Source organism: Streptomyces sp. NPDC026575, assembly GCF_055567415.1.
In genome coordinates this window covers 1-114799 of record NZ_JBVHQM010000003.1, presented here as the reverse complement: position 1 = coordinate 114799, position 114799 = coordinate 1, and the positions used below count along the sequence as shown (strand labels likewise).

The window sequence follows — 114799 nt, the reverse complement described above, 5'->3', positions numbered from 1 at the left end:
CCTCACATGGCTCTGCGCCCCGTCGTCGAGTCCAGCGCCGTCCTTGCACCCAGCGATCGCGAGTGGATACTGGGCCGTTCCGTCGATCTCCTTGACGCTTACGCGCACCTCGACTTCCCCCTCGGCCAGGGTTTGGTCCACGGCGACGCCTACCCGGGCAACACGCTCTGGGACGGTACCGCTGCCAGGCTCGGCGACTGGGACGAAGCAGCGATCGGCCCCCGCGAGGTTGACCTTGCCAACACTTTCCAGGGCGTCCGTTTCGGGCGCACTGCAACCCAGCTCCGCGCCTTCTCCGACGCCTACGGCTACGACCTTGCCGACTGGCCAGGGCTCGTGGTGCTCACGGAGCTACGGGACCTTCACACGCTCGGCTCGTTCATCCGGCGCGCCAACACGGGAGACCTTGATGCGACGGCCCAGCTCGCCTTCCGACTCGACACTCTCAAATACGGGGACCATGCGAAGAGCTGGGTCATCCACTGACTGAGAAGCCGTCCCCGACCCAGAGGCGGCCAGAGCGGCAGGTGTTGCACTGCCTCTTAGCGAGCTTTCGCCCAGACCATGACGTGCTGCTATGCAGCGCATCCGGACCCCCCGGCGCCCGCCCCTGCCAACGCGGAGCAGGCCGTTGGGCATACGGTCGGCGAGGTCGCGCGCGACGAAGCAGCTCCGCGGCCGCGGAGGGGAATTGGCCACCGCGAACGGCCCGAACCCGGACTTCGGAGCATCTCCGCGGATGCGGAGCGGACAGCTTCGGGTTCGACCCCCTGGAGACACCAGCCGGAGCATCTCCGCGTACGCGGAGCAGACGGCCCGATGCCAAGGACGGATTCCCGGCTGCCGGAACATCTCCATGTTCGCAGAGCAGACATCGGCAACGACATCGCCATAGGGGAGCACACCGGAACATCTCCGCGGTCGCGGAGCGGACCCGGCCCGTATGCTGTGCCCCCGTGATGATTGGAGCATCTCCACGTTCGCGGAGCGAACACCGAGGTGATGTCGACCCATGTGCCGACGTTCGGCGCATCTCCGCCCACGCGGAGCAGACCACTTGGACTGAGCGAACAACATCTTCTGATGCGGAGCACCTCCGCATACGCGGAGCAGACCCTGGTTGCTCCGCTGAACCTCGGCGATCCTCGGAGCATCTCCGCGGACGCGGAGCAGATTTGCACCACACCCGGAACCACGAGCCCGGCATCGGAGCATCTCCACACACGCAGAGCGGACAACATCGTGCCGGGCGACGGACACGTAATCGTCGGAGGATCTCCGCGGACGCGGAGCAGACGTCCCCTCCAGTGAGGTACCCCAGAACTTGTACGGAGCATCTCCGCGTACGCGGAGCAGACTTCACGTTGTCGGCCATCCAGTTGAAGGCCGGCGGAGCATCTCCGCCGTACGCGGAGCAGACGCAGCGAACTCCTGGTGCCCGACCAGATACGGCGGAGCATCTCCGCGTACGCGGAGCGGACCTCATCATGGCGATAGTCGTGCTGGCGATGGCCGGAGCATCTCCGCGTACGCGGAGCGGACCTCCGCATCAGCCGACTCGCGCTCTGTCTCATCGGAGCATCTCCGCGTACGCGGAGCGGACCTCACCTCCTTAGCCAGGAGGGTTGCCGACCGCGGAGCATCTCCGTGTACGCGGAGCGGACCCTTCGCGACCTGCGCTGTTGGGAGCACCTTGCCTGTTCTTTACTTCTTGAGGGGGGCGAGGGTGAGGAGTCCGCAGCCGTAGGCGCGGCCTTGTCCGATGCCGGTGGTGAGAAGGGTGCGGAGGGCTTGGGGGTTGGTGACGTCGAGTGCTCCTTCGTAGGTGGCGGTGGTGAGGGCGACGCGGATGGGTTTGTCGTGGTGGTCGTGTTTGCTGAAGGTGTTCTTGCCGCGGTGGCGGAGCTGGAGCTGGAGGGGGACTTCGCCGTCGGGGCCGAGGTCGTCGGGACTGCCTGCTGGGGGGATGGTGAAGCCGTGTTTGGGGGCTTTGTCGGTGAGCCAGCGCAGTTGGTGGCGTGCGGTGGTGTGGGGTAGGCGGCGTCCGCGTTGGTCGGGTGCGGGTGACGCTGTGCGGTAGGTGGGGGATGCGGTGAGGCGGAAGGCGTAGCGCTGTCCTGTTTCGATGCGGTCGAGGAGGGGGGTGTAGGGCTTGCTTTCCCATTGCGGGGTCTGGGCGGCGGGCCAGCCGGCGTCTTCGATGAGCTGGGTGTAGTCGGGGCGGGTGGGTGAGACGGTCCACAGGACCGGGCGGCGGACGTCGTCGGCGTCCAGGCGCCACAGGACGCGTGGGGGTGTCTGGCCGGGGGGTGTGGGCGGTTGGTCGGGGAAGCAGCCCATGATCAGGGCGTGGAGGGCGCGGGGGTTGCCGAGGAGTTTGATGGCGCCTTGGCGGCGGGGGTTGAGGTAGGCGCGGGTGAGGTACATAGGGGCGGTCCTGTCAGCCGAGCAGGTCGAAGGGGTCATGTGTGGTGGATTCCGGTGACAGGGGCAGGGTGATGTGCCCGTGCCGGATGGGGCGTTCGGTGTAGCGGTGGCGGAAGGGCGGCGCGGAGGCCAGAGGCTGGTCTTGGAGGACGTCGGTGCCGGCAGGGTCCTCGGTGACCGTGTCCAGGAGGACGCTGGACTGTCCCCGTGCGCGGTGGCGGGCGATCTCGTGTGCGCCGGCTTGCCAGGTGGTGGTGCGCAGGGCGTGGTCGAGGTCGCTGTCGTGCTCGACGCTGATGAAGAGGGGTTTGCTGGGTGGGCAGGAGCGGCGCCCGAGGAAGAGCGGGAAGCGGGGTCGGCGCAGGGCGTAGGCGGCTTTGGTTAGCAGGTCGGGGTCGCCTTCGAGGTAGGCGGTGAAGACGGCGTCGGTGCGGTAGTGCCGGCGGGTGATCTTCGTGGAGTCTTTGACCTGCAGGCTTCCGTCGTCTGCGGTGGGCAGGCGTTGGTGTGCTGGTTCGGTCGGGGCGTGGGAGGCGCCGCTTACGGTGTGGTAGTCGACCAGCAGTTGTCCGGGCTGGTCGGCGCGGACCGCCAGGCGCAGGGCGGCCAGCTGCGCCAGGGTGACGTCGGTGGTTTGTGAGGGGGTGCCGTCGCGTGGGATGCCGCAGGAGGCGGCCAGGAGTCCGACGATGCCGGACTTGCTGGGGTAGGGCAGGGTGGTGCGGATGTTGTGCCGGCTGTTGACTGCCCAGGACTGCAGCGGCCCGGCCAGCCGCATGGTCAGGACGCTCACTTCGCCTGCGCCTCCGCGAGGGCCTTCGCCAGAGCCTCTTCCACCTGCTCGAGGGCCCTCTTCCAGGTGACGCGCTGCGGGAGCTTCGAATCGTTGCCGTCGGTGGGCTGGTGTGCCAGGGCGGAGGGGTAGATGGCGGCGGTCCAGGCCGGGGTGTTGCCCCACTGCTCGTCTGCGTCGGCGATGTGGGTGAAGAGTGCGGTGGCGGAGGCTGCGAGGTATCCCTCGCTGGTGCGCGGGACGGGGCGTTCGAAGGCGTCGATGTGGCTGACGGGGCGGTCCTTGCGCAGGCTCAGGACGATGACTTCGGGCCGGGTGTGGTGGGCGAAGGTGTTGGCCTTGCCGGTGGGCATGCTGGTGGCGAAGGCGCGGATGAAGCCGAGCGCGGACTTCAGGGTGCTCTCGTCGTGCTTGTCGTGGTTGCTGTGCAGGGTGCGCAGGTCGATGGTGGCGTAGCGGTAGAGGGTGGCGGAGTTAAATTCGAGCGAGCCGATCATGCCGGCGCCTTTGTTGTCGTCGTTCTGCTCGTCGTCGACGGCGGTGAAGTAGTCGAATTCTGTGATGGCCTCGTGGGTGGAGATGGCGTGCGCGACCTGGCAGCCGGCATCCACGCCGGTGTCGGGGGAGTTGGCGACCATCCGTCCGAACAGGGCCACAGAACCGGGGTGGGCCGTCACTCCCAGCTCCTTGAGGCCCAGCCCGGCCACGAGGTCGGCCAGATCCTTGTCGGTATTCGCGTCGGCCAGCGCTTGTGTGTGTGCGGCGAGTGTGTTGACGACCTTGTTGATCTGGGTGCGGCCGAGGAAGAGCAGGTATTCGGTGACCGGGCGCTCCTCGACCGGCTTGCCGTCCTCGCCCTTCTTCTTGGGCTTCTTCGCGGCGACCTTGAACATCGCGGTGGCTGCTGCCATGCCGATGGCGTCGGCCTTGCCTTTGAGGTCTGGCACGCGCTCGGCGAGCTGGTCGGCAATCATCTGGGGCAGGTGGCGGGTGCGGACGGCGTCCTCGCCCGCGAGGGCTCCGTCGGCCTCGAAGGCGGTGCGGGTGGCGCGCTTCCATGCCTGGGAGGAGACGCGGGCGCGCTTGACGCCACCGAAACGGGCGGTCTTGGGGCTGCCGTCCTGATCACGGTTGACGTTGGAGGGCGGAACGTTCTGCAGGATGTGGATGTCGAGGAAGGCCATGGTGCTACTCCTTGGGCGATTCGGTCGCGTTGCTGTCGGTGGTCTTGGGTGGGGTGCGGCGGAAGTCCATCCCCCAGTGGCGTACCAGTCCCCGGCGTCGTGCGGGCTGCTCCCAGATCGCAAGGCCGTCGGCGAGGGCGACGTAGTCCAGCGCGATGTCATAGGTGCGCAGCAGCGAGACCAAGAACCGTAGGTGGCTGGTGAGTTCGGTCATGGAGTCGGCACCGAGCGCGGCGCGGAAGCGTTGGGCGGCGCCGTCTTTGGAAGGCATCGCCGTCTGGAGTTTGCGGGCGGCGGTACCCAGGGAGATGCCGCGCCGGTGCATGGGGGCGGACTTCGACTGCATGTGGCAGGCGTAGAGCGCCAGGCTGTGGTGCACGGCCGCGGTCACGGCCTCGCGCTGCCCGAGGGGGACGTACTCCGAGAGCGTGGTGTCCTCGTCGCCTTCCAGCACGTAGGTGATCGGCGCGTGCATGTCGATTTCGTCCAGCGGCTCGGTGTTGCGGCCACGTCGGCACGCCGCGGCCAGGGCAGGGTCGCGGTCGATCTTCTTGAGCTGCTCGGCGAGGCGGGTGTGCCAGGCAGGCGGGTCGCTCTCTGTGCGCCGCTCAGCGGCGGTGGTGGTGGTCATTCGGGGTGCTCCAGATCGGTGGGATCGTCGTCGGGGCCATCGGTGTCGGTGGCGAAGAGTTCGCTCAGGGCCTTGTGCAGGGCGTGGTGGAAGAAGATCTCGGCGAGGAAGGCGTCCATGACCTGGGCGTCATCGCCCTCGCCCGATGCCTGGCCGTGGAAGGCGGCCGGGGAGACGGAGGCGAGTAGTTCGCGGGCCTGGCTGCGGATGATCTGCTGCACCTCGTGTGCCCATCGGTCCAGAGCCTGGTCCGGGTCGGCGTCGTCGGTCAGGGAGGCGAGCCAGCGCCTGAAGGGGGCGTCCAGCTCGGCGTAGGCCGTCTCGCGGGCTCGTTCACGGTGGCTGGCCAGCAAGCCCTCTTCCGAGCGGCGGCAGCCCGATGCCACCGCGAGGTTCTCCGCCAGATATGCCAGGGCCCGTACAGCGCCCTCCGCTGCCGCCACGGCGTCCAGTACGGCGTTGCGCCAGTCGTCGTCCTGGGCTGAGAGAACGGCGATGGGCAGCGGCAGCTCATCGCCGTACGCTTCGTCGATCACCGCGCTCTGGTTGCCGTATTCGAAGCCGACCGCCAGGACCCGCAGCGGCATCCCCTTCAGCGCCGACAGCCGCTCACGGGTGCCGAGTTGGGCCAGAACGGCAGGCCCCCGCAGTGTGGGCGCGTCTTTCGCAGCCGCGGTGGACGGCAGCTCGGCTCGGGCCAGCAGGGGAGCGAGCCCGCGCCACAGCTGCCGCTCGACGCGGTGGCGCACCGGCCAGTACACGAGAGGGAACTTGCGCTTGCGCTCCAGGTTCTCGCTGCGCTTCCACGCCGAGTGCGGCTCGCTGCTCATCCAGCCGCGCAGCTCCTGCCCGGTGCTGAGCGCGATCCGGTCCCCGCCGCACACCACCACCTGCCGCACCGCGATCCCACCGGGCACCTCGGCGTCCGGCTCGGGGATCAGGCGGATGCGGCGCGCGGGCCAGGTGTACAGCTCCAGCCGTCCCTTGGGCATCCGCTCCGCCCACTGGCCCGTCAACGGTGGGCGCTCCCACACCGGCAGATCGCCCCCGGCCACTGCCGTGGTCGGCAGTAGGTTGCACATGAGGGTGTGCCACAGGGTCGGACCCATGGGCATGATCACGCCCAGCTGGCCCAGCGCTCCGACAGGGTTGCCGGTCGTCTTTCCGGCCTTGGCCATTTTGTCGCCCACAGCGCCGGTCTTGATCGCCGCGGTGTCCCAGGCGTGGGCGTGCAGCAGCCACCGCGCCGCCTGCGCCGGGCTCAACGCATCGGGCCGGGCGTCGCGTTCGGCGGAGAACAGGGGCACGTTGTTGCCGCTGGCCACGTGTGGGACCAGCAGGGCCGCGGTCTTCGTCTTTCCGTTCAGCGCCTGCAGCCCACCGCCCTGCATAAACGGCGCCTGCGCGTCGAACAGCCCGAACCGTGAACGGTGCTCATCCATATAGGCGTTGATCGCCGTCTCGCTGAAGGCGGCCGTGTCCCACCAGGTCTGCCACTGCTTCTCATCCGCCGGCCCATCAAGAGCACGGTGCACGACGGCGAGCAACATCCGTACCACAGGGGGAACTTGAGACGGTACGTCGAGGGCCAGGGTACGTACCTCGTAGGCGCGCACCAGCACCTCGCGCAGGGAGACCTCCCCCGTGCTGCCGTCCGTGAAGACGACCGGGAGCCAGTCGTCGTCGACCAGATTGAATTCCATAACGCTCCACCACGTAGGCATGACGAGTCACCGGCGCCGCACAGCGGTTGGTGCCCGGCTCCGACTCCATACCTACAGCCCCCCACTGACAACACACGCTGACCTTGACAAATCTGACCTGTGCGCACGGCTGTGCCGTTGAGCGCCACGAAGGTGACCCTCAACGGCAGCTACGAGGCACCAGCTCTATTCGCCCAACCACCGGTGCAGAGAGCCGATCGAGACGACGGTGGAGGTGAGGCCAGCGCCCAGGCCCCACGATTGGGCAGTCAGGGCACCAGCGCCACCTGCCAGGAGCAGAATGACCAGCCCTCGGACCCCCACTACTGCCCGCTGCGCAGTCATCCCGGCAGGCGGCGGTGGCTGTCGATTCATGGAACCTCCTCGTTGCGTCGATGCCGGGTGGATAGCCACCCAGCTCGAACCTCTGAATACTTGGAAGGAGCGTAGCGAGTCGAGCACCGCGGCCCGCTCGCACCAGCCCAACCGGCAGCAACTTGGCTGGACTTACTCCACGTGGCCGAAACCGAAGGCCCTGGTGGCATGCCGGTTAGGATTGAGCCCGTGCGTTCGCTCCGCGCACGCGGAGATGCTCCTTATTCAGAGGTCCGACTCGGGTAAGTTGCACATTTCGCTCCGCGCACGCGGAGATCACCCGCGCGGACCGTCCCCTACGCCCTCGTCCACGCACGAGCGAAGGCCATCGAACCTTCCTGCATCTCGGGGCATTGTTGGTCAAACAACCGTGAGGCCCTCGCGCGAGCAGTACGTGAGACTCTGTCCTCCCAGCCGCAAAGGCCGACCGTCGGCGGGCAGCAGCAGGACTCGGGCCGAGCCGAGCCAGGCGGAGTCCTTCCACGCTGCTGGCGTGAAAGCGGCCTCCTGGGCTGCATCCGTCAGCTTCTCAGACCAGCCCGGAAGCCGGATCGCCTGATCCAGGACCGTCTCGACCATCGCCGCATCTGGCAGCCGGTCCAACGACACCGGCGCATCTGCACCCTGAGAGACGGGGAATGCCGTCCCGTCCGTGTCTCCGGCGCGCAACAAGATAACCTCCAACGACGGCTGCCCAAGCCGGACCAACGACTGCACCTGTGGCGTGTTCTCGTCGTCATCGCCACTGAGCGCACCGACATCGTGCAACTCCGCGAGGGTTTCCACCTCGTGCGGATTCTTCAGCGCAATGTGCCGGGCCTGGTCGGCCATCCGCTCCCGTTTGTCCTCATCCGCCCGTGCAGCGGCGGCCAGCTCCTCCTGCCAGGAGTCCGGCCCCAGCGCCTCGGTGCCATAGACGCGGTTAACGAGCGTCGGGATATCCCCGGGCAGCTCCAGTGTCGCGTAGTTGCGAAGTGCCGCCGCGGTACGCCACAGCAGATGCTCCCCGTAGACCGTGCGCGATCCTCCGGGCACCTGCGGAGGCGCGTCCGGGCGGTCCTGGAAACCCGTCACCACGACCTGAGCCTCCTTCATCAACGTCGACCGGTTGATGGCTGGATGGCGGTGTTCGCGGCCGATCCGCTGGAACAGCAGGTCGATCGGGCACAAGTCGGTGATCAGCGCGTCGAAGGAGACATCTAGCGACTGCTCGACCACCTGGGTGGCCACCACGACGTGCGGCATCGGCCGCGTACCCCCGGGCCCGAACTGCTCCACCAGCATGTTCTCCAGGCGTCGGCGGTCGGCCACCGTGAACCGGGCATGCATGAGCGTGACCGCCTCATCGCCCAACGCCTGCCTCAGCTGCTCAGCCAGTTCCTGTGCGCGGGCGACCATGTTGCGGATGACCAGCAGGCAGCCCCCGTCCGCCAGCAGCCTCTTCGCCTCGTCGGCGACCATGCTCACGTCCGACTCCGGCAGCATCGTCACCTTCACCGGCAGACGGCGGTCCGTCGCCGCCGCAACGACCCGAGGCACCTCCCCCTCGCCCACCGGACCGGGCGCGTCCACCCAGGTCAGACGCGGATAGGCAGCATCCTCCTTCAGCTCCGCAGGCCGCCCGGCATACGCCTGTACCAGTTCAGCGCGCTGCTTGGCCGGGAGCGTCGCCGACAGCAGGACCACCGGCACGCCGCAGGCCCCCAGCCATGCCAGCACGCCGTGCAGCAGTCCCGACATGTACGCGTCGTAGGCGTGCACCTCGTCCAGGACCACGACCTTGCCGGCAAGACCCAGCATCCGCACCGACACGTAACGCGAAGCCAGGCCCGCCAGCAGCAGCTGGTCGGCGGTGGCAACCACCACTGGCGCCAGTAGCGCCCGATAGCGACCAAGAATCCACTTCGAGCCGACCGCGCCCCCACCACACTCGTCGGCCCCCGCAGCGGCATGCAGCAGCGCCTGGTAGTCCTCCTGCCGGGCCGCCTTGCCATGCGCAAGGGCCACCGTCGTATCGGCACCCTGCCGCTCCAGCCACTTCAGCACCCGGCGGAAAATCTGGTTCGCCGTAGCCTGCGTCGGAAGACCGAAGAAGACGCCGTTAGCACCCAGGCGGGCAGCAAGCACCTCCGCAGCCCCCAGAGCTGCCTCGGTCTTGCCCTCCCCCATCGGCGCCTCGATCAGTATCAGTCCCGGCCCGGTCACCGAACACGCCAGGTCATAAACCGTCGTCTGCACATCCCGCGGCGCCGCTACCCCGAAGCGTGAGCCGAACAGCCCCTGGGCGCCCATCCGGGCACTGCCGGAGTCCGGCGTCCAGGCCGCCCGTACGCCCATGACCTCGCCTGCGCGCCCCACACGGGACGCGGATGTGTCCAGGTAGCCGTCCTACAGCCGGCCCTCGTAGGGGAAGAGATCCTCGTTGCTGGCCAGCCAGTCCGCCAAGGTCACCGCGCCGGCCTGCACCAACTGCGCCGCCACCGACGGCAGGCTCTTGCTCCACTCCCCCTGGTACGGCGCCGCTCCGCTCCCCACAACGGCCGCCTCGTGGACCTCGGCCTGCAACGGCTTCCACGCCCCCGTCCCACGACGCTTCGGCTTCACCCTGTCCCCCAGCCAGCCGACACCGGGGAAGATGCCGTGATGTCCGGCCAAGGTCAGGGCCACGAACTCGGCTGCCGCAGGATCCCAACCCTCATCGCAGAGGAACTCGTACACCAGGCGCCCGGACAACCATCCGTGCGGGAGCACACCCTTCACGGACAGGTCGACGGTCAGACCCGCGGCCACCAGGTCAGCACGTCGCTGCACATCCAACCCGGCGAAGGGAGGCGTCGCCTTACCCAGGTCGTGATCAGCCGCCAGCCACGACAAGCGCGCCCGAGCCGACTCCCTGCACCCGCCCAGATCGTCGGCCAGAAGCCTTCGTACCCGCTCCGCCAGCAGGTGATCCCACAGCCATCCCCCTGCATGCCCGCTGTCCCACCCATGCGCGATCAGCGAATGCCACGGCGCACCAGGAGGTACCTCCCGCCCCCACCCCTTACGCCATGTCTTCGCCCACAACAGCCGCGCCAACTCCGAAACCACCAATGCCGGCCTCCTCCCAGACTCCCCACAGTCCTACCGGCCACCACTGACAATCCGCCCTCGAAGGGACCACGCGTGGCAACCAGGCCCGCAGGCAGCGCTACCGTGAACAAGCCAGCCGATGCCCCGCAGCACTCGGCACAGAACCACACGCACCTTGATAACGACACAGCAAAGCCCCCACAAAAGCGCAGGCCGTGAAGTGTCCGCTCCGCGCAGGCGGAGATGAGCCGCGCCCGCTGTCCATGGGGACGCTCTACCAGCTGTCCGCTCCGCGCAGGCGGAGATGAGCCGTTCTTCAGCTCCAGGCGCGCGGCCTCCTCCATGTCCCTTCCGCACAGGCGGAGATGTACCGACCGCCGTAATGGGCTGGTGGGCCAGAAAGCCGTCCGCTCCGCGCAGACGGAGATGTGCCGCCTTACTGTGGTCGTACATGGGGAGTGCCCTTGTCCGCTCCGCGCAGGCGGAGATGCACCGCAGTATGCGATCGTTTTCGCGGCATCCACCATGTCCGCTCCGCCGCCGGAGATGCACCGCGCCGCCGCCCGTTCGGGGCGTACGCGCACAGGTCCGCTCCCGCACAGGCGGAGTTGCGCCGACCGACTAGGAGGGCGAGCAGCGACCCATTCGGTCCGCTCCGCGCAAACGGAGATGCGCCGTCGGTGACGATGCCGCAGCATTCAACATCGTCGTTCGCACCGCACAGGCGGAAATGTACCGCCGCTCCTGCGGGAGCCCCGAAGACGCCGACAGTCCGCTCCGCGCAAGCGGAGATGTGCCGCCCATGGCCAGCACGATGATGGCCACCATCGGTCCGCTCCGCACAGGCGGAGATGTGCCGGCCATGGCCACCTGGGCGGTCCGCCGCTGCAGGTCCGCTCCGCGCAGGTGGAGATGTGCCGTACGCCCCTGGGCTGGGTTTCTACGTGTGGACGGGTGCTCCGCGCAGACGGAGATATGCCGAACTTCGCGGCCTCCTCGATCCACGCGATCATGTTCGCTCCGCACAGGCGGAGATGATCTGGCTGACCCGGGCATCTGGCGCGCTGGGCACAAGTTCGCTCTGCGCAGGCCGGAGATGATCCTTCGCCGGTGAGGATCGCGAAGCCGCGGGGCTTGTCCGCTCCGCGTAGGTGGAGAATGCGCCGTGCTCGTCGAGAATGTCGACCCACTCGTGGAGGCCCGCTCCACACCAGCGGAGATGCGCCGCATGGTGCAGGTGGCCGAACGCTATGGTGTCAGTCCGCGCCGCGCCCGCGGAGATGTGCCGTCCGGCGCCCCGTAGGGGCGGTAGCTGCCCGGGTCCGCTCTGCGCAGGCGGAGATGCTCCGGGCGTCAACCCACGTGACCTGTTCAGCGGCGCGTCCGCTCCGCGCAGGCGGAGATACTCCCCACACGCACATGGTGGCGACCCTCGCGAAAGCGTCCGCTCCGCAAACGTGGAGATGTTCCGTGGACGCGGGTGGGGAACTCTCCTGCATCGCCGTCCGCTCCGCTCACGCGGAGATGTTCCGTCCTCGCGGGCGTTCAGCGCGGTGCCTCTCATGTTCGCTCCGCGCAGGCGGAGATGCACCGGCCGCCGCGTGGACGGCCCGCCAGCTCGGAGAGTTTGCTCCGCGCAGCCGGAGATGCACCAGTAGCGCCGCCGCCGAGTGCTGCTGGCACAGTCCACTCTGCGCAGGCGGAGATACACCGGCGTAAGCGGCCTCCGGGTCGATGGCCTCACTGTCCGCTCCGCGCAGGCGGAGATGTGCCGGGCTCCAGGTCGCCGCCTCCCTTCCTGTCCGCATTCGCTCCGCGCAGGTGGAGTTGCTCCGGTGGGCGGTATGAATAGTTGGGCCACTGTGCCGTCCGCTCCGCGCAAGCGGAGATGCTCCGTTCACCGGCGCCACGGTCAACACCGGGATGACTTCCGCTCTGCATACGCGTAGGTGCTCCGGCATCCATCGGGTCGGCCGGCTGATGGCGCAGGTCCGCTCCGTGTACGCGGAAATGTTCCGGCGGTGGTCAGCTCCCACTCTGAGGCAAAACTATCTGCTCCGCGAACGCGGAGATGCTCCGATGCCGTAGCCCGTTCCCTACACGATCTTCTGGTCTGCTCCACGTCTGCGGAGATGCTCCGCCCTCGCGGTTCTTGACGGGGTTGATGTGCAGGTCCGCTCCGCGAACGCGGAGATCCCGCCGACAGACCTATCCGCTACCGCTCCCAGCGGAGCAGCGCCTTGACCAGTACCCAACTACATCATCAGCATGGGTACCTCCATAAGCCTCCGATGACCGCCCGCCTCTGGGACTTTTCAGGGACTTTCAGCTCTGCCAGAGGGACTTTCGAGGGACTTTCGGCTACGTAAGACGGCAAGTGCTTGAAAGATCGGAAAGGGGCCTCCGACGCAGGTCAGAGGCCCCTTCCAAGGCAAAGTCCCAGGTGGCGGCGGACGAGTCGGCCTGTACGCCGGGTACAGCTCGACCATCGACATCTGCGGCATGACCTGGGCCTCTCGCCAGGGCTCCCAGCCACGCCGTCGGCTGACCAGGCCAAACATGGGAGGCCACGCATTGCGGACTCGACACCCCCATCGAATGGGCTGCAACATACACCCTCTCCCGAGTTCCCGCGCCGCCAAACCTTCAATCCCAGACCACATTTGGCGCGGCCGGAATTTCGAGCTACAACAGCACACCCCTGGCGGGAAGACCCGTCGGTGACACTCGGATGAATTGGTGTGGCTTTGGCGACGGTCGTAGACAAAGGCGCTGGTGCGCTCGGCAAGCGATGGCTCGTACGGTACCGGGAGCCAGGTGGACGGAGCGCTCGGCAACGTGAGAAGTCGTTCGACCGCAAGAAGGACGCAGTGGATTTCTCCACCAAGGTCGAGAACGACAAGCGGGAGAACAGCTACGTCGATCCTGCTGCTGGCAAGGTTTCGGTGCGGCGCTATGCGGCCGATTGGATCGCTCTGAAGCCCATGACGGCCGGCACGGAGGAGTCGTATGAGCGCATCATGCGCCTTCATGTCCTGCCGCAGCTGGGGAGGAAGACTATCTCCCAGGTCACCGCGGCGGATGTGGAGAAGCTGTACGCGCACTGGCGCCAGCAGGGCGCGATGCCCAATACCATAGAGTCCCGCCGCATTGCCCTGTCAGGGATGTTCTCTCACGCGGTTCGCCACAAGAGGATCCGCGAGAATCCGGTCCGGCTGGCTGAGAAGCCCGCCAACCCAACCAGGCAAGTGGATGAGAGGGCGCTTCCCGACTTCGATGAGATTGCAGCCCTGGCCCACGAGATTGGTCCACGTCTGGAGCCTGCGGTGTGGCTCATGGCATGTTGCGGATTGCGTATCGGAGAGTCGTTGGGAGTCTTTCCAGAGGACATCGTCGACGGCACGTTGCGTTGCCGTCGGCAGGTCCTGCGTATCAAGAATTCCGCAGGCAAGTACGTCGCACTCTACGCTCCCCTGAAGCATCGTAAGGAGGGAGAGTGGCGCGATATACCGGCGCCCGCCGTCCTTGAGTCGATTGCCGAACGGCTACCCGTTCGAAATCAGGTCGGAGGCATGATCTATCCCGACCTTTTCCGTAAGTCCTGGGGGCGGGCGCTGAAACGGCTCGGGCTGCCTGACTACACACCGCACGACCTGCGACACAAGTGGGCCACCGTGACCCTGAGCAACGGTGTGCCCATCCACGAGGTCTCGCGGTGGATGGGCCACAGCTCCATCAAGATCACGGTGGACCGGTACGGCCACCTCACCCTGGACGGCAGTGAGCGCTGTCGTCAGGTCGTCGAGGCCACCTTCGGGGAGCACATGCTCAGCGAATTCCCAGCTCCGCGAGTACCCGGTGCTGAGTTGGTGCTGGCTTAGCCGGGAAGTAGAGGTAGCAGACGCCTCCCGTAGCGCTCTTGACCTGGCCGTTTGCGTCGTGGCGCTTCGTCCGCAGCCAGATGTTTTCGAACTGGCGTCGCTTGTAGATGTGGCGGACCGACTTGTCGTCGGGTGAGTTGGGGTCGTTGGCGATGACGTCGCCGTCCTGGGTGAAGCCGATGATGGTCATCAGGTGGCCGGCGGTGCCGTAGCCCGCGCCGTCGAGTTCGGTCTTCAGGAAGGACTGGGAGGTGATGACCGGGATGCCGGCGTGGATGAGGCGTTCGACGTCGGTGAGGGAGGACAGGCGGGTGACCAGGCTCTGGAGGTCCCGGTAGGTGGCGGCGTAGGCGGCGTTGAAGGGCCAGTTGCCGCAGCCGTCGTACTGGTAGTCGAAGGTGTAGCGGGCGGCGTGGCAGACCTGGGGGTCGGCGTAGGCGGGGTTGACCCAGGAGAGTTGCTGCTGGGTGGGCTTGCGGCCCCAGTATTCGATGATCATCTGGGAGGAGGTGGGGCTGCACCATGCCTCGCCGCCGTTGTCGTACTCCGGGTACTGGCCCTTGTGGATCTCCTGGGAGTAGCGGGGTACGGGCAGTTCGCGGCCCGGCTGGACGGGCTTGGAAGCCGGGACCTCGAAGCGGTCGGGGAGGGCGGAGGCCATGGCGCCCAGGCGCCAGACGGTGGGGGTCAGGGTGGTGCCGGGCCTGCGGTGGAGGGTGAGGCGGAGCTGGTAGGAGGCCAGGCGGAGGCCGCCGGCCGGGTCGTCGACGGCGAAGGTGTCGGTGGAGATGCTGCTCCTGCCGTCCTTCTGGTCGTCGACGGAGGTGCGGCGGATGTCGGCGTCGGTGTCGCCGGCGGTCCAGTGGCCCATGACGTACCAGGGGGTGCTGCCGCCGTCGGAGTACGTGCCGCGCAGTTCGACGGTGATCCAGGTGCCGGGCGGGGTGTGGGCGTTCCAGGAGGCGACGGCCTCGGTGGCCGGGACGGCGAGGGTGTGCACCGGGGAGGTCCAGGTGGCGTACTCCCAGGCTGCGGTCCTGCCGGTGTGCGGGTCCTTGTAGTCGGCGGTGCCGGCGGGGCGGGCGATGCGCACGCCGGGGCGGGCCCCGTGCTCGACGCGGGTGCCCTTGCCGGTGCCCCCGTTCCAGTCGGCCGCGGTGGTCCAGGCGCGGTAGTCCACGAGGCTCTTCGGTCGGCGCTCTTCGGCGTCCGGGGTGGTGGCGGGCGGTTCCGCCGGGTCCTCGGCGGCCTTGTGCGGTTCGTCGGCGGCCTGCGCCAGGGGGGCGGCGATGCCCGCCGCGGCGGCGAGCGCGGCGGCAAGGACGGTGCGCCGGGGCGCGGAGCTGGTCATGGTGGAGGTCCCCCAGTCGGATGCGTGCGATCGGGTGCGAGGGTCGGGCCGGGACGGCGGGCGGGCAATGGGGGCTCGCCTGCTCGAACAGAGTGGAGAGCGTGGGGCAGGATCGGCAGTGGCTCAACTATTGCCGTTCCGGACGGGCTTCGGAAGCGGCCGCGGCGCGCGTCGCGCCAGGAATATTGGAGTGGACCTCTGACATCCGGGCGGCAGGGGCCCGCGGCGTACGCTGGCGCGATGGAACGTGACCTGGCCCCGCTCGCCGCCCGACTGCGCGCCCTGCCGCCCTCCTGCGGGCCGGTGCGGCTGATCGCGGTGGACGGGCACGCGGGGTCGGGCAAGACCACCTTCGCCGGGCGGCTGGCCGCGGCGCTGGACGACGCGCCGGTGGTGCACACCGACGATCTGGCGACCCATGAGGAGCTGTTCGCCTGGGACGAGCGGTTCCGGACGCAGGTGCTGGACCCGCTGTCCCGGGCCGAGACGGCGCGGTACGGGGTGTACGACTGGGTGCGCGGGGAGTTCGCCGAGGAGCGCGCGCTGGCGCCCGCGCCGGTGGTGCTGATCGAGGGCGTCGGGGCGGGCCGGCGGGCGCTGCGGCCCTATCTGGCCTGCCTGCTGTGGATGGAACTGGCGCGCGAGCACTCATGGGAAAGGGGGCGACTCCGGGACGGACCGGACCTTTCCGCTTTCTGGAGTGGCTGGATTCCGGCGGAGCGCGCGCACTTCGCGCGCGATCCTTCGCGCCCCTACGCCGATTTCCTGGTGCACCAGGTGGAGTTGGGATACGAGGTACGTGTGGGGCCTTCTGCCGCCCGGTGATCAGCCCCGCAGTTCACGCTCCGTAGCAGACCTCGTCCGACGCCCCCGGACACGCCGACAGGGTCCCGCCGAACGCCCCAACTCGGCTTGACCTGGGGGGCGTACAGGACTTACGTTCTCAATGTGCGGTTCTACGGACCGCCCGCAGATGCGAAGCCCCCGGTTGTTCCCCCGTGATCGGGGGCTTCGTTCTGCGTTGAATCACCTCTCGCCGACGATCTGCGTCCCCTCCCCCTCACCCTGGGTCACCGCACTCTTCACGCCGTCAAGTCGCGTCAAGTCGTCCGCTCTTGCCCCGTACCGCCCTCTACGGACTGCACCGATCCCGCAGGTACGATGCGAGTCCGTGCCACCGCAGGCCATGGGACCGAAGTGCGCGACGACGTCAACTCCCGTCGCCCGCACGCCGGTTCGCACGGCGGCGGTGGGCACTCGCCCGGCGGCACACACGGGGGACGTTTTGTGGGGGGACGGATGGATTTCGCAACTCAGGGTTCGCCCGCCCCGGCCGAGCTCGCCTGGCTGCGCGCGGTCGACGCCTACACCGTGGGCGCATACCCGCAGGCGGAGGAGGAGTTCCGGGCCGCGGTACGGCTCGATCCCGCGATGGCCGACGCCTGGCTCGGGCTGCACGCGCTGCGCGCCGACACCTCCATCGCACTGCTGAGGATGCATCGGCACCGGGACCGGTTCGGCGAGATGCGCAGCCGCCACCGACGCACCCTCAACTCCTGGTACTGGCTGGGCTGGTGGGTGCAGCCGGTGCTGGAGACCCCGCGGGATCTGCTGCTCGCGCACGCCTCGCACTGGCTCGACGGCCGCCATGTCGCCGAGCTGGACCAGGCGCTGGCCGGCTGCCCGCCGGTGGACACCGATCCCCAGGTGCGCTTTCTGCACGCCTGCCGGGCCTATCTCGTCAAGGACTGGGACCAGCTCGTACGGCACACCGAGCCGCTGCTGGGCGATCCGGTGCTGGGCATCGAGGCCGGTCTCTTCGGAGGGATGGCGCGGGTGCGGCTGGAGATGTACGGGCAGGCCGAGCCGCTGCTGTCCGCCGCGCTGATGCGCTGCCGCAGCGAGCAGCCGCAGCGCAAGGAGCTGCGCTACTGGCTCGCACGGGCCCACGAGGGCACCGGCCGCAGCGCCGCGGCGCTCCCCCTCTACCGGGCGGTGCACCGCGTCGACCCGGCGTTCATGGACACCGCGGCGCGGCTCGCCGCGATCGCCGAGGTGGACGGCCTGGACGAGGGCGCCGACCTCGCGGCGGTCACCGCGTCCGGGCTCGGCCAGGAGGCCGGCGGGGATCTGGACCCGCTGGCGCCGCTCGATCCGGTCGACGGCCGGGAGCTGCTGGCGACCGGCGAGCCGGAGGGACCGGACGACGAGCTGATCGGCGGCCCGCCGGCGGGCGGCGATACGGCCGCCCGGGTCAAGGCGGCGGCGCCCGGCCCGCGCGGCGCCGAGCGCCTGCCCGCCGGGCCCGCCGACCCGGTCCTCCTGGAGAAGGCGCTGGCCGAGCTGGAGCGGATGGTCGGCATGGAGCCGGTCAAACGGCATGTGCGGGCGCTGTCGGCCCAGTTGCGGATGGCGCGGTTGCGCGCGAGCCAGGGGCTTCCGGTGCAGCCGCCGAAACGACACTTCGTCTTCTCCGGTCCGTCCGGCACCGGCAAGACCACCGTGGCCCGGATACTCGGGCGGGTCTTCTACGCGCTGGGGCTGCTCGGCGGCGACCATCTCGTGGAGGCCCAACGGGCCGATCTGGTCGGCGAGTTCCTCGGCCAGACGGCCGTCAAGGCGAATGAGCTGATCGACTCGGCGCTGGGCGGGGTGCTGTTCGTCGACGAGGCGTACAGCCTGTCCAACTCCGGCTACAGCAAGGGCGACGCGTACGGCGACGAGGCGCTGCAGGTGCTGCTCAAGCGCGCCGAGGACAACCGCGACCGGCTCGTGGTGATCCTGGCGGGCTACCCGGAGGGCATGGACCGGCTGCTGGCCGCCAACCCGGGGCTGTCCTCCCGCTTCACCAGCCGCGTCGACTTCCCGAGCTACCGGCCGCTGGAGCTGACCGCCATCGGCGAGGTGCTGGCCGCCGAGAACGGCGACCGCTGGGACGAGGAGGCCCGCGACGAGCTGTGCAGCATCAGCGGCCACGTCGTCGACCAGGGCTGGATCGACGAACTGGGCAACGGCCGCTTCCTGCGCACCCTGTACGAGAAGAGCTGCGCCTACCGCGATCTGCGGCTGTCCACGTGGCGCGGCACGCCCACCCGGGACGATCTGGCGACCCTGCGGCTGCCGGATCTGATGCAGGCGTACGGCGAGGTCCTGTCGGGGCGGGGACCGGACACACCGGGCCGGTGAGCGCCGTCGCGGCGGCCCTGCCACCGCGACGGCACCCGCTGCCGCCGGCTCAGCCGGCCAGCGCCCGGTCCTCCGCCGGCAGCGCGGCCTCCTCGCGGGGCTCGGTGACGCGGCCCTGCGCCTCGCGCGCGCCCGCCGCCTCGCCGCGCCCCCGGGACGCGGGCGCCTGGCGGTGCGACGGGTCGCGGACCTCGCCGACCAGCATCTCCAGTACGTCCTCCAGGGCGACCAGGCCGAGGACCCGGCCGGTGGGGTCGGCGACCGCCGCCAGATGGGAGGCGGCGCGGCGCATCGCCGTCAGGGCGTCGTCCAGGGGGAGCTCGGCCCGCAGCGTGGTCATCGGATGCCAGACCCGCTGGGGCACCGCGCGGTCGCGCTCCTCCAGGTCGAGGACGTCCTTGACGTGCAGATAGCCCATGTACGCACCGCCGGGCGCGCAGACCGGGAAGCGTGAGTAGCCGGTGCGCACGGTCAGCTCCTCGACCTGGCGGGGCGTCACCGTCGGATCGACCGTGACCAGGCCGGCCCGGTCGAGGAGGACGTCGGTGACGGGGCGGCTGCCCAGCTCCAGGGCGTCGGAGAGGCGCTCCTGTTCGGCCGGTTCGAGCAGGCCGGCCTGGCCGGAGTCCTCGACGAGATGGGTCAGCTGCTCGCTGGTGAAGACCGCCTCGACCTCGTCCTTCGGCTCGACGCGGAAGAGCCGCAGCACACCGTGGGCGCAGGCGCCGAGGAAGACCGTCACCGGGCGGCACAGCCGGGCGAAGGCCACCAGCCCGGGGCTGAACCACAGGGCGGTCTTCTCGGGCGCCGCCATCGCCAGGTTCTTGGGCACCATCTCGCCGATGACGAGGTGGAGGAAGACCACCAGCGCGAGGGCTATGACGTAGCCGAGCGGGTGGATCAGCGCGGCGGGGAGGTGGACCGCCTCGAAGAGCGGCTCCAGGAGGTGGGCGACGGTCGGTTCGGCGACCGCTCCGAGGGTCAGGGAGCAGACGGTGATGCCGAACTGGGCGGCGGCCATCATCTGCGGGAGGTTCTCCAGCCCGTGCAGCACCTGCCGGGCCCGTTTGGAGCCTTCGGTGGCCAGCGGTTCGATCTGGGAGCGGCGTACCGAGACCAGGGCGAACTCGGCGCCGACGAAGAAGCCGTTGGCGAGGACGAGCAGTACCGCGAAGAGCAGCTGGGCCAGGCTCATCGGGCCACCTCCGCACCGGCCGCGGCGGGCTCACGGGCGGCGGGCGGGGCGGGCGGGGCCGAAGCGGTCTGCACCAGTCTTATCCGCTCGGCGCGGTGGTGCGACACCAGCCGCACCCGCAGCCGCCAGCCGTCGAGCTCCGCGGTGTCGCCGGGGGCCGGGATCCGGCCGAGTATGTGTGCCACGAGTCCTGCCACCGTCTCGTACGGCCCTTCCGGGGCGTCCAGGCCGATCCGCCGCAGGGTGTCCACCCGGCAGCCGCCGTCGGCGTCCCAGGCGGGGCGGCCCTCCTCGGGCGGGGCCTGCCCCAGTTCGGGCAGGTCCACCCCGTCGTGCTCGTCGCGGACCTCGCCGACCAGCTCCTCGATGATGTCCTCCAGCGTGACCACGCCGGCCGTGCCGCCGTACTCGTCGACGACCACCGCTATCGGCTGTTCGCTGCGCAGCCGCTCCAGCAGCGGCTGCACCGGCAGCGTCTCGGGGACCAGCAGCGGCGGCACCGCGATCCGGCCCGCCGGTGTGCGCAGCCGGTCGTGCGCCGGGACGGCCAGTGCGTCCTTGAGGTGCACCATGCCGACGACCTCGTCGAGGCGGGTGTGGTAGACGGGGAAGCGGGACAGGCCGGTGGCGCGGGTGAGGTTGACCACGTCCTCGGCGGTCGCGGTCGCCTGCAGGGCGCTGACCCGTACGCGCGGCGTCATGACGTTCTCCGCGGTCAGATCGCCCAGCGAGAGGGTGCGCACGAAGAGGTCCGCGGTGTCCTGCTCGATGGCGCCGGCGCGGGCGGAGTGCCGGGCCAGGGAGACCAGTTCGCCGGGGGTGCGGGCGGAGGCCAGCTCGTCGGTGGGCTCCACGCCCAGGGCCCGCACGAGGCGGTTGGCGACGGTGTTCAGCAGCGTGATCACCGGACGGAAGAAGCGGGAGAAGGCCCGCTGGGGGCCGGCCACGAAGCGGGCGACCTGCAGCGGCTTGGAGACCGCCCAGTTCTTGGGCACCAGCTCGCCGATGACCATCTGGACGGCGGAGGCCAGCAGCATCCCGATGACGACGGCGATGCCGGGGACCGCGCCCGTGGGCAGGCCGAGCGCGAGCAGCGGGCCGGACAGCAGGCCGGCCAGCGCCGGCTCGGCGAGCATGCCGACCACCAAGGAGGTGATCGTGATGCCGAGTTGGGTTCCGGACAGCTGGAAGGAGAGTTCCCGCAGTGCGGAGACGACGGTGTGGGCGCGGGGGTCGCCGTCGGCCGCGGCGCGTTCGGCGTCCGCCTTCTCGACGGTGACGAGGCCGAATTCGGCGGCGACGAAGAATCCGTTGGCCAGGATCAGAACGAGGGCCGCCGCGAGCAGCAGCAGGGGGCCGGTCATGCCGCCGCCTCCGTGGTATGCGGGGGTTGGGGAGGGGCGGCGCAGGTACTACAGGACGATCCGTCCATTGCCGGAGGGAGTCACTCCTCGGGTCGCATCGGGCCCACTGGGGGGCAGGGTGCAGGGTGCACCCCGGGGAACAGAGTAAACAGCGGGACCCGGATTAGGGCAGGCTCACCCGGCCGTGTGGTCGAGCGCACCATGCTTCTCGGTGAGGTCGCGCAGCGCCCGGGCGTCCCGGATGGCCTGGTCCCTGGCGATGCCGGGCTGGATTCCCATCGCGGGCAGGCTGGTGCCGTCGGCGAGGTCGAGGTGGACCCAGGGGTCGCCCAACCGGAGGTTGACGCGGACGATCTGCGCCCAGGCCAGCTCGCGCTTGGTGGTGAGGTTGACGACCGTGACGCCCTCCTGCCGCGCGACCACCTTGGGGCGGCTGAGCAGCAGGAGGACGGCCCCCACCAGCATTCCGGTGGCCACGAAGCTGAACCGCTCGCCGCCGCTCAGCTTCGGCAGCGCCAGCGCGATGGCCGCAAGGGCGACGAACTGGGCGACGGCGACGGTGTACAGGACGATCCGGGTGCGGGTCGGCCGGAAGGTCACCGGGAGGCTGGGCAGAGGAGGCTGAGGGGCCGCGGACACGTGGTCGGTCTTCCGTCGGGGGCGGGTCGGTGCGTACGGGCGGTCAGGCCGGACCGGTCACAGCCGGCAGGCGTGGATGCCGGTGGTGAGGATGGCGCGGGCACCGAGGTCGTAGAGCTCGTCCATGATCCGCTGGGCGTCCTTGGAGGGGACCATCGAGCGGACCGCGACCCAGCCCTCGTGGTGCAGCGGGGAGACCGTCGGCGACTCCAGACCGGGCGTGAGGGCGACGGCCTTCTCGACGTGCTCGACGCGGATGTCGTAGTCCATCATCACGTAGCGGCGGGCCACCAGGACGCCCTGCATGCGGCGGAGGAACTGGCGGACCTTCGGGTCGTCGTCCGGCGCGCCGGTGCCGCGGATGACCACGGCCTCGGACTTCAGGATCGGCTCGCCGATGATCTCCAGACCGGCGTTGCGCAGGGTGGTGCCGGTCTCCACCACGTCCGCGATGATCTGGGCGACCCCGAGCTGGATGGCGGTCTCCACCGCGCCGTCGAGGTGGACGACGGAGGCGTCCACGCCGTTGTCGGCGAGGTGCTGGGTGACCAGGCCGGCGAAGGAGGTGGCGATCGTCATGCCGCCGAACTCGCTGACGTCCTTGGCGGTACCCGGGCGGGTGGCGTAGCGGAACGTCGAGCCCGCGAAGCCGAGCTGGAGGATCTCCTCGGCGTCGGCTCCGGAGTCCAGCAGCAGGTCGCGGCCGGTGATGCCGATGTCGAGCTTTCCGGAGCCGACGTAGACCGCGATGTCGCGCGGGCGCAGGAAGAAGAACTCGACCTCGTTCTCGGCGTCGACCAGGACCAGTTCCCTGCGGTCCTTGCGCTGGCGGTAGCCGGCCTCATGGAGCATCGCCGACGCAGGCTCGGACAGTGAACCCTTGTTGGGGACAGCGATGCGCAGCATGAGAGATGAGTTCCTTTGCAGCTGAAGGGTGTTGGGTGGGTGCCGGGAAGGGGGCTCAGAGGTGGGCGTAGACGTCGTCGAGGGAGATGCCCTTGGCGACCATCATGACCTGGAGGTGGTAGAGGAGCTGCGAGATCTCCTCGGCGGCCGCCTCATGGGATTCGTACTCGGCGGCCATCCAGACTTCGGCGGCCTCCTCGACGACCTTCTTGCCGATCGTATGGACACCGGCCTGCACCAGCTCGGCGGTACGGGAGGTGGCGGGGTCGCCGGTGGCGGCCTTCTGCTGGAGCTCGGCGAAGAGCTCCTCGAACGTCTTCTTGGACATGATGGCCACCACCCTACGCGGTCGGCCCCTCCGCTCAGCGCCAGGGCTCTGACACGGTGCGCAGCGTCGCGGCGGTGGCGACCGCGGCGGTGACCGCTTCGTGCCCCTTGTCCTCGGAGGAACCCTCCAGGCCCGCGCGGTCCAGCGCCTGCTGCTCGGTGTCGCAGGTCAGCACGCCGAAGCCGACGGGGACGCCGGTGTCGACCGAGACCTGGGTCAGGCCCTGGGTGACGCCCTGGCAGACGTAGTCGAAGTGCGGGGTGCCGCCCTTGATGACCACCCCGAGGGCGACCACCGCGTCATAGCCGCGGCCCGCCAGGACCTTGGCGACGACCGGCAGCTCGAAGGCGCCGGGCACCCGCAGCAGCGTGGGCTCGCTGATGCCCAGCTCGTTCAGGGCGCGCAGCGCACCGTCCACGAGGCCGTCCATCACCTGTTCGTGCCATTGCGCCGCGATGACGGCCACCCGCAGGTCGCCACAGTTCTTCACGGTCAGTTCGGGTGCGCCCTTGCCGCTCACGGTTCTCCTCGTACGGGTGGTGGTGGTCGATGGTGGTGACGTGGGTGTCGGTGGCCGCCCGGGGGCGGGGCTACTGGTTGTCGCAGGTCGTGGCGTCGGCCGGGGGCACGGCGTCGGCCGCTCCGGTGGAGCCCGCGCTCGTACCGGGGAGCCAGGGCAGGTCGTGGCCCATCCGGTCCCGCTTGGTGCGCAGATACCGCAGGTTGTGCTCGCCGGCCTGGACGGCCATCGGCTCCCGGCCGGTGACCTTCAGGCCGTGCCGCACCAGGGCCGCGGTCTTGTCGGGGTTGTTGGTCATCAGGCGCAGCGAGCGCACGCCGAGGTCCTGGAGCATCTGCGCCCCCGCGGCGTAGTCGCGGGAGTCGGCGGGCAGCCCCAGTTCGAGGTTGGCGTCCAGAGTGTCGCGGCCGCGCTCCTGGAGTTCGTAGGCGCGCAGCTTGGACAGCAGCCCGATGCCGCGTCCCTCGTGGCCGCGGAGGTAGATCACCACACCGCGGCCGGCCTCGGCGATCCGCTGCAGCGACGCCTCCAGCTGGGGGCCGCAGTCGCAGCGCAGGGAGTGGAAGACATCGCCGGTCAGGCACTCGGAGTGGACCCGGACCAGGACGTCCTCGCCGTCGCCGAGCTCGCCCGCGACCAGCGCGATGTGCTCCACTCCGTCGGCCGTGGAGCGGTATCCGTACGCGGTGAACTCGCCGTGCGCGGTGGGCAGCCGGGTGGTGGCCTCGCGGCGGACGGTCGGCTCGGACGAGCGCCGGTAGGCGATCAGGTCCTCGATGGAGATGATCGACAGGCCGTGCTTGCGGGCGAACGGCACCAGCTCGGGCAGCCGCAGCATGGTGCCGTCCTCGCCGGCGATCTCCACGATGGCGGCGGCCGGGCGCAGTCCGGCCAGCCGGGCGAGGTCGACACCGGCCTCGGTGTGGCCGTTGCGGACCAGTACGCCGCCGGGCCGGGCGCGCAGCGGGAAGATGTGGCCGGGCCGCACGAAGTCGCCGGCCACCGACTCCCCGGAGGCGAGCAGCCGCAGGGTGGTGGCGCGGTCGGCGGCGGAGATGCCGGTGGACACGCCGTGCGCGGCGGTGGCGTCGACGGAGACGGTGAAGGCGGTCCGCATCGACTCGGTGTTGTGCTCGACCATCTGCGGGAGTTCCAGCCGGTCCAGTTCCGGGCCCTCCATGGGGGCGCAGATCAGTCCGCGGCACTCGCTCATCATGAAGGCGACGATCTCGGGGGTGGCCTTCTCCGCGGCGATGACGAGGTCGCCCTCGTTCTCGCGGTTCTCGTCGTCCACGACGACGACCGGGCGGCCGGCGGCGATATCGGCGATGGCCTGCTCGACGGGGTCGAGCGCCAGGGCCTCGGCATCCTCGTCGTACCAGCTCTTGAGTGCGGTCATGCCGCTGCCCCCTTGTTCTCCCCCAGTGCCTGTACGGCCTGGGCGGTGCCCCCATCTCCGCCCACGCGGCGCAGAGGTGCGACTTTCCTTGCTGTCTGCGGCCCGGCGGCCGCGTGTGCGTCGCTCACGAGAGTGCTCCTTCCAGGACGGTGCGGTCGGCGATGCGCGAGCGCAGCCACCAGTCGCGCATTCCCCACACGACGAGGGCGAGATAGACGACGTAGACGAGGCCGGAGAAGGCCAGGCCGCTGCTGAAGGCGAGCGGGACGCCGACCAGGTCGACCAGCAGCCAGGCGCACCAGAACTCGACCAGTCCGCGGGCCTGGGCGACCATCGCGGCGAGCGTGCCGACGAAGATGTAGGCGTCCGGCCAGGGGTTCCAGGACAGCTGGGGGATCAGGGTGAAGAGCGTGCCGACGGCCGCGGTGCCCAGGGCCGTGCCGCCCAGCAGCACGGCCCGCTCGGGCCAGCTTGCGAAGCGTACGGCGATGGAGCCGTCCTGGGCCTGCCGCCGGCCGCGCTGCCACTGCCGCCAGCCCCACATCGCCACGCCGATGACGAGGAGTTGCTTGCCGACTCCGCCGCTGAGGTGGGCGGAGGCGTAGGCGGCGACGAGGATGACGCCGGAGAGGAACTGGGCGGGCCAGGTCCAGATCGAGCGCCGCCAGCCGAGCGCCAGGGCGGCCAGACCGATGGTGTTGCCGATCATGTCCGACCAGATGACGTGCTGGCCGAAGGCGGTGAAGGCCACGCCGTTCAGCGGGTCGAGGACGCTCACCGGTCCATCTCCTTGATCTCCTCGACGTCCGTCAGGTCCGCGGCCTGCGGCGTGCCCCGGGTGAGCAGCCGCTCGACGTACTTCGCCAGGACGTCGACCTCCAGGTTGACCGGGTCGCCGGGCTTCTTGATGCCCAGGGTGGTCAGGGCGAGGGTGGTGGGGATGAGGCTGATGGTGAAGTAGTCGTCGGCGGCGTCGACGACGGTGAGGCTGACGCCGTCGACGGTGATGGAGCCCTTCTCGACGACGTAGCGGGCCAGTGCGGCCGGCAGCGCGATCTTGACGATCTCCCAGTGCTCGGCGGGGGTGCGCTCGACGATGGTGCCGGTGCCGTCCACATGGCCCTGGACGAGGTGCCCGCCCAGCCGGCCGCCGAGCGCCATCGGGCGCTCCAGATTCACCCGCGAGCCGGCGCTCAGCGCGCCGAGGCTGGAGCGGCTGAGGGTCTCGGCCATCACATCGGCGGTGAATTCACCGTCGGCAGTGTCCACGACGGTCAGGCAGACGCCGTTGACGGCGATCGAGTCGCCGTGCTTGGCGTCTTCGGTGACGACGGGGCCGCGCAGTCGGAAGCGGGAGCTGTCGCCGAGGTCCTCGATGGCGACGACCTCACCCAGTTCTTCGACGATTCCGGTGAACACTTCAGTTCTCCTCGTGGAGGGTGTGGCGGATGGGTGTGGCGGTGATGCGCAGATCGGGGCCGAGCCGTTCGGTGTCGGTCACGTCGAGGCGCAACGCCTGGGCGATGGAGGTGATTCCGGCGTCACCGACGGCGGCCGGTCCGGCACCGAGCAGCACCGGCGCGAGATAGCCGACGACCTTGTCGACGGCCTGGGCGGCGAGGAAGGCCCCGGCGAGCGTGGGCCCGCCTTCGAGCAGTACGGAGCGGACATCGCGCGCGTACAGGGCCTTGAGCAGTGCGGGGACGGACAGCCCGGGGCCGTCGGCGGCGCGCGGCAGCCGGACCAGCGGGACAAGGCCGTCGAGGTGGGCGGTGTCGGCGTCCTCGGCGACCGCGATCAGGGTGGGCGCGGCGCCGTCCAGGACACGGGCGCCGGCCTTGACGGCGGTGGCGCCGGAGTCGACGACGACCCGCAGCGGCTGGCTGATCCCGTCGTCGGTCGGCCCGTCGACCCGGGCGGCGAGCTGCGGATCGTCGGCGCGGGCGGTGCCGGAGCCGACGATCACGGCGTCCGCGGCGGCCCGCAGCCGGTGCACGTCAGCGCGCGACTGGGGCGAGGAGATCCAGCGGCTGGTGCCGTCGGCGGCGGCGATCCGGCCGTCGAGGGTGGCGGCGTACTTCCACAGCACGAAGGGGCGGTGGCGCAGCACGGCGGTCAGCCATGCCTCGTTGCCGGCCGCGGCCTCGTCGGCGAGCAGTCCGCCCTCGACGTCGATGCCGGCTTCGGCCAGGGTGACGGCGCCGCCGGTGGCGGTCGGGTCGGGGTCGGAGACGGCGTAGACGACCCGGGCGATGCCGGCGTCGATCAGCGCCTGGGCACAGGGGCCGGTGCGACCGGTGTGGTTGCAGGGTTCGAGGGTGACCAGTGCGGTGCCGCCGCGCGCCCGCTCACCGGCGGCGCGCAGCGCGTGGACCTCGGCGTGCGGTCCGCCGGCCCGCTGATGCCAGCCCTCGCCGACCGTACGGCCCGCGGAGTCCAGGACGACACAGCCCACGACGGGGTTGGGGCTGGTGTGCCCGAGGCCGCGCGCGGCGAGCTCGATGGCTCGGCGCATCGCCGCGGTCTCGACGGGGGCTGCGGTGGCCACCGGGTCCTCCTGCCTCTTTCAGGCACGGACTCCGGGGCTGTCAGGACGACAGAAGCGGAAACGCGCAACGGGGACACCGAGGCCGGAAAAGAGGGCTCACCCGGGAAACGACCCGGGCGCGCCGCCGACGGCGGTGTACCGATGCTCGCCCGCCGCGCACTGCCTCCCATCCGGACTTTCACCGTCGGTGCAGGAATTTCACCTGCTCAACCGGCCGCTGGCTGCGGACGGGTCGCGGACTATAACCGCCGGTTCGGAATTACACCGACCCCGGAGTGCGCTGCTGCTCTTATGTCAGTACAGCTTCAGTCTGCCACGGCCGATCGTCGGCCATGCGAGCGAAGCCCTGTGGGCTGCCTCACAGCTCACGGCGCGTCGCAGGTGTCACGGCCGCTTCGGCTGAACCGTCATAGCGGGGACGGCACGCGCCCGTCTTCCGTACATAGGCATCCCCGCACACCCCGAGGACTGATCCCTGATGGCGACAATTCTGGTGACCGGCGGCACGGGCACGCTCGGACGGCCCCTGGTCGACCGCCTGCTCGAAGACGGTCATGACGTCCGCTCGCTGAGCCGGCGCCCGCACACCGGTACCGAACGGCCGCGCCTGCGGTCGTACGCGGTCGATCTGCAAGACGCCACCGGCCTGGCCGAGGCGCTGGCGGGCGTGGACACGGTCGTGCACTGTGCGACAACGCCGGCCGGCGGCGACGCGGAGGCCGCCGGCCATCTGCTCGATGCGGCGCGAACCGCCGGTGTGGGGCATCTGCTCTACATCTCGATCGTCGGCGTGGACCGGGTACCGCTGCGCTACTACCGCACCAAGCTCGCGGTGGAGCAGCTGATCGCGGACTCCGGCCTCGGCTGGACGGTGCTGCGGACGACGCAGTTCCACGATCTGGTGCTCCAGCTGGTCAAGGCGGGCGCCCGTTCGCCGCTGCTGCCGGTGCCTTCGGGCGTACGGGTGCAGCCGGTCGAGGTGCGCGAAGTGGCCGACCGGCTGGCCGAGTTGGCGGCCGGGGCGCCGGCCGGGCGGGTCCCGGACCTGGGCGGCCCCGAGGTACTGACGGCCCGGGATCTCGCCCGCACCACGCTGGCGGCCGGCGGGCGGCACCGGCTGCTGGTGCCGGTGCGGCTGCCGGGCGCGACCGCCGCCGCACTGCGCCGCGGTGGGAACCTCGCGCCGGAGCACGCCGAGGGGCGGCGCACCTACGCCGAGTTCCTGGCGGAGCGGGCGGGGTAGGGCCTGGGAATACCCCTCTGCCCCGCCACGTTGTGGCCCCGCAGGGGGCCCGCGCGTCCCCTACGGGATCTGTTCGCCCGCCCCCCAGGGGATGTCCCGGAACCCGAGCCCGTCACCAGGGGGCCGGTCCGCCCTGCCCCCGCCGGACCGGCGGCCCCGGCCGCCCTATCCGCCCGCCACCGGGCCGAACAGCTCGTTCTGGGCGGCGTCGCGGGCGGCGAGCACCGCGCCGAGCAGCACCGCGCGCCCGCCGACGGTCCCCGCGCGTACCTCGGTACGCAGCGGGGAGAGGCGGGCCAGGCGGTCCCCGACCCGGTCGGCGAGCGGATCGCCGCCGGCCCGGCCGATCTCGCCGCCGAGCACCACGCAGCCGGGGTCGAGCACCGCGCAGACGGCGGCCGCGCCGAGGGCGATCCGCCCGGCCAGCGCGTCGAGGAACCCGGCACCGGCCGCACCGCCGGCCACGGCGGCGCGGACCAGGGCCTCGGCGGGCGGCGAGTCCGCGAGGGGGCCGGGGTCCGCCTCCGCGTCCGCCAGGGGCCCGATGCCGTGCTCCGCCGCGAGGGCGCAGACCGCGGCGGAGCCCGCCAGGGAGTGGAAGCCGCCGTCGCAGCCGCTCGCGGAGGGCAGCGTCCGGGTGCCGGGGACGGGCAGGAAGCCGATCTCGCCGGCGCCCCCCGAGGCGCCGCGCCGCAGCGCGCCGTCCAGGACGACCGCGGCGCCGGTGCCGTGGCCCAGCCAGAGCAGCACGAAGGTGTCGCGGTCGCGGGCCGCGCCGTCGCGCCGCTCCGCGATGGCGGCGAGGTTGGCCTCGTTCTCCAGCAGGACCGGTGCCGCCGTCCGCTCGCGCAGCGCGCCGACCAGGGCGGCGTGCCAGGACGAGATCCCGTCGGTGCCGCCGAGCCGCCCGGTCGCGGGGTCGACCAGGCCGGGGGCGCCGACGGCGAGGGTGTGCGGCGCCTCGGCGCCGGCCGCGGCCAGGGCCTTGTCGACCGCGGCGAGGGCGGTGGCGACCGCCGCGTCCGGGGCGTCGTCCGGGCCGATGGGGGCGGTGCGCTCGGCGCGCACCCGGCCCAGCAGGTCGGCGACCGCGACGGTGGCGCTGTGCGTGCGCAGATCGAGGCCGACGAGATGGGCCCGGTCGGCGACGATCCCGTACAGCCGGGCGTTGGGCCCGCGCCGCTGTGCCCCGCTCTCCCCCACGACGGCGATCAGCCCGGCGGCCTGGAGGCGCTCGACGAGATCGGCCACCGTCGGCCGGGACAGACCGGTCAGCGTCTTGAGCTGACCTGCCGTCAGCGACCCCTCGGACTGCAGGAGTTGCAGCGCCAGCCGATCGTTGATCAGCCGAGCGGTGGTCGGGGAGGCGGTGCGGCCGGCGGTCGCCGCGCGCGGTGGATGCATGACGGGATCCTTTCATCCGGCCGGGACGGCACCCTTATTATCAGGCAGGGTTCCTGATAGTTTACGCCGCATGGCTGGCAACGGCGTCCCCGACGACGTCACCCCCCTCCCCCGCGACGGACTGCGCCGCGCACGCCGGGCCGTCGCCCTCGTCTTCCTCGTCCACGGCTCCGTCACCGGCAACTTCGCCACCCGCATCCCCTGGATCCAGGACCACACCGGCATCTCCCCGGGCCAGCTCGGCCTGGCCCTGGCCTTCCCGGCGATCGGCGCGTCCCTGGCGATGCCGCTGGCCGGCCGGATCAGCCACCGCTTCGGCGCCCGCGCCGCGCTGCGCGGCCTGCTCGCGCTGTGGACCCTGTCCCTGGTCCTGCCCGCCCTCTCCCCCGGCCTGTACACGCTGGGCGCGGCGCTGCTGGCGTACGGGGCGGCCTCCGGGATGTCGGACGTGGCGATGAACGCGCTGGGCGTGGAGACCGAGGACCGGCTCGGCCGGCCGATCATGTCGGGGCTGCACGGCATGTGGAGCGCCGGCGCGCTGCTCGGCTCGGCGGCCGGCACCGTCGCCGCACACGCCGGATGGGACGCCCGGCTGCACCTGGCCGGTGCCGCACTCGTACTGACCCTGCTCGGCGCGCTCGCCTGCCGGGGCGTACTGGAGCTGCGCAGCGCCCCCGAGGAGCATCCGCCGCCGCGCTTCGCGCTGCCGCCGAAATCGGCACTGGTCATCGGGGCGATCGGGTTCTGCGCGGTCTTCGCCGAGGGCGCGGCCCTGGACTGGTCGGCGGTCTACCTCCGCGACCGGCTGGGCACCGACGCGGGCCTGGCGGCCGCCTCCACCACCGCCTTCGCCTGCACCATGGCCGTGGCGCGACTGGCCGGCGACAAGGTGGTGGCCCGCTTCGGCGCGGTGCGTACGGTGCGCGCCGGCGGTGCGCTGGCGGCGGCCGGCGGGCTGCTGATCGTCACCGCGCGGCATCCGGCGACGGCCATGGTCGGCTTCGGCCTCATGGGCCTGGGCATCGCGGTCGTGGTGCCGCTGGCCTTCGCCGCGGCCGGCCGCAGCGGCCCGGCTCCCAGTCAGGCCATCGCGGGCGTCGCCACGATCACCTACACCTCCGGGCTGATCGCCCCGTCCGCCATCGGCACGATCGCCCAGGCGACCTCGCTGACGGTGTCGTTCGCGCTGGTCACCGCGTTGGCGTTCGGCCTGGTCGTGGGCGCTGGGGTGCTGCGGGTCCCGGGGCGTACGGCGAGCGGCGCCCCCGCGGCGACGGGCGAGCTGGAACGGTCATGACCCGTCGGGGGCGGCGCCCCGCGGCCTCAGGCCGCGTCCGCCTCCGCCGACCGCTCGTCCGTCTCCGGCCGGAGCAGCTCCGTCGCGATCGCCCGGGCCCGGTCCGACCACGGGGTGGGCCGCAGCGTCTGGGAGTCGACCCGGACGAGCACCCGGTGGCCCTGGGCGTAGGTCGTCGCGCCGTCGGCCGAGCAGAGCCGGAAGCCGTAGGTCAGACCGGTACGGCCGAGGCGTTCGACCCACAGGTGCGCGGCGTGGCGGCCCGGGCTGGTGATCGGCCGCTCGTAGGAGACCCGCATCTCCTTGATGACGTTGCACATGTCCCCGGCGGCCGCCCAGTCGCCGTCGAACCGGAAGCCCCGGCCGTGCCAGTACTCCGACCAGGCGCGTTCGGCCAGCAGCGGGTAGCGGGAGTTGTGGAGCATGCCGAGCGCGTCGAGGTCGTCGAAGTGGACGGTGACGGGGACCAGCTGCCCATACGGGACGGGGTCGGCGGCCGGCAGGGGTTCGACGCTCACGGGGGACTGCTCCAGGGGTTCTTCGGGGTCGGTGTGCGGAGCCATCGTAAGCGGCCGCTTAGAAAGCTTTGCCCACCGGCCCACGCTCCGTCACGGCGGCCGCGGCCCGGCCGCACCCGGCAGGCCCGCGGCCGCGTGCGGTCCCCGTACGAGGCGGCGGCCCCGCCGGTGGCCTCAGTCGGACGTACCCGCGCCGCCGTCGTAGCCGGTGGTCCCGCCGTCCAGGAGCGAACCCTGCCGCGGGGCCGCCGTCGCCCGGGAGAGCCAGCGCAGGGAGTGGTAGCCGGTGAGCACGACGAGGGTGCCGAGGGCGATGCCGCTCAGTTCGAAGTGCTCCGTGAACTTCAGCGCCACCCCGCCGATGGCGATGACGATGCCGGCCGCGGCGGGGATGAGGTTCAGCGGGACGGTGAAGTCCACCTTGTTCCGCACCCAGATCTGGGCGCCGAGCAGGCCGATCATGCCGTACAGGATGACGGTGATGCCGCCGAGCACGCCGCCGGGGATCGCGGCCACCACCGCGCCGAACTTCGGGCACAGGCCGAAGAGCACCGCGAAGCCCGCCGCCGCGGTGTAGGCCGCCGTCGAGTAGACGCGGGTCGCGGCCATCACCCCGATGTTCTCGGCGTACGTCGTGGTGGCCGGGCCGCCGACCGCCGTCGAGAGCATCGTCGCCGTGCCGTCCGCGACGATGGCCATGCCCATCTTGTCGTCGAGCGGATCGCCGGTCATCTCGCCGACGGCCTTGACGTGGCCCGCGTTCTCCGCGACCAGCGCCACCAGCACGGGCAGCGCGACCAGGATCGCGGAGGCCGAGAAGTTCGGCGCGTGGAAGGTGGGGACGCCGATCCAGTCGGCCTTGGCGACCCCGGAGAAGTCGATGCGCCAGTGGTCGGTGAGCTTGCCCGAGCCGTCGACCGAGTGGATCTTTCCCGCGGTGCGGTCCAGGACCCAGGACAGCGCATAGCCGAAGACCAGCCCCAGGAAGATCGCGATGCGCGACCAGAAGCCCCGCAGCACGACCAGCGCGAGGCCGGTGAAGAGCATCGTGGCCAGGGCCGTCCACTGGTCCTGGGGCCAGTAGGCGGAGGCGGTGACGGGGGCGAGGTTGAAGCCGATGAGCATGACGACCGCGCCGGTCACCGTGGGCGGGAGCACCGCGTGGATCACCCGGGCGCCCAGGACGTGGATGGCGATACCGCAGCCGGCCAGGCAGGCGCCCACGACGAACATCGCGCCGGTCAGGGTTCCGGCGTCGCCTCCCTGGCCCGCGATCACCGCGGACACGCCCACGAAGGACAGCGACGAACCCAGGTAGCTGGGGATGCGGCCACGGGTCATCACCAGGAACAGCACCGTCGCCACCCCGGAGGCCATCAGGGCGAGGCCGGGGTCCAGGCCCATGAGCACCGGGGCGACGAAGCATGCGCCGATCATGGAGACGACGTGCTGGGCGCCGAGGCCGATCGTCCGCCCCCAGGTCAGCCGCTCGCCGGGCCTGACCACCTCACCGGGCTGCAGATGCTTGCCATCTCCGTGCAGCTTCCACCCGAAGCCCGCCATGATCACACTCCATTGTTGCGACGCCCTGCACGTCACAGAGCCGAGGTGATTAATAGCCGAACGATTCCCGCCGAACAAAACCGCGGGCCGCCACGGCCGCGCCGCCTTATCTTCGCCCGCCTCAGCGGCCGAGTCTCCGGACGGCCTGGTAGTAGGTCCCGGGCCAGGCTGTTGCAGGAGGCCCTCCGGCCACCGGAGCAGCGTCCGCAGACCCGTTTCAGATCCGCGTAGAACGCGCTGTCCAGCCGTGGTTTGTTGGCGGTGAAGGCACCCGCCCTCTTGTAGTTGCGGTAGCCGAAGTCGTGCCGCGCACAGGAGATCTCGAAGGGAAAGCCGCAGGGGTTGTCGGGCGACTTGGAGCAGTAATCCGTGGACCAGTCGAATGCGTACGCGGACCATTTCGTCCGGTCGCCGTGGGCCGCCACCCAGCCGCCGTAACCGGCCGCGCTGGTCTGCGTCCAACTCAGCAGCACCCGGGGCTTGTCGGCGGGTACGGCCGGCGCCGGAGCGACGGCCGGCAGCGGTGCGATCAGGGCCGACAGCGCGGCGGAGAGTCTTCGGGACATACGCCGACCTCCGGAATTCTGCGCCGTGTTCACCACGGCGCATCCTGGATGCCGAAAGGGGGAGGGGTTTTTACCAAGGCGTCGCGCCCGCTTTCCCGGCTCGCCGGAAGGCCCGCCATGTGCCGGGCGGAGTCACAAGAGGGCGCGCCGGTTATTACCCCGTTTCGGGCATCGGCAACCGGGCGGTGCCGTCAGCCGTCATGCCGGTGTCACGCTGAACGGATGACGACGACTCAGGAATGCGGCGACGACCACGACCCGCCGAGGAATGCGGCCGCCACGGGCGTGGCGGAGGTGCTGGCGCGGATGCGGGAGCTGGACGCCGCGCTGCCCCCGGAGGACGGGGTGGCCGTCTTCAACGGCGTCTATCTGACCGTCACCGAAGCGGTGGCCCGGCGCCTGGCCCACGGCGGGTTCGCAGATCCCGAGGCCGCGGGCGAGCTGGATCTCCGCTTCGCGCGGCGCTACTTCGACGCGGTGGACGCCGCGGCCGCCGGGCTGCGGCCCCCGGCCTGCTGGCGGCCGCTGCTCCAGCTGCGCCGCCACCCCGGCGTGCGCCCGCTGCAGTTCGCGCTGGCCGGGATCAACGCCCACATCGGCCACGACCTGGCGCTCGCGGTGCTGGACACCTGCCGGGCGCTGGAGTGCGAACCGCAGGTGCTGGAGGGCGACTTCGACCGGGTGGGCGGGGTGCTGGCGAGTCTGGAGGAGCGGATCCGGGAGCGGCTGATGCCCGGCCCCGACGTGCTGGACGTCGCCGATCCGCTGACGCATCTGATCGGGTCGTGGAGCCTGGACAAGGCCAGGGACGGCGCCTGGGTCGCGGCCCGGGCGCTGTGGAGCGTGCGCGGACTGCCCCAGGTGGCGGCGGAGTTCACCGAGCGGCTAGACGCCGGGGTGGGCCTGGTGGGGCGGATGCTGCTGACGCCGCTGCCCGGCTGAGCCGCCCCGTCGTCCGCGCCCCGCCTTCCCCGGCACGCCCAGCCCGCTCGGCGCTCCCCGGTCCGCCACATCGACGTGTTTCAACCTTGAACCTCCCCGGGACGGCGCTACGTTGGCCGAGAACGCGCGGAGCAAGGGAACATCTGAGACGAAGGAGTGCGTACATGGGCATCCGACTCGGTCTGGGCCTTCCGCAGATGCGGCAGTACGACATCGGACCCGACGTCCCCGATGTGGCGCGGGCGGCGGAGGACATCGGATACGAGAGCCTGTGGGTCTTCGAGCGGATCCTGTTCCCCGAGCCCGCCACGCAGGGGCTGTACGGCATCCCGGGCCTGCCCTGGCCCGATCAGTACCGCTCGGTGGCCGACCCGCTGGTGACGCTCACGCTGGCCGCGGCCGCCACGGAACGGGCCCGGCTGGGCACCAGCGTCCTGATCGCTCCGCTGCATGTGCCCTTCCAGCTGGCCCGCGGCCTCGCCTCGCTGGACGCGGCGAGCGGCGGCCGGGTGGTCGCGGGCCTGGGTACCGGCTGGTCGCGGGACGAGTACGCGGCCGCCGCCGTCGCCCCGTTCGACCGGCGCGGCAAGGTGCTCGACGAGCTGATCGACGTCTGCCACGCGGTGTGGGGCCCGGACCCGGTGGCGTACGAGGGGCCGCTGACCACCATCGCGCCGTCGGTCGTCGGGCCCAAGCCGAAGCGGCCGATCCCGATCCTGCTGCCCGCCAACAGCCCGCGCGCGCTGCGCCGGCTGGTCGACCGGGCGGACGGCTGGATGCCGGTCGGCATGGGCGCGAAGAAGCTGGCCGAGCAGTGGCGGCAGGTGCAGGACCTGGCCGACGAGCGGGGGCGCGACGTGCCGGTGCGCAGCGTGCTGCGGGTGAACACCCAGCACACCCCCAAGGCGTACGACGGCCCGGACCGCAAGCCGTTCCAGGGCAGCGTCGAGCAGATCGCCGAGGATCTGGCTGCGCACGCCGCGGTGGGCGTGGCGGAGGTCCTCGTCGATCTCCAGGGCGGGGCCCGGGACGCGCAGGAGCTCAAGGACCTCGCGGCGGAGGTGTACGCGGCGGCGCGGGCGGCCGGGGTCTAGGGCCTTTCCGACCCCGACCCATCGGACAGGCCCTTAGGCCGTATCCGATGGGTCCGGGCAAGCGACGAGGGGCCCGGCGGTGTGCCGGGCCCCTCGTCCGCAGTCCTGTCGTCCGCGGTGGTCTTGTCCGCGGTCCTGCGGTGGTGCTCAGTGCTGCGGTGGTGCTCAGTCCTCCGGCAGTTCGATCGGGGCGATCTCGTCGTACAGGTCGCCCGGTCCGGGGTTGGTGGCATCGGTGCTGCCGCCGAAGTGGTGCATCACGCCCCACACCGCGTTCAGCGCGGTCTGCACCGCGCCCTCGGCCCAGCCCGCCGTCCAGGAGATGTCGTCGCCCGCGAGGAAGATCCCGCGCTTGTCCTCGGGGAGGCGGTCCTGCATGAAGTGGGTGAACAGCCGCCGCTGGTAGCGGTAGTGGCCGGGCAGGTTGGCCTTGAACGCGCCCATGAAGTAGGGCTCGTTCTCCCAGGAGACGGTGACCGGGTTGCCGATGATGTGCTTGCGGATGTCGACCTTCGGATAGATCTCCGACAGCGACTTGAGCATGACCTCCATCCGCTCGTTCGCGTCCAGCGGCAGCCACTTCAGGCTGTCGTCGCACCAGGTGTACGACAGGCAGATCACGGCGGGCTTGTCCGGGCCGTCGTCGAGGAGGTACGTACCGCGGGTCATCCGGTCGGTGAGCGTCATGCTCATCACGTCCCGGCCGGTGTCCTCATCCTTGTCCAGCCAGAACGGCCGGTCCACAGGGACGAAGAGCTTGGACGACTCCATGTAGTGGGTGCGCTCCATCGCCGTCCAGTGGTCGATGGGGAACAGCGAGTCGTCGCACGCGATCTTGCTCAGCAGCATCCAGGACTGCGCGGTGAAGACGGCCGCCTCGTAGGTGCGGATGTCGCCGTCGGCGTCGGTCACGGTGATGGCGTTGCCGGCGGTGCGGTGCAGCCGGGTCACGGCGGGACGGGGGGTGCCGTCGTGCAGCGACGACAGCGAGGTGCCGGGCGCCCAGTGCACGATCTTCGCCGGCTCGCGCTCCCACAGGCGCAGCGGCAGCTGCTGGCTGCCGCCGACGATGCCGCGGTGGTGGTCGTCGGCCTCGGTGTAGACGACCCGCAGGATCTCCAGGATGGAGTTGGGGAAGTCGGTGTCCCAGCCGCCGGTGCCGAAGCCGACCTGGCCGAAGATCTCACGGTGCCGGAAGGACTTGAACGCCTCCGAGTCGCAGAGGAACCCGTAGAAGGTCTGGTTGTCGAGCTTCTCGACGAGCCGCGCCCAGATCTCCCGGATGCGCGGCACATCGCGCTCGCGCATCGCCTGGTTCATGTCGGAGAAGTCGGCGCCCTCCTCCAGGCAGGCGTTCCACGCGTTCATCACGTCGCGGTAGACCTGCGGCAGGTCGTCGACCGTGACGGCGTAGTGCGACTCGCCCTTGAGGTCGACGACGGTGGAGGGGGTGTCCGGCGCCAGCGGGTTGGGGAACGGCGTGGTCTTGAGGTCGACCAGGTCGATGTAGTGCTGCAGCGCCGTCGAGGACGGCGGGAAGCGCATGGCGCCCATCTCGGCGGTCAGGCCCGCCCCCTCGGTGCCGGTGCCCTCGAAGCCGACGGTGCGCAGCCGGCCGCCTATCTGGTCGGCCTCGTAGACGACGGGCTTGAGGCCCATCTTCATCAGCTCGTAGGCGGTGATGATGCCGGAGAGGCCGCCGCCGATGATCGCGACCTCCTTGCCGTGCTCGACCGCGGGGATCTGGCCGAGGCCCGCGGGGTGGGCGAGGAAGTCGTCGTAGGCGTACGGGAAGTCCGGGCCGAACATGGTGATCGGCGGCTGGGCATCCGCGTGGTGGGCGGCGGTGGGCACCGTGGACGTCATCGGGCGGACTCCTCGCAGGCAGGGCAGGGTTGAGCGGGCGGGGCGGGGCGCCCGGCGCAGGCAGGGCAGCGCGGGCAGGGCGGCGCGGGCAGGGCGGCGCGGGCCGGCCCGCGGCGGACGGGGTGGGCGGGTCAGGTCACGTCAGCGGGCCGTACAGCTCGGGCCGCCGGTCGTGCAGATACGGGTTCTCCGCCCGGGACTCCTTCAGGAAGGCGGCGTCCACGTCGGCCCGCACCAGCTGCTCGCCGCGGCCGGCGCGGGTGCGTACGACACCGTCCGGGCCGGCCAGGCAGCTCAGGCCGACGAACTCGAACTCGCCCTCTTCGCCGACCCGGTTGACGTACGCGATGTACATCTGGTTCTCGAAGGCGCGGACCGGGATGACGGATTCGGCGACGAACTGGAAGGGGTGCATCTGCGCGGTGGGCACCAGCAGCAGATCGGTGCCGGCCAGCGCATGCGCCCGGACGTTCTCCGGGAACTCCACGTCGTAGCAGATCAGCACGCCGATGCGGATGCCGGACAGCTCGGCCTGGACCACCGCCCGGTCGCCGGGGGTGAACCATTCGCGCTCGAAGCAGCCGAAGAGATGGGTCTTGCGGTAGTTCGCCAGGCGCTCGCCGCCGGGGCCGATGAGCTGTGCGGAGTTGTAGACCGCGGCGCTGTCGGGGTCGTCGTGGCCGGCGCGCTCGGGGTAGCCGTAGAGCACCGCGATGCCGTGCTCGGCGGCGATCTCGCCGATGGCCCGGGCGCTGTCGCCGTCGGCGGGCTCGGCGAGGCGGTGCACATCGCCGCCGATCGAGTAACCGGTCAGGAACAGCTCGGGGCAGACCAGCAGTCCGGCGCCGGTCGAGGCCGCCGCGCGGGCCGCGTCACCGAGCACCCGCAGGTTGTGCGCGACATCGCCGGGCCGGCCCGAACTCTGGAGCAGGGCGGTGTGCAGCGACGTCATGGGACCCCTCGGCGGACGGTTCGGGCGGGACGCATTGACGGTACGGGGCGGCGACGATTCCGGACAAGGCGCCACCGTTGCGTGCCGATGGACGATTCATTGCGCGTTCAAGCGAGACCCCGGCGATTCGTTGCGCCCGGCGTTCCCGCAGGTCGGACCGGCGCACCCGGGGCGCCGTGGGACGGCGGGGGCAGGACCGAGGACCTGCCTCCCGGCGCGGTGTCGGCGCCCTTCGGGATCCTGGAGAGCGGCTGCTTCACCGTCGCGCCGCGGCGGGTGCGGCGCCGATCGCCTGCGCGGCGGCGCGGCGGGTGAGGTCGCGCAGCCAGAGGTGCCCCGCGTCGGCCTCGTGGCGCGGGTGCCAGGCCATCTCCATGGTCATTGTCGGCAGGTCGACCGGGATCGGCAGGGTGCGCAGGCCCAGGGCGCGGATCGCCGACGCCGCGGCCAGCTCGCCGGTCAGGCCGACCGCATCGCTGTCGCGGACCATCATCAGGGAGGCGGCGAAGGTGGGTACGGTGGCGATCACCTTGCGGCGCAGCCCGAGTTCGGCGAGCGCGGCGTCGACGGGGCCGGTGAGCCGGCCGCGGCGGGTGACGTTGAGGTGCGCGGCCTCGGCGTAGCGGCGGGGGGTGAGCTTGACGGTGGTCAGCGGGTGGTCGTCGCGCACCACGGCGACCGCGCGATCGGTGAACAGCTCCTCCGTACGGATCTCCGGCTCGCGGCTGTCGATGACGCCCAGCTCCAGGTCCGCGATGCCGTCGCGCAGCAGCGGCACGTCGATATAGCTCTCCCCCAGGAAGCGCAGTACGACCTGCGGGGCCTCCTCGGCGGCGAGGGCGACCAGGCGGGGGCCGAGGGCGGTGACGAAGAGGTCGTTGGCGTTGAGGGTGAAGATCCGGGCGAGCCGGGCCGGGTCGGCGGGCGCGGACGGTGCGAGCACACCGTGTGCGGCCTCCACCAGCCGGCGCACCTCGGCCCTGATCTCCAGGGCGCGCGGGGTCGGCACCATCGTGCGGCCGGCGCGGACGAGGACGGGGTCGCCGATGGTCCGGCGGATCCGGCCGAGGGCGCGGCTCATGGCGGGCCCGGAGAGCCCGAGCCGGTCGGCGGCCGAGGTCACGCTCTCCTCCTCCAGCAGGGCGTCCAGCGCCGTCAGCAGGTTGAGGTCGACGGATGCGTTTCGCGCAGTCATGGAGTCCCTACCTTGCGTGGGGGTCAACCCACGGGACTCTAGTGCCGCGCGCAGGCGCCGTGCCGGGCGTCGCGGGCCGGGCGGGGCGGGGCTTTGCGAACGGCCCTGGCCCGGCGCGCTCTGGCCCGGCGCCGCCCTAGCCCGGCGCGCCCGAGCTGTAGCGCCGCAGCAGCGGCGACAGCACCAGCACCGACTTCGTCCGCTCCACGAACGGCTCGCCCGCGATCCGCTCCAGCACCCGCTCGAAGTGGCGCATGTCGGAGGCGAAGACCTGGACGATGGCGTCCGCCTCACCGGTGACGGTGGAGGCGGACGCCACTTCCGGGTAGCGCGACAGGCCGCGGTGGATCGCCTCGGGCGAGGTGTTGCGGCGGCAGTAGATCTCGATGTAGCCCTCGGTCTCCCAGCCGAGCGCGGCCGGGTCCACCCGTACGGTGAAGCCGGTGATCGCTCCGTCGGCCCGCAGCCGGTCCACCCGGCGCTTGACGGCCGGTGCGGACAGCCCGACCTCCTGGCCGATGTCGGCATAGCTGCGGCGGGCGTCCTCGGCGAGGGCGTGGACGATGCGTTCGTCGAGATCGTTCAGTCGCACTGCGGGTGGATCACTTCTCTGATGTGGCCAATCGGGAGCGGCGCATGCCGTATCCGAAGTAGACCACAAGGCCCACGGCCATCCAGACACCGAAGACCACCCAGGTCACCGTCTCCAGGCTGTACATCATCCACAGGCACAGCAGGAAGCCGATCGCCGGGAAGAGCGGGGAGAGCGGCGTACGGAAGGACCGCGGCATGTCGGGGCTCTTCCGGCGCAGCACGATCACGGCCACGTTGACCAGCGCGAAGGCGAAGAGGGTGCCGATGCTGGTGGCGTCGGCCAGCTGGCCGAGCGGCACCGCGGCGGCGAGCACTCCGCAGAACAGCGAGACGATCACCGTGTTGGCGCGCGGCGCGCCGCTCTTGGGGTGCACCTTGGAGAAGACCTTGGGCACCAGGCCGTCGCGGGACATCGCGAAGAGGATCCGGGTCTGGCCGTAGAGCACGGTCAGCACGACGCTGGCGATGGCGACGACCGCGCCGAAGGCGAGCAGCACCGCCCACCAGCTCTGTCCGGTGACCGCCTTCATGATCCCGGCCAGTGCGGCCTCGGAGCCCTTGAACTTCTGCCACGGCATCGCGCCCACGGCGATCGCCGCGACCAGGCAGTACAGGGCGGTGACGATCACCAGCGAGAGCATGATCGCGCGCGGCAGGTCGCGCTGCGGGTTCTTGGCCTCCTCGCCGGCGGTGGAGGCGGCGTCGAAGCCGATGTAGGAGAAGAACAGGGTCGCGCCCGCGGCGCTGACGCCCGCCATGCCCATCGGCATGAAGTTCGCGTAGTTGCCCGAGTGCACGCCCTGGATGGCGACACCGCAGAACAGCAGCAGCGCGACGATCTTGACGGCCACCATGATGGTGTTGGCCCGGGCGCTCTCCTTGGCACCGCCCAGCAGGAACACCATCGCCAGCAGCACCACCAGCAGCGCCGGCAGGTTGAAGATGCCGCCGTCGCCGGGCGGCGCGGACAGCGCGTCCGGGATGGTGAAGCCGAAGAGGCCGTCGAGCAGCTCGTTGAGGTACTCGCCCCAGCCCACCGCGACGGCCGCGACCGAGACGCCGTACTCCAGGATCAGGCACCAGCCGCAGACCCAGGCGACCAGCTCGCCGAGGGTGGCGTAGGCGTAGGAGTAGGACGATCCGGAGACCGGGATGGTGCCGGCCAGCTCCGCGTACGACAGCGCCGAGAACAGCGCGGTGATGCCGGCGAGGACGAAGGAGATCACGACCGCGGGCCCGGCGTCGGGCACGGCCGTGCCGAGGACCACGAAGATTCCGGTGCCGAGCGTGGCACCGATGCTGATCATGGTCAGCTGCCATACGCCCATGGAGCGGCGGAGCGAACCGCCCTCCCCCTTGCCGCCCTCGGCGACCAGCCGCTCGACCGGCTTGCGCCGCATCAGCCGGGTGCCGAGACCTCCGGGGACGGGTGGCTGGGTGTCGCGGTCCCCTGCGGGTGGGGCTGCGCCGTGCTCCAACACTGGGGTGGCTCCTTCATCGCTGCCGGTCAAGGCGGGTTCGGAGGACGGCGACCGGCAGCGGCCAGGTTGCAGGCATGCCGAAGCCACCTGCAGCAGGAGACCGCCGAGCAGGCGGTCTCCGCCACTCCACGTACTAGCGAGGACCCTACGTTCCGCCGCTGAGCTGCCGTAATGCGGGTTCCTTGCGCAACTGCGAATGATCGTTGCGCGCCACGGTGAAGGGCGGAGGTTCGTTGCGTTTCGGGCGGCGGTCGGGCGGTCGGCGAGGTCGGTGTCCGAGGGGTGGACACCCGTGGTGCCTACACCCGGCCGAGCGGTGTCCGGATACGCGAGCGGCCCCGCACCGAAACGGTGCGGGGCCGGTGAACCGGACCGGCGGAGCCGCTGAGCGGCCCCGTGGCGGATCAGCTCCAGCTGTCGTGGAGCGGCTTGCCCTCGGCGTAGCCGGCGGCGCTCTGCACGCCGACCACGGCCTTCTCGGTGAACTCGGCCAGGGAGGCCGCGCCCGCGTAGGTGCAGGAGCTGCGGACGCCCGCGATGATCGAGTCGATCAGGTCCTCGACGCCGGGGCGCGCCTGGTCGATGAACATCCGGGACGTGGAGATGCCCTCCTCGAAGAGCCCCTTGCGGGCCCGGTCGTAGGCCGACTCCTCGCTCGTCCGCCGCTGCACCGCACGCGCGGAGGCCATGCCGAAGCTCTCCTTGTACGGGCGGCCGTCGGCGGTGTGCTGGAGGTCGCCGGGCGATTCGAGCGTGCCGGCGAACCAGGAGCCGATCATGACGTTGGAGGCGCCGGCGGCCAGCGCCATGGCGACGTCGCGGGGGTGGCGCACACCGCCGTCGGCCCAGACGTGCTTGCCGTACTTCCTGGCCTCGGCGGCGCACTCCAGCACCGCGGAGAACTGCGGCCGGCCGACACCGGTCATCATGCGGGTGGTGCACATCGCGCCCGGTCCGACACCGACCTTGATGATGTCCGCGCCGGCCTCGATCAGATCGCGGACGCCCTCGGCGGCGACGATGTTGCCCGCCACGATCGGGACCTGCGGGTCCAGCGCCCGGACGGCCTTGATCGCGCTGATCATCGACTCCTGGTGGCCGTGCGCGGTGTCCACGACGAGCGTGTCCACGCCGGCGTCCAGCAGCGCCTTGGCCTTGCCGGCCACATCGCCGTTGATGCCGACGGCGGCGGCGATCCGCAGCTTGCCGTTGGCGTCCGTGGCGGGGGTGTACAGGGTGGCGCGCAGGGCGCCCTTGCGGGTCAGGATGCCGACCAGCATGCCGTCCGCGTCGACCGCGGGCGCGAGCTTGCGGTTGGCGGCGTCGAGGCGGTTGAAGGCCTCGCGGGGGTCGATGTCGGCGTCCAGGACCAGCAGGTCCTTGGACATGACCTCGGCGACCTGGGTGAAGCGGTCCACCCCGGCCAGGTCGTGCTCGGTGACGACACCCACCGGACGGCCGCCCTCGACGACGATGCCCGCGCCGTGCGCCCGCTTGGGCAGCAGCGCCAGCGCGTCGGCGACGGTCGAGACCGGGGAGAGCACGATCGGCGTGTCCAGCACCAGGTGGCGGCGCTTGACCCAGGTGACCACGTCGGTGACGACGTCGATCGGGATGTCCTGCGGGATGACGACCAGGCCACCGCGGCGGGCGACGGTCTCGGCCATCCGGCGGCCGGCGATCGCCGTCATGTTGGCGACCACCAGCGGGATGGTCGTGCCGCTGCCGTCGGGCGAGGACAGGTCGACACCCTGGCGGGAGCCCACGGCGGAGCGGCCGGGCACCATGAACACATCGTCGTAGGTCAGGTCGTAGGGCACCGAAGAACTCTCTTCGAGCGCGCCGTTCTTCGGATTCAGGAATCGCATATGGCCAGGATACGGGCCCTGACCAGGGCTCATACGATTGTCCGAGCCGCCGCTGGGCCGTGTGTGCGATCCGCCAACGGGGCATCCGCCCCGTATCCGGGCCGCCCCTGGTCAGGCCGCTACGCCCCCTGCCGGCCCCGCCCGCGGGCCATGATCACGGCCAGTCCGGTGTCCGTGTCCCGCCAGTAGCCGACCGCGTCCGCGAGGACGGACTCCACGATGCTCCAGTCGTCGGGGGCGGCGGCCGCGTAGCCCTGCCAGTCGGTGACGACCAGCAGCCGACCGCGGTCGGCCGGGCACCACGACAGGTCGGTGAGGCAGTCGGCGAGCGCGTCCCAGTTGTGGCCGAACCACGACGGCAGCCGCAGCGCGTCGGCGCACCGCTGCAGGAAGGCGGCCTTGTCCCGGGCGCCGTCCAGCTCCAGCGACGCACCGGTCCAGCCGGCGTCCCGGGCGGCCGCCAGGGCGTCGGCCACCGGGCGCTCGGCGGGCCAGGTCAGCACCCCGGGGGGCGTACTGCCGTCGAGCACCGCCTTCAGCGGCCGCGGCACCGTGCCCGTCATCGCCGTACCGCCTTGCCGGTCATCGCAGCACCGCCTTGAAGCTTCGGTAGTGGTCGTCGGTGTAGTACGTCTCGTGGCCCCGGCCGGTGACCAGGCGGCGGGCGCCGCGGTCCGGCGAGGCGGGGGTGGGGACCGTGTACTCGTGGTAGTAGCCGCGCGCCTGACGGGGCAGCAGCCGCTCGCGGTTGCCGAAGACGGTCCCGTCCTGCCGGTAGGGGAAGGGCCCGCCGGCGTCGATGAGCCGGAGGGTGTCGCGCGCCTGGGAGGGCAGTGCGCCGACCGGGACGACCGGCATGCCACGCGCCCAGTCGGGGACGGCGGAGGTGCCCGGCGCGGGGGTGGCGACGGTGGCCGCGGCCCGCGGCGATCCGGGCGAACTCCCCTTGCCGCCACCGCCGGTGGCACATCCGGCGAGGACGAGGAGCAGACCGGCGAGCAGCGCGCCGAGGACGGCGGCGGCTCGGCGCGGGACGGAGTGGATCTCCATGGCGCCGATGCTGTCACAGGCGCGGACGAGCCGCTCGCCGATGGGCGCCTCGGGGGTGGACGGCGGCGAGCGCGTCGGGGGTGGCCGGGCTCCGCCGCCACCCGGTGGGCGTCACGCCCCGTCGGGATCCGCCCGGTCCAGCGCCGGCCGCGGCCCGGGGCCGGTCTCCAGCAGCAGGTGGTCGGCGGCGGCGGTGTCGGTGACCAGGCTCGTCACCAGCCCGGAGCGCAGCACCGCGCCGATCGCCGCGGCCTTGCGCCGGCCGCCCGCGATGGCGACGACCTCCGGGATGCGGCGCAGCCGGTCCGCCTCGACCGTGATGCACCGCTCGCCCAGGTCCCGGCCGATCCGGCGGCCCTCGGCGTCGAAGAGGTGCGCGGACATCTCGGCGGCCGCGCCCAGCGAGGCGTAGTGCTCCCGCTCCTGCTCGCTCAGCATGTCGTAGACGGTCGAGACGCCCGGCTCCCAGGAGCCGATGGAGACGCAGGCGACGGTGACCTTGTCGAAGTACTCGAAGGCGCGGGCGATGCCGGTCTGCCGGCGCAGCGCCTCGGCGGTCGCCGAGTCGGGCAGCAGCATCGGCGCGTAGATCGGGTGCGCCTCGCCTCCGGAGACGTCGGCCGCGCGGCGCACCGCCTCGACCGAGCCGCGGTCGGCGGTGCCCGCGTCGTACACCCCGGTCAACTGCACGACGGTGCACGGCGGGAGCCGGTGCAGCGCGGCCGCCATGTGAATGGTCGACCGGCCCCAGGCGAGCCCGAGCACATCGCCCTCGGTGACCAGCTCGCCCAGGAGGTCGGCCGCGACCTCACCGAGGTTCTCGGGGTCGGCGGCGTCCTCGGGCGGGGTCTGGCCGCCGAAGGCGGGGGGAGCGTCCGCGGGCGACTCGACGACCACGGCGTGCCGCAGGCCGTAGCGGGCCCGCAGGGCGTCGGAGCGCTCGGCGTCCAGTTCGGAGGGCACCCGGATCTCGATCCGTACGAGGTCGCGCTCCAGTGCCGTCTCCAGCACCCGCGCGACCTTGAAGCGGCTGACGCCGAACTCCTCCGCGATCTGGATCTTCGACTTTCCCTCAAGATAGAAACGGCGGGCCATGGCCGCAGCCTGCACCAGCTCGGCAGGGCCCATTCCGGACTGTGGGCGGCTGGCTACCACGAAATTCTCCCCTTTGGCGCATCTGATCGAGTCTTTGCTCATCCTTTCAGAAACCCGAGGCCAACGGGGACCATCGGCGCCTCGACGGTCGTGAACGCTCGATTGCGCCCCGGACAACGGGCGGCGCGGCCGGGCCACGAGGGCATCCCCGTGGCGCGCACCGTCCGGGCCGCCGGCCCCGTATCCCGAATCAGTGCGCGCAGCCCCAGCCCGCCGCCGCGGTCGCCGCCTCGGCCTTCTCCCGCAGGTCCCGCACCGCCTTGGCCGGGTCGTCCGCGCCGTAGACCGCCGAACCGGCCACGAACACGTCGGCGCCGGCCTCCGCGCAGCGCTCGATCGTCGAGGCGGAGACCCCGCCGTCCACCTGGAGCCAGAGCTGGAGCCCGTGCCGGGAGATCAGCTCACGGGTGCGGCGGATCTTCGGCAGCATGATGTCCAGGAACGCCTGGCCGCCGAAGCCCGGCTCCACGGTCATGATCAGCAGCATGTCCAGCTCGGGGAGCAGGTCCTCGTACGGCTCGATGGGCGTGGCCGGCTTGAGCGCCATCGACGCCCGCGCGCCCTTGGCCCGGATCTCCCGCGCCAGCCGCACCGGCGCGGCCGCCGCCTCCGCGTGGAAGGTCACCGACCCGGCCCCGGCCTCGATGTACTGCGGCGCCCAGCGGTCCGGGTCCTCGATCATCAGATGCAGATCGAGCGGGGTGTCCGTCGCCTTGCTCAGCGACTCGACGACCGGCACGCCGAGGGTGAGGTTCGGGACGAAGTGGTTGTCCATGACGTCGACATGCAGCCAGTCGGCGCCCTCGACGGCCTTCGCCTCCTCGGCGAGCCGGGCGAAGTCTGCGGACAGGATGCTGGGGTTGATCAAGGCCATGGGACCAGTATGGCGTCCTGGCCCGGCGGAGCCGGAGCCGGGACCGCCCAGGGCGGCCTCCTCGCCCACCGGGCCCGGCGCCGCCCGCCCCGTCCGCCGTCCGTCCCCGTCCCGCGTCCCCCTGTGGGCTTTCGTTCTTTGAGGCCCCTTCGAGCCGACTGATCTGGAGACTCTGATTCGTCTCATCCAGAGGCCAGCCCGATTCCGTCTCAGGATCTTGGCCCGTACAGACGTTAGCGGCATCAATTCGCCGTGGGCGAGCGATGATCGCGGACTTCCCGCTGCACGGGCCATTCCATCTTGTCTCAGGATCTTGTCTCAGGATCTTGGCCCTTGAGCTCTGGCCATGGACTCCTCCGCGAGTTGGCGTCCCGCCGGTAATGCTGCCGGATTGAACGCTAGGCAATGATTACGGTTCGGGGAGTCTCAGTTCGATCACTGCCGGGGCCTCTGTGACGCCTGTTGCCTTCAGGTAACCGATCGCGTACGCGCGCGGCGCCGTCATGCCGGCACTTTGTCCAGGAAACCGCGTACGTCCTGGATCCGGCCCGACTCGTCCAGCACCAGGACGTCGAATCCGATCACCAACGGCTCGGCTCCCTCCGGGCCCAGGCCCCAGCGGAAACGCACCTGACGATGGTGGGCGTCGACCTCACCGACCTGGGTGAAGACGAACCCGGGGAACTGCGCCTGGACGCCATCGACGACCGCCGCGATCCCATCGTGGCCAGAGACCTCTGCCATCGGATCGGTGTAGGTCGCCGCGGGCGACCAATGCTTGGAGAGCAAGGCCGCACGCTCGTCGCCGGTCGCGTTCCAGGTGGCCAGGTACTGCTGCACGACAGCCTTCATGATCAATATTCTCCCGTTCATTTCGCTCGGCTGATGTCCAGCATCCTGGCCCGGTCCCGGTCGGCAGAGCCATGACCTCACAAGTCATGGCCACCCGGACATGACCCCTTAGGCTCATGGGCATGAGCGTTACAGCCGAAGCCCCGCCGGTTGGTGCGCTGTTGCGGACCTGGCGTGAACGACGCCGCTTCAGCCAGCAGGAGCTGTCCAACCGATCGCGGGTCTCCACCCGGCACCTCAGCCGGGTGGAGACCGGCAAGGCACACCCGACGCCGGAGATGCTCATGCACCTCTCCGACAACCTCGACGTGCCGCTGCGGGAACGCAACCGGCTCCTGCTGGCCGCCGGCTACGCACCGCGCTATCAGGATCACCGATGGGACGACGTATCGATCGCGGTAGTGATGGATGGTCTGCGCCAGCTCCTCGACGCCCACCTGCCGTACCCCGCGCTGCTGTTGGACGATCACTGGGACATCATCGACGCCAACGCTGCCGTTGATCAGCTACTGACCGGTTGCGCGCCGGAGTTGCTGGAGCCGCCGATCAATGTGGTCCGGGTCTGCCTCCATCCGGACGGGCTGGCCCGCCGGATCGGCAATCTCGCGGAGTGGGGCAGCCACCTGCGGCAACAGGTGAGTCACCGTGCCGAGCGCACCCATGATCAGCACCACCACGAGCTTGCCGCGGAGATCGCCAGATACCTCGGCAAACCCGATGCCTCCACCCCCCTCACAGGGCCGGTGATCACCCTCGAAATCGACGTCGACGGTAACCCGCTCCGATTCTTCAGCACCTCCGCCACCCTCAGCACCGCCACCGATGCCGCCTTGGAAGGGCTGCATCTGGAGACATTCCTGCCAGCCGACGACGAGACCCGACGCCGGTTCGACAGGGGCCACGGAAAATGAGAAAGGGGCATTCATTCTGAGACAACACAACAGTTGTTGTTGTCCCCCTTCGTCCCTCAGCCCGTGCGCCGCAGCAGCGCCAGATACATCGCGTCCGTGCCGTGCAGATGGGGCCACAGCTGGACGTCCGGGCCGTCGCCGAGCGCCGGTACGCCCGGCATCAGCGGCCGGGCGTCGACCCACTCCACCTGCACCGGCGCCCCGCCGCGGCCCTTGACGACGTCGTCCACCACGGCCCGGGTCTCGGCCGGGTGCGGCGAACAGGTCGCATAGCCCACGACGCCGCCGACCCGCACCGCCGCGAGCGCCTGCCGCAGCAGCTCGCGCTGCAGCGGCGCGAAGCCGTCCAGGTCCTCCGGCCGCCGCCGCCAGCGGGCCTCCGGCCGCCGGCGCAGCGCCCCCAGGCCGGTGCACGGCACGTCCATCAGGACCCGGTCGAAGGCACCGGGCCGCCAGGCGGGGCGGGTGCCGTCGGCGGCGATCACCGTGTACGGGCCGGGGTTGCCCTCCAGCGCACGGGCCACCAGTCGCGCGCGGTGCGGCTGCTTCTCCGACGCCAGCAGGGCCGCGCCGCGCTCCGCGGCGAGGGCGGCCAGCAGCGCCGCCTTGCCGCCGGGGCCCGCACAGCCGTCGAGCCAGGCGCGGTCGGGCCCCTCGACCGGCGCGTTCGCCAGCGCCAGGGCGACCAGCTGGCTGCCCTCGTCCTGCACACCGGCGCGCCCCTCGCGCACCGGGTCGAGCGCGCCGGGCTCGCCGCCCTCCGCGAGCCGGACCGCGTAGGGCGACCAGCGCCCGGGCAGTGCGCTCTCCTCGCCGGCGGCCGCCATCAGCTCCTCGGTGGTGGCCCGGCCGGGCCGCGCCACCAGCGTGACCTCGGGGCGCTCGTTGTCCGCCTCCAGCAGGTCCTCGATACCGGCGCGGCCGCCGCCGAGGGCGTCCCACAGCGCCGAGACGATCCAGCGGGGGTGGGCGTGCACGACACCGAGATGCTCCTCGGGGTCCTCGTCGTACTCGGGGGCGACCCGCTCCAGCCAGCCGTCCAGGTCATGGGCGGCGACCTTGCGCAGCACCGCGTTGACGAACTTCGCCCGGCCGTCGCCCAGCACCACCCGCGCCAGCTCGACGGTGGCGCTGACCGCGGCATGGGTGGGGATCCGGGTGCCGAGCAGCTGATGCGCGCCGAGCGTCAGCACGTCCAGGACCGGCGGGTCCACCTCCCGCAGCGGCCGGTCCACGCACTGCGCGATGATCGCGTCGTACGTCCCCTGGCGCCGCAGCGACCCGTAGACCAGCTCCGTCGCCAGCGCCGCGTCCCGGCTGTCGAAGCCACCGCCCTCACGGGCCTTGCGCAGCAGCGGCGGCATGACGAGGTTGGCGTACGCGTCCCGCTCGTCGACGGCCCGCAACGCCTCGAACGCGAGGATCCTGACCGGGTCCTTCTTCGGGCGGCGATGGGGCTTGCTGGGGCGACGGCGAGGCTGCTCACTCACAGAAAAGGTGCTCCGGATACGGGATAAGGGGTTACGCCCACATAGGGGCCCGTCCCAGCCTACGCGGCCCGGACGACGGCAGCCTGCGGGGATGGCGGGCGACGGCTTGCGCGGATGACGGGCCGTGGCTTGCGGCGGCTGCTGCGGGTTCGCGGTGGCGGGCGCCGTCAGAACGCCTCCCCCACCCGCAGGAATACCTCCCCACCCCACCACGTTGTGGCCCGCAAGGGGCGCCCGCACCCCCTACGGGATGTGTTCGCCCGCCCCCTAAGGCCCGCCCCGCCCCGTATCCCTTAGGGCATGTCCCCCAGTCGCTCGCCCTTCTCGATGCGTACGCCGCGCGCCCAGTCCGCCGCCTTCATCGGCTTCTTGCCCTGCGGCTGGACCCAGACCAGTTCGATGGGGTGGCTGCCGGTGCCGGCGTACACGGCCTTCTTCGTGACGGCCAGTTCGCCGGGCGCGAGGCCGGGTTCGCCGTGCCCGGCGCCGGAGGCGGCCGACATCAGCTTGAGGCGCTCGCCGCGGAAGACCGTCCAGGCCCCGGGCGCGGGCGCACAGCCGCGGATCACCCGGTCGACGCGGAGCGCCGGCGTCGTCCAGTCCACCTTGGCGTCCTCGACCTCGATCTTCGGCGCGAGCGTGATCCCCTCGGCCGGCTGCGGTACGGCCTGGAGCGAGCCGTCCTCGATGCCGTCCATCGTCGCGACGAGCAGTCCGGCACCGGCGAACGCCAGCCGGGTGAGCAGATCGCCGCTGGTGTCCGTCGAACGGACCTCCTCGGTCAACACCCCGTAGACCGGGCCGGAGTCCAGCCCCTCCTCGATCAGGAAGGTCGAGGCACCGGTCACCTCGTCGCCCGCGAGCACCGCGTGCTGGACGGGCGCCGCGCCCCGCCACGCGGGCAGCAGCGAGAAGTGCAGATTGACCCACCCCTGGGCGGGGATGTCCAGTGCGACCTTCGGCAGCAGCGCACCGTAGGCGACCACCGGGCAGCAGTCCGGCGCGATCTCCCGCAGCCGGGCCAGGAAGTCCTCGTCGCGCGGCTTGAGGGGCTTGAGGACCTCGATGCCGGCCTCCTGCGCGCGCTGTGCGACGGGGCTGGCGACCAGCCTGCGTCCACGGCCGGCTGGCGCGTCGGGCCTGGTCACGACGGCCACGACGTCATGCCGGTCCGAGGCGATCAGGGCATCGAGGGCGGGTACGGCGACCTCGGGGGTACCGGCGAAGACAAGCCTCATAGGTGGCGATCTACCTCTCACACGCAGCGGAACGACACACCAGTCTATGGGGCTTGGCCCCGGTCACAGCGGTGGATACAGGGGGCGTACGACATTTCCCGCGCCTCGCACGCAAGCTCGTACGCCCCCATACCGTGACCAGAGCCGCTGCTGTCGCGTTGGTCAAACAGCATTGACCCAGAGCGGGCCGCCTCGGCGGCCCGATCGCATTAACCCCTTCCTTTTCCACGCCGGTTCGAGAGGCTTGCTCATGGCCGACCACGCAACCCACGACGCCCAGGCGCGCGCCAGCCTGCATCTCCTGGTGCGGGACATCGAGCGGGTCCGCCGGCAGGTGGACGCACTGCGCACGCTGACCGCTCAGCTCGGCAACGTCTACCGGCCGCGGCGGACCGGACCCTCCGCGGGCTTCGTCGTCTACGGACGCGCGCCCGCGCCGACCGTGCGGCTCGCCCAGGAGTTGCGGGACAGCGTCGAGACACTTGTCACGGCCGCGGTCGACTTCGACCGTTCGCTGGGCTTCTCGTGGGACGCGGTGGGCTCGGCGCTCGGCGTCACCAAGCAGGCCGTGCACCGCCGTTACGGCGCCCGCAGGGCCGCCGCCGCCCAGCCCGCGGCCGACAGCGGCGGCGAGCCGGCGGTGCGTTCGCCCGAGTCCTCCCCGACCCGCGCGGTGACCATGGCCACCGGGCTGCCGAGCACGCCGTCCGTGCCCGGCTCCCGCTCACTGCCCGCCCAGCCCTCCGGTCCCGCCGCCCGCGACGAGGCGACCCGCCCGGGCGCCTTCCCCGGCCCCCGCAACGGCTGACCCCGCTTCACCGGCCACACCGGGCGCGGTCCTTCGCACGCTCGCCAACGCTCCGGGACCGAGCGCCGGCTACGGTCCCGGGGCGGCGCCATTTCTACGGGGCCCTCCGCGGTGCTACGTCCGTGCTACGTCCGTTGCGCCATGTTTTTTGTGCTCCCTGTCCGCGGCGCGAGAGCGGCGCCCGGTACGGAGCGGGCGGCCTCCGGCAGCTGCGAGGAGCAGGTGGTCCCGCCCCCGGCCGGCCCCGCTCACCCCAGGTCCGGCGGGTCGATCCGTACCCGTACCGCCTCTCCCTCCCGCTTGACCAGCCGGGCCGCCCGGGCCGCCTTGAGCGCCGCGGCCAGCGCCGTCCCCTGGCCGGGACGGACCCGTACGAGCGCACGCTCCCACTCCTCACCGGCGGGCGGGTCGCCCGGCCGGCGCGGCCGCCCGGGCTCGGGCACCGGTAGCGGCACCGGCCCCAACACCTCGGCGCCCGCGGGGAGTTCGGCGGCCCTCAGCAGTTCGACGACATCCTCGGCGCGGCCGGTCACCGAGGCCATCCGGGACACCGGGGGGAACCCCAGCTCGGCCCGCTCGGCCAGCTCGCGGACCGCATGGCCGACCGGATCCCAGCGCACCAGCGCCTGAACGGGGCGCAGCGTGGGCTCCGCGATCACCGCGACCGTGCCGCCCTCGGCCTGGCCGCGGACCAGCGCGGCGGCGCCGAGCCAGCGGCGCAGCGCCTCCTCCCCGGCCCGCAGATCCGGGCGCCCGAGCAGCGCCCAGCCGTCCAGCAGCAGTGCGGCCGCATAGCCGTCGCCCTCGGCCACCGGCTCCGCGCCCGGTGTGCTCACCACGAGCGCGGGCGCTTCGGGGACCGAGGCCAGCACGTGGTCGCGCCCGGACGTCCGCACCGGGACCGCCGGAAAGGCCCGTCCCAGCTCCTCCGCCGTCCGCCGCGCCCCCACGATCTGGGCCCGCAACCGGGCGCCACCGCACTCGGCGCAGTGCCAGTCCGGCTCCGGACGTCCGCACCATGCGCAGCCCAGCTCCCCCGCGGCCTGCGCCTCCAGCGGGCCGGCACAGGCCCGGCACCGCGCCGGGGTGCGGCAGCGTTCGCATGCCAGCCGTGGCGCATATCCGCGGCGCGGCACCTGCACCAGCACCGGCCCGCGCTGGAGCCCTTCCCGCACCACCTGCCAGGCCATCGTCGGCAGCCGGGCCGCCCGCGCCGCGGCATCGCGCGCCTCGTCGCCGTCCCCGACCGTACGCACCCGGGGCGCCGCGGTCCGCACCTGCTCGCGCTCCGCCGCCAGCGGCCGCGCCCAGCCGGTCTCGACCAGCTGCGCCGCCTCGACCGTGCAGCTCAGCCCGCCCAGCAGGAAGCCCGCCCGCTCGCTCACCGACCGCTGGATGAGCACCTCGCGGGCATGCGGCTGCGGCGCATGGGGATCGCTGTGGCTGGCGTCCCCGTCGTCCCACAGCGCCACCAGCCCCAGATCGGCGACCGGCGCGAACATCGCCGCCCGGGTCCCGACGACGGCGCGCACCGAGCCCCGGCTGACCGCGAGCCAGCGCCGATACCGCTCCTCGGGCCCCGCGTCGGCGGTCAGCAGGACGTGCCGCCCCGCCCCGATCAGCTCACCGAGCGCCGCGTCCACCCGGGCCGCGGCCCGCCCGTCCGGCACCACCACCAGGGCCCCGCGGCCGCCGGCCAGCGCCGCGGCCACCGCCCGCGCCAGCTCCTGCGGCCAGGTCGCCCCCGGCAGCGCCGTCCACACCGCGCGCGGCGCGTCCCCGCGCGCGAGGGCCGCCAGGAAGCCGGGCCCGGCCGCATACCGCTCCCAACTCCCGGGATCGGGCGGCGTGTTGGGCGGCAGTGGCTCGGGCGACGGCTTGGCCTCCGCGCGCGCCCGCCTGGGCGGCACCGCCAGCTGCACCACATCGGCCAGCGTCCCCGCATACCGGTCCGCCACGGCCCGGCACAGCGCCAGCAGCCGCGGGCTCAGCACCCGCTCCGGCGACAGCACCTGGGCGATCGGCGCGAGCACCCCCCGATACTCGCTCTGCGCCACCCGCTCCACGATGAACCCGCTGACGAGCTTGCCGCCCTCCCGGCGGCCCCCCTTCTCCCCCGCCCCGAACCGCACCCGCACCCGCACGCCGGGCTGCGCCTCGGCGTCCATCGCCGCCGGCACGGCATAGTCGAAGTAGCGGTCGAGGTGCACCAGCCCCTTGTCGACCAGCACCCGGGCCACCGGCAGCTCCGCGGCCAGCTCGGCCCCCCGCCACGTCCGCGGCTTGGCCCGCTCGGCCTTGGTCTCCCGCACGGCCTCCCGGATCAGCGCCAGCTGCTCCCCCACTTCCGACGCCCCCTCCTCCGCTCGCCCGTTCTGCCTGCTCACAGCTTCAGTCTTAGCAGACCGCACTGACAGCCAGCGGCGGCGAGCAGCCGCACAGCGGACAGCGCACGGCCCCGGGCCGCTGAGCGGTCCGGGGCCGTGCGCTGCGTCGGCGAAGGGGCTTCTTACAGCCCGGCGGCCTTCTGCAGGGCCTCCACGCGGTCCGTGCGCTCCCAGGTGAAGTCCTCCAGCTCACGGCCGAAGTGGCCGTAGGCGGCGGTCTGGGAGTAGATCGGGCGCAGCAGGTCGAGGTCCCGGATGATCGCGGCCGGGCGGAGGTCGAAGACCTCGGCGATGGCCTGCTCGATCTTGTCGGTGTCGACCGTGGCGGTGCCGAAGGTCTCGACGAAGAGGCCGACCGGCTCGGCCTTGCCGATGGCGTAGGCGACCTGGACCTCGCAGCGGGCCGCGAGGCCGGCCGCGACGACGTTCTTGGCGACCCAGCGCATGGCGTAGGCGGCCGAGCGGTCGACCTTGGACGGGTCCTTGCCGGAGAAGGCACCGCCGCCGTGGCGGGCCATACCGCCGTAGGTGTCGATGATGATCTTGCGGCCGGTCAGGCCCGCGTCACCCATCGGGCCGCCGATCTCGAAGCGGCCGGTCGGGTTGACCAGGAGGCGGTAGCCGTCGGTGTCCAGCTTGATGCCGTCCTCGACGAGCTGGTTGAGGACGTGCTCGACGACGAACTCGCGGATGTCGGGTGCGAGCAGCGAGTCGAGGTCGATGTCGCTGGCGTGCTGCGAGGAGACCACGACGGTGTCGAGGCGGACGGCCTTGTTGCCGTCGTACTCGATGGTGACCTGGGTCTTGCCGTCGGGGCGCAGGTAGGGGATGGTCCCGTTCTTGCGCACCTCGGACAGGCGGCGGGAGAGCCGGTGCGCCAGGTTGATCGGGAGCGGCATCAGCTCGGGCGTCTCGTCGCAGGCGTAGCCGAACATCAGGCCCTGGTCGCCCGCGCCCTGCCGGTCCAGCTCGTCGTCATCGCCCTCGACGCGGTTCTCGTACGCGGTGTCGACACCCTGGGCGATGTCCGGGGACTGCGCGCCGATGGAGACCGAGACGCCGCAGGAGGCGCCGTCGAAGCCCTTCTTGGACGAGTCGTAACCGATGTCCAGGATCTTGTTGCGGACGAGGTTGGGGATGTCGGCGTACGCCTTGGTCGTCACCTCGCCGGCCACATGGACCAGGCCGGTGGTGATCAGCGTCTCGACGGCGACCCGGGAGGTCGGGTCCTCCTTGAGGAGGGCGTCGAGGATGGTGTCGCTGATCTGGTCAGCGATCTTGTCGGGGTGGCCCTCGGTCACGGACTCCGAGGTGAACAGGCGGCGGGACACATCGCTCCCTGGGGTTGCAGCGGCTGCTGGCTGATCATTGGCGGAAGGGCCGAGAGCTGCGCTCGGCCCGATCCACTCGCCAGTTTATCGGTCGTATGTGGCGTTCGGGCACGCGGTCTCGATTTATGGACCCCTCGTGACCTGCAACACCACGCCTCACGGTAGGACGATCACCTTGAGTATGGGTCGGGTCAAGGGGACACGCCGGTTTTCGTGGGGCTATTGGGGTGACCGATAGGCGAGATTCGGCCGTCCGGCCAGGAGCAGGCCCGGAACCTAGGCCAGGCGCGGGGCCACCAGGTCCCAGACGGTGTCTGCCAGGGCTTCCTTGGGGCCGTACGGGACCGGGGTCTCGGTGCCGTCGGCAGCCAGGATCACCGCCTCGTTCTCGGCCGAGCCGAAGGTCTTGTGCTCGCCGACCTCATTGACGACCAGCAGGTCACAGCCCTTGCGGGCGAGCTTGGCGCGGCCGTTGGCCAGCACATCGTCGGTCTCCGCGGCGAAGCCCACGACGATCTGCCCGGGGCGGGCGCGGTCGGCGGAGAGCTCGGCGAGGATGTCCGGATTCCGGACCAGGGTGACTGGTTCCGGCTCCTGGCCCTCGACCTTCTTGATCTTGCCGGTGGTGTAGACGGCGGGACGGAAATCGGCGACGGCCGCGGCCATGACGACCGCGTCGGCGTCCGCCGCGGCCTTCAGGACGGCCTCCCGGAGCTGGCGGGCGGTGCCTATGCGCAGTACGTCCACCCCGGCGGGGTCGGGCAGCTCGGTGTTGCCCGCGACGAGCGTGACCCGGGCGCCGCGGGCGGCCGCGGTCGCGGCGAGCGCGTAGCCCTGCTTGCCGGAGGAGCGGTTGCCCAGATAGCGGACGGGGTCCAGCGGCTCACGGGTGCCGCCGGCGGTGACGACCACATGGCGGCCCGCGAGGTCCGGCGCCGAGGCGCCCTGTGCGCCGCGGGCCAGGACCCGGCGGCAGAGTTCGAAGATCTCGACCGGGTCGGGGAAGCGGCCCTTGCCGGTGTCGATGCCGGTCAGCCGGCCGACGGCGGGCTCGATGACGATCGCGCCGCGGCGGCGGAGCGTGGCGACGTTCTCCTGCGTGGCGGGGTTCTCCCACATCTCGGTGTGCATCGCGGGGGCGAAGACCACCGGGCAGCGGGCGGTGAGGAGCGTGTTCGTCAGCAGGTCGTCGGCGAGGCCGTGGGCGGCCTTGGCGAGCATGTCGGCCGTACAGGGCGCGACCACGACGAGGTCGGCGGCCTGGCCGATGCGGACGTGCGGCACCTCGTGGACGGACTCCCAGACCTCGGTGGTGGCCGGGTTGCCGGACAGCGCCGACCAGGTGGCCTCACCGACGAAGTGCAGCGCCGAGGCGGTGGGCACCACCCGTACGTCGTGCCCGGACTCGGCGAGCCGCCGCAGCAGCTCGCACGCCTTGTACGCGGCGATGCCGCCGCTGACACCCAGGACGACCCTGGGCCGCTCCCGCTCCCGCTTGTCCATCGCTTCGCCGCTCCCCGAGCTGAAGGTCCGTAGGTCCGTACGCCCCTATGACACACCAAAGGCCCGGCGGTCGCTCCCCCGGCTCAGACGCCGGGCGGTGCCCCTTGCCGGGCCCTTGGTGACGTAACGCTGCTTACTGCGCGGGGCCCTCGATGGCCTCGGAGGTCAGCAGACCCGCGTTGATCTCGCGGAGCGCGATCGAGAGGGGCTTCTCGTGGACGTGCGTGTCGACCAGCGGGCCGACGTACTCAAGCAGGCCCTCGCCGAGCTGGGAGTAGTACGCGTTGATCTGGCGCGCGCGCTTGGCGGCGTAGATCACGAGGCTGTACTTCGAGTCGGTGGCCTCGAGAAGCTCATCAATGGGCGGGTTGATGATGCCCTCGGGTGCGGTGATGGAAGAGGACACTCTCTACCTTCCGAAAGGGGATGAAGCCTGGGTGTCACACGCCTTTGTGCCCTGGGGCACGGCGCAAAATCTCGGTCGGTCCGGGGGCCGGTGCAGCTCCGCGGCGTCAGCCGCCGGTGTTCGGCTCCTCGGATCGATGCAGCATCAAGGCTAGCAGCTCACGGCTGACGTCCTCGACGGAGGTGTTGACGAGCGTCGCGTCGAACTCCTTCTCCGCGGCCAGCTCGACCCTGGCGACCTCCAGCCGGCGCTCGATGACCTCGGGCGCCTCGGTGCCGCGGCCGGTGAGCCGGCGGACCAGCTCGTCCCAGCTCGGCGGGGCCAGGAAGACCAGGTGGGCCTCCGCCATGGACTCGCGGACCTGGCGGGCGCCCTGCAGGTCGATCTCCAGCAGGACCGGCTCGCCGGACTCCAGACGGTCCAGCACCGCCTTGCGCGGGGTGCCGTAGCGGTTGCCCGCGAACTCGGCCCATTCGAGCAGCTCGCCGTTGGCGACCAGCTTGTCGAATTCCTCGTCGTCGACGAAGAAGTACTGGACACCGTGCCGCTCCCCGGGCCGCGGCTTGCGGGTGGTGGCCGAGACCGAGAGCCAGACCTCGGGGTGGACCTTGCGCATATGCGCGACGACCGTGCTCTTGCCGACCCCGGAGGGGCCGGAGAGCACGGTCAGTCGCGGTTGTCTGGCCGGGGGCGCGGGGGTCGTCCCCCCGGAGACTGCAGAACTCATGCAGCGATTATTCCAGCTTCCCGGTGATGCCGGAAAATTCAGGAAGCGGTGCTGCCGAACTCGCGCTCCAGCGACGCGATCTGGTTGGAGCCAAGACCCCGGACACGGCGGCTCTCGGAGATCCCGAGTCGCTCCATGATCTGCTTGGCGCGGACCTTGCCGACGCCCGGCAGGGACTCAAGCAGGGCGGAGACCTTCATCTTGCCGATGACGTCGTTCTCCTGGCCCTGCTTGATGACCTCGTGGAGGGATGCACCGGAGTGCTTGAGCCGATTCTTGACCTCGGCGCGCTCCCGGCGAGCCGCGGCGGCCTTCTCGAGCGCGGCTGCGCGCTGTTCAGGGGTAAGGGGCGGAAGAGCCACGCCTACGTCACCTCGGATGTCGAACTGTCGGATACGGACCGGTGTGGAACCTAGTCGCCCCACAACTGCGGAGCAACGAGCAACGCGCTTACGTGCAGTGCTCTCGACGGAGACTAGCGGCCGATCGCGTCAGAGTCAGCGAGAACAGACGAAAAGTCCTGGTCAGACTCTGCTGACCAGGACAATTCGGGACCAAAGTCCCCGCTGGAAGCTCCCTAACCGAGCGCGCTGCGCACTTCGCCGGCGAATCGGTCCGCCGCCGCGCGCAGCGCCGCGACGTCCGGGCCGTGCCGCAGCACCCCCCGGCTGACGCTCGGGACGACATTGCGCACCGCCTCGCCGAAGACGGTCGGGAGGTCGGCGGGGGTGGCACCCTGCGCGCCGATGCCCGGAGCCAGCAGCGGGCCGTTGATCGCCAGATCGAACGAGGAGAGATCGCCGAGCGTGGCGCCGACCACCGCGCCGAAGGAGCCCATCGGCTCGGCGCCGGCGTTCTCGGCGGCGAGGTGGCCGAGCATGGTCGCGGCGATCGTGCGGCCGTCCTCGCGCACCGCCCGCTGGACCTCGGCGCCCTCCGGGTTGGAGGTGAGGGCGAGGACGAAGAGCCCGCAGCCGTTCTCCCGCGCCAGATCGACGGCCGGCCGCAGCGAGCCGTAACCGAGGTACGGGGAGACCGTCAGGGCGTCCGAGAACAGCGGCGAGTCGGCGCGCAGGAAGGTCTCGGCGTACGCCGCCATGGTCGAGCCGATGTCGCCGCGCTTGGCGTCCATCAGGACCAGGGCGCCGCGCTCGCGCGCCTCGACGACGGCGGTCTCCAGCACGGCGAGGCCGCGCGAGCCGAAGCGCTCGAAGAACGCCGCCTGCGGCTTGAAGACCGCGACCTGCTCGCCGAGCGCCTCGACGACGGTGCGGGTGAAGCGGGCCAGGCCCGCGACATCGTCGTTCAGGCCCCAGTCGGCCAGCAGGGAGGCGTGCGGGTCGATGCCGACGCACAGCGGGCCGCGCTCGTCCATGGCGCGGCGCAGGCGCGCGCCGAAGGGCTGCTGGATCATGAGGACGAGGTCACCTTCTTGTGCTCGGCGCCGACCGCGTCGGCGAGGGTGGCGTACGGGCTGTTGCGCAGCCGCGCGGCGAGCCCCTTGTGGATCGCGCGGCACCAGAACGGGCCCTGGTAGATGAACGCGCTGTAGCCCTGGATCAGGGTGGCGCCGGCCAGGATGCGCTGCCAGGCGTCCTCGGCGGTCTCGATGCCGCCGACGCCGATCAGGGTGACCCGGTCGCCGACGCGGGCGTAGAGGCGGCGCAGCACCTCCAGGGAGCGCTCCTTGACGGGCGCGCCGGACAGGCCGCCGGTCTCGGCGATCACCTTGGGGTCGGAGGTCAGACCGAGGCCCTCGCGGGCGATGGTGGTGTTGGTGGCGATGATCCCGTCCAGGCCCAGTTCGACGGCGAGGTCGGCGACCGCGTCGATGTCGGCGTCGGCGAGGTCCGGGGCGATCTTGACCAGCAGCGGGACCCGGCGGTCGGTGACCGTGCGGTCGGCGGCCTCGCGGACGGCGGTCAGCAGCGGGCGCAGGTGCTCGACGGCCTGGAGGTTGCGCAGTCCCGGGGTGTTCGGGGAGGAGACGTTGACGACCAGGTAGTCGGCGTGCGGGGCGAGCCGCTCGGTGGAGGTGACGTAGTCGCCGATCGCCTCGGACTCCGGGACGATCTTGGTCTTGCCGATGTTGACGCCGAGGGTCGTCGGGAAGACCGGGTTGCGGGCCGCCAGCCGCGCCGCGACGGACGCGGAGCCGTCGTTGTTGAAGCCCATGCGGTTGATCAGCGCGCGGTCCGGCACGAGCCGGAAGAGGCGCTTCTTGGGGTTGCCGGGCTGCGGCTGGGCGGTGACGGTGCCGATCTCGACGTGGTCGAAGCCGAGCATGGCCATGCCGTCGATGGCGACGGCGTTCTTGTCGAAGCCGGCGGCCAGGCCGAAGGGGCCGTGCATCCGGCGGCCCAGGGCCTCGGTGCGCAGCTCCTTGTAGCGGGGCGCCAGGGCGGCGGCGAGGAAGGTGCGCAGCACGGGGGTGCGCGCGGCGCACCGGATCCAGCGGAAGGCCAGGTGGTGGGCCTGCTCGGGGTCCATGCGCTGGAAGATCAGTCGGAAGAAGAGGCGGTACATCGTTCGGCGGGCCTTTTCGCGGTGAGGGACGGGCGGGGGGCTCATGACGAGGGGGACACCGCTTCGGTGTCCCCCTCGTGGGCCCTACTCCTCGCGGGCCGCGATGAGATGTTCGGCGTGTTCCTGGAGGGAGCGCACGCCCACATCGCCGCGGGCCATCGCTTCGATGCCCTGTACGGCGGCGGCGAGCGCCTGGACCGTGGTCAGGCAGGGGACGCCGCGGGCGACGGAGGCGGTACGGATGTCGTAGCCGTCGAGCCGGCCGCCGGTGCCGTAGGGGGTGTTGACGATCAGGTCGACCTGGCCGTCGTGGATCAGCTGGACGATGGTCTTCTCGCCGTTGGGGCCCTCGCCCTCGGACTGCTTGCGCACCACGGTGGCGTTGATGCCGTTGCGGCGCAGCACCTCGGCGGTGCCGGAGGTGGCGAGCAGCTCGAAGCCGTGCGCGACCAGCTCACGGGCCGGGAAGATCATCGAGCGCTTGTCGCGGTTGGCGACGGACACGAAGGCGCGGCCCTTGGTGGGCAGCGCCCCGTAGGCGGCGGTCTGGGACTTGGCGTACGCCGTGCCGAAGACCGAGTCGATGCCCATGACCTCGCCGGTGGAGCGCATCTCGGGGCCGAGGACGGTGTCCACACCGCGGCCCGAGGCGTCGCGGAACCGCGACCAGGGCATGACGGCTTCCTTGACCGAGATCGGCGCGTCGAGCGGCAGGGTGCCGCCGTCGCCGCTCTTGGGCAGCATGCCCTCGGCGCGCAGTTCGGCGATGGTGGCGCCGAGCGAGATCCGGGCGGCGGCCTTGGCCAGCGGTACCGCGGTGGCCTTCGAGGTGAAGGGCACGGTGCGCGAGGCGCGCGGGTTGGCCTCCAGGACGTACAGGATGTCGCCGGCCATCGCGAACTGGATGTTGATCAGGCCGCGGACGCCCACGCCCTTGGCAATCGCCTCCGTCGAGGCCCGCAGCCGCTTGATGTCGAAGCCGCCGAGGGTGATCGGGGGCAGCGCGCAGGCGGAGTCGCCGGAGTGGATGCCGGCCTCCTCGATGTGCTCCATGACGCCGCCGAGGTAGAGCTCGTGGCCGTCGTAGAGCGCGTCGACGTCGATCTCTATGGCGTCGTCGAGGAACCGGTCGATGAGGACCGGGTGCTCGGAGATCAGCCCCGCGTGCCGCTCCAGGTACTCGCCGAGGGACGGCTCGTCGTAGACGATCTCCATGCCGCGGCCGCCGAGCACGTAGGACGGGCGGACCATGACCGGGTAGCCGATCTCGGTGGCGATCTTCTTGGCCTCCTCGAAGGAGAAGGCGGTGCCGTACTTGGGCGCGGGCAGCCCGGCCTCGGTCAGCACCCGGCCGAAGGCGCCGCGCTCCTCGGCGAGGTCGATCGCCTCGGGCGAGGTGCCGACGATCGGCACGCCGTTGTCCTTGAGCGCCTGCGCCAGGCCCAGCGGGGTCTGGCCGCCGAGCTGGACGACGACGCCGGCGACCGGGCCCGCCTGGGTCTCGGCGTGCACGATCTCCAGGACGTCCTCAAGCGTCAGCGGCTCGAAGTACAGGCGGTCGGAGGTGTCGTAGTCCGTCGAGACGGTCTCCGGGTTGCAGTTGACCATCACGGTCTCGTAGCCGGCGTCGCTGAGCGCGAAGGAGGCGTGGACGCAGGAGTAGTCGAACTCGATGCCCTGGCCGATGCGGTTGGGGCCGGAGCCGAGGATGATCACGGCCGGCTTCTCGCGCGGGGCGACCTCGGTCTCCTCGTCGTAGGACGAGTAGAAGTACGGGGTCTTCGCGGCGAACTCGGCGGCGCAGGTGTCGACGGTCTTGTAGACGGGGCGGACGCCGAGGGCGTGCCGGACCTCGCGCACGACGTCCTCGCGCAGCCCGCGGATCGCCGCGATCTGGGCGTCGGAGAAGCCGTGGCGCTTTGCGTCCGCAAGGATCTCCGGTTCGAGCTTGCCGGCGCCGGCGATCTCGTCGGCGATCTCCTTGATCAGGAAGAGCTGGTCGACGAACCAGGGGTCGATCTTCGTGGCGTCGAAGACCTCCTGCGGGGTGGCACCGGCCCGGATCGCGGCCATGACGGTGTTGATCCGGCCGTCGGTCGGGACCTGGGCGAGCTCCAGCAGCTCCGCCTTCGCGCCCGGGGCGGACACGAAGTCGAACTGGCTGCCCTTCTTCTCCAGGGAGCGCAGCGCCTTCTGCAGCGCCTCGGGGAAGTTGCGGCCGATCGCCATCGCCTCGCCGACCGACTTCATGGTCGTGGTCAGCGTGGCGTCGGCGGCCGGGAACTTCTCGAAGGCGAAGCGCGGCACCTTGACGACGACGTAGTCGAGCGTCGGCTCGAAGGACGCCGGGGTCTTCTCGGTGATGTCGTTGGGGATCTCGTCGAGGGTGTAGCCGACGGCGAGCCGGGCGGCGATCTTCGCGATCGGGAAGCCGGTGGCCTTGGAGGCCAGCGCCGAGGAGCGCGAGACCCGCGGGTTCATCTCGATGACGATGACCCGGCCGTCCTCGGGGTTGACCGCGAACTGGATGTTGCAGCCGCCGGTGTCCACGCCGACCTCGCGGATGACCGCGATGCCGATGTCCCGCAGGATCTGGTACTCGCGGTCGGTGAGCGTCATCGCCGGCGCGACGGTGATCGAGTCGCCGGTGTGCACGCCCATCGGGTCGAAGTTCTCGATGGAGCAGACGACCACGACGTTGTCGTTCTTGTCGCGCATCAGCTCCAGCTCGTACTCCTTCCAGCCGAGGATGGACTCCTCCAGGAGCACCTCGGTGGTGGGAGAGAGCGTCAGGCCCTGGCCGGCGATCCGGCGCAGCTCCTCCTCGTCGTGGGCGAATCCGGAGCCGGCGCCGCCCATGGTGAAGGAGGGGCGGACGACGACCGGGTAGCCGCCGAGCTCGTCGACGCCCTTGAGGACGTCGTCCATGGAGTGGCAGATGACCGAGCGGGCGGACTCGCCGTGGCCGATCTTGGCGTTGACGGCCTCGACGACCGCCTTGAACAGGTCGCGGTCCTCGCCCTTGTTGATCGCCTCGACGTTGGCGCCGATCAGCTCGACGCCGTACTTGTCGAGGGTGCCGGCCTCGTGCAGCGAGATGGCCGTGTTCAGGGCCGTCTGGCCGCCGAGGGTCGGCAGCAGCGCGTCGGGGCGCTCCTTGGCGATGATCTTCTCGACGAAGTCCGGGGTGATCGGCTCGACGTAGGTGGCGTCGGCGATCTCCGGGTCGGTCATGATCGTCGCCGGGTTGGAGTTCACCAGGACGACCCGCAGGCCCTCGGACTTCAGGACCCGGCACGCCTGGGTGCCGGAGTAGTCGAACTCGGCGGCCTGGCCGATGACGATCGGGCCGGAGCCGATGACCAGGACGGACTGGATATCGGTGCGCTTAGGCACGCTGGCCCTCCATCAGGGATACGAAGCGGTCGAAGAGGTACGCGGCGTCGTGCGGACCCGCGGCGGCTTCGGGGTGGTACTGGACGCTGAAGGCCGGCTGGTCGAGCAGCTGGAGGCCCTCCACCACGTTGTCATTGAGGCAGACGTGGGAGACCTCGGCGCGGCCGAAGGGGGTGTCGGAAACCTTGTCGAGCGGGGCATCGACGGCGAATCCGTGGTTGTGCGCGGTGACCTCGACCTTGCCGGTCGTACGGTCCTGCACCGGCTGGTTGATGCCGCGGTGCCCGTACTTGAGCTTGTAGGTGCCGAAGCCCAGCGCGCGGCCCAGGATCTGGTTGCCGAAGCAGATGCCGAACAGCGGCGTCCGGCGCTCCAGCACGCCGCGCATGACGGAGACGGGGTGGTCGGCGGTCGCCGGGTCGCCGGGGCCGTTGGAGAAGAACACGCCGTCCGGTGCGACCGCGTAGACGTCCTCGACGGTGGCGGTGGCGGGCAGGACGTGCACCTCGATGCCGCGCTCGGCCATGCGGTGCGGGGTCATGCCCTTGATGCCCAGGTCGATGGCGGCGACGGTGAACTTCTTCGTCCCGATGGCCGGGACGACGTACGCCTCCTTGGTGGCGACCTGCGTGGACAGGTCGGCGCCCTGCATCTCGGGGGCCTGGCGCACCTTGGCGAGCATGACGCCCGCGTCGGGCAGCGCCTCGCCGGAGAAGATGCCGACCCGCATCGCACCGCGCTCGCGCAGATGGCGGGTGAGCGCGCGGGTGTCGATGCCGCTGATGCCGACGACGCCCTGGGCCACCAGCTCGTCGTCCAGGGAGCGCACCGAGCGCCAGTTGGACGGAATGCGGGCGGGGTCGCGGACGACGTAGCCGGAGACCCAGATGCGCTGCGACTCGGGGTCCTCGTCGTTCACACCGGTGTTGCCGATGTGCGGGGCGGTCATGATGACGACCTGGCGGTGGTACGAGGGGTCGGTCAGCGTCTCCTGATAGCCGGTCATGCCGGTGGAGAACACCGCTTCGCCGAAGGTCTCCCCCACGGCCCCGTAGGCACGGCCGCGGAAGGTGCGGCCGTCCTCCAGGACGAGTACGGCGGGGATCTTGGCGGTCCCCCTGGTGGAGGTCGTCATCGTGCGCCTTCCGTTTCGGTGTGCTCGGTGGTGGTGCTGGTTGCGTTGATGGCCTCGACCCAGGCGGGGTGCTCGCCCGCCTGGTCGGCGCGGAAGCCGGAGTCGATCAGCCGGTCGCCGTGCTGCCAGGTGACGATCAGCAGTCCGCCCTCGGTGAGGACCTTGCCGGCGATGCCCTTGTCGAGGCGGGCGCCGCGCAGCGCGTCGGCCGGGACGAAGAAGTCCGCGGCGCCCGGCCGTACGACGTCCAGGCCCTGGTCGGTCAGCGTCAGCTCGGCGCGGCTACGGGTGCCCAGGCCGCGCGCGACGATCCGGTCGAGCCACTGCCCGGCCGTGGTGGATCCGTGGTAGCGGCCGGACATGGTCAGCCGGGGCGCGCCCGGGTCGGCCGGGGTGGACGGAAGCTCGGGCAGATCGCCCTGGAGCGTGCCGCGCCACTTCCAGCCCTGCCGCATCAGCCAGTAGACGAAGGCCACGAAGACCAGCAGGCCGACGACCCAGCCGATCCGTGCGGCCCAGTCGGTGACCGGCGCGGACTGCGGTGCCTGGGCTAGTCGGATGAGTGGAGGAGTCACGCCAGCTTCCCGTCGACGAGCGTTGCGCGGCCCCGCAGGAACGTGTGGGTGATGCGCCCCGGCAGCTCACGGCCCTCGTAGGGGGTGTTGCGGCTGCGCGAGGCGAAGCCCGCGGGGTCCACCTCTCCACGGTAAGCGGAATCGACCAGGGTGAGGTTGGCCGGCTCACCAGCCGAGATGGGGCGGCCGTGGCCCTTGGCCTGCCCGATCCGCGCGGGCGCGAAGGACATCCGGTCCGCGACGTCCGCCCAGGTCAGCAGGCCGGTCTCGACCATCGTCCGCTGCACGACCGACAGCGCGGTCTCCAGGCCCACCATGCCCATGGCGGCCGCGGCCCACTCGCAGTCCTTGTCCTCGTGCGGGTGCGGGGCGTGGTCGGTGGCGACGATGTCGATGGTGCCGTCGGCGAGGGCCTCGCGCAGCGCCATCACGTCGCGCTCGGTGCGCAGCGGCGGGTTGACCTTGTAGACGGGGTTGTAGGTGCGCACCATCTCGTCGGTGAGGAGCAGGTGGTGCGGCGTGACCTCGGCGGTCACGTCGATCCCGCGGGACTTGGCCCAGCGGACGATCTCGACGGACCCGGCGGTCGACAGGTGGCAGATGTGCACACGGGAGCCGACGTGCTCGGCGAGCAGGACATCCCGGGCGATGATCGACTCTTCGGCCACCGCCGGCCAGCCGCCGAGCCCCAGCTCCGCCGAGACGACGCCCTCGTTCATCTGGGCGCCCTCGGTGAGCCGCGGCTCCTGGGCGTGCTGCGCGACGACGCCGCCGAATGCCTTCACGTACTCCAGGGCCCGGCGCATGATCACGGCGTCGTGCACGCACTTGCCGTCGTCGGAGAAGACGGTGACCCCGGCGGCGGACTCGTGCATGGCGCCCAGCTCGGCGAGCTTGCTGCCCTCCAGGCCGACGGTGACGGCGCCGATGGGCTGCACGTCGCAGTAGCCGTGCTCCTGGCCGAGCCGGTAGACCTGCTCGACGACGCCGGCGGTGTCGGCGACGGGGAAGGTGTTGGCCATGGCGAACACGGCGGTGTAGCCGCCGGAGGCGGCCGCCCGGGTACCGGTCAGGACGGTCTCGGAGTCCTCGCGGCCCGGCTCGCGCAGGTGGGTGTGCAGGTCGACGAGGCCCGGCAGGAGGATCTTGCCCTCGGCCTCGACGACGTCGGCGCCCTCGGCGGACAGCCCGTTGCCGACGGCCTCGATGGTCTCGCCGTCGATCAGGACGTCCTGGGCCTCGCCGCCGAGCACCTTCGCACCACGGATCAGGATCTTGCTCATGTTCTTACTTCTCCTCGGTACGGGTGTGGGTGACGGCGGGCTCGTTGCCGCCGAGCAGCAGGTACAGGACGGCCATGCGGACGGAGACGCCGTTGGCCACCTGCTCGACGACCGTGCACCGGTCGGAGTCGGCGACCTCGGCCGTGATCTCCATGCCGCGGACCATCGGGCCGGGGTGCATCACGATGGCGTGCTCGGGCATCCGCGCCATCCGGTCGCCGTCCAAGCCGTAGCGGCGGGAGTACTCGCGCTCGGTCGGGAAGAAGGCGGCGTTCATCCGCTCGCGCTGCACCCGCAGCATCATCACGGCATCGGACTTCGGCAGCACGCGGTCGAGGTCGTAGGACACCTCGCACGGCCAGCTCTCGACGCCGACCGGCACCAGGGTGGGCGGGGCGACGAGGGTGACCTCGGCGCCGAGGGTGTGCAGGAGGTCGACGTTCGAGCGCGCGACGCGGCTGTGGAGCACGTCGCCGACGAGGGTGATGCGCCGCCCGCTCAGGTCCTGGCCCAGCCCGGCGTCCGGGCCGATGAGCCGGCGGCGCATGGTGAAGGCGTCCAGCAGGGCCTGGGTGGGGTGCTGGTGGGTGCCGTCGCCGGCGTTGATGACGGGGGCGTCGATCCATCCGGAGGTGGCGAGGCGGTAGGGGGCGCCGGAGGCGCTGTGCCGTATGACGACGGCGTCGACGCCCATCGCCTCCAGGGTCTGGGCGGTGTCCTTGAGGGACTCGCCCTTGGAGACGCTGGACCCCTTGGCGGCGAAGTTGATGACGTCCGCGGAGAGCCGCTTCTCGGCGGCCTCGAAGGAGATCCGGGTCCGGGTGGAGTCCTCGAAGAAGAGGTTGCAGACCGTGCGTCCGCGCAGGGTGGGGAGCTTCTTGATCGGCCGGTCGGCGACCCGGGCCATCTCCTCGGCGGTGTCGAGGATCAGGACGGCGTCGTCGCGCGTGAGGTCGGCGGCCGAGATGAGGTGACGCTTCATCCGGTTTTCTCCGTGGGTGAGGGAGGTGTACGGGAATGTCCGTTGAGCGGGCATGCCTGCGGGCCCGGGGTCACCGGGTCCGTGCGCGGTGCGCTATCGCTCGCCGGCCGGGGCGGCGTCCTTCACGCCGAGCAGCACGGCGTCCCGGCCGTCCTCCTCGGTGAGCTGGACCTTGACCGTCTCCCGCAGCGACGTGGGGAGGTTCTTGCCCACGTAGTCGGCGCGGATCGGCAGTTCGCGGTGGCCGCGGTCGACGAGGACCGCGAGCTGGACGGCGCGCGGGCGGCCGATGTCGCCCAGGGCGTCCAGGGCGGCGCGGATCGTGCGGCCGGAGAACAGGACGTCGTCGACGAGCAGGACGAGCCGGCCCTCGATGCCGTCACCAGGGATGTCCGTGCGGGCGAGCGTGCGGGCGGGGCCCAGGCGCAGGTCGTCGCGGTACATCGTGATGTCGAGCGAGCCCACCGGGATCGTCCGGCCGGTGATCTCCGCCAGCTTGTCGGCCAGCCGCCGGGCGAGGAAGACACCGCGGGTCGGGATTCCCAGCAGCACCACGTCGTCCGCGCCCTTGGCGCGCTCGACGATCTCGTGGGCGATGCGGGTGAGCATGCGCGTGATGTCCGGGCCTTCGAGCACCGGTCGCGCCGGGAGCCGGGCCCCCGCGTCGGAACTGTTTGCGTCCATACGAAACGGACCTCCTTCTCCGCCTCACGGGACGGACCTTAAAGGACGTCGGAATAACGCAGTCAGGTTAGCAGGGGCCCCTTCAGGACCCGCGCGCACCCCTGACGGGTGATGGTCTGGCCCATTCCGCTTGACGAAGTCAGATTACGCTGCGTAACCTCACAGTGAGTTACCACCGCGCGGCGGAGCCGCATGTCGATACAGCCGTCTGGGGAGCCTTATGTCCAGCGAATACGCCAAACAGCTCGGGGCCAAGCTCCGCGCCATCCGTACCCAGCAGGGCCTCTCCCTCCACGGCGTCGAGGAGAAGTCCCAGGGCCGCTGGAAGGCCGTGGTAGTGGGTTCGTACGAGCGCGGCGACCGTGCCGTGACCGTACAGCGCCTCGCCGAGCTGGCGGACTTCTACGGCGTCCCGGTTCAGGAGCTCCTGCCGGGCACGACACCGGGCGGCGCGGCCGAGCCGCCGCCGAAGCTGGTGCTCGACCTGGAGCGCCTCGCCCATGTCCCGCAGGAGAAGGCCGGCCCGCTGCAGCGCTACGCCGCCACGATCCAGAGCCAGCGCGGCGACTACAACGGCAAGGTCCTCTCGATCCGCCAGGACGACCTGCGCACCCTGGCCGTGATCTACGACCAGTCGCCCTCGGTGCTGACCGAGCAGCTGATCAGCTGGGGCGTGCTGGACTCCGACGCCCGCCGCGCCGTGACGCACGAGGAGATCTGACCTCGCGCGCCAAGTGAAGAAACGTACCGCCGCCCCTGATTTCCGGGGCGGCGGTTTTCGTCTGCCGGTCCACGGCCGGGCACGCGACCGGCGACCGGGGCCGCGTCGGCCGGTGCGATACGCCCGCCACGGCGGCAGGCACGAGGCGCCGCGGACAAGGCGATGGGCGAGACCCCGGGGTGCGGCGCAGAAGGCGCCACAGGGCGCGCTGCGGGCATGCGACGGGCCCGGAGCGGTCTCCCCCGCTCCGGGCCCGTTCACACGCTCTGCCGAGCGCCTACTACGCCTCGCGCCGCAGGCTCGGCTTCAGCTCCTTGAGGCGGCCGAGGAGGCCGTTGACGAAGGCCGGGGAGTCGTCCGTGGAGAACTCCTTGGCCAGCTGCACGGCCTCGTCGATCGCCACCGCGTCCGGCGTGTCGTCCACCCAGAGCAGCTCGAAGGCGCCGAGCCGGAGGATCGAGCGGTCGGCCGCCGGCATCCGGTCCAGGTCCCAGTCGACCGCGTAGGTGGAGATCAGCTCGTCGATGCGGGCGACGTGGTCCGCGTACCCCTCGACCAACTGCAGGGTGTATTCGTTGACCGGCGGCTGCCGGGGGTCGGTCCGGGCGTGCCGCATCCAGTCCGCGAGCACGGACTGCACGTCGGCGCCGCGCTGGTCGGCCTCGAAGAGGATCTGGAAGGCGCGCTTGCGGGCCTTGCTGCGGGCGGCCACGGTTAGCTGTTCACCCGGCCGAGGTAGTCGCCCGAGCGGGTGTCGACCTTGATCTTCTCACCGGTCGTGATGAAGAGCGGCACCTGGATCTCGTAGCCGGTCTCCAGCGTGGCGGGCTTGGTGCCACCGGTGGAGCGGTCGCCCTGGACGCCCGGCTCGGTCTCCTTGATGACCAGCTCGACCGCGGCGGGCAGCTCGACGTAGAGCACCTCGCCCTCGTGCTGCGCGACGACGGCCTCGAAGCCCTCCAGGAGGAAGTTCGCGGCGTCGCCGACGGCCTTGCGGTCGACGTGGATCTGGTCGTAGGTGTCCATGTCCATGAAGACGAAGTAGTCGCCGTCCATGTACGAGAACTGCATCCCGCGCTTGTCGACGGTGGCCGTCTCGACCTTCACACCGGCGTTGAAGGTCTTGTCCACCACCTTGCCGGACAGCACGTTCTTGAGCTTGGTGCGGACGAAGGCCGGGCCCTTGCCGGGCTTGACGTGCTGGAACTCGACGACGGACCAGAGCTGGCCGCCTTCGAGCTTGAGCACCATGCCGTTCTTGAGGTCGTTCGTGGATGCCACGGTTGCGGAATCTCCTGGACTGCAGGTGGTGGGACCCGGGAGCAGCACCCAGTGAGCCGCTGCGGCTCACAGTGCAAGCAGCTCCTTGGTCGTGATCGTGAGTAGCTCGGGCCCGCCGTCCGCCTCGGGGCGGACGACGAGTGTGTCGTCGATCCGGACACCCCCACGGCCCGGGATGTGAACCCCCGGCTCGACGGTGACCGGCACGCAAGCGTCCAGTTTACCCATGGCGGCCGGGGACAACTGAGGGTCCTCGTCGATTTCGAGTCCCACGCCGTGCCCGGTCCACGGCCCGAGCCGCTCGGCGTAGCCCGCGGCGTCCAGCATGTGCCGGGTCACCCGGTCCACCTCGCGGCACTCCACACCCGGCGCGAGCGCCTCGCGCCCGGCCCGCTGGGCTGCGAAAACGAGATCGTACAGCTCGATCTGCCAGTCCGAGGGCGAGGTGCCGATGACGAAGGTCCGGCCGATCTCGCAGCGGTAGCCGCGGTAGTTCGCGCCCAGGCCGACGCTGAGGAAGTCGCCCTCCTCGACCCGCCGGTCGGTGGGCAGATGCCGGGCGCGGCCGGAGTTCGGGCCGGTCGCCACGGAGGTGGCGAAGGCCGGCCCGTCGGCGCCGTGGTCGACCAGGCGGCGCTCCAGTTCGAGCGCGAGATGCCGTTCGGTGCGGCCGACCAGGATCGATTCGAGCAGCTCGCCCAGCGCCTGGTCGGCGATCTCGGCGGCGATGCGCAGACAGGCGATCTCGTCGTCGTCCTTGACCAGCCGCTGCGCCTCGACCGCGCACGCCATGTCGGTCAGCCGCAGCCGCGGCGCGACCTGGGAGAGCGCCCGGTGCCGGGAGACGGTGAGGTGGTGCTCCTCGACGGCCAGGGTGTCCGCGCCGGCCTTCGCCGCCAGATCGGCACCCGCCACGACCGGGTCGCCGTCGCGGGTGGGCAGCATCGCCACCCTTACGTCGTCGACCGGGCGGCCCTCGGACGGGTCGCCGCTGAGCGGTCTGCCGCACAGCAGCACATCGTCGCCGGGGCCCAGCAGCAGGGCGGCGCCGGGCGGCGCGCAGCCGGTCAGATAGCGGACGTTCGCGGGGCGCGAGATCAGTGCGGCGGCACTTCCGGCCCCGGCTACGCGGTCGCGCAGACGCGTGCGTCGGGCCGCGTACAACTCGGACATATCACGAGCGTACGGCGGCTCCCCCGAGGCGGCCGGTCGAGCGCGGCCGCTCGGGGGAGTCGCCCGCTCACCAGCTCGGCGGGCTGGCGATGGAGCGGGCGACGACGTCGTTGAGCATGCGGGCGGTCGTGGCGACGTCGTGCTGGGAGTTGTCGATGATCGGCAGCCCGGAGCCGTACCAGCCGGCCATCCGGCCGTGGATCCGGGCGACCTCCTCGTCGGACAGGCGGCGGTTGCCCGAGCGCCGGGCGTTGCGCTCCAGGACTATCTCCAGGCCGGGCAGCAGCACGATCGGCAGCAGTCCGGGGCCCACATGCCGCTTCCAGCCGCCGAGGCCGACGACCGGCCGGTCGGGGAAGACGGCGTCGTCGAGGATGCAGGAGATGCCGTTGGCGAGGAAGTTGCGCGCGGCGAAGCCGCAGGTGCGGCGGGCGAGGCGGTACTGCGCTTCGGAGTGGTCGTTCCAGCCGGACTGCGGGTCGGCGAAACCCGAGCGGACCCATTCGCGGACGTCGTCGAGGCTGATGTGCGCGGTCGGCACCCGGCGGGTGTCGGCCCAGTGGCGCGCGACGCTGGTCTTGCCGGCTCCGGCCGGCCCGATGAGCAGCACCGCGACGGCCGCCTGGCCGGCGTCCGGCGCGGCGGTGTCGGTGGGCGGGCTGGGCAGCGGCACCGGGGCGCCCGGCGGCAGCGGGACATGGCCCGTGAGGTCGGTGGTGCTGTGCCCGGCGGGCGGGGCCTGCTGGGGTGCGGGCCCGTGCCAGCCCTGCTGCGGGGCGGGTTGCTGAGCGGGTGGGGGCGGGGCCGCGGGGGCCGGCGGCGCGGCCGGTGGTGAGATGGGCGGGGCGGGCCGTCCCGGGTCGGGCGTCCAGTGCATGGCGGCCCCGGGTCCTGATGCCTGCCCGTGGGGCGGCAGCGGAGCCCCCACTGCGTACTGCATCCGGTGGCTCTCCGTCTCGTGCGGTCGACGTGGTGCGGTGCTCCCCCGGCGGACGCCGGGTGGGGTGCCCTCGGCGGTGGTCGAGCGGCGGCCCCGGGCGCCGGGACGGTGCCCGGGGCGGTGCGGCGGTTCCACCGGCTCCGGGGGCCGGTGGGCCCCACGGCCGCCGGCATGGGTGGCACTGCTGCGAACGGTACCCTCCCGGCCGCGACAGGGAAGGCTCCTACCCCCGGCGCGCGCCAAGTGAACGGCCGGGGGCGGGGCCGAAGTGCCCTTGGGGGTACGTCAGTTGCCGAGCTCCTCGGCCAGCGCACGGAGCGCGAGGCGGTAGGAGCCGATGCCGAATCCGGCGACCGTACCGCTGGCGACGGCCGCGATGACCGAATTGTGGCGGAACTCCTCGCGCGCGTACGGGTTCGAGATGTGCACCTCGATCAGCGGGGCGGTGCGCTGGGCGGCCGCGTCCCGCATTCCGTACGAGTAGTGCGTGAAGGCACCGGGGTTGATGACGACCGGAATCGATCCGTCGGCGGCCTCGTGCAGCCAGCGGATCATCTCGCCCTCGTCGTTGGTCTCCCGGACCTCGGCTTCCAACCCCAGCTCCTTGCCGAGGCGGGTGCACTCCTCGACGAGTCCGGCGTAGGACGTGGCGCCGTAGACGTCCGGTTCGCGGGAGCCCAGCCGGCCGAGGTTGGGACCGTTGAGGACGAGTACCCGCCGGGCCTTCGCGGTCATGCCGCGATCTCCGCGTGCGCGGCGAGCAGCATGGCCGGGTCCGGGCCCTCCAGGACCGTCGGCTTGGCGATGCCGTCCAGGACGATGAAGCGCAGCCGGTCACCGCGGGACTTCTTGTCGACCCTCATCGTCTCCAGGAGCTTGGGCCACTGGTCGCCGCGGTAGGTCAGCGGCAGTCCGACGGAGGCGAGGACGGTGCGGTGCCGGTCGGCGGTGGCGTCGTCCAGGCGGCCGGCGATCCGGCCGAGTTCGGCGGCGAAGACCATGCCGACGGAGACCGCGGCGCCGTGCCGCCAGTTGTAGCGCTCGTTCTTCTCGATGGCGTGGGCCAGGGTGTGGCCGTAGTTGAGGATCTCGCGCAGGCCGGACTCCTTGAGGTCGGCGGAGACCACTTCGGCCTTGACCCGGATGGCGCGCTCGATCAGCTCGGCGGTGTGCGCACCGTCCGGGCGCTTGGCGGCCTCGGGGTCGGACTCGATCAGATCGAGGATCGCCGGGTCGGCGATGAAGCCGGCCTTGATGACCTCGGCCAGGCCGGAGACGTAGTCGTGCACCGGCAGCGAATCGAGCGCGGCGAGGTCGCACAGCACCCCGGCGGGCGGGTGGAAGGCCCCGACCAGGTTCTTGCCCTCGGCGGTGTTGATGCCGGTCTTGCCGCCGACCGCGGCGTCGACCATGCCCAGGACGGTGGTGGGGACGGCGATCCAGCGCACCCCGCGCAGCCAGGTGGCGGCGACGAAGCCGGCCAGGTCGGTGGTGGCGCCGCCGCCGACGCCGACGATCACATCGCTGCGGGTGAAGCCGGACTGCCCGAGCGCCTTCCAGCAGTACGCCGCGACCTCGGCGGTCTTGGACTCCTCGGCGTTCGGCAGCTGGATGGCGATCGCCTCGTAGCCCTGGGAGGCGAGGTCCTCGCGCAGTGCCTCGCCGGTGGCGGCCAGCGCCTCCGGGTGCAGTACCGCGACCCGCTTGACGCCGTCGCCGATCAGGCCCGGGAGCTCGCCGAGCAGCTGCCGCCCGACGAGCACCTCGTACGGGTCGGTGCCCGCCGTACCGCCGACCTGGATACGGGTGGCCTGCTCCGTCATGCCTGTTCCTCCCTGTGGCCCGCCCGCGGGGCGTCTCCCGCGGCCGGATGTAGCTCCAATGCGTCCAGGACCGCCTCGGCGACCTGGCCGGGGGTGCGCTCCTCCGTGGCGACCACGGCGCGCGCGACCTCGGTGTACAGCGGGCGGCGCCGCTCCATCAGCTCGCGCCACTGCTTGCGCGGGTTGACCGCCAGCAGGGGGCGCGGCGCATCCAGCCCCACCCGCTTGACGGCGTCGGCGAGTTGGACGTCGAGGAAGATCACCGGCAGGCCGGTCAGCAGCTTGCGGGTGCCCTCGTCCATGATCGCGCCGCCGCCGAGCGAGAGCACCCCCGGGTGCTCGTCGAGCGCGACGCGCACCGCCTCGCGCTCCAGCTCGCGAAAGCGCGGCTCGCCCTCGTCGAAGAAGATCTCGGCGATCGGCCGGCCGGCCGTGGCGACGACGTCGGCGTCGGTGTCCCGATAGCCGACGCCCAGCCGCTCGGCGAGCAGCGCGCCCACCGTGGACTTACCGGCGCCGGGCGGGCCGACCAGCACGACGACCGGGGACGTCATTTGATCGCCAGGTTGTCGAGGAAGCCGCGCACATTGCGGCGGGTCTCGGCCACGCTGTCGCCGCCGAACTTCTCCACGACGGCGTCGGCCAGGACGAGGGCGACCATGGCCTCGGCGACGATGCCCGCCGCCGGGACGGCGCAGACGTCCGAGCGCTGGTGGTGCGCCTTGGCCGCCTCACCGGTGGTGACGTCCACGGTGGCCAGGGCGCGCGGGACGGTGGCGATCGGCTTCATCGCCGCGCGCACCCGCAGCAGCTCGCCGGTCGTCAGCCCGCCCTCGGTGCCACCGGAGCGGCCCGTGCTGCGCTTGATCCCGTCCTCGGTGGCCACGATCTCGTCGTGCGCCTTCGAACCCGGCACCCGCGCCAGGTCGAAGCCGTCGCCGACCTCGACGCCCTTGATCGCCTGGATGCCCATCAGGGCGGCGGCCAGCCGGGCGTCCAGCCGGCGGTCCCAGTGGACGTGCGAGCCGAGGCCCACGGGCACGCCGTAGGCCAGCACCTCGACCACACCGCCCAGGGTGTCGCCGTCCTTGTGCGCCTGGTCGATCTCCGCGACCATCGCCTTCGAGGCGTCCGCGTCCAGGCAGCGCACCGGGTCCGCGTCCAGCTTCGCCACGTCCGACGGCTTCGGGTACACCCCGTACGGGGCCTTCGCCGCGGCCAGCTCGACCACGTGCGAGACGATCTCGATGCCGGCCGCTTCCTTCAGGAACGAGCGGGCCACCGCGCCGAGCGCCACCCGGGCGGCGGTCTCGCGGGCCGAGGCGCGCTCCAGGATCGGGCGGGCCTCGTCGAAGCCGTACTTCTGCATGCCGGCGAGGTCGGCGTGACCGGGGCGGGGGCGGGTCAGCGGGGCGTTGCGCGCCAGCGCCGCCAGCTCATCGGCGTCCACCGGATCGGCCGCCATCACCTGCTCCCACTTGGGCCACTCGGTGTTGCCGACCATGACGGCCACCGGCGAGCCCAGCGACAGACCGTGCCGCACCCCGCCCAGGAACGTGACCTCGTCCTGCTCGAACTTCATCCGGGCACCGCGGCCGTAGCCCAGCCGGCGCCGCGCCAGCGCGTCCGCCACCAACTCCGTGGTGATCGGGACCCCGGCCGGAAGGCCCTCCAGCGTCGCCACGAGTGCGGGGCCGTGCGACTCCCCCGCCGTCAGCCAGCGCAACCTGCTCAACGGTGCTCCTCATGTACTGCTCATCCGCGTACGGTCTTCCCCTGATCCTCCCACGTCGCGCGCGGGGGGCGGGGCCCAGTCCAGAGAACGGACCGGGCGCCGGGGGCCGGCCGGCGGATCAGCGGGCGGCCAGGGCCGCCTCACCCGCCTCGCGCATCGCGGCCAGCGGCGCCGGAGAACGACCGGTCATCTGCTCCACCTGGAGCACGGCCTGGTGGACCAGCAGGTCGAGCCCGCCGACCACCGCGCCGCCGCGGTCGGCCCAGGCGGTGGCCAGTGCCGTCGGCCAGGGCTCGTAGAGGACGTCGAAGAGCGTGCCGGGCCGGTCGGGGACGGCCGCGGCGAGCGCGTCGGTGGTGCCCGCCGGGGTGGTGGCGATGGTCAGCGGGGCCGTGAGGGCCTCGGCCGCGTCCGCCCACGGGGCGGTGCGGACCGTGACGCCGAGCCGCTCTCCCCAGCCGCGCATCTCCTCGGCGCGGGCGTCGCTGCGGACGTACGCGGTGACCTCGCCGGTGCAGATCCGGGACAGCGCGGCGAGCGCCGAGGAGGCGGTGGCGCCAGCGCCCAGGACGGCGGCCCGTTCGACCTGCCGCACCCCGCGCTCGCGCAGCGCGGCGAGCATGCCCGGGATGTCGGTGTTGTCGCCCCGGCGGCGCCCGTCGGGCGTGCACACGACGGTGTTCACCGCCTCGACGGAGGCCGCGGTCTCGGTGATCTCGTCGAGCAGCGGGATCACCGCGCGCTTGAGCGGCATGGTCAGGGAGAGCCCCGCCCATTCCGGGCCGAGTTTCCCGACGAATCCGGGCAGGGCGGCCTCGTCGACCTCGAAGCGGTCGTACGCCCAGTCCGTCAGGCCCAGTTCCGCGTAGGCGGCACGGTGCAGCACCGGGGAGAGGGAGTGGGCGATCGGGGAGCCCAGTACCGCAGCTCGACGTGTGGGGCTCATTGCTTGGCTTTCTCGCGTTCCTTTTCGTAGATGCGGCGGTTGCGCTCGTGCTCCTCGTTCGTCTCGGCGAACAGCGTCTTCTCGGGGTTGATCGAGACGAAGTAGTACCAGTTGCCCTTGGCCGGGCTGATGGCGGACTTGAGCGCGACCTCGCCCGGGTTGCCGATCGGCCCCGGCGGCAGACCCTTGAACTTGTAGGTGTTGTACGGGTCGTCGAAGTTCCGCAGGTTGTCGACGGAACCGGTGTCCAAAGTGCTCTGGGACCGCGCGTAGTTCACCGTCGAGTCGAAGTCGAGCAGACCGTAGGTCTCGGTGTTGTTCGGCTTGAGGCGGTTGTAGACGACGCGTGCGACCTTGACGAAGTCGTGCTTGTACTTGCCCTCGGCCTGCGTGAGGCTGGCGGCCGTGAGGAGCTGCATCGGCGAGTCCAGCTGGAGCTTGCGCGCACTGCCCGCGAGGTCCAGCTTCTCGTAGACCTGATTGGCCCGCGCCACCATCTGCTTGAGAACCGCCGACGGCTTCGCGTTCCGCCCCACGCTGTACGTCGAGGGGTAGAGGAAGCCTTCGAGCGGGTCCTTTATCTTGGCCGAGTCGTTGGCCCAGGACGGCAGGCCGAGGTTCTTGACCTCGCTCCTGGCGACGCCCTTGGTCGTGCCGGCCTTGAGCTTGAGCTTCTTGTCGATGAGCTTGTAGACCTCGCCGGCCCGCAGCCCCTCGCGGATCGTGAGGCCGTTGCGGCTCTTGGGGTCCAGCATCAGTTCGACGGCCGAGGCGCCGGACATCTGCTTGCGGAGGGTGTACGTGCCCGGCTGCAGCGTCTTGCTGCCGGCCGCCTCGCTGAACGCGTCCGCGCTCTTGACCACGCCGTTCTTCGCGAGGATCGCGCCCATTTCCCCGATCGGCGAACCGTCCGGGATCTCGACCTGGACCTCGCCGGAACCCTCGCCCTCATAGTCGGGGGCCGGGCCGAAGTGGCTCATGAAGAAGTCGTAGCCGAAGTAGCCGACGGCGCCGACCGCGCCGGCGAAGACCAGGGTGACGACCAGGCAGGCGGTACCGCTGCGGCGTTTCTTCTTCTTGTTCTTGTTGCCGCGGCGCTCACGGCCGGAGCGCCCTTCGCGCGGGGCGTCGTCGTGGTCGTCGTAGTCATCGCGGTCGTCCCGGTTGTCGCGGTCGTCCGCGTACGGGCCGTCCGCGTCGTCGGCGAAGAACGGGTGCTCCGGCTCCGGTTCGCGCCGCGGCTCCGGCTCGGCCCGCCAGTCGTCGGCGGCGGCGTCCTCATAGGGGGCCGCGGCCGGCTGGTCGTACTGGTGAGGGGGGTAGTGCTGCTGCTGGTGCGGGGGCGCCTGCTGCGGATGCGGCTGGTAGGCGTCCTGGTGCCCGTAAGGGCTCTGGCCTGCGCCGTAGGGGTCGGCCGGGGGGTGCTGCCCGTAGGGGTCGTACGGGTCGTACGGAAGCTGCCCTGTCTGGGAGCCGTCCCAGCCCCCGTCGTAGGGCTGCTGCGGGTGCTGCCGTGGGTGCTGCTGGGGACCCGGGTACTGCTGCGGGGCGGACTGGTGCGGGGCGGACTGCTGCCCGCCCCACTGAGGCTGCTGCGCCTGGCCTCCGTAGGGACCCTGGTCTCCGTAGAGCGGGTCCTCGGGATGCCACGGTTCGGAGCCGTAGCCCCGGCCATACTCGGTCATCGATCCCCTAGAGCCGAGAGGCGGTGCGCTCCGGTCCGGCAGCGCGCTTGCTGTATCGATCCGCCTCTACTTGCACGTGCGGCTGTTCGAACCGCCGCCACATCGCGCGGCACGTTACCGTATCGCGATCAGATGACCACTTCGACGCTCTCGCCCGGAGGCTCCCCCGAGACGCGCTCGGTCTCCAGCGCGCTCTGCAGGATGACCACCGCGGCCGCCTGGTCGACCACCGAGCGGCCCTTCTTGCTGCGCACTCCGGAGGCCCGCAGGCCCTGGGTGGCGGTGACCGTCGACATCCGCTCGTCGACCAGCCGGACCCCTACGGGTGCGATGTTGCGCGCCAGCTCCTGGGCGAAGGCCCGGACCTTGGCCGCGGCCGGCCCCTCTCCCCCACTGAGGGAGCGGGGCAGGCCGACCACGACTTCGAGCGGCTCGTACTCCTCGACGATCGCCCTGAGCCGACGGTGCGCTGAGGGGACGTCACGTCCCGGCACGGTCTCGACGGGGGTGGCGAGGACCCCGTCGGGGTCGCACGAGGCGACCCCGATGCGGGCGTCCCCGACATCCACCGCGAGGCGTCGACCGCGTCGCATCTCACTCACGCGCGTCAGGCCGCCTCGGCCACGAGGCGCTCGACGGCCTCGATGGCCTCGGGCACCGCGGCGGCGTTCTGGCCGCCGCCCTGGGCGACGTCCGGCTTGCCGCCGCCACCGCCGCCGAGCGTCTTGGCGGCCGTACGGACCAGGTCACCGGCCTTGATACCGCGCTCACGGGCGGCCTCGTTGGTGGCGACGACGGTCACCGGACGGCCGTTGGCGACCGTGAACAGCGCCACGACGACGGCGCGGTCGCCCTGGATCCGGCCGCGGACGTCCAGCACGAGCTTGCGCAGGTCGTCGGCGGAGGTGCCGTCCGGGACCTGGGCGGCGGCCAGCGCCACCCCGCGGACGTCCTTGGCGCCCTCGGCCAGCCCCGCGGCGGCCTGCAGCACCTTCTCGGCGCGGAACTTCTCGATCTCCTTCTCGGCGTCCTTGAGCTTGGCCAGGACACCGGAGATCTTCTCCGGGAGCTCCTCCGGGCGTCCCTTGACCAGCTCGGTGAGCTGGGAGACGACGGTGTGCTCACGGGCGAGGAACCGGTAGGCGTCCACGCCGACCAGCGCCTCGACGCGGCGCACGCCGGAGCCGATGGAGGACTCGCCCAGCAGCTTCACCAGGCCCAGCTGGGCGGTGTTGTGGACGTGCGTGCCGCCGCACAGCTCCTTGGAGAAGTCGCCGATGGTGACGACCCGGACCCGGTCGCCGTACTTCTCGCCGAACTCGGCGATGGCGCCCTGCTTCTTGGCGTCCTCCATGCTCATGACCTCGGCGTGCACATCGAGCTCACGGGCCAGCACGTCGTTGATCTTCTGCTCGACGTCGGTGAGGACCGATCCGGGCACCGCGGTGGGCGAGCCGAAGTCGAAGCGGAAGCGGCCCGGGGAGTTCTCCGAGCCGGCCTGGGCGGCCGTCGGGCCCAGGGCGTCGCGCAGCGCCTGGTGGGTGAGGTGGGTGGCGCTGTGGGCGCGGGCGATGGCACGGCGGCGGGTGACGTCGATGGCGGCGTACGCGGACGCGCCGAGCACCACCTCGCCGACCTGGACGCTGCCCTTGTGGACGGTGACGCCGGGCACCGGCTGCTGGACGTCGCGGACCTCGACGACGGCGCCGGAGTCGAGCTTGATCCGGCCGGTGTCGGCGAGCTGGCCGCCGCCCTCGGCATAGAACGGGGTGCGGTCCAGGACGACCTCGACCTCGTCGCCTTCCTGGGCGGCGGGGGCCGGGGTGCCGTTGACCAGCAGACCGACGACGGTGGACTCGCCCTCGGTGGCGCTGTAGCCGGTGAACTCCGTGGAGCCGGACCGGTCGGCGACCTCGCGGTAGGCGGACAGGTCGGCGTGGCCGTGCTTCTTGGCCTGGGCGTCGGCCTTGGCGCGCTCCCGCTGCTCCTTCATCAGGCGGCGGAAGCCGTCCTCGTCCACCGAGAGGCCCTGCTCGGCGGCCATTTCGAGGGTGAGGTCGATCGGGAAGCCCCAGGTGTCGTGGAGCAGGAAGGCTTTGTCGCCGGGCAGGACCGTGCCGCCGGCGGCCTTGGTGTCCGTGACGGCGGTGTCGAGGATGTTGGTGCCGGCCTTGAGCGTCTTGACGAAGGCGGCTTCCTCGGCGAGGGCCACCGTCTCGATGCGGCGGCGGTCCTCCAGCAGCTCGGGGTACTGCTGTCCCATGGTCGTGATGACGACGTCCAGCAGCTCGCCGACGACCAGGTCCGTGGCGCCGAGCAGGCGCATGTTGCGGATGGCGCGGCGCATGATGCGGCGCAGGACGTAGCCGCGGCCCTCGTTGCCGGGCGTGACGCCGTCGCCGATGAGCATCGTGGACGTGCGGATGTGGTCGGCGACGACGCGGAGCGAGACGTCGGAGTCGTGCGAGGTGCCGTAGCGGACGCCGGTCAGCTCGGTGGCCTTGTCGATGACGACGCGCAGGGTGTCCGTCTCGTACATGTTCGGGACGTCCTGCAGGATCATCGCCAGGCGTTCGAGGCCGAGGCCGGTGTCGATGTTCTTGCTGGGCAGCTCGCCGAGGATCTCGAAGTCCTCCTTGCTGGTGCCCGCACCCCGCTCGTACTGCATGAAGACCAGGTTCCAGATCTCCACGTACCGCTCGTCGTTGACGGCCGGGCCGCCCTCGACGCCGAACTCCGGGCCGCGGTCGTAGTTGATCTCGGAGCACGGGCCGCAGGGGCCCGGGACGCCCATGGACCAGTAGTTCTCCTTCTTGCCCAGGCGCTGGATGCGCTCCTTGGGCACGCCGACGACCTCGTGCCAGATGCGCTCGGCCTCGTCGTCGTCGAGGTAGACGGTGATCCAGAGCTTCTCCGGGTCGAGGCCGTAGCCGCCGTCGGCCTGCGAGCTGGTCAGCAGCTCCCAGGCGTACTTGATGGCGCCTTCCTTGAAGTAGTCGCCGAAGGAGAAGTTGCCGCACATCTGGAAGAACGTGCCGTGCCGGGTGGTCTTGCCGACCTCTTCGATGTCCGGCGTACGGACGCACTTCTGGACGCTGGTGGCGCGCGGCGCGGGCGGCTTGACCTCGCCGAGGAAGTACGGCTTGAAGGGGACCATGCCCGCGTTGACGAGCAGCAGCGTCGGGTCGTCCGCGATGAGCGACGCCGACGGCACGACGGTGTGCCCGCGCTCCTCGAAGAAGCGCAGCCAGCGGCGGCGGATTTCAGCCGACTCCATCAGTGGTCCTCTTTTCCAGTCGGTCCGGTCAGACCGTTCGGTCCGGTTTTTCTCGTGGTGCGGTGGTGCGGTTCGAGCACCGCGCGGCGCGGTGCGGGCAGCTCGCGCACCTCGGCCTGTTCGCTCAGGCCGAGGGCGTCGTGCAGCTGCTCTTCACGGTCCGCCATTCCGGTCCGTACGTCCAATGCAAATTGGCGCAGCCGGTTTCCGGTTTCGACGGCCTTCTCCGCCGCCTGGGCGGCGAGGCTGTCGGGCTGCAGCTTGCGCAGCTTTCGGTGGACCTTGTTCGTGGCCCACACCCCGGCGGCGGCGCCGGTGGTGAACCAGAATGCGCGGCGGAACATCGCTGTGATCAGTCCTTGGAGCGACGGTTGCGGCGCCCGCCGCGGCGGGCGCCGGGCAGGGTACGGCCGACGACGACGGTGCGCTCGGGCTCCGGCGCGCCCTTCTTGCCGATCGCGCGGCGCACGCCGTAGCCGAACGCGGCCACCTTGACCAGTGGTCCGCCGAAGGCGGAGGAGACGGTCGAGGAGAGCGCGGAGGCGTTGGCCGTGACCTCCTGCACGTCGGCCGCGATCGCGTCGACGCGGGCGAGCTGGGTGTGCGCGGAGCGGACGGTCGCGGAGGCGTCGGCGAGGAGCGGAACGGCCTGCTCGGACACCTCGGCCACCATTTTCGTGGTCGCCTTGAGCGTCTGCGCGAGCCTCACCAGTACAAGGGCGAGGAACGACACGAGGATCGCCCAGAAGACGGCCACGAGGATCCCGGCCACCTCTCCACCGGACACGCTGGCACCACTCTCCGACTGGTCTGGTCTGGTCTCGTCGTCCTGCTCGAACGGCAACCTTGACCTTATCGCGCCGTGACTGTCCGTCCGTACCCCGTTCCCGGCGCCACGAGGAAGGGCCCGGTCGGCACGCGACGGCATGATTGTACGGTCCGCATCACGCCGAGTACTCTCCGTGTGCCATGCGACGCTTCACGGGCCCCGGGCCCTCCGATCGCCCGCACCCCGACCGGGCGCGGGGGCCCGGCAACCTCCCCGCGGAGCTCAATCGGTTCATCGGCCGCGACGCCGAACTGGCCGCGCTGGCACGGCGGCTGGAATCGGCCCGGCTCGTCACCCTCACCGGCCTCGGCGGCGTGGGGAAGTCACGTCTCGCCGCACACGGCGCGGCGATCTTGCAGGATCGCTTCTGCGATGGGGTGTGGCTGGTCGAACTGGACGCCCTGCGCGAAGAACACCTCCTGGACCTCACCGTCGCCGAGGCGCTGACGGCTGCCGACCACGGCGGCCGGCCGGTGCGCGCCGCGCTCGGCGAGCACCTCGCGGACCGTGAACTGCTGCTGGTCCTGGACGGCTACGACCACCTGGTCGAGGCGTGCGCCGAGCTGACCTGGGAGCTGCTGCGGCGCGCCCCAGGGCTGCGGGTGCTGGCCGCGGGCCGGCGGCCGCTGGGGATCCCGGGCGAACACGTGGTGCCGCTGGCGCCGATGACCGCGGCCGACGCCGCCGCGCTCTTCGCCGACCGCGCCGCCTCGGTCGTCGACGGCTTCACCGTCGAGGCGTCCGAGGAGGCCGCGGTCGCCGAGCTGTGCCGGCGGCTCGACGGCATTCCGCTCGCGCTGGAACTGGCCGCGGGGCGGCTGCGCGCGCTCTCCGCCGGCCAGCTGCTGCACCGCCTCGACGACCGCTTCCGGCTGCTGACCGGCGGCGCCCGCGGCGCCCTGCCCCGGCACCGGACGCTGCGGACCGCGATCGGGTGGAGCCATGAGCTGTGCACGCCCGCGGAACGGCTGCTGTGGGCGCGGCTGTCGGTCTTCGCCGGGCAGTTCGACCTGGAGGCGGTCGAGTACGTCTGCGCGGGCCCGGAGCTGCCGGGCGAGGAAGTCCTGGACATCATCGCGGAGTTGGTCGCCCAGTCGGTCCTGGTGCGCGAGGAGACCGCGGCCGGTGTGCGCTACCGGATGCTGGAGACCGTACGGGCCTACGGCGCGGACTGGCTGGACGCGACCGGCGACACCGCCCGGCTCCGGCGCCGGCACCGCGACTGGTACCTGGGGCTGGCGACCTGGTGCGAGCTGGACTGGTTCAGCCCCCGGCAGGCCGAGATCGCCGCCCGGATCGAGGCCGAACTGCCCAATCTGCGGGTGGCGCTGGAGCAGAGCCTGGCGAACGCCGACGATACGCACCTGGGCCAGTACCTGGCCGGCACCCTGTGGTTCTACTGGGTGGGCTGCGGCCGGCTCTCGGAGGGCCGGCACTGGCTGGACCGGGCCCTGGAGCTGGACGGCGACCACGACGAGGCGCGGCTGAAGGCGCTGTGGGTGACCGGCCATGTCGCGGTGCTCCAGGGGGACACCGTCGGCGCGCTGGGGGCGCTGCAGGAGTGCAGCGAGAAGGCCGAGCTGACCGGTAACGCCACCGCGGCCGCGTACGCGCTGCACCGCACCGGCTGCCTGGCCCTGGTCTGCGACGACCTGCCGCGCGCCGAGGAACTGCTGCGCGGCGCGCTGGCGCGCTACCGGGAGATCGGGGAATTGAGCAGCACGGCGCTGATGGCGCAGCTCGCGCTGGCGATGGCGGCGGCCTTCCAGGAGGAACTGGCGGACGCCGTGCGGCTGGGCGAGGAGGTGCGGGAGGTCTGCGAGGACCACGGCGAGCGCTGGACGCTGGCCTCCGCCCAGTTCGTGCTGGCCTACGCCGCCTGGTCCCAGGGCGACGGCGGACGGGCCCGCGCGCTGCTGGAGGAGTCCTTGGCCATCGACCACGCCTTCGGCGATCTGCTGGGCGCGGTGCTGGCGCTCGAACTGCTGGCGCTGGTGACGCTCGGCGAGGGCGAGGCGGAGGAGGCGGCGGTGCTCCAGGGCGCCGCGGGGCGGATCTGGCCGTCGGTCGGCCTGGTGCTGTTCGGCTCGCGCCACTACAGCCGGCTGCACGCGCTGTGCGAGGAGCAGGCGCGGCAGCGGCTCGGGGACGAGGCGTACGAGGGCGCGCTGCGCGCCGGCGGGCGGCTCGACCTGGACGCGGCGGTGGCCCGGATCCTGCGGCCCGCGCACCGGCCGCCCGCACCGCGCCGCACGGTGCGGATCGCGCCGCCCGCCACGAACGAGCCCGCCGCCTCCCCCTCCGCGAGCGGCGGGGAGACGGCGGGCTGAAGTGGTGCTGCGCCTGCGGTGGTGCTTAGCGGGCGTAGTACTCGACGACGAGCTGCTCGTCGCAGATCACGGGGATCTCCTTGCGGTTCGGGTCCCGGTCGAGGCGGAACGCCAGAGCCTGCAGGTTGACCTCCAGGTAGCGCGGGGTCTCGCCGTCGGGGGCGTAGCCACCCTCACGCGCGACCTGGAAGGGGTGCTTCTCGCGGCTGCGCTCGCGGACCATCACGACGTCGCCGGGGCGGACGCGGAAGGACGGCTTGTCGACCTTGCGGTCGTTCACCGAGATGTGGCCGTGGACGACCATCTGACGGGCCTGGTAGATCGTGCGGGCGATGCCCGAACGCAGGACGAGCGCGTCCAGACGGCGCTCAAGCTCGATGATCAGCGCTTCGCCGGTCTTGCCTTCGACCTTCCGAGCGCGGTCGTAGGCGCGCGCCATCTGACGCTCGCTGATGTCGTACTGCGCACGCAGACGCTGCTTCTCCAGCAGTCGGACCTTGTAGTCACTGTTCTGCTTGCGGCCACGGCCGTGCTCGCCGGGCGGGTAGGGACGGGCCTCGAAGTACTTGACGGCCTTCGGCGTCAGCGCGATGCCGAGCGCGCGCGACTTCTTGACCTTGGGACGCGACTGGTTCACGTGGAACGGACCTCCGTGTAAGTTAGGTGAGGCTTACCTTAGCGCGAGGAGAACGCATGTTTCGACCTGGGATCCCCCTGCCCAGTGCTGGTCAGAGCACAGAGGCGGGTCAGCCGCGTCCCGTGGAAGACGCCCAGCAGCCGACCGCCGCTGAGCGCGTACGAACCCTCGTCGAGTCCCATGGTATGGCGTCTTTGAGCATCCCCGGCGTCGAGGACCCCGACGAGACGGGGCTCTCGGCGCCCGTCTGCCGGACCGTCACACCCGATGGAGACGTGCTGTTGCTGGTTCCTGGGGACTCCGCGGCGGCTCGGGCGGCTGCGCACGCACAGGATGATGATCTTTCCGCAGTGATGGAGATCACGGACGTGGCGCCGGTTTCGGTGCCCCATCGGATCCGCGGAAGGGCCTGGGTGGCCGGCTGGCTGACGCCCGTACGCAATGAGCAGCGCGCCGAGGCGGCGATGCTGCTCGCCGAGCGGCACCCCGTGGGCGAGCTGCTCGGCATCGGCGAGGCGCTGCAGCCGGACCCGGCACCGGGCCTGTACGGGCGGGCCGCCTGGATGATGCTCCGCCTGGAGGTCGGCGAGGGCGCGGTGGACGACCTGTGGGGCACCGAGGCCGTCGAGCCGGACGACTTCGCCGCCGCGGCCCCCGATCCGCTGGTCGCCCACGAGGCGGAGCTGCTGCAGCATCTGCACGCGGCGCACAGCGAGCAGGTGCGCGGACTGTGCGCCCTGCTCGGTGACCGCGGGCGGCCGTGCGGACTGCGCGAGCAGGCGGTGCCCGTGGGCCTGGACCGCTTCGGCCTGCGCGTGCGCTTTATCCGGGGGTCCGGGGGTCGCTCCCCGGAAGACCGCGGCACCGGCGCCGAGCAGTACTCCTTCGACGCCCGCTTCGACTTCCCCGAGCCCGTACGGGACGTGGCGGAGCTGCGGCGGGCGATGCACACGCTGTTCGAGGCGGCGGCCGAGTAGACCGCCGGCCGGCCGGTGCCGCCGGCCCCTGAAGCGCTCGCGGCTACTCGGCGGCGCCCTCGCCGGCCGCACCGCGCAGGCGGGCCCGCACCCGCTCGGCGACGTCGGCGTAGCGGGCCTCCGCGCCATGGCGGGTGGGCTCGTAGTACCGCCTGCCGTGCACCTCGTCCGGCGCGTACTGCTGGGCCGCGATGCCGCCCGGCAGGTCGTGCGGGTACTGGTAGCCCTGGCCGTGGCCGAGCTTCTGGGCGCCCTTGTAGTGGCTGTCGCGCAGATGGGGCGGGACCGCACCGGCCCGGCCGGCCCGGACGTCCGCCAGCGCCGCGTCGATGGCCGTGTAGGCGGCGTTGGACTTCGGCGCCAGGGCGAGCGCGATGGTGGCCTGGCTCAGCGTGATCCGGGCCTCGGGGAAGCCGATCAGCGCCACGGCCTGGGCGGCGGCGACCGCGGTCTGCAGGGCCGACGGGTCCGCCAGGCCGATGTCCTCGCTCGCCGAGATCATCAGCCGGCGGGCGATGAACCGCGGGTCCTCGCCCGCCTCGATCATCCGCGCGAGATAGTGCAGCGCGGCGTCCACGTCCGAACCGCGGATGGACTTGATCAGCGCACTGGCGACGTCGTAGTGCTGATCGCCGTCCCGGTCGTACTTCACCGCGGCGCGGTCGACGGACTCCTCCAGGGTCTGGAGGGTGATCTCCTTCTCCCCCTTGGCCAGCGCGGATCCGGCGCCGGCCTCCAGGGCCGTCAGCGCGCGCCGGGCATCCCCGCCGGCGATGCGCAGCAGATGCGCCTCGGTGTCCTCGGGGAGGGTGACCGCGCCGGCGAGGCCGCGCGCATCGGTCAGCGCGCGCCGCAGCAGCCCGCGCAGATCGTCGTCCGTGAGCGGTTCGAGCGTCAGCAGCAGCGAACGGGACAGCAGCGGGGAGATCACCGAGAAGTACGGGTTCTCGGTCGTCGCGGCAATCAGGGTGACCCAGCGGTTCTCCACGGCGGGCAGCAGGGAGTCCTGCTGGGCCTTGCTGAAGCGGTGGATCTCGTCGAGGAAGAGGACGGTCTCCTTGCCGAAGCCGCCGGAGGCGCGCCGGGCGCCGTCGATGACCGCGCGGACCTCCTTGACCCCGGCCGTGATCGCCGACAGCTCCACGAAGCGCTTGTTCGTCGCCTGGCTGACGACATACGCCAGGGTCGTCTTGCCGATCCCGGGCGGCCCCCACAGGAACACCGACGACGGCCCCGCGGGGCCCCCGCTGCCTTCGCCGACCAGGCGGCGCAGCGGCGAGCCCGGTTTGAGCAGATGCTGCTGGCCCACCACCTCGTCGAGGGTGCGCGGACGCATCCGCACGGCGAGCGGAGACCCCGCGGGGTCCTTCTCCTGGCGGTCTTCGGCGGCGGCGGTGAACAGGTCGGGCTCCACGTCGACGAGCCTATGCCACCCCGTGCGGGTACGACGTGGCCGGCCGGGGCAGGAGCCGTGGTCGGTTGCGGTTCACACCCCTATCGGGCAGGCCCTAGATCAGCGTGCTCCAGTACGTCCACCACTTGGTGAGGATCAGCAGGGCGATCACGCCGTACCAGAGCACCGGGACGACCCAGTGGAACTCCAGCACCGTGCGCCGCAGCCCCTCGGGGGCCGGGATGACGCCGTGCTTGATGTTGTGCACCGTGGTGTACCAGAACATCAGGATCGTCACGCACCAGGTCAGCGTGCACCACAGGCACAGCGCGTTGATGCTGTACAGCGACTGGGTCATCAGCCACATGCAGAAGACCGCGGCGAGGCCGGTGCCGATGTTCAGCCCGATCCAGTACCAGCGGCGGAAGCGGGCACCGGCGAGCAGGGCCATGCCGATCGCGACGACCACGCCGAAGCCGACCAGACCGGCCATCGGGTTCGGGAAGCCGAAGACCTCCGCCTGCTCGCTCTGCATGACGCTGCCGCAGGAGATGATCGGGTTGAGGCTGCACGCCGGCTTGAAGTTCGGGTCCTTCAGCAGCTCGAACTTGTCCAGCGTGATGATCCAAGCGGCCAGGCCGCCCAGCGCACCGGTGATCACCAGGAGCAGGGCGAGGCCGCGGCCCGAGCCGATGGTGCTCGGGCCGCTCGCGTGATCGTCGTCGATGGACACGTCGTCAACCGCTGTCGTCGTCATATCGCCGTTCCGTCGGTCCCTTGGGAGATGGGCTGCGCGGACCGGCCCGCGGGGCCGCGGCCGCGCCCTTCATTCTGCCTCAAGCACCCGAGGGACCGCCGTTCGCTGCGCGTAAACACGGCGAATTCGCGGGTCCGGCGTTGACGGACGGCGGCCTCAGCCCAGCCGGCGGCGGACCTCGTCGGCCACCGCGGCCAGCGCGACGGGGATCTGCTCGCCGCTTTCGAGGTCCTTGAGCTGGACGACGCCCTCGGCCAGATCCCGCTCGCCGGCCACCAGCGCCAGCCGTGCGCCCGAGCGGTTGGCGGACTTCATGGCGTTCTTCAGGCCCTTGCCGCCGTACGCGAAGTCGGTGGCGACGCCGGACCGGCGCAGTTCGGTGACCGTGCCGAAGAGCACCCGGCGGGCCTCCTCGCCGAGCGGTACGGCGTACACGGCCGTGGCGGCGGGGATGTCGAGCGTGATGCCCTCCGCCTCCAGCGCCAGCACCGTGCGGTCAACGCCCAGCGCCCAGCCGACGGACGGCAGCGCGGGGCCGCCGATCATCTCCGACAGGCCGTCGTAGCGGCCGCCGCCGCCCACCGCGGACTGCGAGCCGAGGCCGTCGTGGACGAACTCGAAGGTGGTGCGGGTGTAGTAGTCCAGGCCGCGGACCAGCTTCTCGTCGTCCTCGAAGGCCACGCCCGCCGCCGTCAGCAGCTCGCGGACCTGCTCGTGGTACGCCTTGCACGCCTCGCACAGGTAGTCGCGCAGCATCGGCGCCCCGGCCAGCTGCCGCTGGACGGCCTCGCGCTTGTCGTCCAGGACGCGCAGCGGGTTGATGTCGACCCGGCGCCGGGTGTCGTCGTCCAGGTCGAGCCCGCGCAGGAAGTCCTGCAGCGCGGCGCGGTAGACGGGGCGGCACTCCTTGTCGCCCAGGGAGTTGAGCAGGATGCGGAAGTCGCGCAGTCCCAGGGCGCGGTATGCCTGGTCGGCCAGGATGATCAACTCGGCGTCCAGCGCCGGGTCCTCGGCGCCGATGGCCTCCGCGCCGACCTGCGAGAAGTGGCGGTAGCGGCCCTTCTGCGGACGCTCGTAGCGGTAGTACGAGCCCGAGTACCAGAGCTTGACCGGGAGGTTGCCGGTCTTGTGGAGGTTGGCCTCCAGTGCGGCGCGCAGCACGGACGCGGTGCCCTCGGGGCGCAGCGCGAGCCGGTCGCCGCCCTTGGTCTCGAAGGCGTACATCTCCTTGGTCACGATGTCGGTGGACTCGCCGACGCCGCGCGCGAAGAGCTCGACGTTCTCGAAGCCGGGCGTCTCGATGTAGCCGTAACCGGAGTTCTTCAGCGGCCCGGCGATCGCCTCGCGCACCGCGAGGTAGGTGGCGGACTGCGGCGGAATCAGGTCGTAGGTGCCCTTGGGGGCCTTGAAGGTGCTCACGAAGCTCTCGTCACATTCCTCGTCGTGGAGCGGCGCTGAAGCCGTCTCCGAGGCCGGCGGCCACCTCCCGCAGGAACGGGTTGGTGGCGCGCTCGCGGCCGATGGTGGTCTGGGGGCCGTGGCCGGACAGGACGACGGTCGAGTCCTCCAGCGGCAGGCACACGCGGGCCAGCGACTTGAGGATCTCGGCGTGGTCGCCACCCGGCAGGTCGGTGCGTCCGATGGAGCCGGCGAACAGCAGGTCGCCCGAGAAGAACACCGGCGGAACGTCCGCCTGCTCGGGCATCCTGAACGTCACCGACCCCTTGGTATGGCCCGGCGCGTGCGCGACGGAGAACTCCATTCCGGCCAGTTCCAGGACGCTGCCGTCACTGAGCTCCTTGACGTCGTCCGGCTCCCCGACCGTCAGTTCGCCCATGAGCTGCCGGCCGATGGAACGGCCCAGGGCCCGCTCGGGATCGCTCATCATGAAGCGGTCCTCGGGGTGGATCCAGGCCGGGACGTCGTGCGCGCCGCACACGGGGACGACCGAGGCGACATGGTCGATATGGCCGTGGGTGAGGACGACCGCGACGGGCTTGAGCCGATGCTTTGCGACCGCGTCCTCGACTCCTTGGGCCGCCTGGTGGCCCGGGTCGATGATGACGCACTCCTCGCCGGCGGCGGGGGCGACCAAGTAGCAGTTGGTGCCCCAGGCCCCGGCGGGGAACCCGGCAATCAGCACGTTCGTCCTTAAAGGTCGGTGTGGAGGGCGGCAGGCAAGGCCGCTCCCGGACATCTCGGCAGCTCCAGAGCCTACCGGCGGGACTCCCGCCGGGGCGAACCCGTATACGGTACGGCCACGGCGGAGGCGCTCGGCGAACGAGGACCTCGGTGCCCGGACACCGCACTGCTCGGACACATCGATGATCGGACAAGGAGACGACCGGTGGTCAGCAAGGATCAGCGGCGGCGGCAGCTCGCCCGGGAGAAGTTCGAGCGCCAGCAGGAGCGGCGGTCCACCGCCCGGCGCAAGGCCAAGCGGCGCAATGTGATCGTCGCGGCCGCCGTGGCCGTGGCACTGGCCGCCGGCGCCGCGGCCTACGCCTCGGTGGGACTGGCCGGCGACGACCGGGCGGCGGGCGACGCGGCACCGTCCGCGGCGCCGGACCCGTGCGGCAGGCCCGCGAAGGGCGCGCCGTCGACGAAGACCTGGAAGAAGGAACCGGCGATGTCCGTCGACACCGCGGCCTCCTACTCCGTGAAGCTGGCGACGACCTGCGGCGAGATCGATCTGAAGCTGGACGCGGGCAAGGCGCCGCACACGGTCAACTCGTTCGCCTTCCTGGCCCGTCAGGGCTACTTCGACCACAGCCGCTGCCACCGCCTGGTGGACCAGGGCATCCACGTCCTGCAGTGCGGCGACCCGACGGCCACCGGCAAGGGCACGCCCGGCTACACCCTCCCCGACGAGAACCTCAAGGACCCCCGGCTCAAGGGCGGGGTGTATCCGGCGGGCACGGTCGCGATGGCCAACACCTACGACGGGCAGAACGAGAAGACCCGCAACTCCGGCGGCAGCCAGTTCTTCCTGGTCTACCAGGACAGCGAGCTGCCGCCCAACTACACACCGTTCGGGACGATCACGGGCGGCATGGACGTACTGCGCAAGATCGCCGACGCGGGCTCCACGCCCGACCCGCAGACCCGCAACACCGCGCCCAACGCCACCGTCGTGATCGACCGGGCGACCGCGAAGAAGTCCTGACCGGCGGGTCGCGGCGGGGGCGGCGCGGCACCGCCCCCGGGTGCGCACCGTGGAATTTCGGTCGCGCTGGATGCGGACAGCCGAGCGCCGGTCGCCTAGATTGGCGTTGGGTAGGGTGCCTGCTCCGACGGCTGCCACCCTCACCCGCAAGACAGCCCGTCGGACCGGCCAGGGCGCGGCTCTGCCGGACAGAAACTGTGGACGATGCCGGGGGGCCGCACGCCCTCGTCGGCATCATGTGGAGGAGGCGCTGTGAGCAGCGACCCATGGGGCCGCGTCGATGAGACGGGGACCGTGTACGTGCGTACCGCCGATGGCGAGCAGGTCGTCGGATCGTGGCAGGCGGGCACTCCCGAGGAGGCCCTCGCCTACTTCGAGCGCAAGTATGAGGGCCTGGTCGTCGAGATCGGCCTCCTCGAGCGCCGGGTCAGGACCACCGACCTGTCGGCGAAGGACGCGAACACCGCGATCGACCATCTGCGCCAGCAGGTCGACGAGCACCACGCGGTCGGCGATCTGGACGCGCTCAGGAAGCGGCTGGACAAGCTCGTCGAGACGGTCGAATCGCGCCGCGAGGAGCGCAAGGCGCAGAAGGCCAAGCAGAGCGACGAGGCCCGTACGGCCAAGGAGCAGCTGGTCGCCGAGGCCGAGGAGCTGGCGGCCAGTGAGCAGTGGCGGGCGGCCGGCGAGCGGCTGCGTGCGCTGGTCGACACCTGGAAGGGCCTGCCGCGGCTCGACCGCAAGGCGGACGACGAGCTGTGGCACCGCTTCTCGCACGCCCGGTCGGCGTTCTCCAAGCGGCGCAAGGCGCACTTCGCGTCGCTGGACGCGCAGCGCGAGGAGTCCCGCAAGGCCAAGGAGAAGCTGGTCGCCGAGGCCGAGTCGCTCTCGGGCTCGACGGACTGGGGCGCCACCGCGGCCCGCTACCGCGAGCTGATGACGGAGTGGAAGGCCGCGGGCCGGGCTCAGCGCGAGCACGAGGACGACCTGTGGAACCGCTTCCGCGGCGCCCAGGACGTCTTCTTCCAGGCGCGCGGTGAGGTCTTCGCGGAGCGCGACGCCGAGCAGCGGGAGAACCTGACCCGCAAGGAGGAGCTGGCCGTCGAGGCCGAGAAGCTGCTCCCGGTCACCGACCTGAAGGCCGCACGGGCCGCGTTCCGGTCGATCAACGAGCGGTGGGAGGCCATCGGCCACGTCCCGCGGGACGCCCGCCCCAAGATCGAGGGCCGGATGCACGCCGTGGAGCGCGCCATCCAGGAGGCCGAGGAGGCCGAGTGGCGGCGGACGAACCCCGAGGCGCGGGCCCGTGCCGCGGGGCTGACCGGCCAGCTCCAGGACGCCGTCGACAAGCTCCAGAAGCAGATCGACACGGCCCGGGCGGCCGGCAACGACGCCAAGGCCGACAAGCTCGGCCGGGAGCTGGAGGGCCGCAAGGCCCTGCTGGACCAGGCGCTGAAGGGCCTTGAGGAGTTCGGCGGCTGAGGTGCTGCCCTAAGCCGGCGCCGCTTTCGCGGAAGTGGTTGCTCGCCGTCGGGGTGCCTCAATTGATGGCTGAGGTACCCGATACGTAACGAGGAGGGCCCCGGTACTCCGGTACCGGGGCCCTCCTCGTGCGTGTGGCTACGGCCTGCGCGCCGACGTCACGCGGTACACGTCGTACACACCCTCCACGCCCCGGACCGCCTTCAGGACGTGCCCCAGATGCTTCGGGTCGCCCATCTCGAAGGTGAAGCGGGAGGTGGCGACGCGGTCGCGGGAGGTCTGGACGGCCGCCGAGAGGATGTTAACGTGCTGGTCGGACAGCACCCGCGTGACGTCCGACAGCAGCCGGGACCGGTCCAGCGCCTCGACCTGGATGGCGACCAGGAAGACCGAGGACTGGGTGGGCGCCCATTCGACGTCCAGGATCCGCTCCGGCTGCCGGGACAGCGAGTCGACGTTGACGCAGTCGGCGCGGTGCACCGAGACGCCGCTGCCGCGGGTGACGAAGCCGATGATGGGGTCGCCCGGCACCGGCGTACAGCAGCGGGCGAGCTTGACCCAGACGTCGTCGACGCCCTTGACGACCACGCCGGGGTCGGCGCTGGAGCGGCGCTTGGAGCGCGGCCGGATCGGGGTGGACTCGGCGATGTCCTCGGTGGCCTCGTCCTGGCCGCCGAGCGCCTGCACCAGCTTCTGGACGACGCCCTGCGCCGCGACATGGCCCTCGCCGATGGCGGCGTAGAGCGAGGAGATGTCCGGGTAGCGCATCTCGTGCGCGAGGGTCACCAGGGAGTCGCCGGTCAGGATCCGCTGGATCGGCAGGTTCTGCTTGCGCATGGCCCGCGCGATGGCGTCCTTGCCCTGCTCGATCGCCTCGTCGCGGCGCTCCTTGGAGAACCAGCCGCGGATCTTGTTCCGGGCGCGCGGGGACTTGACGAAGCCGAGCCAGTCCCGGGACGGTCCGGCGCCCGGGGCCTTGGAGGTGAAGACCTCGACCAGGTCGCCGTTGTCCAGGGTCGATTCGAGCGGGACGAGGCGCCCGTTGACCCGGGCCCCTATCGTGCGGTGGCCGACCTCGGTGTGCACCGCGTAGGCGAAGTCGACGGGGGTGGCGCCGGCCGGCAGCGCTATCACATCGCCCTTCGGCGTGAAGACGAAGACCTCGTTGCGGGACAGGTCGAAGCGCAGCGACTCCAGGAACTCGCCGGGGTCCTCGGTCTCCTTCTGCCAGTCCAGCAGCTGCCGCAGCCAGGCCATGTCGTTGACGGTGTCCTGGCCCTTGCCCGCGTTCTTCGGCACATCCGTACGGATCTTGGAGGCGCCGGCCACCGCTTCCTGCTTGTACTTCCAGTGCGCGGCGATGCCGTACTCGGCGCGGCGGTGCATGTCGAAGGTGCGGATCTGCAGTTCGACCGGCTTGCCGCTGGGTCCGATGACCGTCGTGTGCAACGACTGGTACATGTTGAACTTCGGCATCGCGATGTAGTCCTTGAACCGGCCGGGGACCGGGTTCCATCGCGCGTGGATGGTGCCGAGGGCGGCGTAGCAGTCGCGGACGGTGTCGACGAGGACGCGGATGCCCACCAGGTCGTAGATCTCGGCGAAGTCGCGGCCGCGCACGATCATCTTCTGGTAGACGCTGTAGTAGTGCTTCGGGCGACCGGTGACGGTGGCCTTGATGCGGGCGGCGCGCAGATCGGCCTGGACCTCGTCGGTCACTATCGCCAGATACTCGTCCCGCTTGGGCGCCCGCTCGGCGACCAGCCGGACGATCTCGTCGTACATCTTGGGGTAGAGGATCGCGAAGGCGAGGTCCTCCAGCTCCCACTTGATGGTGTTCATGCCCAGGCGGTGGGCGAGCGGGGCGTAGATCTCCAGCGTCTCGCGGGCCTTCTTCTCCTGCTTCTCCCGCTTGAGGTAGCGCATGGTGCGCATGTTGTGCAGGCGGTCGGCGAGCTTGATGACCAGCACGCGCGGGTCCTTGGCCATCGCGACGACCATCTTGCGGACCGTCTCGGCCTGCGCGGCCTCGCCGAACTTGACCTTGTCGAGCTTGGTGACGCCGTCGACCAGCAGCGCGACCTGGTCGCCGAAGTCCCGGCGCAGGGTGTCCAGGCCGTACTCGGTGTCCTCGACGGTGTCGTGCAGCAGGCCCGCCATCAGCGTCGCCGGGTCCATGCCCAGCTCGGCGAGGATGGTGGTGACCGCGAGCGGATGGGTGATGTACGGGTCGCCGCTCTTGCGCTTCTGGCCGCGGTGCCAGCGCTCGGCGACCTGGTAGGCCCGCTCGACCTGGCGCAGCGTCGCGGTCTCGATCTTGGGGTCGTTGCCGCGCACGGCCCGCAGCAGCGGCTCCAGGACCGGGTTGTACGGGCTGGAGCGCTGGACGCCGAGCCGGGCGAGGCGGGCGCGCACCCGGTTGGGGGAACCGGAGCGGCCGGCGGGGGTGGGCGGCAGCGGCTTGGGCGCGGCCGGCTGGTCGGCCTTGGCGGGCGGCTTGGGCGCACGCGTGGCCGGGGAGGCGGCGGGCGCCGGCCGGGAGTGCTCGGCGGGGGACGTGGCGGGCCGGTCGGCCGGCGGCCGGGGCCCCGCGCTGCCGTCGGGAGCGCCGGGCCGCTCGGGCTGGGGCGCGTCCGTGGAAGCCGCGTCCTTCGGCTTCGGCTCGTCCGGGCGCGCGGCGTCGGATCCCGCCGGACGCAGTCCGGGGGAGAGCGGCTGGGCCTCGTCTGGCAAGAGCACTCCTCAAGCGGTTCCGGACCCCAGGACCTCGAACGGGTCGGGGTGCCATGGTATCGAGCCCGCGGCGGCGGCTCCCCCGCGGCCATGGGTCCGTACATGACACAGCAGCAGGGGCACCCGGATTCTTCCGGATGCCCCTGCTGCTTCTGTGGTGTGCGGCGGCCGCCCGCGAGAGCCTCAGACCGTGATCAGGGCCTCCAGCGGAGCGCCCCGCAGACCCGGCTGCAACCGCTGCCGACCGGCCAGGAAGCCCAGCTCCAGCAGCACCGCCAGGCCGGCGACCTCGGCGCCCGCGCGGCGGATGAGCTGCACCGAGGCGTCGGCGGTGCCGCCGGTGGCGAGCACGTCGTCGATGACCAGCACCCGGTCGCCCGGGGCCAGTGCGTCGGCGTGGATCTCGATCTCGGCGGTGCCGTACTCCAGCTCGTAGCCCTGGCCCAGCGTCGCGCCGGGCAGCTTGCCGGCCTTGCGTACGGGGACGAAGCCGATGCCGGCGCGGACCGCCACGGGGGCGGCGAGTATGAAGCCGCGCGCCTCCAGGCCCACCACCTTGTCGGCCCGATGCCGCACGCACAGCTCGGCGAAGGCGTCGGTGAGCGCGCCGAAGGCCGCCGGGTCGGACAGCAGCGGGGTGATGTCCTTGAACATCACGCCCGGCTTCGGATAGTCCGGGACATCGGTGATCCGGCTGAGCAGCAGTTCCTGAAGGGCCGCGGAAGAACTCATCGGCGCTTGCCCGACGAGCGGCCGCGTCCGCGGGGGCGGGTGGAGGGCTGCCGGCGCGGACCGACGACCGCGGCGTCCGCCTCGTCGTCCGCGTCCGCCCCGCCGGGGACGGCGTCCTGCGGCTCCTCCTGGCTCGCGCCCTTGGCCGCCGCGGCGGCGCGCTTGGCCTTGACCCGCTTGGCCAGCGCCTTCATCTCCGGCTCGGCGTTCTTGAAGTCCGCGACCAGCGGGGTGGCGATGAAGATCGAGGAGTACGCACCGGCGGCCAGACCGACGAACAGGGCCAGCGAGATGTCGTTGAGCATGCCCGCGCCCAGCACGCCGCCGCCGACGAACAGCAGACCGGCGACCGGGAGCAGCGCCACCACGGTGGTGTTGATGGAGCGGACCAGCGTGCTGTTGATGGAGCGGTTGGCGATCTCGCTGTAGGTGAAGCGGGTCTGCTTGGTGATGTCCTTGGAGGCTTCCTTGAGGCTGTCGAAGACGACGACCGTGTCGTACAGGGAGTAACCGAGGATGGTCAGCAGACCGATGACCGTGCCGGGCGTGACCTCGAAGCCGACCAGGGCGTAGACGCCGACCGTGATCGTGAGGTCGTGGATCAGCGCGATCAGGGCGGCGAGCGCCATCCGCCATTCGAAGGCGATGGCCAGATAGATCACCACGAGGACCATGAAGATCCCCAGGCCCAGCCATGCCTTGTTGGCGATCTGCTCGCCCCAGCTCGGGCCGACCAGCTGGGTGTTGACGTCCTTGACCGGGATGTTCAGGTCCTTGGCCAGCTCCTCCTGGACCGGCACCGCCTGCTTGGTGTCCAGACCGCTGATCTGGATGCGCAGCGCGCCGTCGCCGAGCTTCTGCACGACGGCCTGGTGGCCGCCCGCCGCCGACTCGGCCTGGTGCTGGGCCTCGGAGGCGGACACGGAGGTGGACGGGGTGGTGAAGACCGCGCCGCCGGAGAACTCGATGCCCATGTTCAGACCGCGCACCGCCAGGCCGACGATGGCCGTGATGGTGATGAGGATCGAGATGCCGTACCAGATCTTCCGCTTGCCGATGAAGTCGTAGCCGACCTCGCCGCGGTAGAGCCGGGCGCCGATGTTTCCGAGCTTGGACATCTCACGCCTCCTTCGTCTGGGTGGGGGCGGTGCCGCGGCGGCGGCGCAGCGGTGGCCTGGCGCCCAGGCGCTGGGGATCGAGGCCGGACCAGGAGTGGCCCTCGTAGAAGAACTTCCGCCGGGCCAGCAGCGTCATCAGGGGCTTGGTGAAGAGGAAGACCACCACGACGTCGAGGACGGTGGTCAGGCCGAGGGTGAAGGCGAAGCCCTGCACCTTGCCGACGGTGACGATGAACAGCACCGCGGCGGCCAGGAACGACACGAAGTCGGAGACCAGGATCGTGCGGCGGGCCCGGGGCCAGCCGCGCTCGACGGCCGGACGCAGGGTGCGGCCCTCGCGGATCTCGTCCCGGATGCGTTCGAAGTAGACGATGAACGAGTCGGCGGTGATACCGATGGCGACGATGGCGCCGCAGACCGCCGGGAGGTTCAGCGCGAACCCGATGGCCGGTCCGAGCAGCGTCATGATCGTGTACGTCAGGATCGCCGAGACGCACAGGCTCGCCAGCGCGACCAGCGCCAGCCCCCGGTAGTAGGCGATCAGGTAGACGACGACCAGGGCGAGGCCGATGGCACCGGCGATCAGACCGGCGTGCAGCTGCTCGCCGCCGAGGGCCGCGGTGACCGTGGTCTCGTCGTCGATCTTGAAGGAGAGGGGCAGCGCACCGTAGGACAGCATGTTGCCGAGGTCCTCGGCGGACTGCTGGGTGAAGCCGCCGGAGATGGTGGCGTTGCCGCCGTTGAGCTGCTCCCTGACCCGCGGGTCGGAGACCACCGCGCCGTCCAGGACGATCGCGAACTGGTTCTGCGGCTGGGCCTTGGTGGCGAGCTTGCCGGTGATGTCCGCGAACTTCTTGCCGCCGTCGGAGGTGAAGTCCATCTGGACGATCCAGCCCTGGCCCTGCTGGCTGTCGAAGACGGCCTTGGCGCCCTTGACGTCGGTGCCCTCGACCGCGATCGGACCCAGCACGTACTTCTGGGTGCCGTCGTCCTTGCAGGCCACGATCGGGTCGGACGGCTTGGCGCCGGCGGCCTTCTCACCGGCCGCGGCGCGGCTCTTCTTCGTGGAGCAGTCCAGCGCGTTCAGCTGCTTCTGGAGGGCCGGGGGGATCTCCTCGGCGCCGGGGAGCGCCGGCGGCGTCGGAGGCGCGGAGGGCTTGCCCGACGGGGTGGGCTTCGCGGACGGCGCCTTCTTCAGGGCGTCCGTCACGGCGCGGCCCTGCGTCGTCGGCTTGGCGCTCGGCGAGGACGAGGCGTTCTGCTGGGTGCCCGGCTGGTCCTTGGCCTTGTCGCCGGACGCCTTGTCGTCCTTGCCCTTGCCCTTGTCGCCGGCGCCGCTCTTGGAGGGGCTCGGCTCGGGCGTCTTGGTGCCCACGGTGGTGGTCAGCACCGGCCGGAACCCGAGCTGGGCGGTGGTACCGACCTGCTGGCGGGCCTGCTTCGCGTCCGTCCCCTTGGGGATGTTCACGATGATGTGGTTGCTGCCCTGCGTCTGGACCTCGGACTCGGTCACGCCGAGACCGTTGACCCGTCGCTCCATGATGCCGGCGGCGGTGTTCATGTTGGTCTCGTTGATCGCGTTGGGCTTGCCCGGCTGGTTCTGGGCCGCCAGCGTGAAGCTGGTGCCGCCCGCCAGGTCGATGCCCAGGCGGGGCGTCAGCGTGCCGGAGTAGAACATGCCTCCGATCAGCCCCACCATCGCGATCAGGACCAGGATCAGGGTGCGGCCCGGATGCCCTTGGCTCGCGGGCGCCCTGCGGCCCTTCTTCGGTGCTGCCACCTTCTCGTTTCTCCCTGTCCAACCCCTCGGCCCGGGGTGTCGGCCGAGCGGCCACGAAGTCTTGTGCGGACCTGCCCCCGCCGGAGCCTAAACCGTCCCGGAACCGCGGTGCACGACTCAACATGCCCCGCGGTTCCGTGGGATGGACTACTTCGCGTCGCCGCCGGTCTTCTTGTCGTCCTTGGCGGCGTCGGTGTCCGCTTTGGCGGTGCCCTCGGCGTCCTCGGCGTCCTGCTCGGCCGCGGCGTCGCCGGCGGGCTTGTCGGCGGCCGGGGTCTCGGCCTTGCCCATGTCGATCTTGGCGGCCTTGTCAGCCGTTTCGGTGGCGGCGTCGTCGGTCAGCGAGGAGGCGTCGTCCGGGACGACCGGCGCGTCGCCGTGGTCCGCCTCGGCACCGTCCAGGATGCGGTTGTACTCCTCGTCCGGGATCACCGCGCCGATGGCGTTCTTGGCATAGATGGCGTGCACGCCGGGGGCGACCTCCAGGAGGACGGTGTCCTCGTGGACTTCCTTGACGGTGGCGTACATGCCGCCGATCGTCCGGACGCCGGTGCCGGCCTGCATCTCATCGCGCATCTGCGCGGCCGCCTGCTGCTTCTTCTTGGCGGACCGCGTCATCAGGAACATGGCCCCGATGAGGACGATGAAGGGGAGGAGAGTCACGATATTGGGCACGGGACGGAAATCCTTCGCACGACCGCAGCTGCGCGGTCTCATATAGCGGGGGTGGGTATGCCGGCCCCTACGGACGGCATCGGCGGAGTCTAAGCGAGTCCCCACCAGTGGAACAACGCCCAGCATCGCACCGCAGTTCCTGACCGGGCGAGTCTCCGCGCCGTCAGGGCCCGAACAAGCCCTGCTGTCCGCTTCCTCCCGATTGCTGCTGGGGCGGGACCAGCCCGAGATGGGCCCAGGCCGCCGGGGTCGCGATGCGCCCCCTGGGGGTCCGGGCGAGCAGCCCCTCCCGCACGAGGAACGGCTCGGCGACCTCCTCGACCGTCTCGCGCTCCTCCCCCACGGCGACCGCGAGGGTGGACAGGCCCACCGGACCGCCGCCGAAGAGCTTCAGCAGGGCCGTGAGCACGGCGCGGTCCAGGCGGTCCAGGCCACGGGCGTCGACCTCGTAGACGTCGAGGGCCTGGGAGGCGATCTCGCGGGTGATCCGGCCGTCGGCCTTGACCTGGGCGTAGTCGCGGACGCGGCGCAGCAGGCGGTTGGCGATACGGGGCGTGCCGCGGGAGCGGCCGGCGATCTCGGCGGCGCCGTCGGCTTCTATCTCGACGTCGAGCAGGCCGGCCGAGCGGTGGATGACCCGCTGGAGCTCGGCGGGGGCGTAGAACTCCATATGGGCGGTGAAGCCGAAGCGGTCGCGCAGCGGGGGCGGCAGCAGTCCGGCCCTGGTCGTGGCGCCGACCAGGGTGAACGGCGGGAGTTCGAGAGGGATGGCGGTGGCGCCCGGGCCCTTGCCGACGATGACGTCGACGCGGAAGTCCTCCATCGCCATGTAGAGCATCTCCTCGGCGGGCCGGGACATCCGGTGGATCTCGTCGAGGAAGAGGACCTCGCCCTCCTGGAGGGAGGAGAGGATCGCGGCGAGATCGCCGGCGTGCTGGATGGCGGGGCCGGAGGTGATCCGGATGGGGGCGCCCATCTCGGCGGCGATGATCATCGACAGGGTCGTCTTGCCGAGGCCCGGCGCGCCGGACAGCAGGACGTGGTCGGCGGTGGCGCCGCGGGCGCGGGCGGCCCGCAGCACCAGGTCGAGCTGTTCGCGCACCCGCTCCTGGCCCACGAACTCGGCGAGGTCCTTGGGCCGCAGCGCGGCCTCGACGGCGGTGTCCTCGCCGTCCGCGTCGGCTCCGACCAGCCGGTCGGGGCCACCGGGGGCGGTGTCCTCGGTGGGCGGTGCGGTGTCGTCCCAGTTCACTGCGGATTGCCTCGCGGGGTCGGGGCGGCCGGGCCGCCTGCGTGGTCGTACGGTCGGGGGCTCGCGGGCCGGGCGGCGGTCACCGGGCGCGGTTCAGCGTCTGCAGGGCGGCCTTGAGCAGCTGCGGCACCTGGGGCGCGCCGCCGGCGGCGACCGCCTCCTCGGCCTGCGGGGCGACCGCGGAGACCGCCTCGTCCGCCTCGCGGGTGGCGTAGCCGAGCCCGATCAGGGCGGCCTGCAGCTGATCGCGCCAGCCGGCGGTGACGGCGGTGCCGATCGCGGGCCGCCCGCTGCCGACCGGCTCGCCGAGCCGGTCCTTCAGCTCCAGCAGCAGCTTCTGGGCGCCCTTCTTGCCGATGCCGGGGACGGCGGTGAGCGCCTTCTCGTCACCCGTGGAGACGGCACGGCGCAGCGCGTCCGGGGTGTGCACCGCGAGCATGGCCTGGGCGAGCCGGGGGCCCACGCCGCTGGCCGTCTGCAGCAGCTCGAACGTCTGGCGCTCGTCGTCGTCGGCGAAGCCGTAGAGCGTGAGGGAGTCCTCGCGGACGACGAGGGAGGTGGCGAGCTTGGCCGGGGCTCCGATGCGCAGCGCGGAGAGCGTGTTCGGGGTGCACTGGACGGCCATGCCGATACCGCCGACCTCGACGACGGCGGAATCGGGGGCCAGGGCCGCGACCGGGCCGGAGACAAAGGCGATCATCGGGTGCCCTTCAGCGTGCGGACGGGAGCGGAGGTGCGGCGGGCGGCGGCCTGGGCCTGCTGGAGGCGGTTGACCGCGGGAGCCCGCCAGATGTGGCAGATGGCGAGGGCGAGGGCGTCGACGGCGTCGGCCGGCTTCGGTGGTGCGTCGAGCCGCAGCAGGCGCGTCACCATGGCGCCGACCTGGGCCTTGTCGGCCCGGCCCGAGCCCGTGACGGCCGCCTTGACCTCGCTGGGGGTGTGCAGCGCGACCGGCAGGCCGCGGCGGGCCGCGCACAGCATGGCGACCGCGCTGGCCTGGGCGGTGCCCATGACCGTACGGACGTTGTGCTGGCTGAAGACCCGCTCCACGGCGACGTATTCGGGGCGGTGGGCGTCCAGCCACTCGTCGATGCCGCGCTCGATGAGGACCAGCCGCTGGGCGATCTCGGCATCGGGCGGGGTGCGGACGACGCCGACGCCGACCATCTTCAGCGGGCGTCCGGCGAGACCTTCCACCACGCCGACCCCGCACCGGGTCAGCCCCGGGTCCACCCCGAGCACCTTCACGGCGCCCCTCCCCTCATGCCGTACCGCTTTCGTCCCCCGTTCCCCCCGCGGGAGGGGCGGAGATCCCCTGCTCAGCACAGTATCGGCTGCCACTGACAACGCGACGGGCCGACGGGGGTGTGTTCCCCGTCGGCCCGTGTGCGAACGGCGGCGGCGCCGCCGCGCGGACTACCGGATCAGGCGTCGACCTTGGCCATCACGTCGTCCGAGACGTCGAAGTTGGCGAAGACGTTCTGCACGTCGTCGCTGTCCTCCAGCGCGTCGATCAGCTTGAAGATCTTGCGCGCGCCCTCTTCCTCCAGCTCGACCTGCATGGTCGGGACGAAGTTGGCGTCCGCCGAGTCGTAGTCGATACCGGCCTCCTGGAGGGCGGTGCGGACCGCGACCAGGTCGGTGGCCTCGCTGAGCACCTCGAAGGACTCACCGAGGTCGTTGACCTCCTCGGCACCGGCGTCCAGCACCGCGCCCAGCACGTCGTCCTCGGAAAGTTCACCCTTGGGGACGATCACCACGCCCTTGCGGTTGAACAGGTACGACACCGAGCCCGGGTCGGCCATCGAACCGCCGTTGCGGGTCATGGCGACGCGCACGTCCGAGGCGGCGCGGTTGCGGTTGTCGGTGAGGCACTCGATCAGCACCGCGACACCGTTGGGGCCGTAGCCCTCGTACATGATGGTCTCGTAGTCGGCGCCGCCGGCCTCAAGACCCGCACCGCGCTTGACCGCGGAGTCGATGTTCTTGTTGGGCACCGAGCTCTTCTTGGCCTTCTGGATGGCGTCGAAGAGGGTCGGGTTGCCGTCCGGGTCGGCACCGCCCGTACGGGCCGCGACCTCGATGTTCTTGATCAGCTTCGCGAAGAGCTTGCCGCGCTTGGCATCGATCACGGCCTTCTTGTGCTTCGTCGTAGCCCATTTAGAGTGGCCGGACATCCGCCTGTCTCCTTCGCGTAACCAACTTCTGAACCGAACGCCATAGATCCTACCGGGGCCAGGTCACACGGTGTCACTCCCGCCCGTCACCCGGCCACCGCCGCTCATGGAGCTACGCGCGCTCCTGCCGGCTGCCGCGCACCATGTCCACGAACAGCGCGTGGACGCGGTGGTCACCGGTCAGCTCCGGATGGAACGACGTGGCCAGGACGTTACCCTGCCGGACCGCCACGGTGTGGCCGTCGTACGTGGCCAGGACCTCGACCGCGCCGCCGACCGACTCGACCCAGGGCGCCCGGATGAAGACGCCCTCGACCGGTCCGCCGGGGATGCCGGCGACGTCGATGGCCGCCTCGAAGGACTCGTTCTGCCGCCCGAACGCGTTACGGCGGACGATCATGTCGATGCCGCCGAGCGTCTCCTGGTCCTCCCGGGCGTCCAGCAGCTTGTCCGCGACCATGATCATGCCGGCGCAGGTCCCGTAGACCGGCCGGCCCGCCCGCACGAACGCGCGCAGCGGCTCCAGCATGCCGAAGACGACCGCCAGCTTGGACATCGTGGTGGACTCGCCGCCCGGTATGACCAGGCCGTCGACCTGGTCCAGCTCCTCGGGGCGGCGTACCGGCCGCGCCTGGGCGCCGGCGTCCGTGAGCGCCTTGACGTGCTCACGGACGTCGCCCTGGAGGGCCAGCACACCGATGGTGGGGGTGCTCATCGCCTCGGTTCCTACCAGCCGCGGTTGGCGTAGCGCTCGGCCTCGGGGAGGGTGTCGCAGTTGATGCCGACCATGGCCTCGCCCAGGTTGCGGGAGACGTCCGCGATGACCTTCGGGTCGTCGTAGAAGGTGGTGGCCTTCACGATCGCGGCGGCGCGCTTGGCCGGGTCGCCGGACTTGAAGATGCCGGAGCCGACGAACACGCCCTCGGCGCCGAGCTGGCGCATCAGGGCCGCGTCGGCCGGGGTGGCCACACCGCCGGCGGAGAACAGCACGACCGGCAGCTTGCCGAGCTCGGCGACCTCCTTGACCAGCTCGAACGGGGCGCGCAGCTCCTTGGCGGCGGCGTACAGCTCGTTGTTGTCGCAGCCGCGCAGCTTGGCGATCTCGCCCTTGATCTGGCGCAGGTGGCGGACCGCCTCGACGACGTTGCCGGTGCCGGCCTCGCCCTTGGAGCGGATCATGGCGGCGCCCTCGGCGATCCGGCGCAGCGCCTCGCCCAGGTTGGTGGCACCGCACACGAAGGGGGTGGTGAAGGCCCACTTGTCGGAGTGGTTGACCTCGTCGGCCGGGGTGAGGACCTCGGACTCGTCGATGTAGTCGACACCGAGGGACTGCAGGACCTGGGCCTCGACGAAGTGGCCGATGCGGGACTTGGCCATGACCGGGATGGAGACGGCGTCGATGATGCCGTCGATCATGTCGGGGTCCGACATACGGGCCACGCCGCCGTCCTTGCGGATGTCGGCGGGGACCCGCTCCAGGGCCATGACGGCGACGGCGCCCGCGTCCTCGGCGATCTTCGCCTCTTCCGGCGTGACGACGTCCATGATCACGCCGCCCTTGAGCTGCTCGGCCATGCCGCGCTTGACGCGCGCGGTCCCGGTCTCGGGGTTCTGGGGCGTGGTGGGCGTGCTGGACACGGTTTGACCTCACTCAGTGCGGGTGGTGGAACGTGCCGACCACACAACCCTTTGTGCGGGACCGGAGAAAAGGGCCAATTCAAGGCCGGTGGCTCGTTGCGGCGGCCAGTCGCAGCGACCGCGGCCGGGGCCCGGGGGTGCCGCCCGGCGGCGCGCGCTCAGTTGCCGGCCGAGCGGTCGTCGAGGACGGCCGGCGGCTCGTCGTCCATCTCGAAGGCCAGCGGGAACGGCGCGTGCCCCGCCAGCCGGAAGACCCGCACCACCCGGTGGCGGCGGACGGCGCGGGCGGCCCGTACGGCGTCGTTGTGGAAGCGGCGGGCCATCGGGACGCGGCGGACCGCGGCGGTGAGCTCGGTGACCGTCCGCTCGCCGCCCGGCGCCTCCCGTACGGCCTCCAGCTGCCCCTCCTCGGCGAAGATCGCCCGCAGCGCCTGGCTCAGCTCGCTCTCCGCGACCTCGCGGTGGTCCTCCTCGGCCTGCCGGGCCTCGTGCGCCGCCTGATAGAGCACGATCGAGGCCGCGGGGTCCAGGACTCCCGACGTGCCGACCTCCTGGGCGACCGACGCGCGCCGCAGGAGCTGGGCGTCCAGGGCCGCCCGGGCCGCGTCGATGCGCGCGTGCAGGCGGTCCAGGCGGCCGGCCGTCCAGCTGAGGTAGATGCCGATGAGGAGGACCGCTACCGCGATCCAGATGATGGTGGTCACGGGCCGTCACGTTACCCGCACGTGGTGGGCTCCCCCGGGGCGGCGCCTGGTCAGTCCTTCGCCAGCCACCGCCGCGCCCGCAGGCCCACGCGTTCGTCGGTGGCCACCGAGGCGGCGCCGGCGGTGACGGTCTCGTAGACGGCGAGGATGTCGGCGCCGACGGTCGACCAGTCGAAGCGGCGGACATGGCGGCTGCCGCGCTCGCGGAGTTCCGCCAGGCGGGCGGGGTCGCCGAGCAGGCGCACCGCGGCGGCGGCCAGGGCGGCGGCGTCCTCGTTGGCGAAGAGCTCGCCGGCCTCGCCCTGGTCGAGGACCTGGGCGAAGGCGTCGAGGTCGCTGGCCAGTACGGGCGCGCCGGCGGACATCGCCTCCACGAGGATGATGCCGAAGGACTCGCCCCCCGTGTTGGGGGCGACGTACACATCGACGCTGCGCAGCAGCCGGGCCTTGTCCTCGTCGGTGACCATGCCGAGGAACTCCACGCGGGAGCGCAGTTCGGGGGGCAGGGTGGCGACGGCCTCGTCCTCGTCGCCGCGGCCGGCGACCAGCAGCCGGGCGTCGGGCACCTCGGCGAGGATCGCCGGCAGCGCCTTCATCAGGACCGGCAGGCCCTTGCGCGGCTCGTCGATGCGGCCGATGAAGCCGATGGTCCTCCCCTGCCACTCGGGCCGGGGTTCGGCGCGGGCGAAGAAGTCGACGTCCACGCCGTTGGGGATGACCACCGCGTCGCCGCCGAGGTGTTCGACGAGGGTGCGGCGGGCGTACTCGCTGACCGCGACGCGGGCGCTGATCTTCTCCAGGGCGGGCTGCAGGATCGGGTACGCGGCGATCATCGCCCGCGAGCGCGGGTTGGAGGTGTGGAAGGTCGCCACGATGGGGCCCTGGGCGGCCCAGCAGGAGAGCAGGCCCAGTGAGGGCGAGGCCGGCTCGTGGATGTGGATGACGTCGAAGGCGCCGTTCTGCAGCCAGCGGCGGACCCGGGCGGCGGAGAGGAAGCCGAAGTTGAGGCGGGCGACCGAGCCGTTGTAGGGGACGGGGACGGCGCGGCCGGCGGAGACGACGTACGGCGGGAGCGGGGTGTCGTCGTCGGCGGGGGCCAGGACGGAGACCTCGTGGCCGAGGCGGATCAGGTGGTCGGCCAGGTCCCGGATGTGGAACTGGACGCCGCCGGGGACGTCCCAGGCGTACGGGCAGACGATGCCGATCTTCACTGCTGTGTCCTTCTGTTCGCTTCTCCGCCCCCGCGGCGCAGAGGTGCGGCTTTCGTACCCGGCTGCGGCCCGGTGGCCGCGGGCGCGACGCTCACTGTGTCCTCTCGCTCACCGCGGCACCGCCTCCCGGCTCGTCCGACCCGTCCGCCTCGCGCGGCTCCAGGTCGGCGAGCCAGAGCCGCTGGAGCATGTGCCAGTCCTCGGGGTGGTCGGCGATGCCGGAGGCGAAGGTGTCGGCGAGCGCCTGGGTCATCAGGGCGGCCTTCTCGACGCGGGTGCCGGTCTCGGGGACCTCGATCTCGGGGTGGACCCGGCCGCGCATGACGGGGCTCTCGTCGTACCAGAGGGTGACGGGCAGCAGCATCGCGCCGGTCTGCACGGCGAGCATCGCGGGCCCGGCCGGCATCTTCGTCTCCTCGCCGAAGAACTTGACCGGGATGCCGGAGCTGGACAGGTCGCGGTCGGCGACCAGGCAAACCAGGCCGCCGGCGCGCAGCCGCCGGGCGAGCGTGCCGAAGGCGGCGCCGCCGGTGTGCGGCAGCACCTCCATGCCCAGGCCCTCGCGGTAGGCGACGAAGCGGTCGTAGAGGGACTCGGGCTTGAGCCGCTCGGCGACGGTGGTGAAGGGGGTGTTGAGCTTGGTGGTGACCCAGACGCCCGCGAGGTCGTAGTTGCCCATGTGGGGCAGGGCGAGGATGACGCCGCGGTCGCTCTTGAGCCCCTCCTCCAGGTGGTGCACGTCCTCGGGCGCGAAACCCGTCCTTATCCGGTCCTTGCTCCAGGCCGGCAGGCGGAAGGACTCCATCCAGTAGCGCATGTACGAGCGCATCCCGGCCCGGGAGAGCTCGGCCAGGCGCTGTGCGGAGGCGTCCGGGACCACCCGGGCGAGGTTGGCCTCCAGGCGGCGCACGCCCTTGCCGCGGCGCTTCCAGACCGTGTCGGCGATCCGCCGGCCGAGGCGTACCGCGACGCCTTCGGGCAGCTTCTTGACGGTGCTCCAGCCCAGGCCGTAGAGGGCGTCGGTGAGCTTGTCGGTGTCGATCCCCGGCAGGCCGGTCCTGCGTGCGCTCATGCGCTGTTCCCCCCTTGTGCGATGGCGTCGGCCTCGGCCGACTCCCGGCGTACCGTCACCACGCGCTGGCCGAGGGTGACGGCGCTGCCGATGCCGACGATCCACAGGGCGATCGGCAGCAGGACCTCGACGCCGGGCACGCCGAAGGCGTGCAGACCCGACAGCCCGCAGGCCACCAGCGTGATGACCAGCCGCTCGGCGCGCTCGACCAGCCCGTTGACGTCGACCGGCAGCCCGATGGCCTCGCCCCGCGCCTTGGTGTACGACACGACCTGCCCGCTGGCCAGGCAGAAGATCGCCATGGCGCAGAGGATCAGGCTCTCGCCGCGGCCCGCGTACCAGAGGGCGAGCCCGCCGAAGATCGCGGAGTCGGCGACCCGGTCGAGGGTGGAGTCGAGGAAGGCGCCCCAGCGGCTGGAGCGGCCGAGCTGCCGCGCCATGTTGCCGTCGACCAGGTCGGAGAAGACGAAGAGGGTGATGACGACCGTGCCCCAGAAGAACTCGCCCTGCGGGTAGAAGACCAGGGCGCCGGCCACCACGCCTCCGGTTCCGACGAGGGTGACCGCGTCCGGGCTGACGCCGATACGGATGAGCAGGGCGGCGAACGGCGTGAGAACACGCGTGAAGAAAGCACGCGCGTACTTGTTCAGCATGGCCTTCCCGGAGGTCGATACGGGCCGCGCGGTCAAGGGGCCACCGGCTGGCCCATCGTAGCCACGAGGCCCCGGGCGGCCGCGAAGGCATCGCGGCGCAGGGTGCATGCGGCGGCTCGGGGCTGCGGTTGCGCGCCTCCCGGCGTACGGATCGGGCCGCACAGCCCTTGGCGGGACCGGGCTCTTGCGCCATGTATGGACGCATGATGACCTCGGTGGAAAGCTCGAATCACCGCAAAGTGTCGACCTGGAGGCGAGACACATGAGCGAGAAGTCGAGTACGAACCCGGGAGCCGCCGGAAGGGCATCAGCGGCCGACCAGCCCACGGCCCTGCGCAATGTGGTGCTGGTCGGCCACAGCGGATCGGGAAAGACCACTCTGGTCGAGGCCCTCGCGCTGGCATCCGGCGCGGTCAATCGGGCGGGCCGGGTCGAGGACGGCGGCTGTCTGTCGGACTACGACGAGATCGAACACCGTCAGCAACGCTCCGTACAGCTCTCCCTGGTCCCGGTGGACTGGGGCGGAATCAAGATCAATATTTTGGACACCCCCGGATACGCCGATTTCGTCGGGGAACTCAGGGCCGGTCTGCGCGCAGCGGACGCGGCCCTCTTCGTTGTCTCGGCGGCCGACGGCGTGGCCGGTGCGACCCGCATGGTCTGGGACGAGTGCGCGGCCGTCGGGATGCCGCGGGCCCTGGTCATCACGCATCTGGAGGCGTCCCGCTCCGACTTCCACGAGATGACCGAGCAGTGCCGGACCGCGTTCGGCGGCGAGGACCCGGACGCAGTGCTGCCGCTGTACCTGCCGCTGTACGGGACACCGGGCGCCGACGGCCACTCCCCCGTGCACGGCCTGATCGGCCTGCTCTCCCGGCGGGTCTTCGACTATTCGTCCGGTGAGCGCGCCGAGCGCGAGCCGACGGCGGAGGAGCTGCCGCTGATCGAGGAGGCCCGCAACCGCCTCATCGAGGGGATCATCGCCGAGAGCGAGGACGAGTCCCTGATGGACCGCTACCTCGGCGGCGAGGACATCGACATCAAGACCCTCGTCGGGGATCTGGAGACGGCGGTCGCGCGCGGCACCTTCCACCCCGTACTGGCCGCCGCCCCGGCGCCCGACGGCGCCAAGCAGGGGCTGGGCACCGTGGAGCTGCTGGAGCTGATCACCGGCGGCTTCCCGACGCCCGCGGAGCGGGAGGCGCCCGAGGTGACCACCCCGGAGGGCGCCCCGCGCCCGGCGCTGAGCTGCGATCCGGACGGCCCGCTGGCGGCCGAGGTGGTCAAGACCTCCTCCGACCCCTACGTCGGCCGGATCTCGCTGGTCCGGGTCTTCTCCGGCACCCTGCGCCCGGACGACACGGTGCATGTCTCGGGCCACGGCCTGCAGGACCGGGGCCATGAGGACCATGACGTCGACGAGCGGGTCGGGGCTCTGTCGGCCCCGTTCGGCAAGCAGCAGCGTCCGCTGCCGCAGGCGATCGCCGGGGATCTGGCGTGTGTGGCGAAGCTGTCGCGCGCCGAGACCGGCGACACCCTCTCCGACAAGGACGGCCCGCTCCTGATGGAGCCCTGGACGATGCCCGACCCCCTGCTGCCGGTCGCCATCCGGGCGCACAGCAAGGCCGACGAGGACAAGCTCTCGCAGGGGCTGGCCCGGCTGGTGGCGGAGGATCCGACGATGCGTCTGGAGCACCATCAGGACACGCACCAGGTGGTGCTGTGGTGCCTGGGCGAGGCGCATGTCGACGTGGCGCTGGAGCGGCTGCGCACCCGCTACGGCGTCAAGGTGGACACGGTCGCGCACAGGGTGCCGCTCCGGGAGACCTTCGGCGAGGCGTCGGCCGGCCGCGGGCGCCATGTGAAGCAGTCCGGTGGGCACGGGCAGTTCGCGATCTGCGAGATCGAGGTGGAACCGCTGCCGGGCGGCTCCGGCATCGAGTTCGTGGACAAGGTCGTGGGCGGCGCGGTCCCCCGGCAGTTCATCCCGTCCGTCGAGAAGGGCGTGCGCGCCCAGGCCGCGCGCGGGGTGGCCGCCGGGCATCCGCTCGTCGACATCCGCGTCACGCTGCTCGACGGCAAGGCGCACTCGGTCGACTCCTCGGACGCCGCGTTCCAGACGGCGGGCGCGCTGGCGCTGCGCGAGGCGGCCGCCGACGTCCGGATCGATCTGCTCGAACCGGTCTGCGAGGTGAGCGTGCTGGTTCCGGACGAATTCGTCGGCCCGGTGATGAGCGATCTGTCGGGCCGGCGCGGCCGGGTGGTGGGCACCGAGCAGTCCGGGGCGGGCCGCACGGTGGTGCGCGCGGAGGTACCGGAGATCGAGATCGGCCGGTACGCGATCGATCTGCGTTCGCTCTCGCACGGCAGCGGGCGGTTCTCCCGCATGTATGTACGACATGAGCCGATGCCGCCGCAGTTGGCCGCCAAGGTTCGGGAAGAGGCCGAGAACGGCGGGTAGTTGACGCCCGGTCAGCCATCATCGGCCGCTGTCCGGCTCACCCCCCTTGGGCTGGACGGCGGCTGTACGCTGAGAACCTTGTCGTCGGGCCGTGCGCTCGGCGACGGGACGCGTCGGCCACCGGCTCCTTGCAGGTGTGCCGTCGGCGGAAGCCGGGAAGAGCCGCATCATCGGATGCGAGCGGTGTGGGGGGCGGTAGTGGCAGACGGGTTCGACTTCAGCCCAGGGGCGCAGGTGCCGCTCTCGGGGAGCGCCGGGCAGACGGCGGCGACCCAGGCGCTGGCCTCGGCCGCCTATCGGGACAGCCCGCTGGCCGATATCTCCAAGGCGGACTCCGACTCGGGCAAGTCCGAGATCAAGAAGCCGAAGCTGTCGCTGTTCGCGCCCAATCTCGGCGAGGCGTTCTCGCGCGCCGTGCAGGTGCGGATGCTCGGCGGCGGCCGCAAGCCGCTCATCCAGTCGTTCGGGGTCGAGCCGCAGACGATCGTCGAGCACTGCCTGTCGGCCACCCGCGTGCGCAAGCAGCGGGACATCAAGCTGACGGTGCTGATGGTGCTGTTCGGGCTGCTGTTCCTGCCCGGTGTGCTGCTGTGGCTGGGCGTCTTCCAGCTGCGCAAGATGCTCTCCAAGGACGGCGAGGGCAAGGGCGTCTCGCTGCTCGGCGCGGTGCTGCTGACCGTGCTCGCCGGTGTCGCCCTGGTCTTCATGGTCAAGCTGCCGATGAACGGCTTCTGGCCGATGTACGCCCGGGCCATGGTCGTCGCCCCGGTGGTCGGCTGGTGGCTGGCCAAGCAGATCTGCGAGAAGACCGCGGTGGCGATGCGGGAGTCGTGGAAGGGGCTGCTGGAGGGCGGCGGGGTGGCCGCCAAGATCCCCGAGGCGGTGCCGCAGGATCCGAACGAGATCGCCGCCGAGACCCTTCGACAGAATCTGGCGAAGGTCACCGCCGAGCAGAACAGCAATGTCGTCTTCTACGCCGGCCCCAAGGGCATACTCGGCATGGGCACCCGCTGGGGCAGCTGGCAGCTGGCCGAGGAGCTCAAGCCGGCGCAGGAGGGCACGGAGATCAACCCGTTCCGCAGCTGGGACGTGATCCGCGCGATCCACGACAAGCTGCGGCTGCTGGAGCGCAGCCCGCTGCACACCGGCGGCTTCCCGACGCCCTCCGTCCGCCACTGGATCGTCTCGCCGGTCGGCGAGAAGGCCGGCGCCGTCAGCCGTCCGGAGGGCACGCATGTCGAGGCGTACCAGATCCGCGGCCACGAGATAGAGCGGATCTGCAACGACCAGCAGTTCGGCAGCGGCAACCGCCACTACCTCGGCGTCCAGTTCGTGCTGTGGGACGGCCAGTTGGTGATCACGTTGATGATCACCGTCACGGTGCTGCACGAGACGCTGCGCATCGAGGTGACCGGCCACGCCCTCGGCCCGGTCAACGGCCTGTTCACGACGAAGCCGGAGCCGAAGACCAAGGACGTCGCCAAGGTCGTCAAGTTCTGGGAGACCAAGACCCAGCACCTGCCGCTGATCGAGCCGCAGGAGGTGGTCCGGCTCGCCGCGCGGGCCCCGCTGACCTGGTTCCCGCCGGTCCTGGACTTCCTGGGCGGCAAGCTGACGCTCCCCGAGCCGTTCGGGCTGCGGCACGTCTGGGCCGACAAGCCCTGGCGGCACCGCTTCATGGCCGACGACGCGCTGCGCGCCGCGACCCCGGTCCTGCGCACGGTCCACGCCGCCGCGATGAACGTCCTGAAGGACAACGGCGTGGACACCGAGCGCTTCACCAACCGCTCCCTGGTGCTCAGCGGCATGATCCAGGGTGTGGAACCGCAGAAGGCCGACGAGTACCGCGCATAGCGGTCCTCGCCCCCTGGGGCCTGTCCGGCGCTCTGGCCGGGCAGGCCCCAGCTGCGTGTGGCCTAGGGCCTGTCCGATGGGTCATGGCCGGGCTCGCGGCGTCTGGCACGGCACCTCGCGGCGTTGCCGAATCATCCCGATAGCTCCGCTATCGAGACGCTCCGGCGCCTTGCGATGCACCGCACCAGA

At 71.5% G+C, this 114799-nt stretch carries 99 protein-coding genes, 1 pseudogene and 1 riboswitch (1 of these 101 cut by a window edge); of the genes and pseudogenes, 17 read left to right on the top strand and 83 right to left on the bottom strand.

Annotation, left to right across the window (positions count from 1 at the left end; genetic code table 11):
* On the top strand, window positions 1-486 hold the 3' portion of the coding sequence (locus tag ACZ4NB_RS04930) for an aminoglycoside phosphotransferase family protein (protein WP_467658335.1). Its footprint begins 393 nt before the window's first position; only the last 486 of its 879 coding nucleotides appear in the window; its start codon lies beyond the left edge, outside the window; it ends in the stop codon at window positions 484-486.
* A gap of 1218 nt (window positions 487-1704) precedes the next feature.
* On the opposite strand, the gene cas6e is transcribed toward ACZ4NB_RS04930, so the two are convergent.
* The 7 genes from cas6e to ACZ4NB_RS04895 all read right to left on the bottom strand — a co-directional run bounded on the left by cas6e (window position 1705) and on the right by ACZ4NB_RS04895 (window position 10203).
* Window positions 1705-2427 carry a type I-E CRISPR-associated protein Cas6/Cse3/CasE gene (gene cas6e / locus ACZ4NB_RS04925; protein ID WP_467658334.1) on the bottom strand — a complete coding sequence of 241 codons (723 nt, stop codon included), beginning with the start codon at window positions 2425-2427 and terminating at the stop codon, window positions 1705-1707.
* Window positions 2428-2440: 13 nt separating this feature from the next.
* Complete coding sequence (cas5e, locus tag ACZ4NB_RS04920; RefSeq protein ID WP_467658333.1) at window positions 2441-3220, bottom strand: type I-E CRISPR-associated protein Cas5/CasD; 780 nt, start codon at window positions 3218-3220, stop codon at window positions 2441-2443.
* A complete protein-coding gene (cas7e, locus tag ACZ4NB_RS04915; protein WP_467658331.1) occupies window positions 3217-4404 on the bottom strand; it encodes a type I-E CRISPR-associated protein Cas7/Cse4/CasC in 1188 nt (395 codons plus the stop codon). The genes cas5e and cas7e overlap by 4 nt, the downstream gene beginning before the upstream one ends.
* A gap of 4 nt (window positions 4405-4408) precedes the next feature.
* Window positions 4409-5035 (bottom strand): type I-E CRISPR-associated protein Cse2/CasB, encoded by a 627-nt coding sequence (gene casB / locus ACZ4NB_RS04910; protein ID WP_467658329.1) that lies wholly within the window; start codon window positions 5033-5035, stop codon window positions 4409-4411.
* Window positions 5032-6738, bottom strand: coding sequence for a type I-E CRISPR-associated protein Cse1/CasA (casA, locus tag ACZ4NB_RS04905; RefSeq protein ID WP_467658328.1), 1707 nt, complete (start codon window positions 6736-6738; stop codon window positions 5032-5034). Before casA ends, casB begins: the two co-directional genes overlap by 4 nt.
* Window positions 6739-7473: 735 nt before the next feature.
* Complete coding sequence (cas3, locus tag ACZ4NB_RS04900; protein ID WP_467658327.1) at window positions 7474-9450, bottom strand: CRISPR-associated helicase Cas3'; 1977 nt, start codon at window positions 9448-9450, stop codon at window positions 7474-7476.
* Window positions 9451-9501: 51 nt separating this feature from the next.
* The gene (locus tag ACZ4NB_RS04895) at window positions 9502-10203 is read right to left on the bottom strand and encodes a CRISPR-associated endonuclease Cas3'' (protein ID WP_467658645.1); all 702 of its coding nucleotides are present in this window, start codon (window positions 10201-10203) and stop codon (window positions 9502-9504) included.
* 2852 nt (window positions 10204-13055) lie between these two features.
* Here ACZ4NB_RS04895 and ACZ4NB_RS04890 point away from each other — a divergent pair.
* Window positions 13056-14066 (top strand): tyrosine-type recombinase/integrase, encoded by a 1011-nt coding sequence (locus ACZ4NB_RS04890; RefSeq protein ID WP_467658326.1) that lies wholly within the window; start codon window positions 13056-13058, stop codon window positions 14064-14066.
* Here the strand turns inward: ACZ4NB_RS04890 and ACZ4NB_RS04885 are convergent.
* Entirely contained in the window at window positions 14014-15417 is a 1404-nt protein-coding gene (locus tag ACZ4NB_RS04885) for a peptidase C39 family protein (RefSeq protein ID WP_467658324.1), read from the bottom strand. The genes ACZ4NB_RS04890 and ACZ4NB_RS04885 overlap by 53 nt on opposite strands.
* A 240-nt stretch (window positions 15418-15657) precedes the next feature.
* On the opposite strand from ACZ4NB_RS04885, the gene ACZ4NB_RS04880 reads away from it, so the two are divergent.
* Window positions 15658-16242 (top strand): uridine kinase family protein, encoded by a 585-nt coding sequence (locus ACZ4NB_RS04880; RefSeq protein WP_467658323.1) that lies wholly within the window; start codon window positions 15658-15660, stop codon window positions 16240-16242.
* A 474-nt stretch (window positions 16243-16716) separates the two neighbouring features.
* The gene (locus ACZ4NB_RS04875) at window positions 16717-18603 is read left to right on the top strand and encodes an AAA family ATPase (protein WP_467658322.1); all 1887 of its coding nucleotides are present in this window, start codon (window positions 16717-16719) and stop codon (window positions 18601-18603) included.
* Between the two features lie 49 nt (window positions 18604-18652).
* On the opposite strand, the gene ACZ4NB_RS04870 is transcribed toward ACZ4NB_RS04875, so the two are convergent.
* The 10 genes from ACZ4NB_RS04870 to ribD all read right to left on the bottom strand — a co-directional run bounded on the left by ACZ4NB_RS04870 (window position 18653) and on the right by ribD (window position 27469).
* Window positions 18653-19798 carry a hemolysin family protein gene (locus ACZ4NB_RS04870; RefSeq protein ID WP_467658321.1) on the bottom strand — a complete coding sequence of 382 codons (1146 nt, stop codon included), beginning with the start codon at window positions 19796-19798 and terminating at the stop codon, window positions 18653-18655.
* Window positions 19795-21162, bottom strand: a complete 1368-nt coding sequence (locus ACZ4NB_RS04865; RefSeq protein ID WP_467658320.1) for a hemolysin family protein — start codon at window positions 21160-21162, stop codon at window positions 19795-19797. The genes ACZ4NB_RS04870 and ACZ4NB_RS04865 overlap by 4 nt, the downstream gene beginning before the upstream one ends.
* 174 nt (window positions 21163-21336) lie before the next feature.
* Complete coding sequence (locus ACZ4NB_RS04860; RefSeq protein WP_467658318.1) at window positions 21337-21801, bottom strand: PH domain-containing protein; 465 nt, start codon at window positions 21799-21801, stop codon at window positions 21337-21339.
* A gap of 57 nt (window positions 21802-21858) precedes the next feature.
* The gene (gene hisG / locus ACZ4NB_RS04855) at window positions 21859-22707 is read right to left on the bottom strand and encodes an ATP phosphoribosyltransferase (RefSeq protein WP_384485028.1); all 849 of its coding nucleotides are present in this window, start codon (window positions 22705-22707) and stop codon (window positions 21859-21861) included.
* A gap of 55 nt (window positions 22708-22762) precedes the next feature.
* Window positions 22763-23035, bottom strand: coding sequence for a phosphoribosyl-ATP diphosphatase (locus ACZ4NB_RS04850; protein WP_030412067.1), 273 nt, complete (start codon window positions 23033-23035; stop codon window positions 22763-22765).
* Window positions 23036-23069: 34 nt separating this feature from the next.
* Window positions 23070-23555 (bottom strand): 6,7-dimethyl-8-ribityllumazine synthase, encoded by a 486-nt coding sequence (gene ribH / locus ACZ4NB_RS04845; RefSeq protein WP_393495684.1) that lies wholly within the window; start codon window positions 23553-23555, stop codon window positions 23070-23072.
* A 70-nt stretch (window positions 23556-23625) separates the two neighbouring features.
* On the bottom strand, window positions 23626-24954 hold the full coding sequence (locus ACZ4NB_RS04840; RefSeq protein WP_467658316.1) for a bifunctional 3,4-dihydroxy-2-butanone-4-phosphate synthase/GTP cyclohydrolase II: 1329 nt from the start codon (window positions 24952-24954) through the stop codon (window positions 23626-23628).
* A 124-nt stretch (window positions 24955-25078) separates the two neighbouring features.
* Window positions 25079-25732 carry a nicotinamide mononucleotide transporter family protein gene (locus tag ACZ4NB_RS04835; protein ID WP_467658315.1) on the bottom strand — a complete coding sequence of 218 codons (654 nt, stop codon included), beginning with the start codon at window positions 25730-25732 and terminating at the stop codon, window positions 25079-25081.
* Entirely contained in the window at window positions 25729-26373 is a 645-nt protein-coding gene (locus ACZ4NB_RS04830; protein WP_467658314.1) for a riboflavin synthase, read from the bottom strand. Before ACZ4NB_RS04830 ends, ACZ4NB_RS04835 begins: the two co-directional genes overlap by 4 nt.
* 1 nt (window position 26374) lies before the next feature.
* The gene (gene ribD, locus ACZ4NB_RS04825) at window positions 26375-27469 is read right to left on the bottom strand and encodes a bifunctional diaminohydroxyphosphoribosylaminopyrimidine deaminase/5-amino-6-(5-phosphoribosylamino)uracil reductase RibD (protein ID WP_467658643.1); all 1095 of its coding nucleotides are present in this window, start codon (window positions 27467-27469) and stop codon (window positions 26375-26377) included.
* A 185-nt stretch (window positions 27470-27654) separates the two neighbouring features.
* Window positions 27655-27785, bottom strand: a riboswitch (FMN riboswitch).
* A 195-nt stretch (window positions 27786-27980) separates the two neighbouring features.
* Between ribD and ACZ4NB_RS04820 the strand changes: the two genes are divergently transcribed.
* A complete protein-coding gene (locus ACZ4NB_RS04820; RefSeq protein WP_467658313.1) occupies window positions 27981-28745 on the top strand; it encodes an SDR family oxidoreductase in 765 nt (254 codons plus the stop codon).
* Window positions 28746-28910: 165 nt separating this feature from the next.
* Here ACZ4NB_RS04820 and ACZ4NB_RS04815 read toward each other — a convergent pair whose 3' ends face one another.
* On the bottom strand, window positions 28911-30149 hold the full coding sequence (locus tag ACZ4NB_RS04815) for an ROK family transcriptional regulator (protein ID WP_467658311.1): 1239 nt from the start codon (window positions 30147-30149) through the stop codon (window positions 28911-28913).
* Window positions 30150-30219: 70 nt separating this feature from the next.
* On the opposite strand from ACZ4NB_RS04815, the gene ACZ4NB_RS04810 reads away from it, so the two are divergent.
* Window positions 30220-31446: an MFS transporter gene (locus ACZ4NB_RS04810; protein WP_467658310.1), complete on the top strand. Its 1227-nt coding sequence runs from the start codon at window positions 30220-30222 to the stop codon at window positions 31444-31446.
* Window positions 31447-31472: 26 nt separating this feature from the next.
* Here the strand turns inward: ACZ4NB_RS04810 and ACZ4NB_RS04805 are convergent, their stop codons facing one another.
* The 3 genes and pseudogenes from ACZ4NB_RS04805 to ACZ4NB_RS04795 form a co-directional block, all read right to left on the bottom strand.
* A complete protein-coding gene (locus ACZ4NB_RS04805) occupies window positions 31473-31964 on the bottom strand; it encodes an acyl-CoA thioesterase (protein WP_467658308.1) in 492 nt (163 codons plus the stop codon).
* Between the two features lie 174 nt (window positions 31965-32138).
* Complete coding sequence (locus ACZ4NB_RS04800) at window positions 32139-33527, bottom strand: uracil-xanthine permease family protein (protein WP_467658307.1); 1389 nt, start codon at window positions 33525-33527, stop codon at window positions 32139-32141.
* Window positions 33528-33648: 121 nt separating this feature from the next.
* Window positions 33649-34093: pseudogene (locus ACZ4NB_RS04795) on the bottom strand (phospholipase).
* Window positions 34094-34315: 222 nt separating this feature from the next.
* Between ACZ4NB_RS04795 and ACZ4NB_RS04790 the strand changes: the two are divergent.
* Window positions 34316-35035 carry a DUF5995 family protein gene (locus tag ACZ4NB_RS04790; RefSeq protein ID WP_467658306.1) on the top strand — a complete coding sequence of 240 codons (720 nt, stop codon included), beginning with the start codon at window positions 34316-34318 and terminating at the stop codon, window positions 35033-35035.
* 164 nt (window positions 35036-35199) lie between these two features.
* Window positions 35200-36129, top strand: a complete 930-nt coding sequence (locus tag ACZ4NB_RS04785; RefSeq protein WP_467658305.1) for an LLM class F420-dependent oxidoreductase — start codon at window positions 35200-35202, stop codon at window positions 36127-36129.
* Between the two features lie 165 nt (window positions 36130-36294).
* Here the strand turns inward: ACZ4NB_RS04785 and ACZ4NB_RS04780 are convergent, their stop codons facing one another.
* The 11 genes from ACZ4NB_RS04780 to ACZ4NB_RS04730 all read right to left on the bottom strand — a co-directional run bounded on the left by ACZ4NB_RS04780 (window position 36295) and on the right by ACZ4NB_RS04730 (window position 48016).
* Entirely contained in the window at window positions 36295-37995 is a 1701-nt protein-coding gene (locus tag ACZ4NB_RS04780) for a flavin monoamine oxidase family protein (RefSeq protein ID WP_467658303.1), read from the bottom strand.
* Window positions 37996-38131: 136 nt separating this feature from the next.
* The gene (locus tag ACZ4NB_RS04775) at window positions 38132-38947 is read right to left on the bottom strand and encodes a carbon-nitrogen hydrolase family protein (protein WP_467658302.1); all 816 of its coding nucleotides are present in this window, start codon (window positions 38945-38947) and stop codon (window positions 38132-38134) included.
* Between the two features lie 256 nt (window positions 38948-39203).
* Window positions 39204-40142, bottom strand: a complete 939-nt coding sequence (locus ACZ4NB_RS04770; protein ID WP_467658301.1) for a LysR family transcriptional regulator — start codon at window positions 40140-40142, stop codon at window positions 39204-39206.
* Between the two features lie 136 nt (window positions 40143-40278).
* Window positions 40279-40734 (bottom strand): Lrp/AsnC family transcriptional regulator, encoded by a 456-nt coding sequence (locus ACZ4NB_RS04765; protein WP_393487901.1) that lies wholly within the window; start codon window positions 40732-40734, stop codon window positions 40279-40281.
* 10 nt (window positions 40735-40744) lie between these two features.
* On the bottom strand, window positions 40745-42217 hold the full coding sequence (locus tag ACZ4NB_RS04760) for an amino acid permease (RefSeq protein WP_467658299.1): 1473 nt from the start codon (window positions 42215-42217) through the stop codon (window positions 40745-40747).
* A gap of 404 nt (window positions 42218-42621) precedes the next feature.
* Entirely contained in the window at window positions 42622-44085 is a 1464-nt protein-coding gene (locus ACZ4NB_RS04755) for a GuaB1 family IMP dehydrogenase-related protein (protein ID WP_467658298.1), read from the bottom strand.
* Between the two features lie 119 nt (window positions 44086-44204).
* Window positions 44205-44648, bottom strand: coding sequence for a barstar family protein (locus ACZ4NB_RS04750; RefSeq protein ID WP_467658297.1), 444 nt, complete (start codon window positions 44646-44648; stop codon window positions 44205-44207).
* A 19-nt stretch (window positions 44649-44667) separates the two neighbouring features.
* Window positions 44668-45135 carry a guanyl-specific ribonuclease gene (locus ACZ4NB_RS04745; protein ID WP_467658295.1) on the bottom strand — a complete coding sequence of 156 codons (468 nt, stop codon included), beginning with the start codon at window positions 45133-45135 and terminating at the stop codon, window positions 44668-44670.
* Window positions 45136-45246: 111 nt separating this feature from the next.
* Window positions 45247-46263, bottom strand: a complete 1017-nt coding sequence (locus ACZ4NB_RS04740) for a sugar-binding transcriptional regulator (RefSeq protein ID WP_399144071.1) — start codon at window positions 46261-46263, stop codon at window positions 45247-45249.
* A 217-nt stretch (window positions 46264-46480) separates the two neighbouring features.
* Window positions 46481-47164, bottom strand: coding sequence for a ribulose-phosphate 3-epimerase (gene rpe, locus ACZ4NB_RS04735; protein ID WP_407285839.1), 684 nt, complete (start codon window positions 47162-47164; stop codon window positions 46481-46483).
* A 501-nt stretch (window positions 47165-47665) separates the two neighbouring features.
* On the bottom strand, window positions 47666-48016 hold the full coding sequence (locus ACZ4NB_RS04730) for a nuclear transport factor 2 family protein (protein WP_467658294.1): 351 nt from the start codon (window positions 48014-48016) through the stop codon (window positions 47666-47668).
* A 122-nt stretch (window positions 48017-48138) separates the two neighbouring features.
* Here ACZ4NB_RS04730 and ACZ4NB_RS04725 point away from each other — a divergent pair, with 122 nt between their 5' ends.
* Entirely contained in the window at window positions 48139-48927 is a 789-nt protein-coding gene (locus tag ACZ4NB_RS04725; protein ID WP_467658293.1) for a helix-turn-helix domain-containing protein, read from the top strand.
* 56 nt (window positions 48928-48983) lie between these two features.
* Here the strand turns inward: ACZ4NB_RS04725 and ACZ4NB_RS04720 are convergent, their stop codons facing one another.
* Window positions 48984-50417 (bottom strand): RsmB/NOP family class I SAM-dependent RNA methyltransferase, encoded by a 1434-nt coding sequence (locus ACZ4NB_RS04720; RefSeq protein WP_467658291.1) that lies wholly within the window; start codon window positions 50415-50417, stop codon window positions 48984-48986.
* 293 nt (window positions 50418-50710) lie between these two features.
* Entirely contained in the window at window positions 50711-51655 is a 945-nt protein-coding gene (fmt, locus tag ACZ4NB_RS04715) for a methionyl-tRNA formyltransferase (RefSeq protein WP_467658290.1), read from the bottom strand.
* Window positions 51656-51905: 250 nt separating this feature from the next.
* On the opposite strand from fmt, the gene ACZ4NB_RS04710 reads away from it, so the two are divergent.
* Entirely contained in the window at window positions 51906-52463 is a 558-nt protein-coding gene (locus ACZ4NB_RS04710; protein ID WP_467658289.1) for a hypothetical protein, read from the top strand.
* Window positions 52464-52711: 248 nt separating this feature from the next.
* Here the strand turns inward: ACZ4NB_RS04710 and ACZ4NB_RS04705 are convergent, their stop codons facing one another.
* The 14 genes from ACZ4NB_RS04705 to pyrR form a co-directional block, all read right to left on the bottom strand.
* A complete protein-coding gene (locus tag ACZ4NB_RS04705; RefSeq protein WP_467658287.1) occupies window positions 52712-54850 on the bottom strand; it encodes a primosomal protein N' in 2139 nt (712 codons plus the stop codon).
* A gap of 122 nt (window positions 54851-54972) precedes the next feature.
* Window positions 54973-56181: a methionine adenosyltransferase gene (gene metK, locus ACZ4NB_RS04700; protein WP_384485054.1), complete on the bottom strand. Its 1209-nt coding sequence runs from the start codon at window positions 56179-56181 to the stop codon at window positions 54973-54975.
* 276 nt (window positions 56182-56457) lie between these two features.
* Window positions 56458-57684, bottom strand: a complete 1227-nt coding sequence (gene coaBC / locus ACZ4NB_RS04695; protein ID WP_467658286.1) for a bifunctional phosphopantothenoylcysteine decarboxylase/phosphopantothenate--cysteine ligase CoaBC — start codon at window positions 57682-57684, stop codon at window positions 56458-56460.
* A gap of 133 nt (window positions 57685-57817) precedes the next feature.
* On the bottom strand, window positions 57818-58090 hold the full coding sequence (gene rpoZ / locus ACZ4NB_RS04690) for a DNA-directed RNA polymerase subunit omega (RefSeq protein WP_005319902.1): 273 nt from the start codon (window positions 58088-58090) through the stop codon (window positions 57818-57820).
* A gap of 106 nt (window positions 58091-58196) precedes the next feature.
* The gene (gene gmk, locus ACZ4NB_RS04685; protein ID WP_467658285.1) at window positions 58197-58817 is read right to left on the bottom strand and encodes a guanylate kinase; all 621 of its coding nucleotides are present in this window, start codon (window positions 58815-58817) and stop codon (window positions 58197-58199) included.
* Between the two features lie 38 nt (window positions 58818-58855).
* Entirely contained in the window at window positions 58856-59179 is a 324-nt protein-coding gene (locus tag ACZ4NB_RS04680) for an integration host factor (protein ID WP_006607450.1), read from the bottom strand.
* A gap of 215 nt (window positions 59180-59394) precedes the next feature.
* Entirely contained in the window at window positions 59395-60231 is an 837-nt protein-coding gene (gene pyrF, locus ACZ4NB_RS04675) for an orotidine-5'-phosphate decarboxylase (RefSeq protein WP_467658284.1), read from the bottom strand.
* Entirely contained in the window at window positions 60228-61343 is a 1116-nt protein-coding gene (locus ACZ4NB_RS04670; protein ID WP_467658283.1) for a quinone-dependent dihydroorotate dehydrogenase, read from the bottom strand. Before ACZ4NB_RS04670 ends, pyrF begins: the two co-directional genes overlap by 4 nt.
* 84 nt (window positions 61344-61427) lie before the next feature.
* Window positions 61428-64739, bottom strand: a complete 3312-nt coding sequence (gene carB, locus ACZ4NB_RS04665) for a carbamoyl-phosphate synthase large subunit (protein WP_467658281.1) — start codon at window positions 64737-64739, stop codon at window positions 61428-61430.
* A complete protein-coding gene (carA, locus tag ACZ4NB_RS04660) occupies window positions 64732-65874 on the bottom strand; it encodes a glutamine-hydrolyzing carbamoyl-phosphate synthase small subunit (protein WP_467658280.1) in 1143 nt (380 codons plus the stop codon). Before carA ends, carB begins: the two co-directional genes overlap by 8 nt.
* Entirely contained in the window at window positions 65871-66449 is a 579-nt protein-coding gene (locus ACZ4NB_RS04655) for a PH-like domain-containing protein (protein WP_467658279.1), read from the bottom strand. Before ACZ4NB_RS04655 ends, carA begins: the two co-directional genes overlap by 4 nt.
* Entirely contained in the window at window positions 66446-67732 is a 1287-nt protein-coding gene (locus ACZ4NB_RS04650; RefSeq protein ID WP_467658277.1) for a dihydroorotase, read from the bottom strand. Before ACZ4NB_RS04650 ends, ACZ4NB_RS04655 begins: the two co-directional genes overlap by 4 nt.
* 4 nt (window positions 67733-67736) lie before the next feature.
* Window positions 67737-68714 (bottom strand): aspartate carbamoyltransferase catalytic subunit, encoded by a 978-nt coding sequence (locus ACZ4NB_RS04645; protein WP_467658276.1) that lies wholly within the window; start codon window positions 68712-68714, stop codon window positions 67737-67739.
* A 93-nt stretch (window positions 68715-68807) separates the two neighbouring features.
* A complete protein-coding gene (gene pyrR, locus ACZ4NB_RS04640; RefSeq protein ID WP_467658275.1) occupies window positions 68808-69398 on the bottom strand; it encodes a bifunctional pyr operon transcriptional regulator/uracil phosphoribosyltransferase PyrR in 591 nt (196 codons plus the stop codon).
* Between the two features lie 220 nt (window positions 69399-69618).
* On the opposite strand from pyrR, the gene bldD reads away from it, so the two are divergent.
* Window positions 69619-70119, top strand: coding sequence for a transcriptional regulator BldD (gene bldD / locus ACZ4NB_RS04635; RefSeq protein ID WP_384429091.1), 501 nt, complete (start codon window positions 69619-69621; stop codon window positions 70117-70119).
* Between the two features lie 280 nt (window positions 70120-70399).
* Here bldD and nusB read toward each other — a convergent pair whose 3' ends face one another.
* The 14 genes from nusB to ACZ4NB_RS04565 form a co-directional block, all read right to left on the bottom strand.
* Complete coding sequence (gene nusB, locus ACZ4NB_RS04630) at window positions 70400-70831, bottom strand: transcription antitermination factor NusB (protein WP_467658273.1); 432 nt, start codon at window positions 70829-70831, stop codon at window positions 70400-70402.
* A 2-nt stretch (window positions 70832-70833) separates the two neighbouring features.
* A complete protein-coding gene (efp, locus tag ACZ4NB_RS04625) occupies window positions 70834-71400 on the bottom strand; it encodes an elongation factor P (protein ID WP_393487940.1) in 567 nt (188 codons plus the stop codon).
* Between the two features lie 66 nt (window positions 71401-71466).
* Window positions 71467-72573 carry an aminopeptidase P family protein gene (locus ACZ4NB_RS04620; protein WP_430979337.1) on the bottom strand — a complete coding sequence of 369 codons (1107 nt, stop codon included), beginning with the start codon at window positions 72571-72573 and terminating at the stop codon, window positions 71467-71469.
* 67 nt (window positions 72574-72640) lie between these two features.
* Window positions 72641-73513 (bottom strand): Pro-rich N-terminal domain-containing protein, encoded by an 873-nt coding sequence (locus tag ACZ4NB_RS04615; protein WP_467658271.1) that lies wholly within the window; start codon window positions 73511-73513, stop codon window positions 72641-72643.
* Between the two features lie 285 nt (window positions 73514-73798).
* Window positions 73799-74248: a type II 3-dehydroquinate dehydratase gene (aroQ, locus tag ACZ4NB_RS04610; protein WP_393487946.1), complete on the bottom strand. Its 450-nt coding sequence runs from the start codon at window positions 74246-74248 to the stop codon at window positions 73799-73801.
* Complete coding sequence (gene aroB, locus ACZ4NB_RS04605) at window positions 74245-75336, bottom strand: 3-dehydroquinate synthase (protein WP_467658270.1); 1092 nt, start codon at window positions 75334-75336, stop codon at window positions 74245-74247. Before aroB ends, aroQ begins: the two co-directional genes overlap by 4 nt.
* Window positions 75333-75890, bottom strand: a complete 558-nt coding sequence (locus ACZ4NB_RS04600; protein WP_467658269.1) for a shikimate kinase — start codon at window positions 75888-75890, stop codon at window positions 75333-75335. Before ACZ4NB_RS04600 ends, aroB begins: the two co-directional genes overlap by 4 nt.
* Window positions 75887-77071: a chorismate synthase gene (aroC, locus tag ACZ4NB_RS04595; protein ID WP_467658268.1), complete on the bottom strand. Its 1185-nt coding sequence runs from the start codon at window positions 77069-77071 to the stop codon at window positions 75887-75889. Before aroC ends, ACZ4NB_RS04600 begins: the two co-directional genes overlap by 4 nt.
* A 118-nt stretch (window positions 77072-77189) precedes the next feature.
* Window positions 77190-78017, bottom strand: a complete 828-nt coding sequence (locus tag ACZ4NB_RS04590) for a shikimate dehydrogenase (RefSeq protein WP_467658267.1) — start codon at window positions 78015-78017, stop codon at window positions 77190-77192.
* A complete protein-coding gene (mltG, locus tag ACZ4NB_RS04585) occupies window positions 78014-79702 on the bottom strand; it encodes an endolytic transglycosylase MltG (protein WP_467658265.1) in 1689 nt (562 codons plus the stop codon). The genes ACZ4NB_RS04590 and mltG overlap by 4 nt, the downstream gene beginning before the upstream one ends.
* A 128-nt stretch (window positions 79703-79830) precedes the next feature.
* Complete coding sequence (gene ruvX / locus ACZ4NB_RS04580; RefSeq protein ID WP_399144516.1) at window positions 79831-80295, bottom strand: Holliday junction resolvase RuvX; 465 nt, start codon at window positions 80293-80295, stop codon at window positions 79831-79833.
* A gap of 14 nt (window positions 80296-80309) precedes the next feature.
* Window positions 80310-82979, bottom strand: a complete 2670-nt coding sequence (gene alaS / locus ACZ4NB_RS04575; protein ID WP_467658264.1) for an alanine--tRNA ligase — start codon at window positions 82977-82979, stop codon at window positions 80310-80312.
* A complete protein-coding gene (locus ACZ4NB_RS04570) occupies window positions 82979-83323 on the bottom strand; it encodes a DUF6167 family protein (protein WP_467658263.1) in 345 nt (114 codons plus the stop codon). The genes alaS and ACZ4NB_RS04570 overlap by 1 nt, the downstream gene beginning before the upstream one ends.
* 8 nt (window positions 83324-83331) lie before the next feature.
* A complete protein-coding gene (locus ACZ4NB_RS04565) occupies window positions 83332-83766 on the bottom strand; it encodes a DUF948 domain-containing protein (protein WP_244943242.1) in 435 nt (144 codons plus the stop codon).
* 182 nt (window positions 83767-83948) lie between these two features.
* Here ACZ4NB_RS04565 and ACZ4NB_RS04560 point away from each other — a divergent pair, with 182 nt between their 5' ends.
* Window positions 83949-86138 carry an ATP-binding protein gene (locus ACZ4NB_RS04560; RefSeq protein WP_467658261.1) on the top strand — a complete coding sequence of 730 codons (2190 nt, stop codon included), beginning with the start codon at window positions 83949-83951 and terminating at the stop codon, window positions 86136-86138.
* 25 nt (window positions 86139-86163) lie between these two features.
* Here the strand turns inward: ACZ4NB_RS04560 and rpsD are convergent, their stop codons facing one another.
* Window positions 86164-86775 carry a 30S ribosomal protein S4 gene (gene rpsD, locus ACZ4NB_RS04555; RefSeq protein WP_384429048.1) on the bottom strand — a complete coding sequence of 204 codons (612 nt, stop codon included), beginning with the start codon at window positions 86773-86775 and terminating at the stop codon, window positions 86164-86166.
* Between the two features lie 185 nt (window positions 86776-86960).
* Here rpsD and ACZ4NB_RS04550 point away from each other — a divergent pair, with 185 nt between their 5' ends.
* On the top strand, window positions 86961-87752 hold the full coding sequence (locus ACZ4NB_RS04550; RefSeq protein WP_467658260.1) for a DUF2470 domain-containing protein: 792 nt from the start codon (window positions 86961-86963) through the stop codon (window positions 87750-87752).
* A 43-nt stretch (window positions 87753-87795) separates the two neighbouring features.
* Here the strand turns inward: ACZ4NB_RS04550 and ACZ4NB_RS04545 are convergent, their stop codons facing one another.
* From ACZ4NB_RS04545 to ACZ4NB_RS04530, 4 genes are all read right to left on the bottom strand, one after another.
* Window positions 87796-89166: a replication-associated recombination protein A gene (locus ACZ4NB_RS04545; protein ID WP_393487962.1), complete on the bottom strand. Its 1371-nt coding sequence runs from the start codon at window positions 89164-89166 to the stop codon at window positions 87796-87798.
* A 94-nt stretch (window positions 89167-89260) separates the two neighbouring features.
* On the bottom strand, window positions 89261-89902 hold the full coding sequence (locus ACZ4NB_RS04540) for a vitamin K epoxide reductase family protein (protein WP_467658258.1): 642 nt from the start codon (window positions 89900-89902) through the stop codon (window positions 89261-89263).
* Between the two features lie 156 nt (window positions 89903-90058).
* The gene (gene hisS, locus ACZ4NB_RS04535; protein ID WP_467658257.1) at window positions 90059-91321 is read right to left on the bottom strand and encodes a histidine--tRNA ligase; all 1263 of its coding nucleotides are present in this window, start codon (window positions 91319-91321) and stop codon (window positions 90059-90061) included.
* A gap of 10 nt (window positions 91322-91331) precedes the next feature.
* Window positions 91332-92045 carry an MBL fold metallo-hydrolase gene (locus tag ACZ4NB_RS04530; protein WP_467658256.1) on the bottom strand — a complete coding sequence of 238 codons (714 nt, stop codon included), beginning with the start codon at window positions 92043-92045 and terminating at the stop codon, window positions 91332-91334.
* Between the two features lie 204 nt (window positions 92046-92249).
* On the opposite strand from ACZ4NB_RS04530, the gene ACZ4NB_RS04525 reads away from it, so the two are divergent.
* On the top strand, window positions 92250-93068 hold the full coding sequence (locus tag ACZ4NB_RS04525) for a peptidylprolyl isomerase (RefSeq protein ID WP_467658254.1): 819 nt from the start codon (window positions 92250-92252) through the stop codon (window positions 93066-93068).
* Window positions 93069-93320: 252 nt separating this feature from the next.
* The gene (locus tag ACZ4NB_RS04520) at window positions 93321-94550 is read left to right on the top strand and encodes a DUF349 domain-containing protein (protein WP_467658253.1); all 1230 of its coding nucleotides are present in this window, start codon (window positions 93321-93323) and stop codon (window positions 94548-94550) included.
* A 138-nt stretch (window positions 94551-94688) separates the two neighbouring features.
* Here the strand turns inward: ACZ4NB_RS04520 and ACZ4NB_RS04515 are convergent, their stop codons facing one another.
* From ACZ4NB_RS04515 to pgsA, 15 genes are all read right to left on the bottom strand, one after another.
* Window positions 94689-97283: a RelA/SpoT family protein gene (locus ACZ4NB_RS04515; RefSeq protein ID WP_467658251.1), complete on the bottom strand. Its 2595-nt coding sequence runs from the start codon at window positions 97281-97283 to the stop codon at window positions 94689-94691.
* A gap of 183 nt (window positions 97284-97466) precedes the next feature.
* Window positions 97467-98015: an adenine phosphoribosyltransferase gene (locus tag ACZ4NB_RS04510; RefSeq protein ID WP_467658250.1), complete on the bottom strand. Its 549-nt coding sequence runs from the start codon at window positions 98013-98015 to the stop codon at window positions 97467-97469.
* Entirely contained in the window at window positions 98012-99133 is a 1122-nt protein-coding gene (gene secF / locus ACZ4NB_RS04505; RefSeq protein WP_467658249.1) for a protein translocase subunit SecF, read from the bottom strand. Before secF ends, ACZ4NB_RS04510 begins: the two co-directional genes overlap by 4 nt.
* 1 nt (window position 99134) lies before the next feature.
* Window positions 99135-100913: a protein translocase subunit SecD gene (gene secD / locus ACZ4NB_RS04500; RefSeq protein WP_467658247.1), complete on the bottom strand. Its 1779-nt coding sequence runs from the start codon at window positions 100911-100913 to the stop codon at window positions 99135-99137.
* 147 nt (window positions 100914-101060) lie between these two features.
* On the bottom strand, window positions 101061-101540 hold the full coding sequence (gene yajC / locus ACZ4NB_RS04495) for a preprotein translocase subunit YajC (protein ID WP_467658642.1): 480 nt from the start codon (window positions 101538-101540) through the stop codon (window positions 101061-101063).
* A gap of 211 nt (window positions 101541-101751) precedes the next feature.
* Window positions 101752-102840: a Holliday junction branch migration DNA helicase RuvB gene (gene ruvB / locus ACZ4NB_RS04490; protein WP_467658246.1), complete on the bottom strand. Its 1089-nt coding sequence runs from the start codon at window positions 102838-102840 to the stop codon at window positions 101752-101754.
* Between the two features lie 79 nt (window positions 102841-102919).
* Window positions 102920-103540 carry a Holliday junction branch migration protein RuvA gene (gene ruvA / locus ACZ4NB_RS04485; protein ID WP_467658244.1) on the bottom strand — a complete coding sequence of 207 codons (621 nt, stop codon included), beginning with the start codon at window positions 103538-103540 and terminating at the stop codon, window positions 102920-102922.
* Complete coding sequence (gene ruvC, locus ACZ4NB_RS04480) at window positions 103537-104088, bottom strand: crossover junction endodeoxyribonuclease RuvC (RefSeq protein WP_467658243.1); 552 nt, start codon at window positions 104086-104088, stop codon at window positions 103537-103539. The genes ruvA and ruvC overlap by 4 nt, the downstream gene beginning before the upstream one ends.
* Before the next feature lie 176 nt (window positions 104089-104264).
* Window positions 104265-105017 carry a YebC/PmpR family DNA-binding transcriptional regulator gene (locus tag ACZ4NB_RS04475; protein WP_033267821.1) on the bottom strand — a complete coding sequence of 251 codons (753 nt, stop codon included), beginning with the start codon at window positions 105015-105017 and terminating at the stop codon, window positions 104265-104267.
* A 112-nt stretch (window positions 105018-105129) separates the two neighbouring features.
* Window positions 105130-105732 carry a pyridoxal 5'-phosphate synthase glutaminase subunit PdxT gene (gene pdxT / locus ACZ4NB_RS04470; RefSeq protein WP_467658242.1) on the bottom strand — a complete coding sequence of 201 codons (603 nt, stop codon included), beginning with the start codon at window positions 105730-105732 and terminating at the stop codon, window positions 105130-105132.
* A gap of 11 nt (window positions 105733-105743) precedes the next feature.
* On the bottom strand, window positions 105744-106655 hold the full coding sequence (pdxS, locus tag ACZ4NB_RS04465) for a pyridoxal 5'-phosphate synthase lyase subunit PdxS (protein ID WP_030067142.1): 912 nt from the start codon (window positions 106653-106655) through the stop codon (window positions 105744-105746).
* Window positions 106656-106813: 158 nt separating this feature from the next.
* Window positions 106814-107359, bottom strand: coding sequence for a LemA family protein (locus ACZ4NB_RS04460; protein ID WP_393487986.1), 546 nt, complete (start codon window positions 107357-107359; stop codon window positions 106814-106816).
* A gap of 50 nt (window positions 107360-107409) precedes the next feature.
* Window positions 107410-108570, bottom strand: coding sequence for a glycosyltransferase family 4 protein (locus ACZ4NB_RS04455; RefSeq protein ID WP_467658241.1), 1161 nt, complete (start codon window positions 108568-108570; stop codon window positions 107410-107412).
* A gap of 91 nt (window positions 108571-108661) precedes the next feature.
* Window positions 108662-109642 (bottom strand): phosphatidylinositol mannoside acyltransferase, encoded by a 981-nt coding sequence (locus ACZ4NB_RS04450; protein WP_467658240.1) that lies wholly within the window; start codon window positions 109640-109642, stop codon window positions 108662-108664.
* Entirely contained in the window at window positions 109639-110295 is a 657-nt protein-coding gene (gene pgsA / locus ACZ4NB_RS04445) for a phosphatidylinositol phosphate synthase (RefSeq protein WP_393487991.1), read from the bottom strand. The genes ACZ4NB_RS04450 and pgsA overlap by 4 nt, the downstream gene beginning before the upstream one ends.
* 262 nt (window positions 110296-110557) lie before the next feature.
* Here pgsA and ACZ4NB_RS04440 point away from each other — a divergent pair, with 262 nt between their 5' ends.
* Both ACZ4NB_RS04440 and ACZ4NB_RS04435 read left to right on the top strand, forming a co-directional pair.
* On the top strand, window positions 110558-112756 hold the full coding sequence (locus tag ACZ4NB_RS04440; RefSeq protein ID WP_467658238.1) for an elongation factor G-like protein EF-G2: 2199 nt from the start codon (window positions 110558-110560) through the stop codon (window positions 112754-112756).
* 174 nt (window positions 112757-112930) lie between these two features.
* Complete coding sequence (locus tag ACZ4NB_RS04435) at window positions 112931-114610, top strand: hypothetical protein (protein ID WP_467658237.1); 1680 nt, start codon at window positions 112931-112933, stop codon at window positions 114608-114610.
* Window positions 114611-114799 lie beyond the last annotated feature (189 nt).

Excerpts from the sequence above, each read along its gene's own strand:
- ACZ4NB_RS04740 (WP_399144071.1), bottom strand. The coding sequence starts at position 46,263 with ATGGGCCCTGCCGAGCTGGTGCAGGCTGCGGCCATGGCCCGCCGTTTC.
- ACZ4NB_RS04435 (WP_467658237.1), top strand. The coding sequence starts at position 112,931 with ATGCGAGCGGTGTGGGGGGCGGTAGTGGCAGACGGGTTCGACTTCAGC.
- ACZ4NB_RS04870 (WP_467658321.1), bottom strand. The coding sequence starts at position 19,798 with ATGAGCCTGGCCCAGCTGCTCTTCGCGGTACTGCTCGTCCTCGCCAAC.
- ACZ4NB_RS04865 (WP_467658320.1), bottom strand. The coding sequence starts at position 21,162 with ATGACCGGCCCCCTGCTGCTGCTCGCGGCGGCCCTCGTTCTGATCCTG.
- ACZ4NB_RS04885 (WP_467658324.1), bottom strand. The coding sequence starts at position 15,417 with ATGACCAGCTCCGCGCCCCGGCGCACCGTCCTTGCCGCCGCGCTCGCC.
- ACZ4NB_RS04600 (WP_467658269.1), bottom strand. The coding sequence starts at position 75,890 with ATGACGTCCCCGGTCGTCGTGCTGGTCGGCCCGCCCGGCGCCGGTAAG.
- ACZ4NB_RS04615 (WP_467658271.1), bottom strand. The coding sequence starts at position 73,513 with ATGCAGTACGCAGTGGGGGCTCCGCTGCCGCCCCACGGGCAGGCATCA.
- coaBC (WP_467658286.1), bottom strand. The coding sequence starts at position 57,684 with ATGGACAAGCGGGAGCGGGAGCGGCCCAGGGTCGTCCTGGGTGTCAGC.
- ACZ4NB_RS04550 (WP_467658260.1), top strand. The coding sequence starts at position 86,961 with ATGGCGTCTTTGAGCATCCCCGGCGTCGAGGACCCCGACGAGACGGGG.
- ACZ4NB_RS04645 (WP_467658276.1), bottom strand. The coding sequence starts at position 68,714 with ATGAAGCGTCACCTCATCTCGGCCGCCGACCTCACGCGCGACGACGCC.
- ACZ4NB_RS04850 (WP_030412067.1), bottom strand. The coding sequence starts at position 23,035 with ATGTCCAAGAAGACGTTCGAGGAGCTCTTCGCCGAGCTCCAGCAGAAG.
- ACZ4NB_RS04570 (WP_467658263.1), bottom strand. The coding sequence starts at position 83,323 with ATGTTCCGCCGCGCATTCTGGTTCACCACCGGCGCCGCCGCCGGGGTG.
- ACZ4NB_RS04730 (WP_467658294.1), bottom strand. The coding sequence starts at position 48,016 with ATGAAGGCTGTCGTGCAGCAGTACCTGGCCACCTGGAACGCGACCGGC.
- pdxT (WP_467658242.1), bottom strand. The coding sequence starts at position 105,732 with ATGAGCACCCCCACCATCGGTGTGCTGGCCCTCCAGGGCGACGTCCGT.
- fmt (WP_467658290.1), bottom strand. The coding sequence starts at position 51,655 with ATGAGGCTTGTCTTCGCCGGTACCCCCGAGGTCGCCGTACCCGCCCTC.
- casA (WP_467658328.1), bottom strand. The coding sequence starts at position 6,738 with ATGGAATTCAATCTGGTCGACGACGACTGGCTCCCGGTCGTCTTCACG.
- ACZ4NB_RS04725 (WP_467658293.1), top strand. The coding sequence starts at position 48,139 with ATGAGCGTTACAGCCGAAGCCCCGCCGGTTGGTGCGCTGTTGCGGACC.
- ACZ4NB_RS04800 (WP_467658307.1), bottom strand. The coding sequence starts at position 33,527 with ATGGCGGGCTTCGGGTGGAAGCTGCACGGAGATGGCAAGCATCTGCAG.
- aroB (WP_467658270.1), bottom strand. The coding sequence starts at position 75,336 with ATGACGGAGCAGGCCACCCGTATCCAGGTCGGCGGTACGGCGGGCACC.
- gmk (WP_467658285.1), bottom strand. The coding sequence starts at position 58,817 with ATGAGTTCTGCAGTCTCCGGGGGGACGACCCCCGCGCCCCCGGCCAGA.
- carA (WP_467658280.1), bottom strand. The coding sequence starts at position 65,874 with ATGACGACCTCCACCAGGGGGACCGCCAAGATCCCCGCCGTACTCGTC.
- ruvX (WP_399144516.1), bottom strand. The coding sequence starts at position 80,295 with ATGCGACGCGGTCGACGCCTCGCGGTGGATGTCGGGGACGCCCGCATC.
- ACZ4NB_RS04770 (WP_467658301.1), bottom strand. The coding sequence starts at position 40,142 with ATGACTGCGCGAAACGCATCCGTCGACCTCAACCTGCTGACGGCGCTG.
- casB (WP_467658329.1), bottom strand. The coding sequence starts at position 5,035 with ATGACCACCACCACCGCCGCTGAGCGGCGCACAGAGAGCGACCCGCCT.
- pyrR (WP_467658275.1), bottom strand. The coding sequence starts at position 69,398 with ATGGACGCAAACAGTTCCGACGCGGGGGCCCGGCTCCCGGCGCGACCG.
- ruvA (WP_467658244.1), bottom strand. The coding sequence starts at position 103,540 with ATGATCGCCTTTGTCTCCGGCCCGGTCGCGGCCCTGGCCCCCGATTCC.
- ACZ4NB_RS04780 (WP_467658303.1), bottom strand. The coding sequence starts at position 37,995 with ATGACGTCCACGGTGCCCACCGCCGCCCACCACGCGGATGCCCAGCCG.
- ACZ4NB_RS04775 (WP_467658302.1), bottom strand. The coding sequence starts at position 38,947 with ATGACGTCGCTGCACACCGCCCTGCTCCAGAGTTCGGGCCGGCCCGGC.
- ACZ4NB_RS04650 (WP_467658277.1), bottom strand. The coding sequence starts at position 67,732 with ATGAGCAAGATCCTGATCCGTGGTGCGAAGGTGCTCGGCGGCGAGGCC.
- pyrF (WP_467658284.1), bottom strand. The coding sequence starts at position 60,231 with ATGATCCAGCAGCCCTTCGGCGCGCGCCTGCGCCGCGCCATGGACGAG.
- ACZ4NB_RS04540 (WP_467658258.1), bottom strand. The coding sequence starts at position 89,902 with ATGACGACGACAGCGGTTGACGACGTGTCCATCGACGACGATCACGCG.
- bldD (WP_384429091.1), top strand. The coding sequence starts at position 69,619 with ATGTCCAGCGAATACGCCAAACAGCTCGGGGCCAAGCTCCGCGCCATC.
- ACZ4NB_RS04560 (WP_467658261.1), top strand. The coding sequence starts at position 83,949 with ATGCGACGCTTCACGGGCCCCGGGCCCTCCGATCGCCCGCACCCCGAC.
- pgsA (WP_393487991.1), bottom strand. The coding sequence starts at position 110,295 with ATGCTGAACAAGTACGCGCGTGCTTTCTTCACGCGTGTTCTCACGCCG.
- ACZ4NB_RS04880 (WP_467658323.1), top strand. The coding sequence starts at position 15,658 with ATGGAACGTGACCTGGCCCCGCTCGCCGCCCGACTGCGCGCCCTGCCG.
- cas7e (WP_467658331.1), bottom strand. The coding sequence starts at position 4,404 with ATGGCCTTCCTCGACATCCACATCCTGCAGAACGTTCCGCCCTCCAAC.
- ACZ4NB_RS04475 (WP_033267821.1), bottom strand. The coding sequence starts at position 105,017 with ATGTCCGGCCACTCTAAATGGGCTACGACGAAGCACAAGAAGGCCGTG.
- ACZ4NB_RS04755 (WP_467658298.1), bottom strand. The coding sequence starts at position 44,085 with ATGCGATTCCTGAATCCGAAGAACGGCGCGCTCGAAGAGAGTTCTTCG.
- secF (WP_467658249.1), bottom strand. The coding sequence starts at position 99,133 with ATGTCCAAGCTCGGAAACATCGGCGCCCGGCTCTACCGCGGCGAGGTC.
- ACZ4NB_RS04840 (WP_467658316.1), bottom strand. The coding sequence starts at position 24,954 with ATGACCGCACTCAAGAGCTGGTACGACGAGGATGCCGAGGCCCTGGCG.
- ACZ4NB_RS04790 (WP_467658306.1), top strand. The coding sequence starts at position 34,316 with ATGACGACGACTCAGGAATGCGGCGACGACCACGACCCGCCGAGGAAT.
- yajC (WP_467658642.1), bottom strand. The coding sequence starts at position 101,540 with ATGTTCCTGATGACGCGGTCCGCCAAGAAGAAGCAGCAGGCGGCCGCG.
- ACZ4NB_RS04820 (WP_467658313.1), top strand. The coding sequence starts at position 27,981 with ATGGCGACAATTCTGGTGACCGGCGGCACGGGCACGCTCGGACGGCCC.
- aroQ (WP_393487946.1), bottom strand. The coding sequence starts at position 74,248 with ATGACCGCGAAGGCCCGGCGGGTACTCGTCCTCAACGGTCCCAACCTC.
- hisG (WP_384485028.1), bottom strand. The coding sequence starts at position 22,707 with ATGCTGCGCATCGCTGTCCCCAACAAGGGTTCACTGTCCGAGCCTGCG.
- cas6e (WP_467658334.1), bottom strand. The coding sequence starts at position 2,427 with ATGTACCTCACCCGCGCCTACCTCAACCCCCGCCGCCAAGGCGCCATC.
- ACZ4NB_RS04510 (WP_467658250.1), bottom strand. The coding sequence starts at position 98,015 with ATGAGTTCTTCCGCGGCCCTTCAGGAACTGCTGCTCAGCCGGATCACC.
- ACZ4NB_RS04750 (WP_467658297.1), bottom strand. The coding sequence starts at position 44,648 with ATGACGGGCACGGTGCCGCGGCCGCTGAAGGCGGTGCTCGACGGCAGT.
- rpe (WP_407285839.1), bottom strand. The coding sequence starts at position 47,164 with ATGGCCTTGATCAACCCCAGCATCCTGTCCGCAGACTTCGCCCGGCTC.
- ribD (WP_467658643.1), bottom strand. The coding sequence starts at position 27,469 with ATGCGCCGAGCCATCGAGCTCGCCGCGCGCGGCCTCGGGCACACCAGC.
- ACZ4NB_RS04815 (WP_467658311.1), bottom strand. The coding sequence starts at position 30,149 with ATGCATCCACCGCGCGCGGCGACCGCCGGCCGCACCGCCTCCCCGACC.
- ACZ4NB_RS04450 (WP_467658240.1), bottom strand. The coding sequence starts at position 109,642 with ATGAGCGCACGCAGGACCGGCCTGCCGGGGATCGACACCGACAAGCTC.
- ACZ4NB_RS04810 (WP_467658310.1), top strand. The coding sequence starts at position 30,220 with ATGGCTGGCAACGGCGTCCCCGACGACGTCACCCCCCTCCCCCGCGAC.
- alaS (WP_467658264.1), bottom strand. The coding sequence starts at position 82,979 with ATGGAGTCGGCTGAAATCCGCCGCCGCTGGCTGCGCTTCTTCGAGGAG.
- ACZ4NB_RS04590 (WP_467658267.1), bottom strand. The coding sequence starts at position 78,017 with ATGAGCCCCACACGTCGAGCTGCGGTACTGGGCTCCCCGATCGCCCAC.
- ACZ4NB_RS04710 (WP_467658289.1), top strand. The coding sequence starts at position 51,906 with ATGGCCGACCACGCAACCCACGACGCCCAGGCGCGCGCCAGCCTGCAT.
- ACZ4NB_RS04785 (WP_467658305.1), top strand. The coding sequence starts at position 35,200 with ATGGGCATCCGACTCGGTCTGGGCCTTCCGCAGATGCGGCAGTACGAC.
- mltG (WP_467658265.1), bottom strand. The coding sequence starts at position 79,702 with ATGACCGAGTATGGCCGGGGCTACGGCTCCGAACCGTGGCATCCCGAG.
- ACZ4NB_RS04745 (WP_467658295.1), bottom strand. The coding sequence starts at position 45,135 with ATGGAGATCCACTCCGTCCCGCGCCGAGCCGCCGCCGTCCTCGGCGCG.
- ACZ4NB_RS04620 (WP_430979337.1), bottom strand. The coding sequence starts at position 72,573 with ATGTCCGAGTTGTACGCGGCCCGACGCACGCGTCTGCGCGACCGCGTA.
- ACZ4NB_RS04440 (WP_467658238.1), top strand. The coding sequence starts at position 110,558 with ATGAGCGAGAAGTCGAGTACGAACCCGGGAGCCGCCGGAAGGGCATCA.
- ACZ4NB_RS04875 (WP_467658322.1), top strand. The coding sequence starts at position 16,717 with ATGGATTTCGCAACTCAGGGTTCGCCCGCCCCGGCCGAGCTCGCCTGG.
- cas3 (WP_467658327.1), bottom strand. The coding sequence starts at position 9,450 with ATGGGCGTACGGGCGGCCTGGACGCCGGACTCCGGCAGTGCCCGGATG.
- ACZ4NB_RS04670 (WP_467658283.1), bottom strand. The coding sequence starts at position 61,343 with ATGTACCGCCTCTTCTTCCGACTGATCTTCCAGCGCATGGACCCCGAG.